Genomic DNA, 105,911 nt, shown 5'->3' with positions numbered 1-105,911 from the left:
TCTATGGAACCCGCTGACCGGCATCAGACCGGGGCGGTGGGTTGGAGCTTGCGCTCCGATGGGTCTTCTAGTCTCGATGTCATTCCCGCGAAAGCGGGAACCTCTGTCTTGGTGCCTCACGCACCATCGCAAAACGGAGATCCCCGCTGCGCGGGGATGACACCGGTGGCGGACAGCAAGCCGGCCTCAAAACAAACCGCGCGTCCCTTTCGGGACGCGCGGCGAAAACTGAAAGGGCGAAGCTTACGCGGTCGCGAGAGCGGCGCGGACTTCCTTCTTCACCGACAGCGCGACGGGCGACAGCTCGGCGTCGTCTGCCTTGAGCAGGAACGCATCGAGGCCACCGCGGTGCTCGACGGTACGCAGCGCGTTCGCCGAGATACGCAGCTTGACCGTGCGGCCGAGCGTGTCCGACAGCAGCGAGACGTTGAGGAGATTGGGGAGGAAGCGGCGACGGGTACGGTTGAGCGCATGGCTCACCTTGTTCCCGGTCATCACGCCCTTACCGGTGAGTTCGCAGCGGCGAGCCATTGGAGTATCCTGTCAAAAGGCCCTCGGCGGGGGACTATCCCCTCGCAACGGGCTGGAGTCTGTTCTTGATTGCGGACGCTCCCATAGAGAACTGAGCCCCTCCCGTCAAGCTTGTGAACGCCGAATGCCTTGCCAGCCCGAGCCTCGCTCGGCATTTTGGCAGCAATATTGATTCGCTGCCTGGTGACGTCGCGTCGCCGCTTGGCGACGCCGCCAGAGGTCCGTTCCCGTGTTGAACGCCGGTTTCCGCCAGACGATGCGATTGGCCGCACGACTTGCCAGTTTGGGATTGGCGCTGCTGGCCCTGCCCGCCGCCGCGGCCGAGGTCAAGGCGCGCGCCGAGTACATGGTGACCATGGGCGGTACCCACATCGCCAATGTCCGCATCAATCTGACCGATAACGGCTCGGCCTATTCGCTGGTGCTCGACGCTAAGATCACCGGGCTGGCGCAGCTGGTGGCAAGCGGCACCGCCAAGGCCACTTCGACCGGGACCTCCACGGACAAGGGCCTGAGGGCCCAGAAGTTCGACATCCTGACCCGCGCCGGCGGCGAGGATTTTACCGCGGCCGTCACCTATGCCGGCGGCACCGTGGACACGTTCAAGGTGGCTCCACCGATCGTCAACAATATCGATCGCGTGGCAATCGAGCGGAAGCACCTCACCACCGCCAACGACATGCTGGCGCCGTTCGTCCTCAAGGGCGCCGCGCTCGACCAGCAGCTGTGCAACCGGCAGATGCCGATCTTCACCGGCGTCGAGCGCTTCAATCTGAGCCTCAAATACGTCAAGGACGATACCGCGACGAGCAAGCGCACCGGCTACCAGGGGCCACTGGTGCTGTGCTCGATGCATTACACCCCGATTTCCGGGCACTATACCAACAACGAGATCACCACCTATCTCGCCAGGAACGAGCGTATCCTCGTCTGGTACGCCCCGCTCCAGGCAGCCGGCTACTACATCCCCTACCGGGCGCTGGTGACCACCGAAGCCGGTGACCTCTCGGTGGTGCTGACCGAGCTCGCCGAGTAGCCGTACCGCCCGCGGAGCGCTTTCAGGTAAAGTTGCAGACTTTTCCACCTCCAAAGCGCGACCACATCAAAGACGCAGAGCATTCACCGATTCAACGAACGGTGAAATGCTCTGGCGATGAACGTCAGCTAAACCCTTGCCTCAGCACGCGTTCAAGCGCGCGACGGCATTTTCTCCTCCAAGGCTCGCGCCAAGGAGGAATTGATGACCATCGTGAAACTCGGCATCGCCGCTCTCGCCACTACGGTCGCGCTCGCTGGCGCCGCCAGTGCCCTCGACCTGAAGATCGCCACCCCCGGCCCAGGCAAGCTCGTGCCGACCAGCATCCAGCTCGGCATCATCCCGCCGCCCAACAATATCTGCCCGGGCAATGGCAAGCTCACCGCCTGGGTCGAAACCAACAAGCCCGGCACGATCAACATTCTGCTGGTGAAGAAGGGCGGCGCCGTCGGCGGTCCTTACGCTGTCACCACCGTGAAGGGTGCCAACGGCATCGTCATGGGCAGCTACACGCAGAACCTCGTGATCAACAATCCAGTCGACGCCGAATACCGTGTCGTCGTCGCCGGCACGCCCATCCAGTCCAACTGGGTTCCACTCGTCGCCGAGTGCTAAAACCCCGGGGCCGCTGCCCCCGACTTCCGCGCCCCGGACCACCGGCAACAGACCCGTGGTCCCTCGTGCCGGCATGCCTCCAAGCGGGGCTGCCGGCCGGGCGGCGGAAATCATGGTTAACCAGGTGTTACCAAAATCCGCGTGTCATTCCGGGACGGTCAACGGCTATTTTGCCAACGTCGCAGCGTGAGCAGCCATTGTTCAGGCACCCAAGGCATGAAGACCACAAAAATCTTTGCGGGTGAAGGCTTTACGCCTCGTTCACACTTGGCCGATTCGAGCCCCAAACCGCCCGCAATTAACCGCTTCGAAACCTTCCTGAACGCGATTTCCGGGGATTGCGCCGGATGCCACAGGAAAGCCGTGGCGCTAGCGGGTCGCGGACCAAGCCACCCACCATATGCTGTAGTGAACAAACACGGATTTCCGAGTCGCAACCGATTCCTTTCCGGTTTGTTCTTCGTTCGTACCAATGGTTAATGCCGGCGCCAGCGACCTCGCTTATTTGTTCCGCGACGAGACACTCGTTTGTTGGCTTTCGATCACCTAAATAGGGCGCGATGACTCCCGCTTCCGCCTCCTCGCTCAAGGCGATCCTTGGGCCCACCAATACCGGCAAGACCTTCTTCGCCATCGAACGGATGCTCGCGCACCGCTCGGGGATGATCGGCCTGCCGCTGCGGCTCCTCGCCCGCGAGGTCTACCACAAGGTGGTCGACCGGATCGGTGCCCAGCACGTGGCGCTGGTCACCGGCGAGGAGCGGATCGTTCCGGCCAAACCGCGCTACTGGGTCTGCACCGTCGAGGCCATGCCGCTCGACGTGCCGGTCGAATGCGTCGCCATCGACGAAATCCAGGTGGCGACCGATTTCGACCGCGGCCACGTCTTCACCAACCGGCTGCTGCATGCCCGCGGCATCAGTGAAACCCTGCTGCTCGGCGCCGCCACCATGACGCCGCTGATCCGCGCGCTGCTGCCCGATGCCGAGATCATCCAGCGCCCGCGCTTTTCCGAGCTGCTCTACGCCGGTTCGAAAAAGATCTCCCGCCAGCCCAAGCGCTCCGCCATCGTCGCCTTCTCGGCCACCCAGGTCTACGCCATCGCCGAGCTGATCCGGCGCGAACGCGGCGGCGCCGCCGTGGTGATGGGGGCGCTCAGCCCCCGCACCCGCAACGCCCAGGTCGACCTGTACCAGAACGGCGACGTCGATTTTCTCGTCGCCACCGATGCCATTGGCATGGGCCTCAACCTCGACGTGCATCACGTCGCCTTTGCCGACGACCACAAGTTCGACGGCCACCAGACCCGGCAGCTGACCCCGGCCGAGTTCGGCCAGATCGCCGGCCGCGCCGGCCGCCACATGCACAACGGCAGCTTCGGCGTCACCGGCCACGCCCCCGATTTCGACGAGGAACTGGTCAAGCGCCTCGAGACCCACGATTTCGAGCCGATCCGGGTGATACAATGGCGCAACGCCGAGCTGGATTTCGCCTCGATCGAAGACCTGCGCCATAGCCTCGACCAGACGCCCACGCTCAGGGGCCTGACCCGCGTTCCCATCGCCACCGACCAGCATGCGCTGGAGTTCGTCGCCCGCAACGAGGCCGGCGCTGCGGCAAAAAGCGAGGCGGCGGTGCGGCTCTTATGGGAGTGCTGCGGCATCCCGGACTACCGCGATATCTCGCCGGCGCAGCACGGCGAGATCATTACCCGCATCTATCTCGACCTCACCCGCCACCGCCATGTCGACGCCGACTGGATTGCCGAGCAGGTGCGGTTCTGCGACAATATCACAGGCGACATTGATACGCTTTCCAATCGGATCAAGCAGATCCGGACATGGACCTTTGTCGCCAACCGCAAGAACTGGCTTGAAGACCCCGCATATTGGCGCGAAAAGACCCGGGACATTGAAGATCGACTGAGCGACGCCCTGCACGAGCGTCTCACTCAACGTTTCGTCGATCGTCGCACTTCGGTGCTTATGCGCCACCTGAGAGACAAGCATATGGTATCGCCTGAAATTAACGACCGCGGCGAGGTGAGCCTCGAAGGCCACCTGATTGGCTCCATCGAGGGCTTCCGCTTCACCTTGGCTCGGTCGGAAGGTGGCGATGCCAAAGGCGTGGCGGCAGCCGCAGCTCAGGTCGTGGCGCCTGAAATCGCCAAACGCGCCGAGCGCGTCGCCGGTGCGCCCAACGAAGAGCTGGTGCTCGCCACCGACGGCTACGTGCGCTGGCGCGGCCAGGTGATCGCCAACCTGGTCGAGGGCGAGCAGCTGTTCACCCCGCGCCTCATCATCCTCGCCGACGAAAGCCTCACCGGCCCCGATCTCGAGCGCGTGCAGGATCGGTTGAACCTGTGGCTCCGCCACCTGGTCAACACCCAGCTCGAAAGCGTGCTGTCGCTCGAAGCGCCGGCCGATCTCGAAGGCGCGGCCCGTGGCGTCGCCTATCGGCTCTACGAGAATCTCGGCATCCTGCCGCGCAGCGCCGTGGCCGAAGAGGTCAAGGGCCTCGACCAGGACGTGCGCGGCAAGCTCCGCAAGCTCGGCGTGAAATTCGGCGCCTTCCACATCTACGTGCCGCAGAGCCTGAAGCCGGCGCCGCGCGAGCTGGCGCTGATCCTCTATGCACTGAAGCATGGCGGCGTGCGCCAGCCGGGCGTCGCCGAGCTGCCGCAGATCGTGCTGTCGGGCCGCACCTCGTTCCTCATCGATCCCGAAGTGAACGTGAAGCTCTATGAGCTGGCGGGCTTCAAGGTCGCCGGCCGCCGCGCCGTGCGCGTCGATATCCTCGAGCGCCTCGCCGATATCATCCGCCCGCTGATCGCGCTGAACCCGGTGACCCACCAAGGCGAATTGCCGCCGGGCGCCGCCGAGGGCAATGGTTTCCGCGTCACCGTCGAGATGACCTCGCTGCTCGGCACTGCCGGCGAGGACTTTGCCTCGATCCTCAACTCGCTCGGCTATCGCGTCCGCCGCACCCCAAAGGTCACGGCGCCCGTGGTCGTCGAGACAGCGACGACCAGCGAGACGACCACGTCGGAGACGACCGAGACCACTGAAGCCACTGAGGGCGTTGAGGCGGTTGCGACTGAGACTGTCGATACGACAGAGACCACGACCGATGCCGTAGTCGCCGATGTCGCCGATGCCGAGGTGAACGCTGCTGCCGCCGATGCGGTCGAGGGCGTGGCCCCGGCTACGGAGGTTGTCACCGAGACCGAAGTGGTCGCCGTCGAAACCGCCACCGCCGATCTCGGTGCCCCCGCCCCTGCCGAAGACACCAAACCCGCTGAGCCCGAGTTCGACGAGGTCTGGTTCCCGGCTGGCCGCCGGCCCGACAATCCGCGTCACGGCGGCGCCCGCAACCGCGGCCCGCGTGCCGATGGGGCGGAAGCGACCGCCGAGGGGGAAAAATCCGAGCGCCCGCAGCGCAATTTCCGTCGCCCCGAGCGTCCGGAAGGCGATGGCAAGGGCGGCGACGCCAAGCCCAACCGTCCGCGCTTCGAGGGCCGTCGCGACGGCCAGCGCCAAGGGGCCGGCAACAGCAATGGCGGCGGCAAGCCGTTCGAGAACAAGGGTGGCAAGCCGGGCGGCAAGCGCTTCGACAAGCCGCGTGAGGAGTGGAAGGAACACCGTCCGCGCGAGGATCGGAAACCGGCTGTGCTCGATCCGAACTCACCCTGGGCGGCGCTCGCCGCACTGCGGAACCCCAAATCCGAATGAAGACCGCGGAATAGTGGCGCTTGGAGAAGCAGCGGCTCGACAAGTGGCTGTTCTTCTCGCGCGCGGTGAAATCCCGCACCCTGGCGCAGAAGCTGATCGAGAGCGGCGCCATCCGGGTCAATTCCGAACGCACTGACCGGTCCGACCACAAGGTCGGGCCGGGCGATGTCCTCACCATGACAGTGCACACCCGCCTCTTGGTCTGGCGCATCCTCGACCCCGGCACCCGCCGCGGCCCTGCCCCGGAGGCGGCGCTGCTCTACGAGGACCTTTCACCGCCCCCGGTGCCCCGCGAGACAGCTCCACCGAGCCACGCTGAACGCGACATCGGCAGCGGGCGCCCGACCAAGAAGGAACGTCGCGACACCGATCGACTACGCGACGACGAGGATTGAACGGTTCGGCCCCCATCGTTCACTTTGCCGTTACGATCGCCGGCCTCGATTCCTCGCTCTCCCCGCCACAATTGCCAACCTGCACGCCCCGATGCGCATCGTAGCGTCGCGCGCCCGTGGCAGGGACGGATAACCATGTCGGAGAGCAAGGCCGATGCGTCGAAAGCCTGACCGCCCTGTCCCTTGCGGCGTGGGAGAAAAAGGGCTAGCACGGCCCGAGGCGTACGGCTTGCTGCGTGCGCCCGGCTGAAAGACCCAGCGGCCCTAGAAACTTGAGCAGGAACGCTCGCGAAGAATGACCTACATCGTCACGGACAACTGCATTAAGTGCAAGTACATGGACTGCGTCGAGGTTTGTCCCGTCGACTGCTTCTATGAAGGCGAGAACATGCTCGTCATTCACCCCGACGAGTGCATCGACTGCGGCGTCTGCGAACCCGAATGTCCGGCTGAGGCGATCAAGCCCGATACCGAGGGCGGCCTCGACAAATGGCTGGAGATCAACAGCAAATATGCCTCCGCCTGGCCCAACATCACCGAGAAGCGCGATGCTCCGGCCGATGCCAAGGAGTGGGACGGGGTCGAGGGCAAGTTCGAGAAGCACTTCTCCGAAGCTCCCGGCGAGGGCGATTGACCTTCGCCCCGCGAGGGTGGCTGGAAAAGTTCTGAGACTTTTCCGTCTCGAAGACGCGACGAGATCAGTGACCAGCCTCGGTTTTGCCGCCGGTTTGCCATGCCGATGAACCGCTTGGGCCCGGAAGCTGACCGGCTCCCGGCGGTCTTGATTCGCAACTTTTGATTTTGCTGAAATTTTGTGCTACGCTCCTCAAACGAATGGAGCTTGCCCGTCATCCAATGCGTGCCACTAGGCACCCTTTTTTTTGACACCAGCAATAATGGGGCTGCAGTCATCCGGTCGCGCGGACCGGAAGAGTGCGCGAAGGGTTTTTGCTTATCTATTCGGACGGGCGAACCAGCAACAACAGGACGGCCTCTCCGCGAAGAGCTGTCCGGCGGCGGCGTTAATAGGAGTATCCTCTATGGTCACCAAGAAGCCTCAGCAGCGGCTTGGATTCAAGACGGGCGAGTACATCGTCTATCCGGCGCATGGCGTCGGCCTCATCACCTCGATCGAGGAACAGGAGGTCGCGGGGCTGACCCTCGAGCTGTTCGTCATCTCGTTCGAGCAGGATAAACTGACCCTTCGCGTTCCCGTCGCCAAGATCAAGTCGGTCGGCATGCGTAAGCTCGCCGAAGAGGATGAGGTCAAGAAGGCGCTGGAGACCGTCACCGGCCGCGCCCGCGTCAAGCGCACCATGTGGTCGCGCCGCGCCCAGGAATACGAAGCCAAGATCAATTCCGGCGACCTGATCGCCATCTCGGAAGTGGTGCGCGACCTGTTCCGCTCCGACGACCAGCCCGAGCAGTCCTACTCGGAACGCCAGCTGTTCGAGCAGGCGATGGACCGGATGAGCCGCGAGGTTTCGGCCGTCAACAAGCTCACCCTCACCGAGGCTGTGCAGCTGATCGAGAAGAACCTCGCCAAGTCGCCGCGCCGCGGTCCGAAGTCGGACGCCGCCGACGCCGAAGAAGCGGCCTGATCGCGGCAGCAACCACCAATTCAAAGGGGCCGGCAGCAATGCCGGCCCTTTTCGTTTGTGCACCTGAGAGCGCCAGCAGCCTGCCGTCGCTGCGCTGGTGACCGAGGGCGAGGTTGGCGGCAAACTGCCGGTCTCGGGGGGTGATTCCATGACTGCCAGACCGCGACAGATCTTCATCGCCGCTGCTGTGCTTGTCGGCCCCGATGGCCGCGTCCTGCTGGTGCGCAAGCGCGGCACCGACGTGTTCATGCAGCCGGGCGGCAAGCTCGAGCCGGGTGAAGCGCCATTGGCGGCGCTGCAGCGCGAGGTGCACGAAGAACTTGGCCTCGCCGTCGATCCGGCCACTGCCCACTATCTCGGCCGCTTTGCGGCTCCGGCGGCACATGAGACAGACGCCATGGTGGTGGCGGAGGCGTTCTGGCTCAGTATCCAGTCGACCCCCGCTCCGCAGGCCGAGATCGAGGAAGCCCTGTGGGTCGACCCGGCTGACCTGGGCGAGCTTGAGCTCGCGACACTGTCGCGCCATCACATCCTGCCGGCCTATCTCCGCAGCCGCTGAGCCCCGCTACTTCGGGATCGGCCAGAACGCCCGGACGCGCTCCTGGTAGGCGAGGAAGCGGTCGCCACGCGAACGCAGCATATGCGCCTCGAGCGGCGGAACACCCGAAACATGCACCAGCAACCAGTACATCATCGCCGGCGCCAGCAGCGTCAGCCAGCCCCAGGGATAGGCGAGGCTGACGCCGATTGGGATGTAGGCCAGCCAGTACAGCCACTCGAAGAAGTAGTTCGGGTGCCGGCTAAGCGACCATAGCCCGAGATCGCAGACCCGCCCGGCATTGGCCCGATCGGCCTTGAACGCCCTGAGTTGCGCGTCGCTCACTGCTTCACCGGCGATCGCCAGCAGCGCAATGACCACCCCGAGAGCGTCGCCAAGGCCCAGCGGTGCTGGGTTCGCTGAAGCCGCGAGTGCCGCGACCACCAGCACCAAAGCCGCCGCGCCCTGGATGTAGAGAAACACGAACAGCTGGCTCCGATAGCGCTCGCCCCAGCCGCGGCGCAACTCCGCATAGCGCGGATCATCGCCACCACTGAGGGTGCGGCGCGCGATATGGGTGCCGAGCCGCAGGGACCAGAGCGCCAGCAGCGCCATCACCAGCAGCGTCCGGCCGGTCATCATGCCGACCGCGGACCACCACACGGCGACGACGCCAACCAGCCCGGTGCCATAACTCCAGAACGTGTCGGCCCAGCCGGAGCGCCCCGAGCTGACCACCACCCACCAGGCCAGCGCCATCACCGATGACAGCAACACCGCCGCGATAACGATCGCGGTGCCGCTGATCATTCAACCTGCTCCGGCACACGCCGCTCGGAGACCCTCACCGTCCCCGACGCAATCCGCTGCCGCGCCGGCGACCAGTGGAAGAACGGCACCCCCTTGGCGATCAGCTTCAGCGCTTCCCAATGGATGCCGGCGACCACCTTCAGCGTCATCAGCGGGTAGCCGGCAAAGGCCCGCCACAGGGCCCGGTTCGACAGCTCTTCGCGCCGTCCGTGGAAACTGGCGGTGAGCAGCAGCCCCTCGGCATCGTCTTCGAGGATCGAGATGCCGACCCGCTCCCCGGGCGCGGTGATGCGAAAGCGATAGGTACAATCCATCGGCATGAAGGGCGAAACGAAGAACTGCTTCCTGGCCGCATGCCGCACCACCCGCTCGCCACCACTGGCCGGCAGCGCATAGGTGTGGCGCTCGCCATGGGTATTGTGCACCTCGTAGAGAACCCCGGCGAGCCGCCCGTCCTGCCGATGGCAGAAGTAAACACTCAGCGGGTTGAAGACGAAGCCGAAGAGGCGCGGATAGCACAGCAGTTCGATCCGGCCGCCATCATAGCCGATACCAGCCTCCGCCAACCGCTCGGTCGCCCAGTCCCTGAGCGATGAGCGGCCATCGCCGTGATCGGCTTGCCGAAAGCTGAACAGGCCGCCGCGCTCAATGCGAAGCAGCGCAAACCGACCGGCAAGCTCATCGAGCTCGTCGAGGTCGAGCAGCAGGCAGAACACCTTGTAGCCAAGGCTGTGGCGCTTCGGCCTGAGCCGGGTATGGGCGACCGAGCCGCGATACAGCGCCGACCTCACAGGGCCGTTTCCAGCACGGCCGGCGCCACAGCAATACGGCTGCGCTGCGCCGCCCAGGGCGGGTTAACGCCAAACTGGCCGGCGACGGCCAGGCCCGATTGCAGCGCGTCCTCGTGAAAACCGTAGCCGAAATAGCTGCCGCAGAACCAGGTGTTGCGCACCCCCTGCAGCCGCCACAGCTGATCCTGCGCTGCCAGCGCCGCGTGATCGAACAGCGGGTGGGTGTATTCGAAACTGCGGATGACGCTCTCGGGCCGCGGCTGCCGCGACGGGTTCAGCGTCAGGAACAGCTGCCGGCGGGTGCGCAGCGATTGCAGGTGGTTCATCCAGTAGCTGACGCAAAGCGGCCGGTCGGCGCGGGCATCGTCCGAACCGATATAGTTCCAGCTGGCCCAGACCGACCGGCGCCGCGGCATCAGCGCCGGGTCATCGTGCAACACCGCGACATTGGGGGTGTAGCGAAAGGCGCCGAGCACCGCCTGCTCGTCGTCGGAAGCATCGTCGAGCAGCCCCAGCGCCTGGTCGGCATGGGCGCCGATCACCACGTCGGTGAACACCTCGCGCCCGCCCGCGACGTCGTTGACGAACACCAGCCCGCCCGTGCGGCTGACCCGGGTGGCGCCCGGGAGGCGCTGCATGGCGGTGCCGATATCGGCCAGCAGCGCGTCGACATAGCTGCGGCTGCCGCCGAGCACGGTGCGCCATTGCGGCCGCCTGGTGACCTGCAGCAGCCCGTGGCTGGTGAAGAAACGGAGAAAGGAGCGCATCGGGTAGTGCCGCATCTGCTCCGAGGTGGTCGACCAGATCGCCGCGCACATCGGCAGCACATGCTCCTCGACCAGCGCCCGCGACCAGCCGCCGCTATCGAGGAACTCACCCAGCGAGATGGCCTCCATGGCGCGCTCGTCGAGCCCACGCGTCACTTCGTAGAACTTTACGATATCGGCAATCATCCGCCAGAACCGCGGGTTGACCAGGTTGCGTTTCTGCCCGAACAGCCCGAACGGCCGGCTGGAATATTCGACCCGCCCGTCGCCCACCGACACCCCGAGCGACATGTCGGAATCGACGCTTGCGACCTGGAGGTGCTCGAGCAGCGCGGTGAAGTTTGGGTAGTTGCCGGGGTTGTAAACGATGAAGCCGGTATCGACGGCGACCGGTCCTTCCGGGCACTCCACATCGACGGTGTTGGCATGCCCACCGAGCCAGCCATTGGCCTCATACAGCACCACCTCGTGCCGCCGGCTCAGCAGCCAGGCCGCCGATAGCCCGGCAATGCCCGCGCCGATGATTGCAATGCGCCGTCCCGACGCCCGTGCCTGGTCTTGGTGGAGATGCCGCACCTGAATTTCCTATCCGCTGCCGATGGGAGGAACTACGGGTCGCGGGCGCGAATTGTTTCAGGCGCGGCAAAAAACTCTGGCGGGTGAAACAGTTGGCGGTTTCGGCCCGTTACTTCCGGCTCAGCCGGCTCTGGAGACCGCCGCATGCCACCTTTCGTCGTCGCCTATGCCGGAGCCGCCATCACTATGCTGGCGCTCGATGCGCTCTGGCTCACCACCATGGTGCCACGCCTCTACCAGCCGCAGTTGGGCAGTCTCCTCGCAGAGCGGCCCAACCTGGCGGTAGCCGGAGTGTTCTACCTGCTCTACCTTGTCGGAGTGCTGGTCTTCGCCATCCTGCCGGCGCTCGAAGCGCGCAGCTGGCTGACGGCGCTGGGCTTCGGTGCGCTGCTGGGCCTTGTCGCCTACGGCACCTACGACTTCACCAACCTCTCGACCCTGCGCAACTGGCCGCTGAGCCTCAGCCTGATCGACGTCGCCTGGGGCACCGCCCTCACCGCCGTCACCGCGCTCGGCGGTTACTGGGCGGTACGCTGGTTGCTGCCGGGCTGAGGCGCCCTCTACAGATCTACGGTGTCATCAAACGACCGCCGGGCGGCGGTGTTCGTACCACCGCAAACGCCCCAAACTCGGTGTCATCCCAGCGAAAGCTGGGACCCAACGTTCAGCTGGCGCAAGCGGATGAGTGGGTCCCAGCTTTCGCTGGGATGACAGCCGGTGGGGAGGGAGAGCTCGAGGCTAACCACTGGGTTAGAAACAACCGCTTCTCAGCAAACCGCCCCGTCGCCTACTCGACCGTGACGATCTTGTACTTCTGCCCCGCCACCAGCGTGTCGCCCGGGTAGAGGTTGTTGAGGATGTAGAACAGGTCGGTGCCGCGACTGAGCCCGCTCATCCGGCGCGCCAGCGAGTCCGCCGTATCGACGCTGCCGGCAGTGACGGTGCGGACCACCAGCTTCTTGACCAGTCCAAGGTCCTTGGCGGTCGCCGCGCGGAAGCTCTTCAGCGTCGCTTCGGCGGCTTTGGTGAAGGCCGGGTTGTCGAACTTGGCGGCAAAGATGAAGCGATAAACTCGCCCATCATGCCGCACCACGGCCACGCGAAAATTCCACTGCGGGGTGACGGCGACGCCCGTCGCCATCTCGAAGCCGTTGGCGCTCTCGCGTTTCACCGTCGCGGGCTGCAGCCCGGCGATCCAGCCGGACTTCAGATAATCCTCGAGCCCCATCGACGCCGGCACCTCGGCGCTGTCGAAGCGCACTGCCTCGCCCTCGCCGGCAACACCGACGACGGCGCCCTTCGAGATCTGCAGCGTATAATTCTGCGGCACCTCGAAGGTGAACTTCAGCGTCGGGTTGATGTAGCGGCGGCCGACCACCGCGCCCTGCGCCGGGCTGTCGCCGAAGGCGAGCCCTTCGATGCCGGCCATGTAGCCATCACGCGCCGTTTCGCCCAGGCCCGGGGCGCCGAAGAAGGCGCGTGCCGTCTCGATCGCCTTCTGGACGCGATCTGGGGTCGAGGGGTGCGAGGAGAGGAAATCGCCTTCCTGGTCGGCATCGCCGGCCGAGAAATGCGCGAACCGGCCCATGGCGCCGAGGAAGCGCGCCGCGGCGTGCGGATCGTAACCGGCGCGGCCGGAGGTCAAAATGCCCTCCTTGTCGGCGGCCAGTTCCTGCTGCTGGCTGAACGCCGCCAGCGACATCTTCGAGCGGTTCGACGCCTGGTCGGTGGCGGTATCGGCGCCGAACACGCCGGTCACCACCTTGTCGACGATCTCGTTGGTACGCACCCGGTTGGTGCGGGCGCGGGCATGCTTCAGCGTCACGTGCGCGATCTCGTGCGCCAGCACGGCCGCGATTTCCGAGGTATCGGAGGCGAGCGCCAGGATGCCGCGGGTGACATAGACATAGCCGCCCGGCAGCGCAAAGGCGTTGACCTCGGCGGTATCGAGAATAGTGACGGTGAATTTCTGGTTCGGCTGGTCGGCGGCGGCAAGCAGGCGCCCGACGATCCGCGCGATCATGATCTCGGCCTGGCGGTCCGAATAGATGCCGCCATAGGAGGCGACGATGCGCGGATGCTCGCGCGCCCCGATTGCATCTTCCTCCGGATCGTCGGAAGCGACGATCGGCGCGTTCTGCCCCTCGGTGCGGGTCGTCGTGACCCCGGGCAGGCTCGAGCAGGCGGCAAGCACTGCGAGGAGTGCTGCTGCGAGCGGGGCGCCGAGCGCCGTGATCATCGAACGCGACTTCATGGAGCGAGGAGAACCTCTATCTGCTCTGGATGGGTGACTTCGACCCGCGGGCCATCGACGTCATCCACCCAGCCTCTGATCCGCACGAGGGCACCCTCGAGCTTAAGGGGGTCGAGACCGGACCGCGAAAACAGCTGGACCGCCGACCGCTCAAGTACGGCGGTGAAGTCCTCTTTCCACGATCGGCCAAAATTCAGGTAGATGCGCCCCTGCGCCTCGTCGGCGAGAAGCACCCGACCCTCTACCAGCTCGTAGTGACCCAGGCGCCCAGCCAGTTCAGCCGGCCGGTCCGCCCGCCGCACGAGATAGTAGGGATCGGCCCAGATGCCAAGCTTCATCAGCCGCGCCGAGCCTTCGGCACTGAGCAACTGTGGCAGACATGCACGATTATCAGGGAATGAGTAGACCCGCGCCCAGCCGTCGGCGATCATCCGCTGCTGCACCCAGAGCTCGGGCGTATCGACGACGAATAACTGCCCCAGCGTCCGGCCGTGCCGGTCGACCTGCTCGCCGCCATGGCGCACCGCAACCCGTTTGCCGAGCGTCAGCGCTTCCAGCGCCAGCCGCGCCTCCTCAGCCTTCGGCCAGGTCTCGAAACCCTCACGCCCCAGCGGCAGCTTGGGCGCCTGCGTGCCGATCAGGCGAACCACCACACCGGTATCGAGCACCACCGTGTCGCCGTCGGTCACCGACATGACCGTGCCTTTGGGGCCGTCGACCAGCCCGTCACAGCCCATGGCAAGGGCGCTCAACGGCATGGCGACGAACACCGCAGCCGCAGCAAATCTGAGCACATTGAAGGCAAGCAAGTTTGGCCCCATCCGACGACATGGCAAACTGCACGAAATTGCGGCGAAATTCTTCCATCTCGCGGCGGCACGACGACGAATGTTGCACCTTGGCCACTTCTCCTCAGGAGTGATTCGGCAGCGTGATAGTTCAACCGCTTGCAGCAGGTCACCGTTTCGAGGAAACGGCGGCGTGCTTTAGGATCACGCCGATTCTGCTGCCGGACCCCTGACCGATGCTCGCCGAACTCTTCGTCTATGCTGCGAGCTATCGCCCGACGCCGCCGGCGTTCCGTTCGCATCTGAGCGAGGCGGTGGGCCTGTGGGCCCGCGGCCAGCGCCAGACCCGCGCCTGGGCCCCGCATCTGGCTAACTCCCGCGGCCTGATCGACACCACCATCGACGACCTGACCGCGCGTCGTACCGTGGTGGTGCTCGGCTCCGGCCCGCTGTTCGATGTGCCGGTCGAATCGCTCTGCCGTACCTTCAAGCGCGTGATCCTCGTCGACCGTATCCACCTTTCGACCGTCGGCCAGCGGATCGACCGCTATCCCAATGTCGAGCGCCAATGGCGCGACCTGTCGACGGCGAGCAATCCTGGCGCCCTCGACTTCCTCGAAGCGATCGATGATCTCGACTGGGTGATCTCGCTGAGCCTCGTCAGCCAGCTGGCGCGCGCCGCGCCGGGAGCAGAGCGGCAGGTGGTCGACGGCCATCTCGACAAGCTCGCCATCCTCCCCTGCCCCGCAACGCTGGTGACCGATCTCGATTATCGCGTGTTCAACCGGCACGGCGTGATGCTCGACACTGCCGACCTGCTGCACGGTCGCCCGGTGCCGCGCAGCGGCCTGCGCTGGAAATGGGAAGTGGCGCCCTTCGGCGAGGAAGGCCACCACACCCGTCGCGTGCATTCGATGGCGGCGTGGCCCGACTGGCGCCACGCCTGACCTCTCGGCTGGCTCAGACCAGGCGCGCGTCCAGCGTCACCTTGATGGCGCCGAGCGCCCGCGACACCGGGCACTCGGCCTTGGCCTTCTCGGCCAGTTCCTGGAACTTCGCCGCATCGATCCCCGGCACCTTGCCCTCGACTGTCAGCGCACTGCCGACGATGCCGGTACCGGGAATGAGCTCGACCGCCGCGGTGACCTTGAGGTTCTCGGCCGTGGTGCCGTTGGCGGCGAGGAAGGCGCTGAACTGCATGGCAAAGCAGCCCGAATGCGCCGCCGCGATCAGCTCTTCCGGGTTGGTGCCCGATTGGCCGCTTTCGTCGACGAAGCGTCCCTTGAAGGTGTAGGGCAGGCCCGCGAAAGCGCCGCTCAGCACATCGAGCGTGCCGGTCCCCTCCTGCAACGTTCCCTTCCAGTTGGCGGTGGCAGTACGCTTCATCAGAAAACTCCATTGGTTTCGATCATTGGCGGGCGCGAGACTAGCGCTTCGGTGACCCCGCTTGCCAGCCCGGCCACGAGCCGTCCGAGCCGCCGCATCAACGGCCTCTGCTGCGGAGGGTTCCAGGCCGGCGGCGGCGCCGATATTGCCGCTGGCAAGGGCTGGGTAACCATCCGCCTCTATCCTCTGCCGCGAGTGATCGAGAGTGCCATGCGTAAATCCCCCGTGCCTGCCCTGCTGACCGTTCTGTTGCTGACCTTCGTCCTTGCCGGCTGCTCGTCATTGGGCGGCCTCACCAAGGACAAGCAGCCGCTTTCCGCCCGCACGGTCAGCGTGCTGGCGGCGCTCGACACCACGCCCGCCGCGCCGATGCTGGTGCGCGTCTTCAAGGAGAGCTCGGAGCTCGAAGTCTGGAAGCCCGACAGCCGCGGCAGCTATCGCCTGTTCAAGACCTATGCCATCTGCAAATGGTCCGGTGAACTGGGGCCGAAGGTCAAGGAAGGCGACTACCAGTCGCCCGAAGGCTTTTATGAGGTGACGCCGGGGATGATGAACCCCAAATCCAGCTATTACCTCTCGTTCAACACCGGTTTCCCCAACCGGCTCGACCGCGCCCAGGGCCGCAGCGGCACCAACCTGATGATCCATGGCGATTGCAAATCGGTCGGCTGCTACGCCATGACCGACGAGCAGATGAAGGAAATCTATGCCCTGGCGCGCGAGAGCTTTGCCGGCGGCAATCCGAGCTTCAAGCTGGAACTCTATCCGTTCCGCATGACCGAGGCCAACCTGACCCGGCACGCCACGAACCCCAACATCGCATTCTGGCGCAATCTCAAAGAGGGCTACGACGTACTGGCTCAGACGCAGCGGCCGGCAGCTGTCGGGACCTGCGGCGGCCGTTATGTCTTCAATGCCGGCACCACGAGCCTCCCCAACGACCCGCTGGGCGCCTGCCCGGCCGACGCGGCTGCCCCGACCACTGCCGACCTCGCCGTCGCCGCCGGCAATCCGGCGTTCTCTTAAGGCGGCGACCAGCACTGCGGCGAGGCGACAAGGTCACGCCACGCCGCCGCCCTCGTGATCCACCGCCTGCCGCTTGCCGGTCGAGAACATGATCAGCGCGAACACCGGTTCCGTGCCGACCGCCCTGGCCCAGTGCCGCACATCCTGCGGGATGCGGATGATGTCGCCGGCGCCCAGCATCACCGTCTCCTCACCCAGCTTATGCTCGCACGAGCCCGAGACCACGTAGAGGAACTCCTCGCAATTGGGGTGCGAGTGCAGCGGGTTACGCTCCCCCGGCTTGATGAAGCAGGTGCCGAAGGTCATCTCGGTCCCCGCCATCGATTTGTCGGTGATCTTCCAGTTGAGCTCGCCCCAGCCGGTATTGACCCGCTCGCCATCGGCGGCGCGGGCAACGAACGTCTCGATCGTCATCGCCTGGCTCCCCGCTCAGATCGCCGCCGAAACGCCATGCGGCGTCGTGGCGTAAAAGTCGTAGAGCTTCATGATGTCGAGCGCCGTCTCGAGCGTCCCCTTGCTCACCGCCCGCCCCTCCAGCACCGCCTCGCAGAAATGCAGCACTTCGGGCACATAGCCCAGCGTGAACATGTTGTTGTTGTAGAGCTGGCCAAGCGAGAATTCGGGCTCATACACCACCGTGGCGCTCTCCTCGGGCTGGATCCAGCTCGAGGCCCGGCCATAGCTCGGGAGCTTGGCCTTGCGGTAATGCGTCAGCTTCACGCCGTTCTCGACCACCGCGTGGCTACCCTCGCCGATCGCCTCGACCCGCTCGAGCGGCCCGCCCCAGCTCTGGCCGGCGCTGAAATGCAGCGCCCCGATGGCGCCCGACTTGAACTTGAGGCTGGCAATGGTGGCGCCGGTCGGTTCGGCCCACTCGAAGCTTGCCCGCTCGATCTCGCCGGCGAGAAAGCTGATGATCGCGCCCGGGTGGTAGATGTGGTCGATCACCGACTGCATGGCGACGAGGTCGCCCCGCTTGTCGGGCGCCGGCAGCGCCTGCGGGTAGCGCACCACCAGCGAGGTCAGCCGGCCGAATTCCGGCGCCGTGACGATATCCTTGAGCTTCTCGATGGCGGGAAAGAAGGTCTTCTTCAGCCCGGTCATGATGTTCTTGCCGGTGCGCTTCGACACCGCGATCAGCTCTTCGACCTCCGCCCGGCTCGCCGCCGTCGGCTTTTCCATCCACACATGGGCGCCGGCTTCGACCACGTCCTTGGCCAGTTGCGTCGCCTGCACGTGCCCATCTTTGGTGTAGCTGGTGACGATGAACACCACGTCCGGCTTTTCGGCCGCGAGCATCGCCTGGTGGTCGGTATAGGTGCGCTCGGCCCCGAACACCCGCGCGAAGCCATCGGCGCGGTCCTTCGAAAGATCGCAGATGGCGACGAGGTCGACCGGCGCATAGCGGAAGGTCGGGTAGACATTGCGATAGGCATGGCCGCCCGCCCCGATGAAGCAGGCCTTGAGCCGCCGCTCGTACTCGAAATTGTAGCGGATCTCCCGCGGAACGTGGTGCGGCATAACTCAGCCTTTCAATGCGCCTTGCGTGAGGCCTTCGGTGAAGCGCCTCTGGGTCAGGATGTAGAGGATGATGACCGGCAGGAAGGTGATCACGGTGCCCGAGAACACCAGCCGGAAATCGGTGGAATAGGTCGACGCGAACCGCACGAGGCCGAGCGGCAGGGTCTGGTTGCCGGGGCTGATCAGCACCACCAGCGGCAGGAAGAAATCGTTCCAGGTCGACAGCGCCGAGATGATCAGCAGCGCCGAGATGGCCGGCTGCGACAGCGGCAGGAACACTCGGGTGAGGATCTGGAAATGATTGGCCCCATCGATCCTCGCCGCTTCGCTCAACTCGTTCGGCACGCCGAGAAAGAAGCTCCGCATCAGGAACAGCCCGAACGGGACGCCATTCGCTACCTGCGCCAGCACCACGCCGGCCATCGAGTTGATCAGCGAGAGGTTGAACAGCACTTGATAGAGCGGAATGATGATCGCCTGGATCGGGATCGTGAGCCCGAAGATGAAGGCGTAGAAGGTCCACTCGCGGCCAGCAAAGCGGATCTTGGCCAGCGCATAGCCGGCCGGGGCGCAGACGATGAGGGTCAGCACCACCACGCCCGCCACATTGATCAGGCTGTTGCCGATCAAGGAGCCGAAGCCGCCGATATTCCAGGCATCGGCGTAGTTCTGCCACATCAGCTGTTTGGGCAGCGCGAACGGATCGCCGCGCCCGATCTCCGCCTCGGTCTTCAAACTCGAGGTGACGAGCCACAGGAACGGCCCCAGGATAATGGCGAACACCGGCAGCAGCAGCGCCACCATCGGCCATTCGGCGGGTTTGCGTCTGCTCATGACGATTTCCTCGCGCGCCAGCGGTTGAACGCAACGGTGATGGTGATGGCAAGGACGCTCATCAGGATGCAGAGCACCGCGGCGAGCCCATGATCCTGCGCCTGGAAGGCGAGCCGATAGATGTAGGTGGTGATGATTTCCGAGGCGTAGAACGGCCCGCCATTGGTCATCACGAACACCGTGGCAAAGCCCTTGAGCCCGTTGATCATGGCGAGCGACAACACGAACGTCATCACCTCGCTCAGGCCTGGCAGCGTGACGTTCCAGAGCTTCTGCCACCCGTTGGCGCCATCGATCTCGGCCGCCTCGTAGAGCGTACCGTCGATGTTCTGCAGCCCGGCGATGAACAGCAGCATGTAGAGCCCGAAGCCCTGCCAGGAGCTCGCGACATTCACCGAGAACAGCACCAGCAGCGGGTCGCTCAACCAGCCCTTGGCCCAGCCGGCGAGCCCCCATTGGGTCAGCGCCGTGTTGATAAGGCCATAGAACGGGTCGTAGATATTGGCCCAGATCACCCCCACGACCGCGAGCGAGACGAGGTGCGGCAGGAAGAACGCGGTGCGGAAGAACACCCGCGTGCGGCTCAGCCGGCCGATCGCCAGCGCCAGGGCCAGCCCGAGCCCACCGGCCAGCACCACATGGTAGAACAGCCACAGGAAGGTGCGGCCGAGGCTCTGCCAGATGATCGGGTCCTCGGTGGCGCGAAGGTAATTGTCGAAGCCGACGAAATTCGCCTCGGTGTTGAAGCCGCCCGAATTGGTGAAGCTGATCCAGATGGTTAGGAGGATCGGCGTCAGGCTGAACAGTGCATAAAGCGCGATCGCCGGCAGCATCAGCACGAAGGCCGCGCCGAACCCGTCACGCGCGCCATCGGCGCGACGTCGGCGGGGGGCGGCAGGCGCGCGGAGATCCGCGGGATCGGCTGTGGTGGTCAGTCTGGTCATTGGCCAGGACTCTCAGTCGGGGCCTTCTCCCCTTGTGGGAGAAGGTGGCCGATAGGCCGGATGAGGGGTTCGTGACACGAAGTGTCGCGCGACCTGAGTGAAACGAAGGGCGACTGAGTTCGCGGAGAGAAACCCCTCATCCGCCCTTCGGGCACCTCGCGGCGAGGGCTGCGCCCTCGTCCGCTTCCCACAAGGGGAGAAGGTGACGGAGCCGAAGCTCCGTATTACAGCGCCGGGATCTTCGCCTGGATCTGCGCCATGCCGTCCTCGGCCGAGACCTGGCCGCCGATCAGGCCCTGGATCACCTGGAAGTAGGTGTCGAGCGCTGCGCCGGGCATGTAGACCGACGGGTTGAAGCCCACCCCATTGGCCGCCGCCGCGAACACCTCGGCCATCACCGGCACCGCCGGATTGAGGTCGGGCATGGCGCGCGGCGAGATCTGCGTGCCGGTCTTGTGCTCGGCCCTGAAGCGCATCACCTCGTCGGAGAGGATGTAGTCGATCCACTTGGCGGCGAGTTCGGGTTGCTTGGAACTGACCGGGATCATCCAGCTCCAGCCGATGCCGCCGGTCGGCTTGCTCTCCCCGGCGAGGTCGCTCGGGATGGTGGCAAAGCCCATATTGTCGATCGGGTACTCGTTCTTCCGGGCATTATTGATGAACCACGGCCCGCCGAAAAAGATCGCGGCGCGCTTGTTGGTCCAGAGCCGCGTTGCCGCCTCGAGGTCCAGCCCCGCCATCTGGGCGCTGACGTAACCCTTTTTGGCGAAGTCGACGACGCGCTGCGCGCCGAGCAGCGGCTCGGCATCGCTCCACGACTTCTTGGCCGTCACCACCTCGCCCATCACCGTCGTGCCTGCCGCGGCCTGCAGGAAATTGCCCATCAGGTGGCCGCCATTGGCATTGTTGCGCGGGCCGACGGCCAGCGGCTCGAGGCCCTTGTCCTTGATCTTCTGCAGCAGCGCTTCGAAATCGGCCCAGCTACCGCCAATGGTCCAGCCGTTCTCGGCGAACAGGTCCTTGTGGTACCAGAGCCCGATCGCGTCGATGCCATCCGGCACCTCGTAGATCTCGCCGCCGAACTGGCTGCCGAGGATCTCATAGAGCCAGGGGAAGATCTTGTCCTTCCAGCCCATGTCCGAATAGTGCGCGGTGAGCGGCGCGATCAGCTTGGCGTTGACCACCGTGGTGACGCGCCCGATGCCCGAATTGGTCAGCAGCACATCGGGGCCGGCATCGGACTGGATGGCGGCCTGTACGGCGCCGTTCGAGATGGTGCCGGTGGGCGGCATGTACTCGACGGTGACGCCCGGGTTGGCGGCCTCGAAATCGGCCTTCAGCTTGTTCCACACCTCGGCGACCAGCGGATCGGCGAGTTGGTCGGTGGCCCAGACCGTCAGGGTCTGCGCCTCAGCCAGAGTCGGCACGGCGAGCAGTCCGGCGGCAGCAAGCGCCACGGCCGAAGCCATCAGGGTTCGTCTCAACATGGTGGTCCTCCTCTTGGTGTCGCGCCGGTTGGCCGGCGTCGTCTGGGCTCGGGCGATACTGCCCTCTAGCGTTTGGCCGGCTTCACCTCCTCGAAGCGCGCCAGCACGGTGCGCTGCACGTCGGAAATGTGAGCGTGCATCAGCGCCGCCGCCGTCTTGATGTCGCGGCGGCGGAAGGCGGCGAGGATGTCGTCGCGCTCGCGCGCCGCGTCCTCGGCAAAGGTGTGACTCTCATTGGCGATGGTGCGGCCGATCTGGATCTGCAGCGCCAGCCGGCTCAGCGTTTCGATCAGCGCGGCATTGCCGGAAAGCTCGGCAATGGTCTCGTGGAACTCGCGGTCGGCCTGGCCATAGGCCACCATGTCGTCGGCCTTCAGCGCCGCCACGGCTTCATCGAGGATGCGCTCGAAATTGGCGATGTGCCGATCGCTCATCTGCGGCACAGCCAGTTCGACCGCAAAGCACTCGAGGGTCTTCCTGAGCTCGTAGAGGTCCTCGGTTTCCTTCTTCGAGAAGCTGCGGACGAAGAAGCCGCGATACGGCTTGATCTCGATCAGCCCTTCCTTGCTGAGCGTCCCCAGCGCCTCGCGGAACGGCGTCCGGCTCACCTGCAGCTTTTCGGTCAGCGCCTTCTCGTCGAGCGGCGCGCCGGAGGGCAGCTCGCCCGAGACGATCATCCGGACGATTTCCTCGTAGATGCGCTCACGCAGGGTCAGGTGTCGGATGTCGTTCATTGCGTCGTCGCGGCCTCGTTGTCCGATGCGCATTTGTATACAATCACTGCAAGAATATACAATATGGAAAATGCACGGTATGGCTATTGCATACGAAACAGCGGCGGCAGGCCGCGCCTGAAGGGCCAGGAAGCCCGGAAAGCGGGAGGAAATGGCAAAAGTCTACGTGGTTGGAACCATGGACACGAAGGGTCCGGAACTGCGCTACGCCGCCGAGCGAGTCCGCGCCGCAGGCGCCGAACCGGTGCTCGTCGATGTCGGCACCCGAGAGGCGGGCGCCGGCGCCGATGTCGCGGCGAGCGTGGTCGCGACACACCATCCGGAAGGCTCGAGCGCCATGCTCGGCCTCACCGATCGCGGCAAGGCGGTGTCGGCTATGGCCCGGGCATTGAGTCGCTATCTAGCGAGCCGCGACGATATCGGCGCCGTGCTCGGCCTCGGCGGCACCGGCAATACCGCTTTGGTCACCGAGGCGATGCGCACCCTGCCGATCGGGGTGCCGAAGTTGATGGTTTCGACCGTCGCCTCGGGCAACACCGCGCCCTATGTCGGGCCGAACGACCTCACCATGATGTACTCGGTGGTCGATATCGCCGGGCTCAACGCCATCTCGCGCCAGGTGATCGGCAACGCCGCGCACGCCGCTGCCGGCATGGCACTCACCACAACGCCCGCTTCAGGCGCCGACAAGCCGGGGCTGGGGATGACCATGTTCGGCGTCACCACCCAATGCGTCACCTATGCGCGCGAGGCGATGGAGGCGACGCACGAGGTCTACACCTTCCACGCCACCGGCACCGGCGGGCAATCGATGGAAAAGCTTGCCGATTCCGGCCTCGTCGCCGGGCTGATCGACGTCACCACCACCGAGGTGCCGGATCTGCTGGTCGGCGGCGTCTTCCCCGCCACCGAAGACCGCTTCGGCGCGGTGATCCGTACCCGCCTGCCCTATGTCGGCTCGGTCGGCGCCGTCGACATGGTCAACTTCGGCGCAAAGGAAACTGTCCCACCCCAGTTCCAGGGCCGGCAGCTGCATGTCCACAATGCCCAGGTCACCCTGATGCGCACCACCCCCGACGAGAACCGCCGCATTGGCGAATTCATCGTCTCGCGCCTCAACCGCATGGAAGGACCGGTCCGTTTCCTCCTCCCGTTGCACGGCGTCTCTGCCATCGATGCCCCCGGCCAGCCGTTCCACGACCCCGCGGCCGACCGGGTGCTTTTCGACACCATCCGCTCCGACTGGCAGGCGGCGCCAAACCGGCAACTGGTCGAACTCGACCTGCACATCAATGACCCCGAATTCGCTGCCGCGCTGGTGGCGAACTTCCGCGACCTTTCTCCAGCCTGAGACCCGAGCCCCATGACCAGACTTTCCCGCGAAGACATCCTCCTCAAACTGCGCCGGAAGATCGCTACGGGCATTCCGATCATCGGCGGCGGCGCCGGCACGGGCCTGAGTGCCAAGGCCGAGGAAGCCGGCGGTATCGACCTGATCGTCATCTACAATTCCGGCCGTTACCGCATGGCCGGCCGCGGCTCGCTCGCCGGCCTCATGGCCTATGGCAACGCCAACGACATCGTCGTCGAAATGGCCCACGAAGTCCTCCCCGTGGTCCGCCACACCCCGGTTCTGGCGGGTGTGAACGGCACCGACCCCTTCCTGATCCCCGACAAGTTCCTCGATGAGCTCAAAGCACTGGGCTTCGCCGGCATCCAGAACTTCCCCACTGTCGGGCTGATCGACGGCACCTTCCGCGCCAACCTCGAAGAGACCGGCATGAGCTATGCCCTCGAAGTCGAGATCATCGCGCGCGCTGCCAGAAAACAGATGCTGACCACGCCCTATGTCTTCTCCAGCGGCGACGCCGTGGCGATGACCAAAGCCGGCGCCGACATCATTGTCTGCCACCTCGGCCTCACCACCGGCGGCGCGATCGGCGCCGAAACCGCGCTCACCCTCGACGACTGCATCGAAAAGATCGACGCCTGGTCCGCCGCGGCTCGCGCCGTCCGCGACGACGTCATCGTCCTCTGCCACGGCGGCCCCATCGCCATGCCCGACGATGCCCGCTATGTGCTGGAGCGGACGGAGACGTGTCACGGCTTCTACGGCGCGAGCTCGATGGAACGGCTGCCCACCGAAACCGCCATCGCCGGGCAGGTCGCAAGCTTCACCTCGCTCGCCGTCGGCAGGCGCTCGCGCGGCTTGGCCGGGTTGAGCCAATGACTCGGACGGAGTGGAGCCGCACCGCTCTGCCGCCGGGTTGATCACTCCGGGTTCGGCGGTTCGCGACTTTACCCAGTCCTGCGGCGGCAATAGTCTTTCCTCAATAGAAAACCGTGGCTTGGGGGAAGCATGACGGGGAGCATGGGAGCATTTCGCGCATTCGGCAGGGCAATCGGCAAAGCCCCGCTGACCCGCACACTGGCCGCAGGCTTGCTGCTGCTCCCCACAGTTGCAACAGCGCAGGAGGCGCTGAGCGGCTTCTACGCTGCTGACGCAGATGCCTGCCTGCGAGCCAGCGGGACGCTCTATCTGTGTGGCGAGGCGGAGTGCGTCAGCCAGGACTATTCCGGTGGTCGCCTGTCGCAGCCGACTCCGGGCAAGATCCGGGTGCGCCAGATCGATGCCGATGGCGTCGATCGCAACGGCTACCAGATGAAAGCTGGCGACTACGCGATGCTGTTCGAGCACGACGGCAACAACGGGCTACGCATCGTCCGCCAGACCGAAACACACCTGCTCACGACCTACCTGGCGCGGCTCGACGACTCCTGGAAGGCGAGCTTCGCCTTCATCGAGAATGGCAAGCGCGTGGATCCTTCGGCACCCGCCACCGAACTCGAGCGCTGCGTCGCCTACGATCCGGTGGTGGCTGACCGGCAGGCCGGGCTTCTGACGCCACCCAGCCTCGAAGCGCGCGCTCCGGCGCCGGATCTGACGGGTGGGATGGACTATGGCCACGTCGAACCCGAGGCGATTCCGGTGGAATTCGAAGTCCCGAGGACCGGCGCCCATATCGTCGATGTGGTGCCGGTGCGGCTCGGCGATCCGGACTATCCCGCCCTGTTCGTCCTGTGGGTGCTCAATGTGGGCGGCATCCCGCTGCCGGTGCAGATCCTCACCTACGACCGCGACAGGAACACCTATGTCGACGGTACGGCCGACGTCATCAAGGGCGCGGTGCCGCTGGTCGATTACCCGCTGAACCTGGCGACCGCGCCCTTCAACGTCAGCGGCGATCTCGGCGTGTTCATCGGCAGCAGCGGCTACGATGCACCGCCGTTTCCGCGCACCACCAACACGCTGCTGCTCCCCACCGGCGACGGCCGTCTCGAGGATCGCAGCGAGCTGCTGCCCAAGGCGCCGCAATTCACCCACGACGTGAGCGCCGGGGTCATCGACCAACAGGGGCGCTGGGGCATCTATGCGAACGACATGTACATCCCGGAATACTATGTGAGCCGTCTCGACGGCATCCTTGTCGACCGGGCGAATAACCTGCCCTCGTCGATCCACCGCGACGGCCCGAAATTCACCTCGTCGGCGATGGCCGATGTCAACGGCGATGGTCTCGCCGACCTGGTGCTCGGCTCCGCCGATCAGAGCAGATGGGACTCCCGCATCTTCCTCAATGATGGCAAGGGCCGGCTCAACCGCAAAGCCCCCATCGCGCTGCCGAAGTCGCCGCTGGCGGATCATACTGGCGCCATTACCGGCGAAATCGTCGGCGCTGTGATCGCCGACATCCAGCCGATCTATCTCACCAGCAAGGACTACGCCGACCTGGTGGTCATCTCGACCGGCGGCGGCTATCGCGGCAGTGCAGTGCAAATCCTTGTCAATGACGGCAAGGGCAACTTCACCGACCGGACCAGCGAGCTGGTGGACGGCCCGGCCGACCCCTACCTCAACCGCAACGAGACGCCGTACTCCTGGATGCGGAACGTGACGGTGCTCGATATTGGTGGGGTGTCCGACATCGTTCTCCACTCCGCCAGTCCGGCTATCGTCCCATCCTACGTGCTCGTCAATGACGGACATGGTCGCTTCCACGTCGCTGCCTACACGAACCACTTCGCCATCGCATCGGCAGCGATCATCGGCGGCAAACCGACCCTGATCGAAGTCAAGCGCGACGCTATCCGGCTGGTGGAATACCCGGCAGTGGGTGGTACGCACTAGCCGAGGCGATGGGCGCTCGAAGATTCCGCGGCGCCGCAACCGGTGCGCGCATCTGCGGCACCGACAACCGCGAACGGGGTGGTTCCCCCGAAGCGCCGCATTTGCTATGTCGCAACCCAGTGACCCCGTAGCTCAGCAGGATAGAGCGCAGGATTCCTAATCCTGAGGCCATGAGTTCGAATCTCATCGGGGTCACCACTGCATGAGGCCATGCCGGACTTCCCCGGCCGTACAAGGAGGACCGACCATGACCCTCAAGGGATATCCCGCCCTCGCCCGCATCGCGCTCGCCGCAGCGCTTGCCGCCGGTCTCGCCGCCTGCTCGATGGGTGGTGGTGGCGGCCAGCTGTCGCCGGGCCTGTCGGCGCCGATGAACCAGCCGGGCGCCAAGCTGAACCGCGTCGAGGCGCTGTTCCTGCTCAACGATTTCCGCCGGGCCCAAGGCGCCGCCGACGTGCGTGGCGACACCGTGCTCGACAACACCGCCCAGTCGCTCGCCACCGCCTACGCCAAGACCGGCGCGCAGCCGACCCTGCCGGCGGGCGCCGTGGCGATGCGGCTCAGCGCCGGCTACACCACTTTTGCCGAGGTGTTTTCGGGCTGGCGCGCCGTGCCGGCCGATGCCGCGGCGATTGCCGATTTCACCGCCAAGCGCGCTGGCCTGGGCGTCGCCTACGAGCCCAACTCGTCGCACGGCGTCTATTGGGTGCTGGTGCTTGACGACTGACGCCGAGATCATCGACTGCCGCGGGCTGAAATGCCCGCTGCCGGTGCTGAAAATGGAAAAGCGCCTGTCGCAGCTGGCGGCAGGCGCTTCGTTCATCGTGCTCGCCACCGACCCGATGGCCAAGATCGATATCCCGCTCTACTGCCGGCAGAACGGCCACACCTGCGAAGTCAGCGGCGAGGCTGACGTGCTGCGCTTTGCGATCGTGAAGGCGGCTGACTGAAGCGGACGGCCTCCTCCCGGCCTCCCCCATGAAGGGGGAGGTGAAGAGTCGAGGCTGTGTCGAGATGGTGCCAAACACTGGATGCGGCACCTCCCCCTTCATGGGGGAGGATGGGAGGGGGCTGTCTCTATCAGTCTTCGACCGAGGCAACCGCCGCTGGAGCCCAGGTCGGGCGTGGGCGCGGCAGTGGCACGTCGTCGACGACGATGCCCAGATCCGTGGCGGCATAGGTCACGCCGTCGATCTCGTCGGTCAGGTAGCTCGGATGGCCCTTGAGCCCCATCGGGAACGCCGCTTCGCGCTCTTTGACATAGGCCTTGGCTTCCTTGCCGCAGATCTGCGAGCGCATATTCACCGGCGGCTCGTCGATATTGCTCAGCTGCACGACGTTCTGCCCGGTGCCGCTGATCGCCCCGGAAAGGCCGCGCAGGAACAGCTCGGCCGTCATCTCATTGCGCTCGCGCGCCGAGGAGCCGCCCAGCACCACCGCCAGCATCGAGCGACCGCCGCGCTCCACCGTCGCGACGATATTGAGGCCCGAGGCGCAGACATAGCCGGTCTTCATGCCGGTGGTGCCGGCGAAATGTTCGAGCAGCCCGTTATTGGATTCGAGCTTGGCCTTGCCCAGCTTCACCGCTTCGGTGCCGAACATCGGCAGGTACTCTGGGAAATCGCGCCTGAGGATCAGCGCCAGGATGGCGAGATCGCGCGCCGAGGTCACCTGGCCTTCGTTATGCAGCCCGTGCGGGTTGACGAAATGCGTGGCGCTGAGCCCCATCGCTGTGGCCATGCCGTTCATCTCCTCGACGAAGGCCGGCACCGAGCCCGAAACCGTCTCGGCAATCGCCACCGCCATGTCGTTGGCCGACTTCACCACGAGGATATAAAGCGCATCCTTCATGGTGACCGAAGCGCCCACCTTGAGGCCGGATTTGCTCGGCGCCTGGTTCCAGGCGTTCTTCGACACTTTCACCTTGGTATCGAGGTTGACGGTGCCGGCCTTGATGGCGGCGAACGCCACATAAGCGGTCATCAGCTTGGTGAGCGACGCCGGATGCCACGGCACGCCCGCGTCCTCGGCATAGAGCACCTCAAAGGTGTTCGCATCGACCAGCAGCAACGGATTGGCCCAGGCGGGCGTCATGCCGAGGGTGGCGAGGATGACCAACAGGCTGGCGGCGATGCGCCGGCGAAGATGCGCGAGCAAGGCGCCTCCAGATGCAGACCGTCTCGGAATTGGCAGCGTTCTAGCAATCCGGCCCGTGTCGCTCAACCGCCGCCGGGGCCCGCTCAAATGATTTTGAAGCACGGCGGTTCCTTCTACGTTAAGTCGGGCAGATTCAGGGCACTCGACCAGCGGTGGAACAGCGTACGGCGCGGCTCCGGCATTGACGCCTCCAGCACCTCCAGCGCGCTGATGCTGTCGACCCGGAAGTTACGGAAGTCGTGCCGGAGCGTGCACCAGGCCACCAGTGTCTGATAGCCCTCGAAATAGCCCAGTGCCACCGGATAGACGGTGCGCTCGCTGGTGGCGCCGCCCTTGTCGCGATAGCCGAGCCAGACCTGCTTTTCCTCGCGCAACGCCCGCCGCAGCCGCCCCAGCGGGTTGGCTTCGTCGACCGTGCGTGGCGGAATGACGAACAACCCCACCGACAGCATCTCGTCGCGCTTGGCCCTCGGCAGCACCGCCTCGATCTTGCTCGAAGCATCGCGCGCCGTCGCCGCCATCTCGCCATCGGGGCCGTAGATCAACCCGCGCAGGCCCAGCACCAGCGCCTCGATCTCCTCGTCGGTGAACATCAGCGGCGGCAGGAAGTGCTCGGCGCGCAGCTGGAAACCGACCCCGGCCTCGCCGTCGATCGCCGCCCCCATCGATTTCAGCGTCTCGATGTCACGATAGACCGAGCGCAGCGACACGCCCATCTCATGGGCCAGCACCGCCCCCGTCACCGGGCGGCGCCGCCGCCGCAGCGCCTGCATCAGGTTGAGCAGCCGTTCCGAGCGCTTGGCCATTAGCTGTGCATCGCTGCTGACAAAATCGGGTGCCGGGCGCGGTTAGCCTTCTCGCATCGAAAACCAAGGAGAGACGAAATGACCACCATCCTCACCATCCTGACCGAAGGCTTCGCCGACTGGGAGACCGCCCTGCTCAACGCCGTGGCGCACAGCTTCTACAAGGTGGAAACCAAGTACGCGACCCCCGGCGGCAAGCCGGTGACCTCGTCGGGCAACATGACGGTCACTCCCGAACTGGCGCTCGAGGCGATCGACGTGGCCGACTATGACGCGATCATCGTCTGTGGCGGCACCATCTGGCAGTCGCCCGAGGCCCCCGACCTGGCGCCGCTGCTGACCGCGGCCAAACAGCAGGGCAAGCTCATCGGGCTGATCTGCGACGGCACGGTGGCCGGCGCCAAAGCCGGACTGCTCGACGGCATTCGCCACACTAGCAATGGCGACCGCTATCTCGATTTCACCGGCTATCAGGGGAAGTCGCTCTATCGCGACACGCCCGCGGCCGTGACCGACGGCCGCGTCGTCACCGCCGGCGGCACCTCGCCGGTGAGCTTCATGGCCGCGGTGATGGATGGCCTCGGGCTGGCCGACGAGAACCTCGATTTCTATGTCGGCATGCACGCAGCGCAGTTCAGCAAGGCGGCTTGAGTCTGAGCGTGGGGCTCCCCCACCCTTGATCCCTCCCCACAAGGGGGAGGGAGACGCATACTGAGATTGCGGCTTCTGCTCTCCCTCCCCCTTGTGGGGAGGGTAGCGCAGCTAGGCGGAGCCGTAGCGAAGCTGGGTGGGGGTGGCCAAGCGCACCGGCCTCGCCGTCATTCACACCGGCAGCAGCAACCGATCCCGCCGCACCACCTCTGCCGACAGCCCCACATCCGCCGCATGCCGCGCCACCCGGATCACATACCGCCCCGGCTCCACCAGCCAGTGCTGCGCCTCGGTGCGATAGTAGGCGAAGGCCCGGTCATCGAGTTGCAGCGTCAGCCGCTGCCGCTCGCCGGGGCCCAGATGCACTTTCTCGAATGCCTTCAGCTCCTTGGCCGGCCGTGACACCGTCGCATCCGGGGCCGACACATAAACCTGCACCACCTCGGAGCCGGCCCGGCGACCGGTGTTCTCGACCGTCACCGAAACGCTCACCCGGCCATCCGCTTCGAACCCAGAGGCATCCAGTTCGAGTTCCGACACCGCAAAGCTGCTGTAGCCAAGCCCGAAGCCAAACGGGAACAGCGGCGCGATGCCGTGGCGATCGTAGTGGCGATAGCCGATGAACACGCCTTCCTCGTAACGCACCTTGCCGTCGAGGCCGGGATAGATTTCGCGATCCTGCGAATTGGTCGGATTGTCCGCCCACTTGACCGGAAAGCTCTGCGGCAGCCGGCCACCCGGCTCGGCTGCGCCGGTCAGCACGTCGGCAATGGCGTTGCCGGCCTCCTGCCCCGGATACCAGGCCTCGAGCACTGCCGCGACCTCGCCGAGCCACGGCATCTCCACCGGCCCGCCGGACTGCAGCACCACCACGGTGCGCGGGTTCACCACCGCCACGGCGGCGATCAGCTCGTCCTGCCGGCCGGGCAAGGTGATCGAGTCGAGGTCGCTGCCCTCGGTGTCCCACTCGCCGTTGCGCCCGACGAACACCAGCGCCACTTCGGCGTCGCGCGCCGCCTCGACCGCCTCGGCGATCGCTGCATCGCCGAGCGGCAAGCCGATGCCGGCGGCGAAGGCCGCAAGCCCCAGCGTCGCGAACGGCTTGGTGGCGAACTCGATCACCACCTCGTAGCTGCGCCCGGCTTCCAGATTGATGGTACCCACCACCTCGTCGCAGCCTTCCTCGAAGAAGGTGCGGCCTTTGCTCCAGTTCGTCCAAGCATCGGCGACCAGCTTGCCGTCGACCAGCACCCGCGAGAAGCCGGCGCTGTAGATGCCGACCCGGTGCTCGCCGCTTGCCTCAGGCGTGAACCGCCCGGTGAGCCGGGCCGAGAAATGCAGCGGATCGACCTTGCCGCCGCCAACCCGGCCGATCCAGAAGGCCTGCGCTTCCTCCAGCGTCTCGGTGAACACCGGCGCGTCGGCAAGTGTCTCGTTGGCGAAATACTCGGCCGTGAACCCACCGCGCAGCAGCGGTTCGAACCGGTGGTTGGTCGATCCCGCCGCATAGCTGAGACGCGCCTCGCCCAATGCAGCAACCAGGCCGTCCCACGGCGAGACGCGATAGTGCGGATTGAGCTGCGCGCTGCCGCCGCCCATGATCTGCGCCACTTTGGCGTTGGGCCCGATTACCGCAAGCTTGCCCAACCCGCTGAGCGGCAGCAGATCGCCGGCGTTCTTCAGCAGCACTGCGCCTTCGGCGCCGGCGCGACGGATCAGCGCCCGGTGCTCGGCGCGGTCGTCGGCCTGCTCCGCCCACTCGCTGTGATCATCGAGCGCGCCGGTCCGCTCCATCAACCGGAGCACGTCGAGGACGCGGGCCCGCAGCGTCTCGCGGCTGACTTCGCCGGCTTCCACCGCCGCCACCAGCTTCTCGCCACGGTCGCGCGGCGGCCCCGGCATTTCGAGGTCGAGCCCGGCATTGACCGTCGGCGCGGTGGAGTGCGAGCCGAACCAATCCGACATCACCACGCCGTCATAGTGCCATTCCCGGCGCAGCACCTGGTCGAGCAGCCAGGGGTTCTCGCTGGTGAAGGTGCCGTTGAGCTTGTTGTAGGAGCTCATGATGCCCCAGGTGCCGGCGCGCTTCACCGCCCATTCGAACGGCACGAGATAGAGTTCGCGCAGCGTCCGCTCGTCGATCTCGGAGCTGATGGTGGTGCGCTCGATCTCCGATTCGTTGCCGGCGAAATGCTTGATCGTCGCCGAAACGCCCTGCCCCTGCAGCCCTTCGATATAGCCGACCGCCAGGCTGGCGGTGAGGATCGGATCTTCCGAGTAGCACTCGAAATTGCGCCCGTTACTGACCGAGCGATGGAGGTTCACCGTCGGCGCGAGGCTCACATGCGCCCCCTTCGATTTCACCTCCTCGGCCAAAGCCGTGCCGATCTCGGTGAGCAGCCGGACGTTCCAGCTGGCGCCGAGCGCGATCCCCACCGGGAAGGCCGCCGACTTCACCCCGCCGATCAGCGAGCCGCCGCCGCGCGCTCCGTTCGGCCCGTCGGTGACGCGGAGCTTGCCGATACCGAGCCGATCGATTGCCGGCAGCGACCAGAAATCCTCACCCGATAACAGGCTCACCTGCTCCTCGAGCGTCATCCGGTCGACCAGTTCTTCGATCCGCCCCATCGTTATCTCCTTCGTGTTGAACGTTCTACGCTCCCCTAGAGCATTTCACTGTTCCAAGGCAACGGCCCACATGCGCTGCGCACCCCTAGTCACAAGGAGTAACCGTGTCTATATTTGTGCCTAAAGTGATTTTGCCCGTTGGAGGCACCAGATGAAACCCATTCCCGGCCGGAGCGAGACCTGCAACGCCATGGCCGACATCCTCAATCGCATCGGCGACAAGTGGAGCGTCATGATCGTTGGCTATCTCGGCAAGAAGACCATGCGCTTCAACGAGCTGCGCCACACCATCGGCGGCATCTCGCAGCGCATGCTGACTTTGACGCTGCGTAACCTCGAGCGCGACGGCCTCGTCACCCGCACGGTCTATCCCGAGATCCCGCCGCGGGTTGAGTACCAGCTGACCCCGCTCGGCCAGAGCCTGCAGGGGCCGATCAGCTCGCTCTGGGCCTGGGCCGAGGAGCATCAGGGCGAAGTGCAGAGCGCCCGGCTCGAGTATGACGGGTTGCACGACGACGCCACTGACCAGCACCCGCCGGAGCGGCGCTACGCCGGCGCCGCCAGGTGACGGTTGGGGTTGCAACCCGCTCCAGCCTCGCTGACAACCTGAGCGCCATCGGCCTCGCCGATGGCGATGCCGTGCTGGTGCATGCCGCGCTGCGCCAGGTCGGCAAGCTGGTGAACGGCCCCGACGATATCATCGACGCGCTGCGCGACGTGATCGGTCCGGCCGGCACCATCCTCGGCTATTGCGACTGGCAGCTCGAGGACGAGCTGCGCGACGACCCGTCGATGCGCCGGCATATCGCCGCCTTCGATCCCGAGCGCTCCCGCTCCATCCGCGACAATGGCTATTGGCCCGAGGCGCTCCGCACCACGCCCGGCGCGCTGCGCAGCGGCAGCCCTGGCGCCTCGATGGCGGCGCTCGGCGGCGAGGCCGAGTGGTTCACCGCCGACCATGCGCTCGACTATGGCTATGGCCCGCAATCGCCGCTCGGCAAACTGGTCGAAGCCGAGGGCAAGGTGCTGATGCTGGGCGCCCCGCTCGACACCATGACGCTGCTGCACCATGCCGAGCACCTCGCCAATTTCCCCAACAAGCGCATCCTGCGCTACGAGGCCCCGATCCTCGTCGACGGCGAAACGGTCTGGCGCTGGTTCGAGGAGTTCGACACCGGCGATCCGCCGGACGGGTTGCCCGAGGGCTATTTCGCCACCATCGTCGAACAATTCCTCGCCACCGGCCGCGGCAAGCGGGGCAAGGTCGGCGAGGCGAACTCAGTGTTCGTCCCCGCCGCCGAGATGGTAACTTTCGGCGTCGATTGGCTCGAACGCTGGGGTAAGACGCGGTAGGGCCTGGACCTACAACGCCAAGATCTTCACCTTCCCACCGGCGTCATTCCCGCGAAGGCGGGAACCCAGTGGGATGCTCTACACCCGCTGTTGTTGAAGCATCGCTCTGGGTCCCCGCCTACGCGGGGATGACATCTGTGGTTGGGCTCGACTAGCGCTTGGCCACCCAGGCGCCGCTGTCGCCATAGCGCTTGCCCGAGAACTTCTCGGCCGCCAGCAGTTCGCCGAGCGTCTTCAGCTCCTCCGCCGAGAGCGTGATGCCCGCCGCGGCGACGTTCTGCTCGAGATGCGCGATCCGCCGTGCTCCGGGAATCGGCACGATAAAATCGCCCTGGTGGATCACCCAGGCGAGCGCCAGCTGCGCCGCCGTCACGCCCTTCTCTGCCGCCATCGCTTCGAGCAGTTGCACCAGGCGGGCATTGGCCGCCATGTTCGCCTCGCTGAAGCGCGGCAGGCTGCGCCGGAAATCGGTGGCGCCGAGATCTTCCGGCTTCTGGATCGTGCCGGTCAGGAAGCCGCGGCCCAGCGGACTGAATGGCACGAAGCCGATCCCAAGCTCACGGCAGGTGTCGAGGATGTCGCCCTCGGGATCGCGCGTCCACAGCGAGTATTCGCTTTGCAGCGCCGCGATCGGATGCACGGCATGCGCCCGGCGCAGGGTATCGGCGCTGGTTTCGGACAGCCCAAGCGCCCGGACCTTGCCCTGCCGCACCAGCTCGGCCATGGCGCCCACCGTATCCTCGATCGGCACCTGAGGGTCGACGCGGTGCAGGTAGAACAGGTCGATAGCTTCGACGCCCAGGCGCTTGAGCGACGCCTCGGCCACTTCGCGGGCATGCTCGGGCCGCCCATCGACACCGGCCATGGCGCCGATGTCCGACTTGCTGGGGTCGATCTTGAACCCGAACTTGGTGGCGATCACCACCTTGTCGCCAAATGGTTGCAGCGCCTTGCCGACCAGGATTTCGTTGGTGAACGGCCCGTAGACCTCGGCGGTGTCGAACAGCGTGACGCCCAGTTCCACGGCGCGATGCAGCGTGCGGACGGCATCGGCTTCGTCCTGGCCGCCATAGGCATGGCTCATCGCCATGCAGCCCAGCCCGACGGTCGAAACAGTCAGCGGCCCGAGGGTTCGCGTCGCCAAGCGGCTATCAGCGGGCGGCTGCCCGCCTGACGGTTGCCGGTCGCTTGCGGCGTTCTGGGAGTGCGTCATATTCCTTCATCCTCTTCGATATGCCGGCATAGCCGGCGATCTTGGCGTCGAGGACAAGGAGGCTCTCGGAGAGTTCGGCCAGCTGGGCCCGCACCTTCTCGCGGTGCCGCTCCAGCAGTTCGCGACGCGCCGCCTCGGTTGCGGGACCCTGGTCACGCAAAGCTGCGTAATGCAGCATTTCCCGGATCGGCATCCCGGTCGCCTTGAGGCGGCCGAGAAATTCGATCCAGCTGAGGATCGACGCATCGTAATCGCGCTGGCCCGACTGGTCCCGGTCGGCATAGGGCAACAGCCCGATCCGCTCGTAATAGCGGATCGTATGGGCGGTGAGTCCCGAACGCTCGACCAGTTGACCGATCTTCATCTCTGCCTTCCTTGCCACGACGAGAGACGAGGCTAGGAGTTCGAGTGCACTCTAAGTCAAGCGGTGATTTTCCAGTAGGCCAGCGCGATGGCGTTCTAGGCGTTGAAGCCGCTGTCGACGAGGATCGAGGTGCCGGTGATGCTCCGCCCGCCGGGGCCGGCAAGATGCACTACCGCCGCCGCGATATCCTCGGCGGCGCCGAAGCGGCCGAGCGCATTGAGCCCCATCTGCGACGGCGCCATCGGCCCGTCCGCCGGGTTCATGTCGGTATCGGTCGAGCCCGGATCGACGGTGTTGATGGTGATCCCCAGCGGCCCCAGCTCGCGCGCCAGTGCCCGGGTCATGCCGCCCAGCGCCGATTTGCTCGTCACATAGAGGCTGAGCCCCGGCCCGGCCACGCGGGTCGCCATATTGGTGCCGATCGAGATGATCCGCCCGCCCTCGCTCATGTGTTTCACCGCCGCCTGCGTCGCGAAGAACGGCGCCCGGGCGTGGATCGAGAACAGCCGGTCGAAGTTCTCCACCGTGACATCGCCGAACGGCCCGCCAGTGCCGACGCCGGCATTGTTGACGAGGATATCGATGCGCCCCAGTTCTCGGGCGGTGCGGTCGACGGCGGCCATCACCGCCTCGGGGTCGGCCGAATCCACCTGCATGGCGATGGCGCGCCGGCCGAGGGCGGTGACCTCTCGTTCGATCTCGCCGGCCTTCTCGCCGTTGCGCTCGAAGGTGAAGGCAACGTCGGCGCCGGCCTCTGCGAGCGCCAGCACGGTGGCTGCGCCGATGCCGCGGCTGCCGCCGGTGACAAGGGCCACGCGGCCGGAAAGTTCGAGGTCAGTCATATCGGATCTCCATTTTCTACCGATCGGTACACAATTGGCTATGACGGTTGCGATGCAGCGTCAAGAATTTTATACTGATCGGTAGACAATCATCCGGAAACCCGATTTTGGCAGGCCGTCCCCGCGAGTTCGATCGAGACCAGGCACTGGACCAGGCAATGCGCCTGTTCTGGGAGCGCGGCTATGAGGGCACCTCGGTCAACGACCTGACCGAGGCGCTGGGCGTCGGCAAGCCGAGCCTCTATGCCGCCTTCGGCTCCAAGGAGCAGCTGTTCTACGAGGCGCTCGACCTTTACGTGCGCACCTACGGGCCAACCCTGGGGGACGTGCCCACGGCGCGCGGAGCGATTGAGTCGCTGCTGCGATCCAATGCGGAGACCTACACCGATCCGAACATCCCATCGGGGTGCATGATCGTGCTCGCCGCCGCCGTCGGCCCACCGCAGAACGCCGAGGTCCGGGCGCATCTGGCCATGCTGCGCAACGCCTCGACCGGCTCGTTCGCGGCGCGGATCCGGAAGGGGATGGTTGATGGCGATGTGCCAGATGGCGCCGATGCTGACGCCATGGCGCAGTTCTACACCACGGTGCTGAACGGGCTGGCCCTGCAGGCGAGAGACGGCGCCGGCGGCGCCGCCCTTGAGCGTGTCATCGACGGCGCGATGGCCGCCTGGGACGTGCTATCCGTCCCTAGACCAGCGCCGTGATTTCCTTCTTCCGCCACCAGCCGAGATAATAGGTGGCCTGGAAGGTGAGCAGCGCCGTGAAGCTCATGCAGTAGCCCCACCATACGCCCTCGAGCCCGAAGAAGTGGCTGAGCGTCAGCGCCGCCGGCACTTCGACCAGGATGATCGCTGCCAGCGACAGCGCCATCGGGATCCATACATCGCCCGAAGCACGCATCACCGCCGAGAACACCGAGCCCCAGCCGAACACCAGGCAGCTCCACAACACGATGTGCAGCAGCCGCTCGGCGACCTGCACCACCGCTTCGTCGGTGATGAACAGCCGCACCAGGTGCTGCGAGAAGAGGTAGGCGATCGTCACCAGCGCCCCGGTGACGATGAGGTTCATCAACAGCGCCGTGCGGGTCACCTTCTCCACCTCGTCGAAGCGCCGCGCCCCGATCGCCTGGGCGGCAAAGATCGAAGCGGCGATGCCGATCGACATGGCCGGGAACTGCACATAGCTCAGCACCTGGTTGACCGCGCCATAGGCCGCCGTGGCGTCCGAGCCGAAGCGGTTGATGATGCCGACAATGACGATGGCCGAGATCGACGACACCACCATGGCGACGCCGGCCGGGATACCGAGCTTGAGGATCAGCCCGAGCAGCTGGAAATCCACCTTCAGATGCCGGATCAACTCGGCGTCGGGCGCCATCGGGCTCTTCTTGTAGTTGAGGTAGAAGAACAGAAAGATCAGCACCACGACGAAGCCGGCGATGAACGCCACCGCCGCGGCGAGCACGCCGATCTGCGGCAGGCCGAACCAGCCCTGGATCAGCGCCGGCGTGACGACGAGCCCCACCCCGATCGAGAAGATCAGCGTCAGCAGCGGCGTTACCGTGTCGCCGACGCCGCGCAGCGTCGAGGTGATGATCAGGAACAGGAAGAACCCGGGCATGCCGATCAAGACGATCCGGCCATAGGCCGTCGCTTCGGCGACGATGTCGGCGGGCGCCCCGAGCAGTTCCATCAGGTTCTGCGCGAAAAAGCCGCCGAACACCGCGACGACGAGGCCCATGAGGAAACCGACGGTCAGCGTCGTACCGGTGACCTGCTTGATCTTCAGGAGGTTCTTGGCGCCCCACGCCTGGCCGATCAGGATCGCCGCGCCCGAAGCGAGGCCGATCACGAACGAGATGAGGAAGATCATGATCGGGAAGAACACCGAGACGGCGGCCAGCGCCTCCACCCCGATCATCTGCCCGATATAGATATTATTGATGGTGCCCGACAGCGACTGCAGGATGTTGCTGAGCATCAGCGGCACGAGAAAGACGAGGAAACGCTGCCAGAGCGGCCTTGAGAGATTGTTCATCGAGTGAACTCCGAAACCCGTAAATTATGCGACGGCGTTGGGCCCCAAATGACCAGCGGCCGGTCGAGTCGACCGGGTCGCGAGGCGGGCCACTTCACATCTCAGCTGAAGATGCAGGCGGGTCGGAGCACGATGGGGTATGAACGCACGCCGGTTCTCTAGCCCCGCCCCGCGCGCCGGTCAACGTCCGGGCGCTCCTGACCGGCCATGTCGGACAAAGGCAAAAGCAATGACCACCGGCCTCCAGCTGTCGCGCCGCTTCTACGAATCACTGGTCGCGCCGATCATCGCCCGGGCCCTGCCGCAGCTCAGCTATGCCGCTGCTCGGCTCGGTGATGGCTCCGAGGTGCTGGGCTTCGACACCGAGATGTCGGCCGACCACAATTACGGTCCGACCGTGCAGATCATCCTCGATGCCGCGGACTTCGCCCACGCCGACGTGCTGATGGCGGCGCTGGATGCGCAATTGCCCGAACGCTTCGAGGATTGGACCATCCGGTATGAGAGCCTTGGCCGTCACGTTCGCGCCGATGGCTGGCACACCTCGGATCACGGCGCCGAGCTGATGACGCTCGAGGCGCTGCTGCGCCGTCAGGTCGGCGCTGCTCTCGGCCCATGGTCCAATGCCGACTGGCTGAGCTTTCCCGAACAGCGCCTGCTCACCCTCATCGCCGGCGCGGTGTTCCGCGACGATGGCGGACAGCTCGCCGACCTGCGGCAGCGGCTCGACTACTTTCCGCGCGACGTCCGGCTGCTGCGCCTCGCGACCGAATGGGACGCGATCGGCGAGGAACGCGCTTTCGTTGGCCGTACCGGGGAGCTTGGCGATGCATTGGGCTCCCGGGTCATCGGCTCACGCCTCGTCGAGCACCTGATGCGCATCGCCTTCCTGGTCGAGCGCCGCTATGCGCCCTACCCCAAATGGTTCGGTACCGCCTTTGCCCGGCTCGACAGTGCGACGGTGCTGCAGCCGCTGCTGGCCGAGGCGCTGGAGGCAGCCGACTGGCAGCAGCGCGAAGCCGCCATTGCCCGCGCCGCCGAGCATCTGGCACAGTTGCAACTTGAGCATGGCATCCCCGGCGCGGTGCCGCCGCGCATCGCCTCCTACTTCACCCGCCCGTTCCAGGTGATCAATGCCGACGCGATCGCTGCCGGCCTCCGCGGCGCCATTGCCGACCCGATGCTGCGGCAGCTCCCGGTCGGCGGCATCGACCAGTTGACCGCCATGGTGCCGATCCTGACCGCGCCGGAGCAAGCTCGGCGCCTCGTCGCGGCGCTGGTTCCCGATCAGCCGGGCGAATAGCTGCAATCAGCAACTCTCATCCCCCAGGCCCGCCACCTCGTGTAGTCTCCCGCCCATGACCAGACCCATCGCCATCGTCACCGGAGCCGGCCAAGGCATCGGCGCCGCCATCGCCCGCGAGCTCGCCGCTCGCGATTACCAGCTGGTGCTGTTCGCCCGCTCGGAACAGGTCGAGGCCGTTGCCGCCGAGCTCTCCGCCACCGCGGTGCGCGGCTCGCTCACCGAGCCCGCCGACCTGCAGCGCCTCGTCGAAACCACTATCACGAAGCATGGCCGCATCGATGCCGTGGTCAACAATGCCGGCCATGTCCCCAGTGGCGATATCGGCGCCATGGCCGATGACGACTGGCAACACGGTTTCGATATGATCGTCTTGAACCCGGTCCGCCTGATGCGGCTGGTGACGCCGCATTTCCTTGCCGTCGGCAAGGGCGCGGCAGTGAACATTTCGAGCTTTGCCGGTAAGTCGCCGGATCTCGCGATGCCGATGTCGTCGGCGCTGCGCCCGGCATTGCAGGCCTGGACCAAGCTCTATGCCGACCGCTACGGCGCCGATGGCATCCGCATGAACGCCGTGCTGCCCGGCTTTCTCGACAATTACGACACCGTCGAAGCCCGCCGCCAGAAGATCCCGGTCGGTCGCTACGGCGAACTCCAGGAGCTGGCGAAGGTCGTGGCCTTCCTCCTCTCCGACGACGCCTCCTACGTCACCGGCCAGAGCCTGCTTGTCGATGGCGGCATGACCCGTGCCATCTGACCTGCAATCGACGGCCTCGATCATTGCGATGAATGGGGTCGATCACCAGATGTCATCGCGCCACCGCACCAACCTGATGTAGCGTCCCCGCCCATGCATGCCCCCGCCCCCCATAGCGGACCCGCGCAGTTCTGGCTCGGCGTCCGTATGTTCCTGCCCGTCGCCGTCTCCATTGCCGCCTACGGCGTGGTGTGGGGCGTGCTCGCCGGCCAAGCCGGGTTGAGCGTCCTCGAAGTGGCGCTGATGAGCGGGCTGGTGTTTGCCGGCGCCAGCCAGTTCGTGGCGCTCGATATGTGGACGCCGGGAAACCTGCCGGTGCTGTCGATCGTCATCGCCGCCGGCATCGTCAACCTCCGCATGCTGCTGATGTCAGCGACGCTTCGGCCGCTGGTCGGCCATCTGTCGCTGCCCAAACAGCTGGGCGCCATGTTCTTCGTCTCCGACGAGCAATGGGCGATGACCATGGCCGAGGTCCGGAAGGGCACCGGCAGTGTCGCCTTCCTCATCGGCACCGGCGTCCTCAGCTGGTTCGCCTGGATGGGCTCGACCCTCTGCGGCCGAGTGCTCGGGGCGTTCATCGACGATCCCACCAAATATGGGCTCGATTTCGCCTTCACCGCCACCTTCCTCGCCTTGCTGCTCGGCATGTGGCGGGGCCGCGGCGACCTGGTGCCGTGGATCGTCGGCGCGCTCGCCGCCATCCTTACTTCGAAGCTGATCGAGGGCAACTGGTACATCATCGTCGGCGGCCTGGTCGGCAGCTTTGCCGGCGCCCTTGCCGAGACCATCCGGGAGCGCCGCCATGTCGCTTGAGGCGCTGATCGCCATCCTCGGCATGGCCGCAGTGACCTTCGCCATCCGCGCCGGCGGCCTGCTGCTTGCCAACCGGCTGCCCACCACCGGTTTCGTTGCCAGCTGGATGAAGCACGTCCCGGGCGCCGTGCTGGCCGCGCTGGTTGCGCCCGCGATTCTCGCCGGCGGCGCCGCCGAAGCCATCGCCGCCGCCGTCACCGCGCTGGTCTATCTCGTCAGCCGGAACCTGTTTGCCGCCATGCTGAGCGGCGTGCTGGCGGTCTACCTCGCTCGCCTGGCACTGGGCGCCTAGAAGCGCCCTCAGGGAACACGCTCACCTCCTTGCTCGTTGTAGCACCAGCAAGGAGAGTCGAGATGCAGACCATCATCGGACAGTTCGACAGCTACGAGCATGCCGCCGCCGCCGTACATGCGCTGCACGAGGCCGGCATCGCCCACGCTGACATCAGCTTTGTCGCCAATACCCCGCCCGACTTCGAGCCTGACGAGGTCGGCGAAGGCGCCACCACCGGCGCCGAAGTCGGGGCCGGACTGGGCGCCGCCGGCGGCTTGTTGGCTGGGCTTGGCATCATTTCCATTCCGGGCCTCGGCCCGGTGGTTGCTGCCGGCTGGCTGTTTGCCACCGCCATCGGCGCCTTCGCCGGCGCCGGCGTCGGAGCGGCAACCGGCGGCCTGATCGGCGCGCTGACCAGTGCCGGCGTTCCTGAAACCGAGGCCAAGGTCCTGGCCGAGAAACTCGAGCGCGGTGGCGCGATCGTCAGCGCCCGCGTCGACGAAGCCCATGCCGGCCCGGCCGCCGCGATCCTGAGGCACGCCGAAGGCATCGAAGCAGTGCCGCACGGCGAAGAGATCGAAACCGCCGCACAGCAGATCCCCGACGAAGACCTGCCGCCGCCGCGCCGCGACACCGACTACCCCTTCGTACCGCCGATCGTATAAGCGCATTCGGGAAAACGGCCTGTCCCTGCGAAGGCGCGGAGTAGTAGAGTTTTCCGCCTCGAAAGCGCGGCAACGTCAATAACCGGAGCGCTTCAGCGTCGCGTTTGGACGATGAAACGCTCTAGGTGCTTGATGCCGCATGAGGCTTAGGCTAGGCAGGTCCCCGCTTGGAGTGCCCCTCTGGCGGAATGGTAGACGCGGCAGACTCAAAATCTGTTGTCGAAAGGCGTGCCGGTTCGAGTCCGGCGGGGGGCACCAAATCTTTTTAATATCAATCACTTACGGCAAAGTGCGGGATTTTGACCCCCTTTGAAACGTAAGGGGTATTTTGATCGCTCCCCGCACCTTATCCGGTTGGGGATACAGGATTCGGACCTGTCTCGGTGGCACGTGCCTAACCTCTAGAGCCAAATGGAGAGGGCGCCCAAAAAATGTCTGACCGCGCGGATCTGTCCATGGATCATCTCATCGGCACAAGCGCGCTATTCAACGGCGTTGCCATACCTGGCAGATCACTCGACAAGGCGCTTGGCAGGTACGCGTTTAACATCTTCATTGGCGACGACAATCCCAAGTACCCGATCACCCTACGTGGAACAGGCACTGGTCTGCGTTTTAGAGGTCGATACCTATTGCTCTGCACGCAGCACCAACTTGTGGGGGTCGATCGGCAGCGGGTGGGCATGTTGACAGAGGACGGGGGGCAGTTTGTTACCTCCGGCGGCATGAGGCATTTTTCACCAAGCGGCGATACTGACGCCTATGACCTTATCGCTTTCGACTTTACCGAACCGGCCGACGCTTACCCGGAGTTTCGCTCCCGCTTTCACAATTTTGCACCGAAGCGGATGCCGCCCGACCCGCTGGGGTTCTTGGTCACGGGGTGCCCATTCAACGATCAGCTTTATGATGTAGCCGAGAACAACCACATCGGTCTCGCGCGACGCCAGGTGGTATGCGCGCTGGATGATGACGAGCCGTCAGACACATCACTGTTCCGCGTCCTTCCTGATCGGCCGCTTAACTTCAATCCGGACGGAATGAGCGGGGGTTCGGCGTTCGCTCTGGTTGCCGGCGACGAAGGTCTAGAAGTCGGATTCGCAGGCATAGTTGCGCGCGGAGGATCGCACGCATTCCACGTCATCAAAGTTGGCGTAGTAGCGTCGTTTCTGGAGTCCATTGCTGATTGGGGGCAAAGGCAAACAGCCAGCGAAGGCGGCATCCAGCCTTCGGGCTAATCGAAAGCTGTTACATCGGCCTAGCGCACCACCCGCAGACCGCCCTTCCCCATTCCGGCCGACCTATGCACCGCTGGTGCTGACGGCGCGGGAGCCTGCATCTTCTCCCACCTGATCAGCACGTGGTCGGACTGGCATTCGGGACATTTCAGATGTCGCGGCAACTTTGAAAGCGGGAAGTCGTACGGTAGCGCCATCAGAAGCGAGTGCACGTCGGCCATGAACTCGCCCGGGCACGCCTTCGCCGGCTTCAGTGATGCGCGCCGTCTGTCGCAGGACAGCCAGCCCACCCAGTTGCCGAGCCGAGCATCCGACAGTGTCGCCCACTGTTCGAAGGGCGGCTCCATTGGCTGGACAGAGCAGCCCTCCCCCAGCTTCGCGAGTTCGCACGGGGGATTTCCGTCCGCCGCCACCAGGCGCGCCAGTTCGCCGAGAGGACGGTCTCCGTACCTGCGCTGCAGCTTGCCAGTGCCGGCGGAGGCAATGCGCTGGCATCGCCGGCAGACGATATCGAGTTGCCTCGGCGTATAGGCCGAGAGCCGTAGATTGGCGAGGTCGTCCACGGCTTTCAGTCGGCGATTTCTCGCATCGCGTAGACCGGCATCCGGTCTGAGTTTTCCTGAGGCAAGTCGCGGAGCGCGCGCTCCACGGTCCCGAGGCGAAAGCCGGTGACTTGCGAGATGTCGTGGGCGGTGAAGAATGGGCAGGTCCGTTTAAGCGACTTGATCTGATCGGACGGACTGACTGAGGTGGACATTTCGAGCTCCTTTACGTCGGGAGCCACGAGTCATATACCCGTGAACGAAATGAGAACAAGCCACGAGGGATAGGGGCTGTGAACAGCGAATCCCACAATCGCTTCACATGGGCTCCGGTTGCCGCTAGCCCGGGCCAGGATCCTGCGATGCGGCGCCTAGGCGCTCAACTGCCGTCACCCACCGGTGACGTCGTAAGAGGGCATATGGCCGAGGCGTTGGCGCACCAAAGGCGCGACAACCAGGGCTCATGGAACTGGTCGGTCGGGATCTACCGCCATTGGGGCGTGCACTTCATCCGGAGCGGCTATGCCGATACCTCCCAAGAAGCCGCGGACTTGGCAAATTCCGCGCTACCGGAAGTGATCGGCGAGGCGGCGGCGTATGATGAGCGGGAGGCGGCGCTCGATGCCATCCTCCATGCGGCTCGTCAGCCCGAGGGGGAATGGGTCGTTCCCCTACTTCCGATCGAGGGCCGCGACGAGCGGTTCCTGCGCAGCCTTCAATGGAGGGTCGGTCAGGCCGGGAAGAACGACTGGCCGGGCTACCGCGCCTTGGCGGCCGGCCTACGGGAATATCTTGGCTCCTAGTCGAGCTTGTGGCGCTCCTTCAGTCGAGCCTTGAGAGACGCCGGCAAATCCAGCTTGGCGATCATGTCTTTGACGACCTCCTGCTGCGTCATCGGATGTTCTCCCGACAGCGCCCGGCTCCGATCGAGGGCGGCACCGACGATCTCGCGGACGCTCGGCGCCGGCGGCTTGTGAGGCACCTTCGGCCGGCGCATCACCAGGTCTGCTTTGAGCGGTTGTAGACATCGATCGCCTCGGGCGCGTCCAACACCTCGAGAAGTTCGTCGAGCAGCCTATCGCGGGTGACGCCGCTGTCCGGAGGCGAGGCGCGCTGCACAACCGAGATAGCTTTGACCAGAACGCCCTCGGCGGTTGCGATGGGGCGGGGATTGCGGATGGGAAACTGGAATAACTGAGCCATGGGGCACTCCTACGCGGCGCGGACTCAATCCGCCGGATATCGCCCGGTTCCAGCAAAACGAATCAGTGATCGCGAGTCGACTCGGATTCCTTCCGCTCCCGCACTAAATTGCCGGCATGCTGCTTGAACGCCCTGCCCTCCGCTACATACAGCCCATGAAGCCGCGCCTGGTGGACACTCCGCCCAGCGGCGACGGCTGGTTCCACGAGGTGAAGTTCGACGGTTATCGCACCCAGTTGCACGTGGAGGCGGGTACCGCTCGGGCCTTCAGCAGCTCGGGGGCGAACTGGACCAGCAAATACCCGCAGATCGTCGCGGCCGCTTCTCAGCTGCGGTGCACGTCTGCGATCCTTGACGGCGAGGTCTATCTACCGGACGCCCGCGGCGCGGCCGACTTCTCAGGCTTACCAGCGGCCATCCGCTGGCGGCCGCAGGATTTGATCTTCGTCGCATTCGACCTGCTGCATCTGAACGGGGAGGACGTCCGCAGCAGGCCGGTGGAGAGCCGGCGCGCCATGCTGGGTGGCCTCATGCAGAGCGCGCCGGCCCCATCTCTCGCCTTCAGCCAGGAGCTTGGCGCCGACGGCCCGGAGGCGTTTGCCGCCATCGACGCCATGGGCCTCGAGGGCATCGTCAGCAAGAAGCGCGGCAGCCGCTACAAGAGCGGCGACGCCGACACCTGGCTGAAGACGAAGACCTTCACAATCGGCGAGTTCGATGTGATCGGCGCCGACCTGTCGCCAACTGGCGCACCGGTCGCGATCCTCGCGCGGCGCGATGAGCACGGCCTGCACTATGTGGGGGATGCCTTCATTACGCTGAAGGCGGCGGACCGTGAGGACTTCTGGGCCTACGTCGAGGCGAACACGGTCGAGGTCCCTGATCTCCCGCTGAAGCGGCGCGGGACGTGGTTGCGGCCGGGGCTGGCGGCAACGGTGCGGCACCTGCGCGGCGAAGGCATGCTGCGGCACGCCACTCTCAAAGGGCTGCGCCATGCCGGCTGACGATCTGCCCAAGCCGGGCATGCCGGCGGTCGTATCGCCAGAGCCTGGCGTGCAGCGCTGGACCTTCGCCAGCGCCGAACCCGAGGCGCAGCGGAGGGAGTTCCGCTACTGGCTTGGCTGGTTTGGTCTCGAGGAGGATGCTGAGCCCTTCGAGCAGAACGAGCGGTTCTGGTTGGTGAAGGGCCCGACCGACTAGCTCGGAATGAACCCGCGCCGCTGCAGCCAGCTCTTACCGCGCTGCGTGATGTGAACGCGTTTCTTGTCGCCGCCCATGATCAGCCGCTCATCCCACAGGATCTGAAACTCGGGGCGGTCCTCGATCGGCGTGCCGACCTGCTTGGACAACCGGATGAGCTCGTCGATAACGATCTGGGGAAGGTCATAGTCCTGCATGAAGCGCGGCGTAGCAGATTCGCCCGGGATCACTCGACGCAGACCCGCACGATCCCCTGCCCTGTCGGCGCCAGCTTGGCGAAGGCCGCCTTGCTGAGATCGATGATGCGGCCATACTTCCCGAACCCACCCCTATCGGTGATCCGCACGACGCCCGAGCGCTTGCCGGCGGTGACCAGCGCCCGGGCGCCGAGCGGCAGCGTGTTCGACGCAGCGGTCAGCGCGTGCATGTTGAACGGCTTGCCGTTGGCCATCAGCCGGCCATGATGCGCTTCGCCGTACCAGGAGGCCTTGCCGCACTGCGCGGCCTGAACGGGCATGGCCCAAAGCACCGCGGCCGCCACCACGAGGATGACGGCCGCGCCGAGCGTGCTGGTGATGATGGGATGCCTCATCGGCCTGCCCCCTTGCTGTTCGATGAACGGACGATTTCCCGGGTCAGCTCGCGGATATCGGCGCGGGCCTCGTTGAGCGCCGTGACGGCCCGCTCCATGGCGTCGGTGTTCGCCTGAAGCGTTCGGCGGTTGGCCTCGCGGTCGTTGTGCTCCTCCCGGCGGAGCACGTTGTTCTCGGTGAGGATGGCGTTGCTCGCCTCGAGCGTGGCCGCGAGCTCGTGCATCGCCACGCTGTCGGTGGTGATGATCTTCGTGTCGGTGCGGATCTGCGGAGGCGCCGAGGCGGCGATCTGCACCGCCTTGCGGATGGCCGCCCATGCCGCGACGCCGACCGATACCGCAACGGTGGTGATGCCGGCGGCCCAGGCCGCGACGTTTGCCCAGTCGATGGAGGCCGCGTCAGGTATCGTCGCCATCGTGGCCATCCGGAACGGCCACATCGAAGATGGACCAGTAGAAAGAAAACAGGCCGAAGAAGCCCAGCACCGAATAGACGGCGAGGCCGGTCGGCCAGGTCCATGAGAACAGGAAGCCGAGCGTCAGCACGGCGAACAGGGCTATGCCGGTGAGCGCGCCAGCGGCGCGGACGATGGCCGTGGGCTTGGCCATGTAGCCGTTGACGCAGAGGGCGGCGATGCGCAGCGTTCCGGCAAGGAACACCACCCAGCCCCAGAGGGCCGGGCCGCCGGCGAAGGCAGCGAATGCCCGGCCCGAGAACACGTGGGGATTGCCGAGCACGATCAGCCCCCACAGCGTGGTGATGGCCGCGTGCTCCCACTCGAGGACGCGGGAGCGGAATCGGGAAATGATCCGGCTTGCGACCTCTCGGGCCTTTGTCTGGACCATGATCATCGCCCTACCCGCAGTTTCGGTAGACGGATCGTCGGGCGCGGCTTCCTGCGCTTCTTGCGGCCGAACTCGAACGGCGAGGCGGCGTCCGGGTGACCGTCGGGAATGGTCTCGTGCGCCTCGCTGCCCTTGGGCTTGCGCGGCAGGATGGCCAGCACCACGCCGAAGACCAGGGCGACGAAACCGACGACCGCCGGCCAGCCGCCGATCGCCTTCAGCAGCCGGATGAGCCCGAGGCTTGATCCGAGGATGATGCCGGCGAGGCCGCCGACGATCAGCAGCTTGTTGAGCAGGCCGACCTGCGCCCACCACTCCCAGGCAGCGCCTTGGATGTGGCAGCCGATATCGAGCAGAGCGCAGTTCATCGCCGCGCCCCTTCCTGGACCGCCTCGACGGATGCCGCTTCGCCCTTCCGGCCGTTGAGGTAGAGCCACAGCGCTCCGCCGGCGAAGGCGAGCGCGTAGACCCACACCGGCACCCCGGCGAGCAGGTCGAGGAACGGCTGCACGAATTCTCGGATATCGGCGAAGCTGCCGATCACCCAGTTCAGGAAGGCGATGACGGCGCCGACGATGGCGCTCCAGAACCCAGCAACTTTCGTCAGCCAGTTCGTCTTCGCCTCGGGCGCAGCCTCGCGAACTTCCTTCGCCGAGGCCTCGGCGCGGCCGGCCGGCATCTCGCGCGGCTTGGCCTTGATCAGCGCAGTGATCAGCGAGCTGTCGATCGCCCCGCTCAGCGGCAGCCTGGCGTCATGCCGGAAGATGAGGATGGCCTTCTCGGTCAGGTCGCCGAAATCGCCATCGACATTGCCGATCTCGGAATAGCCGAGTTCCTTCAGCCGGCGCTGCACCTGGGCGACGACCTCGTCGTTCTTCGCGCCCTTCACCGGGAAGGCAGCCGGGCCAGTTGACGGCTTGGGCGCCGGCTTGCGGTCGCGCTCGTTCAGGGCCTCGGCGAGCACGCTCTCGAAGGCCGCGGCATCGTCCAGCGACTGGTTGATGCCGTCGCCGGCGTAGTAGCTCTGGCCGCGCCGCACGGTGCGGGGCTTCTTGCCGCCGATCTTGATCGTCGACAGCACCGGCAGGCTGGCCCATTCTTCCGCCAGTTCGTTGCCGAAGCTCTTCAGCGGGAAGGCGCCGTCGACGAAACGCCCATAGCCGCGGCGCTCAAGCAGCGCCAGGCCCATGGCATCCTGAAGGTCCGGCGAGAACTTAGCCGTCAGCGGCAGCTTCAGTTCCTTGACCAGGCTTTTCAGTGTCTTCCGGATGATTTGGTACCGGCCGGCCGCGCCGCTCTTCTGCTTCAGGTTCCGCACCCAGCGCAGCTGCTCGGCGAGAAGTTCCTCGAGCGTCATCGACGTGACGGGCTTGGGTAGCTTCCCCTTCTCGTCGATGTGGCCGATGACGGTGTTGTAGGCGGCAGCGCCCTTCCGGGCCGTCTCCAGCCCGCCGATATAGTCGAGCAGGACCGCCGCGCCGCGGGGCACGTTCGGGTTCATGGGGAAATCTCCGGTCTTTCGAGGGGAAGTTAGTTACGGTAGAAGGCTGACAGAGTTACCTGGCGCGAGGTGCCACTATGCTGCCGCAGACGATCCTGAGGGGCATCGAGCGATTCGCTCAGAAACACCAAGGCAAGGGGTGGGGTAGCTTCACGGTCGACCAGGAGGCGGCCGCTGCCGCGAAACTCTTGGCACCGACATCTGTCGTGATCGACGTCGGTGGAAACGTCGGCGACTGGTCCGCGGCCATACTGGACCGGGTTGACGTCAAGCGCCTAGTAGTTGTCGAGCCCGATGCAGGGAACTGCGTGAAGCTCCGCGACCGTTTCAAAGATGGCCGAGTTGAAGTCGTCCAACTCGCACTGTCATCCTCGAATGGCACTGCAGAGCTTTACTCGAACCATCTGGGCAGCGGCCTCGCCAGCTTGCATAAGCGCGAACTGCATCATCAGAAGATCGAACACGAGATGGTTGCAACCGTCGAGACGATTAGCCTCGAAAGACTCCTTGAAACTCGCCAAATTGAAACTGTCGACCTCCTCAAAATGGACATCGAGGGCCATGAATTTACGGTGCTCCAGGCCGCCGAGAAGCTCCTGCCGCGAGTTCGCATGATCCAGTTCGAGTTCGGCGGGCCCAATGTCGCCTCAAAGACGTTTTTTTTGGACTTCTGGCGACTGCTCTCGCCGGCTTACTCGATCTGGCGCCTCGGCCCTTCTGGCTTGATCGATGTCTCGAAGTACAGGGACAGTGATGAGGCCCTGTTTGGGGTCACCAACTACCTGGCGATCAGACGGTAGCCCCATGATCGGCGGCATGGGCACCCGATCTGCCTTCCCTTAGCCACACCGCGGCGCCCATCAGTAGAACTGCCATCGACCAGGGCCCCAGCTTTTGGGTCGTGGTGCTAACACCTTTGCCGGAGTTTCCAGATCGAACGCTTTGTTCTGCGCTCGCCTAGATTTGTCATCCCAGGATGAACATCCATGGCGCCGCATAGGCGCCAATGACAACGCGGCCGGATGGCAGAGCCCGAGCCCATTTGCAGTCGCCGCCCTCAAGCAACAATTCGCGGTTCTGGTTAAGCGCCACGTCTATGATAATCGCGCCGTTCGACGCGCAAGCAAAGGCGTATCGCCCCGATACCTCGACGTTCGACATTCCCCGATTTAGCAACCGGAAGCGATGCGTCTGAACAACAGTGTTTGTGGCAGGATCAATCACGGCGACTCCATCGGATCCACAGGCAAAGACGTACCCGTTCCCGCTTCCCAGACCGTAGATTTCACCTATGCTACAGTTGATGGTCGCGAGCGTAGCTCCGCCAGTCGGGTTAATCCGCTTCACTTGGCTGTTGCCCTCGTGAATGGTCCACAGCGAACCGGCAAGGTACCGGACCGGCAGGTTGGCAGCGCCAGTATTCAGATCCGTCGACACCAGCGTCATCGCCCCAGTCGACACGTTGACCTCGTAGAGCGCGCATCCTTGGGCGTTGGTGCCTGCGGCGAGCCAGAGCCGCGTGCCATCGGTTCCCAGGCCGAAGCCGTTCTTTGAACCCGTGATCGCGTAGGTGTTGGATACGGTGAAGCTCCCCAAAGCGATCCGCTGTAGGGTGGCGGCATCGTGGTTGCAGACCCAGAGGTTGGTTCCAACCACGACAATGTCATGTGGATAGTCACCAATAGTAAGGGTCGACACCTTCTTGAGGTCGCCGTCCATCTTGGCGATCTCGTTCATGCCGTGGCTGATGATGTACAGATGGGTGCCATCGGAAGCGGCCTCGTGCGTGCCTCCCCCACTATTAGCGATTGCGGTTCCGATTGCGCAGGGCAATTCGTCTTCAGCGATCATCGCCATCATGTAGACCTGAAGCCCCTGACTAGCGGTCGACACAAACCCAACTTGCGGCAAAGCGCTGACTGTGCCGGCGGGGAAGGCGGGAGCTGATCCACCCAGTTCGTTGATCGTCGCGTGGTAGTAGCCGTTGGGCAGTGTCGGCGCGAGTACGACGTTGATGTTGACGGTCAAGGTAGAAATGAACTGGCCGCTGCTGTTGAAGCAGTGAACTTGGATCGATGATGGGAGCGGATCGACCGAGCCGTACCCCATGGCCGCGACCGTGACCTTGTGCTTCTTCGTCGGATCGACAGCGATGCGCCTGGGTGATCCGACGCTGGCCGATTTTGCGGTCACATTGCAGCCAAGTTGTACCTTCGATCGGTTGAAATAGGCGGGGAGGTTCGATGACGGCGATGATGTGGGATCGAACCCGAAAACGGCGATAGCACCATCCGTGCTGAAATTCGCACCCCATCCATCCACGCCGCGGATGAACGAGCCTCTCGGGACGCGGTTCGTGCTGCGCAGTACCTCCGGCCATTGAACACTTTCGCCGCCGCCCATCAGATCGGCAGCGAATTTCTTGGGAGTGCCGCCCTGCACCCCATAGAACATGGCGTTCACCGTATCCGTGGCCGCCGGGAGCTGTGATAGTTTCTGGTCAGCCATCTGCCTACCCCAAAATGATCTTGTCGCCGCTCTCGAGCAGCAGGTGGTCGCCGCTTTCGAGCAGCAGGAAGAAGCGCGGGAACGCTGAGGAGATCAGCCGCGCGCATGACGGCTTCGCGCGAGAGATGAAGCGACGGATCGGGATCATCGTGCTGCCCTCACCACACCGTGATCCTTACGCGGCCATCGCCACCTTTGCCGGAGTTTCCGGACCAGGACCCACCACCCCCACCGCCAGGTTGGGAGCCGGCCCCCGCATTTCCCGATCCTCCTCCACCGGCTGCGCCTCCGTTGCCACCAAATAGCGACGTACCGCCCAGACCAGGGTCGGATCCACCGCCGCCGGCACCTCCATATACGGAGGAGCCGCCAGCGCCAGCACTGGCGCCAGCGCCGGCGCCCCCACCTCCGCCGCCATAGACAGAGTCGCCACCGCCTGCCGATCCAGTGCCACCAGCTCCGCCGCCAAATGCGACCAGCCCACCAGATGGATTCCCGCCGACACCGGCCACCGCGGCGGACCTGGTGCCACCACCTCCGCCCCCCCCAAGCGTTGGCCCCCCTGAGTAACCGCCGCCAGCCCCGCCATAGGCGACGACGTGAGAGCCGAACGAACTGTTTCCACCTGCCACCCCTACCTGATTGTTGTTGGTTCGGGCCGCCCCTCCCCCGCCGACCGTGACGTTTACCGTCGCGGCGAGATCGGAGAGCTTCATTAGGCGTTGTACATAGGCGCCGCCGCCACCACCGCTGCCCGTATTCGACGATACGCCACCCCGGCCACCAGAGCCGCCGGCCGCCCAGCACTCGATTAGCGCCACATTGCCTTTTGACGGCTTCGTCCAGGTGAATGGACCACCTGCCGTATTGAACTCCTGGAAGTCCGATCCCGCTCCGCCGAGCCATGCCCCCGAGATGTAGTGCACCTCAAACCCGAAGGCCTTGTGGAACACACTCGCACCCTCATAGGCGTCGACGAACGCCCATGCCGCGCTCTCGAAGAACGCGATATCGCCGGCATGGCCGACAAAGGCGCCGGCGGGAACAGCCCCCACAAGCCAGAAGGTGTTGGGCGAAGGCGAGCCTGGAGGCGTGTTCAGCGTGCTCTCGACTGCGATACCGGCAGCCATGAGTAGCGCGCGAGGCGGGACTGACCGGTCTGCGTAGTCGGCCGCAAATCCGGTCCAGCCCGAGGCGGTGAATTGCTGGTTGGTCCCGGTGTCCTCATTGAACACCGTGAGACCGATCTCCGGAGCCGCGAAGACCCAACCGCGGCGCGTGTAAATCGCGAGATCGTCATCGTGCCCGGCAAATGCTCCGGTCGCGCCGATGCCGACCCGGTAGACATCGCCGCTGACGAGGGCGCCTGGTGCCGTGGTGACGACGCCCAGGATCGAGTTCCGCGAGATCGCGGCCGAGTCCTCGATGTGGTACCGAAGGCCATTCCCCGAAACGAGGCACGTCAGCCCATCATCCGGCGTCGTCGTGTCGGTGGTGTCGAGATAGTAGCTGTACCCCGTGGTCGCGTACTGGATCAGCAGCGGCGGTTCGCCAACGTCGAAGTCGAAGTCGGCAAGGACCTCGCCGACGTTCAGCACAAAGCCGAAACGCTTGACCACGGCCTCGAGCAAAGTGCCGACGACTAGGCCGCCGTTGGCCGCCGCAGCGGTCCGGATGGGGTTCTGAGCCATGATATCCCTAGTGTGTTAGGCGGCTTCCGCCAGCGGCGTTTCCAAGCCAGTGTTCCACCCGTTGATCACTTCCGCGCTCGTGCCGGAGAGGCTGAGCGAAACCGTGAAGTCGGAGTTGATTGACAGGCCGTCGACCCGATAGAGACCGTTCATGTCGGCATATGGCTCGTCGGCGTCCCAGTTGACGACGTCGCCGAGCTCGAGCTGGCGGTTAGCCTTGCCGCTGGCCACCAGCACCGAGATATCGAAGGCGCCGGAGATCGTGCTCCCGAGGCCATTCTCGGTCATAGTCGCGAAGGCGAGGCGCTGCGCCCCTGGAGCGCTGTCGCAGAACCGGTAGCTCTGCCGCTCTGCCGTCTCGTCGTTCAGCGCCGAACCGGGATATGCCGTTTCGGCCTGCTGTCCGTAGCGGACGGCCGGGAAGAACTGCGCCACGACGCCCGAGATTGCAGAGCGGGTATCGACCTCGTTCTGCATCGAGATCGAGCCCTGCCTCACCCACTGCCCCTTGTGGATGGTCGCGACTGCCACAGCGGCGCGATCGGCGCGGATGGTGTACTGCCCTTCGCTCTTGGATATCGTCGCCCGGTTCTGCTGCGCCATCGCGGCGAGCACATCGATTGGGCTCTCGCTCGACCGCACCAGGCCGTTGATCCGGCCCGCCTGCTCGCTGCCGGCAAGCGTAGGAACGTATTCGCGGTCGATCGAGATGCTCTCGGTTGCCGCGGCTGCACTGATCTCCGGCCGGGTCACCTGCCCGCCGAGATCCGTGCAGAGATAGTCCTCGATGACGATCGTGGCGGTGTCGCTCCACGTCCACGTGGCCGGGTTGTTCGGATCCTGTGCCGGATCGGTTCGATCGTAGAGGCGAAGGCCGCGCACGCGGATCAGCAGCTGCGGCACGCCGGCGACGCCCCACAGCTCGGTGTGGTGATCGGCGCTGTTGCCGTAGTCCATATCAAGCACGATGGTGCAGACGCCCCGCTGGCGGAACTCGGCCCACTTCGCGACCCGGCCGGCATCACCCGGATAGAAGTCGTCAGGCGGGGTTGCAAACCGCGCGAGGATAATCGGGTCGATGGCCTGGGTATCGGCGCCGGTGCGGAACGAGGCGCGGGCATAGGGGATCGACCCGTCGAACCACGGCGCCGTGAGCGCATCGCCATTGGCGCCGAAGAAGCATTCGGTACCATTGATCGAGATGCTCACCAGCGCGTCGCACACCCCTTCGGAGAGGGTCAAGCCAAATAGCCATCGATCCGGCGCCGACGCTCCGGCGCTGGCGATCGTCTTGTGGAAGAACACCCCGCCGGCGAGCGTCGATGTGCCGTAGATCCTCCCGACCTCGAGCAGCGCGTCGAACTCCGGCAGTTGCACACCGGGCTGCTCCTGCTGTGCCTGGGTCTGCCGCTGACCGGCTGCCCCGAGCAGGTAGGAGAGGCCATAGGACGCAGCACTGAGCGCCAGCCCAACGCCAACCTGCACCAGCAGCTGCCCCACGACGCCGATCGAGGCGTACCAGGTGGCAATGCCGGTGATCGCGGCCGTGATCGGGTCGGCCTGCGCGGCGGTCGCCGAGGCGAGCAGCAGCAGCAGGGCAAGAAGGATCCGTTTCAAGGCACGATCTCCCACATCCGCTTCGGCAGCACGCCGGTGACGGTCACGCCCTCGCCGTCATTCGAGATGATCCAACGGTTCTCACCATCGAAGATCGCCGGCACGCCGACACCGTCATCGGCATCGAACACCCCGATCAGCACAGCACCCTGGCGGTTGCCATCCACTTCGGCCCAGCCGAGCGCTCGCGCCATGACGTCGATGGCGCGCTCGACTGCCGTTGACCCATTCCCCCCAGCGGCGAGCCTCGCCAGCGCCCGTTTGGCTGTCGTCTCGTCCCACTGCACCGCGCGCCAGTCGAAAGCGTAGTCGGTGCCCGTGGCATCGCGCACATAGTCCGCGATCCAGATGAGGCAGGGATACGACCAGTCGAGCCCAGACCGCGCCCGGGCGATGGCGTTCGCAACGGCCTGCATCAGCCGAGACGCCAGTCGATCGGCTGCCCGGTGCGGGCAATCTTCTGGGTGTAGTAGAAGCCGGTGTCGCCGGCGAAGCGCTCGAGCTGGCTTTCGTGGCTCCACTTCTTTCCGGTAGGTTTGTCGAACCGCGGCAGGGCCTCGAAGCAGTTGAGCGTCAGTTTGATGGTGCCGTCGGCAACGTTTACCTCGCGCTGCAGCGTATCCTGCTCCATCTGCGCCACCAGTAGGGGATCACGGATGATCTGTCCCGACGCGTTGCGCGAGGCCAGCCAGAGCTTCGCCTGCCGGCCCCGAACGGTCTCGTCCATGCCGGCCAGCACCTGCGGGTCTAGCCCGTTCAACGTGAACTGCTGCTGCCGCCAACTAAGCGCATCGCCCTTGTCGATCGTCGAGACGCTGTAGAGATGCCCTACGCCGAGCCAAGTCTGCCCGTCCCAGGCGATCGGGTGCATGCCGCTCCAGCAATAGAGCGGCGTAGTCGCCCGCTCGAACCATGCCAGCCAGCACAGATCGCGGTTCGGCGAGCTTAGCGCCTGCGCCATTTCATGACTAAGCATCGAAGTCAGGATCCTCACGGAAGTTCAGCGTCAGCGGCCGTGAGATCAGGCGAGGCGAGTTGCCGATGCCGAACCCGGTTTCTCCGCCGACCATCCGAAACAGGCCGGTCGGCAGCACGAGAGCAACCGGGTCATCCTCTGCCCAGCCGTGGCGAGCCGCCGGACGAAAACTGAAGGTACCCTCGCCGCCAACGTCCGAAGCGCCGCTGTCCTGAATGCGGTACAGGTTTTCCCCCACCCGAAACTGGTCCATGGCCTTCAGCGCCACGGCCCGGCTCGGGGTCAGGTTCTTGAACGTAACCGTCTCAGCGCCGCCGGCGACGTCGGCCGCCACATTGATCACCGGCCCTGCACCGCCCGCACCCCGAGGTTGTGACCGACCGCCGAATGCAGCGCGGCGCTTGTCATAGATCCGGACCAGCACCTTGCCGCCGCGATTGGCCGAAATGAAGCGCTCCATCTCATCGAGATCGTCGCCGGTCAGCGGCACGAAGGTCATCTCGACCTCCCAGTATTCCGCGCTCGGCCCGTTGACCGACGCGATCGGGTTGAACGCCGATGGGCCGGAAGCGGTGTTGACCGTCACCAGGTTGAAGGCGAGCTCCGAGAACGCGTAAAGCGCGTCCGGCATCGTAATGATGTCGGGCATCAGCGCAGCGACCTGTTCATCTGTTTTCTCGCAACGGCCGCCGGCGCCTGGCTGTCGATCATGCCCGGCACCATCGTCTTGATGGCCTGGACGATCTTCTGCTCGACGCCGATCTCTGCTCCCTGAGCGTCGATGTAGAAGTTATTGACCGTCCCGCCTCCGCCACTGCTTTCAACGCCCAGCCGGCCGCCGGCACCGCGCCTGAGCGGCAGGATGGCTTCCGCACCGGCCTCGCCCATCAGCCCCGCGCCGTTCGCAAACGCAAACATCGTCGGACGGTCAACGACCTGATTGGAGTAGCCGCTAATGCCGGTCGGGAACACGCCACCGTTCGCATAAAGGCCCGGCAGCCCGGTGCCAGGGTTCAGCGATGGCCCGCCGAAAGGCTTGAAGCCGCCGAACAAGGTGCTGAAGAAGCTCTGCACGGTGTTGCTCAACAGAGTATCGACCAGGCTGAGCAGCTGGTTGCCGATCGCCTCGAGCACGTTCTCGCCCGACTTGAACGCCTGCCAGATGCTCAGCACACCCTGCGTCAGACCGCCGGCGAGGGTCTCGCCCAGCCTGGCGGCATTGTCGTTCGCCGCTTCCAACCCGCTGCTAAACGGCTTCATGTCCGCGCCGGCGGACTTGGCAGCCTTGCCGACTTCGTCGGTTGCCGATGCCAGCGCGATCGCCTTGGTCTTGATCGCGTCGAACAGCCCGCCGAGATAGTCGACGTCGAAGGCCCCCTGGAACGACGCCACCACGTCTGCGGCGAGCCCGGAGGTTGCACCTTCGAAAGGGTTCGATACCCCCGACAACTTGACGTCGCCAATGTCGCCGGCAAACCCCATCGACGACTTGAAGTCGTTCAGCAGTCCGATCGCGCCGTTGATCATCGCCTCGACGCCGCCGATGACATTGTTTGCCGTGGTGATCGTGATATCGCCCATCACGGCCGGAAACGCCGACCACACGGCCTTCGACGCATCGAACGCACCGATGAAGGTCGCGATGATGCCATTGCCGAGATCCTTGATCACCGGCCATGCGGCATTCCACATGTCGCCGAACCAGCCGCCGACTGCTGCGAGCGCTGGCTGCACCAGGTTGAAGACGCCCTCCGAGAACACCTGCCACGTCGCCATCGCCACGTCGCCGAAACCCATTTGGGCACCGCCAGCGTCGTTGATGGCGGACGTCATGCCGGCGATCGCCGCCGACCCCGCCGCAACGACTGCAGCGACCGGCCAGAACTTCGTGACCAGCCCAACGGCGAGGTTCGTGCTCTCCTTCAAGGCGCGACCCAGCCCACCCTCCTCTGCTCCGTAGATCTGGGCCATTTGCGCGCCCTGCTGAACAGCCACCATCCAGACTGCCTGTCCGGACGCGAGCGAAACCGCCACGTCGTTCCACTGGTAGGCCAGGTTGGCAGCGTTTCTGGCGGCAGCTCCAGAACTCTTGCCCATCGCGACGATGTTTGAGTTCTGGGTCGACAGCGCCGAGTTGGCGCGCCGCCCGCTCGAAACCACGGCGTCGGCTGCCGTATTGGCGTCCTTCACCACCTCGCCGAACGCCGCATGCGACTTGTTCTGCGCGGTAATGATGGCCTCTACGCGTGGGCTCATGGGGCGTCCCTCGTCATCTGGTCGTAGACCAGGAAGGCGTGAAAATCCGACAGGGTGAACCCGTGCCGGATCTGTTCAGGGGTTTGCTTCAGCCGATCCGCCAGCCGAAAGATGTTCATCAGCAGGGGATCGGCGGTCAGTTTTTTTCTATGTCGTCGGGCGTCTCGGTGCGGATGATGCCCATCTCGCGCATCAGCCGGCCGAACACGTCGGGGTCGGCCGCCTGCATCAGGTCGACGCCGTCGATGCGCTTGAACATCGGCGAGCCGTCGGCGTTCTGGGCGATCATGCAGAACACGTCGACATTCTGGCGGATCGGGTTGCCCGGAGCTGCCTTTAGCGCCTCTGCCGCGTCGTTCAGCGTCGGCTTGCGGTAGTAGATGACCAGCGGCTTATCGGGGGACTCTCCCCATTCTGGCACTTTGACATCCGCAATGCCGGTCCGCGCGCCCTGCGCCTTGATGCGATCGAGGACGCTCATGCGTTGGCTCCCCTCACCAGCGGACCGGTGCCCTGGAACTGAGCCGAGAACGGCACCACCTGGCCGTTACCGATCTCGCCGTGCTGCACCTGGGTGACGATGCCGGTGCCGTCGAGCTTCTTGGTGGCGGCAGCAGTGCCAGCCGGGTTGAAACTCAGCGACAGGACGGCGCCGATGATGATCAGATCCTGTCCGTTGGTGTCGCCGAGAAACCAGTGGCCGTTGACCGTCGCCGTCCAGGTGGGCAGGCCGTCCGGGAGATAGGTACGCGCGGTATCGCCGAGCGAGGTGTCCTCGGCGGTACCGCCGGTCTCGGTGATGGTGAAGCCGGTAAGTTCGGCAATGGCATTCGCGGCGACTTTCACGACGCCGGAATTACCCTTGATGGTGGTCATCGAGGTGTCTCCTGTTAAACGATGCTGGTGGGGTCGTCGGTGGCCGTCCGATAGACGACGGGAAAGAGCATGCGGATCACGCCGGTGCGGCGAGCGGTGCCCTCGGGCGGCTCAGGCAGGTCGATCGAGCTGATCGGCGTCCCGATGTTCTGCAGCAATGCAGACAATGCCGGCGTTCCACTGTCGGCGTAGATCTTGGCTTCGACCTCGGCCGCGACACGATCGAGCTCGTCCTCAATGTCATCGCCACCCTGCAGCCAGCCTTCAACGATCAGGCGGCCAGTGCGCGCCATCTTGCCAAAGGTGTCCCACTCGGCCGACTCCTCGCGGATCGCAATCTTCAGGCCCGGCATGTCGCCGGCAGCTAGCGGCGCCACTCGTGAGGTGAAGACCTTCGACCCGGTGGTCGGCAGCCCTGTCAGGTCGCTGACGGCGGCATCTCGCACCTGCTTGCGCGCATGATCGACCATCAGATCACCTCTTCCAACAGCAACACCGATAGGCCGGTGCCGTCTGGCTGGATCGCCTTCACGACGTGCGAAACGCCGCGGAACGTCACCGCGTCGCCGGCGGCGCCGCCGGGCGGGATGTCGACATCCCGGCACTGGATGGTGGCGCGGTTGTTGAGCGCGCCGAAGCCATCGTCGCTATCGACGCGCACTGTGCCCCGATGGCCGATAATGGCCATCGGGGTCACTCCCCAGAGGAAGGGCGAGGGCTCATCCGCATTGAAATCGGCGAAGAACGAAGCCCGATCGGCATCGGATTCGACCGGCATCAGTCGCCCTCGCTGGCCGCGGCGGCCTTGGCGCTGGGTTCGACCAGCCAGCCGTTCATCCGCCAGCGATCGGCCGTGTGCGGGTCGACCTCGGTCGGCTTTTCGGGCTTGTCGACCACGCTGAACCGCGTTCCCGCCTCGTGCGGCTGCTCGCGCAGCCACACCAGTGTGTTGCAGGTGACGGACTTCATGGCCGTCAGGCCTTGAGCTCAGGCAGGTCGTTGACCAGCTTGTCGGCCTTGGCCTGCGCTTCGAGGGCGTCATCGAGCGCCTTCTGCAGCGGCTTGCGCTTTTCGGCGTCGGGCTCTGCCTCGTGGGCAGCCTTTGCCTTCTCAGCGACTTCGGCCGCGGCATCGGCGGCATCGATCAGCGCGTTGCGCTTCTCGATCTCGCCGAGCAGCTCGCGGCGCGCGTCGGTGCGGGCGCGGTCGTACGCGGCGTTGAACTGTCGGCGCAGTTGCGCCATCTCTGGCGTGTCGCCGTTCGCGTGGCGCTCGGGACCGGGCTTCCTGGCCGTCTTGGCGGGAGTGCCGGGCGCAGGATCCTCGCCGATGGCGAGCGCCACGCCGCGATCGATCTCGCCCTCGAGTTCGACAGTCTCACCGGCCTTGAAGAACACCGGCTTGTCACTGACAAAGCCGAGCCGCTTACTGTCCTTGATGTTCTTGTGGCCGTCCTTCACCGGCCGCACCAGGTGGCCGCGGTCATGGGCCTGCGCCCCAGTGAGATACATCACCGTGCCGCCGGGCACGCTGGCGCCGGAGGCGAAGGTGACCTCGCGCCGTTCCTGCTTGGTCTTGCTCATCGGAGGGTCCTTTCATTGCACTGGAAACGAAAAGGCCCGCTGCTGAGGCGGGCCTTTTCGAGGGGTTCAGGGGCTAGTCAGGCTCAGGTGAACGTCACCTGCACCGCGCCCTGCCAGTAGCCGTAGCCGACGTTGCCTGCCCAATCGACGCCGAAGATCTGCTCTTTGTTGAGCTGCTCGTACTCGGAGCCGTCGCCGATGGCCACCACGTCCGCGCCGCCTTCCTCTTCCTGCAGGATGAACGGCTTGATTGCCCCATCCGTACGGAAGATCGCGAAGGTGTCGGTCCAGGTGAGGCGCGGGTTGACCACCACGCTCACCTTGAAGTCGTTCTTCAGCGCCGCAATGGTCGCGGTGCCGCCGTTCGTGCCGAGCAGGATCGATACCGCTCGAAGCGCAGTACCCATCAGCACCACGGGCACCATCACGGTGAACTCACGGGCCTCCTGGTTGATCGGCTCGCCCTGGTCATCCTTGAACCCGTACATAGTCTGGATGCCGGAAACGATCGCGTCCGCGAACTCGTCGACGGTCGGCGTGGTGCCGGTCGCCGCTGCGAAGGTGATCTTGTTGCTCTGCGTGCCGCTGGAGCCTTCGGCATGGTCGGTGTCGAAGAAATACTGCCCGTCGTAGCAGAGCGCCGAGGCGCCGTTGAGGATCAGCGTCGAGAGCAGCTTGCTCGGGTAGTCATTCACCCGGTTGGCGAGCTGGTCGACCCGCACCTGGATCTGGCCGGTCTTGTCGCGGCGCATATCCTTGGACTTGATGCGCAGATTAGCCTCGTGATCCTTGTTCGAGATCGCGAAGCTGACTTCGGCGAGTTCGTTCAGCTGACGCTTGCCGACGAACTCATGCATCGCCGGCGGCGCGCCGAGCCAGGCGTAGTTTTCGCTGGCCTGGTCGCTGCCGGTTTTCATCGCCAGGGTGGTCACCCAGGCGGCAGTTCCGGTCTCGAGCGCCAGCAGAAGCATGGACTTCACGCCGCGGGTCGAGAGCTTATCGTTCTGAGCGGGATACATCCGATGCCCCTTTAGGCCTGGAGCGCGGCGCGAACGAGCGCAGCGTCGAATTCGACGACGGCGATGCCCGTCGACACCCAGCGGCTGACATAGCCGATGAGAGAGTTGGAGGTGGCAGTGAGCGTGAACGTGTCGTCATCCGACGCGTACACGGCCGCCCGGTCGTTGGCGGTCACGGCGAGGCCGGAAATCGGCAGGGTGACGAAGCCCTTCTGCTCGACCGTGACGTTGACGGCGCCGGCGGCGCCGGCGGCGTTGTCGGCCTTGGCCACGGCGAAGCCGAGGAACACGTCGGCGGCGACCAGCGGGCGGGCATAGCCCGCAGCGTTCTCGCCGACGGCAGCGCCGCGGTAGATGATGTCCGTCGCGACGACGGGGTATTCTTCGCGGATCGGGTCCCCGGCGTAGTGCCAGGTCCGGACCTTATCGACAGCCAGAGTGGTCACTTTGCACCCCCGTTCTTGGCTTCGTTCTTCTGGAAGGCGACGTAAGCCTCAGCCGAGGGGAACTCGGCCTGGAGCGCCGTGCTGCCCTCGTATTCGGCCTTCCAGCCCTCGGGCGTGGTGGGCTTCTGGGCGGTGTCGCCGGGTTTGGCAGGGGTGGCGGCGACGGCCGACGCGTCATCCTGCTGGATGGCGCCCAGCACTGCGGCATTGGCCGCTGCGCCCGAGGTCATCAGCTTGAGCGCGGTGTCGGCGGCAGAAGTGCCGTCCTTCTTGGCCGTCGTGGTGATCTCGATCACCTTGGCGTTGCCGGCATAGGGCGCCGCAAGGGCATCGATCTGCGCGCAGCGCTCGCGATCGGCGGCAACAGCCGCGGTCACCGCCTGCGCATTCCCGGCCTTGGCTTCGGCTGCACCCTGCTCTTTGCCCTCGGCGATCAGCGCCGTGGCAACTTCAGGATGATCGGCCTTAACCGAGGCCACCGTGATGGTGGTCATGGTCTCGTCTCCTTCATCAGTGTTGAGGATGTCGGCCTCGAATTCGGCCAGTGCAGCGTCGAGCGCGCCGATGCTGTCGGCGAGTTTGTTTTCGATCGCTTCGGTGGCGGTAAAAGTCAGTGCCTCGGTGGCGCGGACCGCCGCCGCGTCGAGGTTTCGGTTGCGAGCCACGGTATCGACGAACACGCCATAGAGTTCATCGACACGCGCCTGGATGCGGGCCTTCACGTCGTCGGGCAGTGCCTCATAGGGGTTGCCGTCGACCTTGTGCTGGCCGGCGAAGATGAACGTCACCTTGTAGCCGGCCTCGTCGAGCGCCTTCGACACATCTACATGCGAGGTGACGACGCCGATCGACCCCACGCCGCCGGTGCGGGCCACGACGATCCTGTCGGCCGCCGAGGCGATCGAGTAGGCCGCCGAATAGCTGCTCTCAGCTGCAAAGGCTCGGATCGGCTTGCTGCCACGCGCCGCGAAGATGCGATCGACCAGGTCGAAATTGCCGGCGACCATGCCGCCGGGGGAATCGATGATCAGCGCGATGCCGGTCACCTCCGGGTCGGAAACCCCGCGCTCGAAGGCCTTCCAGATGTACTCATAGCCGGTGGCATAATCGAAAAACTGGTAGGGGAAGCCGTTGAGCAGCACCCCCTTCACCGGGATCATCAGCACGCCGTTGCGGACGATGTACGGACGAAGCCGCTTGCTGCCCCACGCACCCAGCTCGGTCCAGAACTCGTCGCCTTCGCCCTTAGCCGCGGCGATCTCCGCGTGCTGCAGGGCGGCGAGCGAAACCAGGCTGCTCTCGAACCGGTCGCGCAGGTGCGGCGCGACGAGCGCCGGCTCATTGGCGAACCGTGCCAGCCAGGGATTGGTCATTCGTCCTCATCCTTGCTGTCGTCGTCTTTGTCGGTGCCGTCGTTGTTGCGCTCGTCTTTCTGTTGCGGCGCCGCAGCCGCCTCGCCGGCGCCAAGCACTTCGCGCTCGTGCAGGATCTGCGCGCTCTTGGTGTCGAAGTCCCCGCCGGTGCGCTCGGTCATCACCTGCTCGCGGCTCTTCACGTTCATCTCGATGTCGGTCTTGTCGGCGTTGGCCTCGACCTGCGGGTTGATCTGGATCCGGGTCGGCCCGATCCACACGCGGCCGAGCCACGCCGCCCGCTTGATCGGGTCATCGAAGAAGCCCGGAGCATCGAAGCGGCCCGAGGCCACCATCTCGGTGAACTGCCATTCGCGGATCGGGTCGAGCACCGTCCGGATGAACCAGGCCTGGTCGACCATGAACCCCTTGTAGGCCACCTCGAGCGCGCCGCGGGCCGCCGAAAACGACGACGAGAAGTGCGCGAGCAGCACTTCCATCGGGATACCCAGGGCAACGCCGATCTGCTTGCAGAAGGCCTCGAAAAAGCCGTTGAACGCGGTGTTCGGGCGCTCCGGCTTCTTCACCTGCACGTCGCTGCCCGGCGCCAGCGTGGTAATCGCCAGGTCTTCGAGCGTCAGCTCGCCGGCCTCATCGGGCACACCGCCTTCCGGGGCCATGACGATCGGCTGGCCGTCGTCATCGACGACCGTGGCCAGTTTCTCGAAGGCGAACAGGTAGGCGTCGTTGATGGCCGCCTTCAGTTCGGCAGCGCTGTAGTCGCCGAGCTGTTTCAGCGACTCCTCGACCGCGGCGAACATCGGCACGCCGCGCACCTGGCCGGGCCGGGTGATCTCGGCGGCGAGGATGAACTGCAGCAACCCGCTGCTGCCGCGGCGCGGCATGTAGTTCCAGCGCAGCGGCTGCGCCGAGCGCTCGCCCGGGTGCCGATCGGTGATGTAGCAGCCGAGCACTTCGCCGTCGGCGGCGAGCTTCACGCCGCCCTGAACCTCTGCCGTATCGGTCGCCCGGTTCGGGTTCGAGATCCGGTCGGCCTCGACCAGCACGATGCGCGTGCCATAGGTCTCACCCGGGCGTTTCCGGTACCGCCGGGCGATCCCGAGATCGCCGCTGACACGCGCCGAGTGGAAGATCAGCCGCTGCTGGTCATCGAAGTGCATCAGTCCGGTGAAATCGGCCTCCCGGCAGAACAGGTCCCACTCCCGCTCGATCTGGTACTGGATCTCGGCCCGGTCTTCCGCCGCGATGCCCAACACCTTGGCGTCGAGCACCGAGCGGAGGCGGAGGCCGGCGCCGACGACGCCGTTGACCTTCGTGTTGATGGCGCCCAGCGCGATCGGGTTGTTCCGCTCGAGGTCGCGCGACCGGCCCCGGAGGATGCCGAGATCCGGCAGGATATCCGCCGCCGGGCTACCCTCGCCGGCGCGCCAGTTCCGGGTGCGCCTGGTCGAGCGGCGGGCAGCCTCATAGCCGCTGTCGTTTCGCGCGCCGGCAAGCCCGCCGATGGCCATGGCTACGCCGTTCAGGGACAAGGCCAGCCGGCCCCTGAGGCTCTTTCGCGTTGCGGGTTTCATCAGTTGATGATCGTCCTCGTGCGACTGCGGCCCGTGGCCAGCCCGCCGAGGCGGACAACCCAACCGTTCCAGTAGTCGATGCGTTTCGCGACCTGCCCAAGATCAGCCCGGGACAACTGCCGCCTGTTGCCCTCAACCTCGATCTCGTAGCTCTGCGACGTCGCCAGCGCCTCTTCGGCCGCCAGCCAAACAGCCAGCTTCGCCTCGGCGATCGCGAGCGTGATTCCAGCCATCAGTTGATCCTCATCTTCCGCACCTTTCGGCGCGCGGCAGGAGCCGGCGCAACTGGCGGCAGGTTCACCGGCGGCGCTGCTGCCGTCGATTGCATCAGGTCTTCGAAGTCGAGCTGCACTTCCGGCGGCGCGGTTTCGCGCTCGGTGAAGTAACGGTCCCAGATGGCATCGAGCAGCTCGCGGCTGGGTCCGGCGATGCGGATCCATGCGGCCTCGGCCTGCAGGTTGGTGTCGAGGCCTTCGTTGGCCTGGTTTGGGTCCTTCACCCACTCCCAGCGAATGAAGCCCTGCTTGGTTTTCGTCGGCTTCCGGCTTTCGGCCGTCAGCTGGCGGTAGAACTCATCGTCGAGGCCGCGCGGCAGGTCGACATAGCCGCGCACCAGCGGGTCGGTCTTCAACAGATCGCGGTAAAGCCCCATCTTCAGCACCGAGGTGGCGAAGTTGTAGAACCGCTTGCTGTAGGGAAGCCGCTTTCCGGCGCGGTTGGTTTCCTTCTTCACCCGCACCAGCAGCGGCGCCGATTCCGACGCCACGCCGCGCACCATGATCACCCGCGAGCTCGGGTGCTTCTTCGCCCAGCCCCAGACATCCTCAGTCCAGGCATTGCCGTCGATCGCCAGCACATCGATGGCGATCGAGCGCCCCGCGGCGTTGAGGAACCCTTGCTTCAGCAGCGCGTCGAGCGCGTCCTGCGCCTCGACCGACGAGATGTGCCCCGGGATCACCCCGTGCATCACGATGGCCCGCCGCTTGTTCGGCCCGCGCGCCACCAGCTGCCACTCGACGCGGTCAATCTGGCAGTCGACACCGCAACACAGCACCGGAAAGCCGGCGGGGATGCGCCCGATCGGCCGCTCGGACTGGGCGCCACGATCGCGTAGCGCTTCCCAGGGCGGCGCCTCGCCGGTCGTCTTGTAGGCCCGCCCGATCGCGTCGTTCAGGAACGTCTGTTCGGACTTCGGATCGCCCTTCGCCTTGATCCACTCTCGGGCGATCTGCTCCCAGCTTTGCAGCGGCGAGTAAGCCGACCAGATCTCGAAAGACCGGTGCACCCGCATGGCGCCCGGGTTGCTCGCCCGCCACTCGCCCCGCCGGCGCATGTCCGGCAGGTGGTGATGACTGATCTCCCCCCCGCAGTCGATGCAGGTGAAATGCGCGTCCTCGGGGTGCACCTCGTCGAGCCCCGCCAGCATGTTCTCCCATTCGAGCGGCTGCATGTGCCCGCAGTCCGGGTCCGGGCATGGCAGATAGAGCTTCTCCTGGCTGCCGAGCTCGAAGTTCTTCGATATCCGACACCCCGGTTCGACGAGCGGCGTCGAGACCTTCAGGATCTTGGCAAACTCGTAGGCACGCGACCGGCTATCGGCCTGCGTCTCCGGGTCGCCGGCGGCGTTCATCTCCCATTTCGCCAGGTCATCCTGTACCTGGCGCGCCATCGACACTTGGCTGAGCGAGGCCGGCGAGTTGGCACCCGAGATCAGGATGGCGCCGCGGCCGTCCCGGCGTTCCTTGTAGAGCACCGAGTCGGAGCCATCGCGAGCTCGCTGCGGGAAGATCGCGGTCAGCGCCGTCGTCGACTTGATGAACGGCACCAGCTTCATCTTCGACCAGCGGGACGCGTTGTCCTCGGTCGGGTGCACGAACAGGAAGTCGCCCGGGTCCATGTCCATGGATCCGCCGCAGAAGATGTTGGCCAGCACCGTGCCGCCCAGTTGCGCCGACTTCTTGATCGTCACCACCCGACACGGGTCGTCGGGCGACAGCGCCCGCAGGATCTCGTCGAAGTAGCCGAAGAGGTTCCGGTTATACGGCCCCTCGAATGGTCCCTCCCGCTTGGAGAAAACGATGTTGCGCTCGGCCCAGCTGACGAAGTCGACTGGCGGCGGCGGCTGCAGCACTTCGGCGAGCGTCAGCGCCGCCAGGCGCTCGGCGTTCGCGACCTCGACGGTTAGCTCGCTCACTGGATGACCGTCTCGACGGTTGCCGGCATCTCGCCGGCGGCGTTGCGCTCGAGCTGCGCCGCGGTCGCCCGCTTGTCGTTCATCACCTGCTTGACCAGGTGCAGCACGTCGCGCTGCGGCAGCCCGAACTTCGCGGCAATCGCATTGGCAATATCGGGCGCCATGCCGGCGAAGGTGTTCACCACCTTCTGAGCCGTCCGCGCGATCTCCCGCTGCATGTCGTCGGCCGGCACCAGCCGCCCGAGCGTCGCCGCCTCTTCGATCGTCTCCCGCCGATTCCGCCGCTTCTCCTGCTCGAGCCGCTCCAGCTGGATCAGCTTCGCCGGATCGTCGGTCTTCAGCACCGGCGCAGGCACGTCGCCGGTCGGCTCCGCTTGGTCCAGCCTGGTCAGCAGTCCGTTGCCGAGCCCCTGCCCAACATGGCGCCGCGCCGCAATCTGCTGCTTCGCCAACTCGACGCGGATCCGGGCACTGCGCCCTTCACCTACCAGCGCATCGGGCCCGATGATGCCGGCAGCGATGTATTGGCTGATGCGGCCAGGCGTCACGCCGACCTCACCAGCGAAATCACCCTTCGACATCTCCATATTTAGGGCTCTTTAGGCTCCACTTGAGAACTGACTTTAGGCTCTCAAAACCCTGTCAGACTGGCGATAGGTCGAGGGTCGAATTCCCCGCAGGCTGGGTCGATCGCTGGAAGGACCCATCGACCTCAGCGCTGGCCCGTGGCCTTCTGCAGCTCGGTGTAGAAGTGGCGCTGCCAGTAGGCAGCGAACACCCGGTCGGCCTTTGCCATCGTGGCCTGACCGAAGTCGTAGCGCTTGCGATAGGTAGGCTGCCGCACGAAGATCATCACCGCACGGATGCGGTTGCCTACCCGCTCATAGATGCCACGCCGCAGGCCCGAGCCCTCATGGGGTATGAAGTAGCGGGCCTTGCGCTTGGCCCCTGCCCGCTTCCGAGACCTTGCGGTCTCATTCATCTTGAACCCCACCTCGGCATAGGCACTCAGCTGCGAGAGGATCGCAGTGATGGTCGGCCCAGGGATGTTCCCATAGGCGTTGCGCTTGTAGCCGATAGCTATGGTGGCGAACTCGTCGGGCCGCATCAGGCCCATCTGGCGCAGCCTGCGCTCCAAGGGTTTTGCCGGCCGCGCCCCACCCTGCACCTCTGGGAACAGATACTTCGAGGGCGGAGTGCCGCCGGCGCTGTCATCCCTGAGGATGATCGTTGCCTCGAGGCGCTCCTTCGTCGCCCTGAGGTGACGGGGGAAAACCACGGCCCGCTCGGTGTACGGCGTCGGCCGATCGAACACGCCACGCACCTTGTCCTGCTCGGCCCGCACCGCGTCCTCAGCGGTGTCGTTCAGGGCGTTGCGGGTGATCGAAGGGATGCGGACCTGCGCCCACTGGGGCATTTCGGCCGCCAGTGACGAAGTGTCGACTGCGAAGGAAAGGGAGAGCATTGGAGAAACGGTTCCTTCTCGTCACCATTTCCGGCCGCTGAAAACGAAACGCGCCACCGGGTGAGGGCAGCGCGTCTGATTCCCTATTGGGATGCATCACACATGCCGCAAATAGCTGCGTTTTGTCAATTGCGACCGTCTCAGCTGGCCACCGCATGCAGAATCGCCGGCCTCACCTCATCCCAAGGACGTGCCGAAACGAACGGCCCGATGGCCTCGTGCGAGGCCATCACCTTGTTCAGCGGCGCCACCAGGGCCACCAATCCCTCGCGCCATGCCGTGTATTCCGCCCGGTGGAAGCGCACCAGCTCGGCCCGCGTGCCCTCGAACACCATCCGCGCCCGCTTTTCGCCGGTGCGGTTCACCTGGTCGGCCCAATCCCACAAGGGCCGCCCTCGACCGTCGCGTTCCTGCACCCACTGCCCCTCGCCCTCCTCGCACCAGTCGGGCCGCATCCCCGTCCGCCCGTTGAGCAGCACCAGGGCGCCTATCTCCGCCGGCAGCGCGTCGATTGCCTGGCGCACCAGCATCGCATCGTCGTCGGTCCAAAGGGCGGCCGAGGGCGGCGGAGCGCCGTAGCCCGAGGTGTCGACGCGCGTGCCGAGCACCATCCAGCCATTGTCTTGCCCTGAGGCGGCGCTCCAGCCCAGCCCCTGCTCCCGCAACGCCCAGGTGACGAGCTGCTCGATATCCATGCCCTGCCTGGCGACCTCGGCCGGCCTCTTATCCATTTCCGGTACCCCTTCTCCCTCTTGCGAGGGTTAGCGATAGTTGAGCGACAGTTGTCGGTTGCCGAAAGCGATGGTGCGGCAAGGGTTTGCGACAGTTGCGAGGGTTGCGACAGTTCCCCTTGTGCCATAAGCGCAAAAGCTGACACCCGAGCATCGCCACCCGCCGATAGAGCGCACCACCCACACCCCTCCAGCAGTATACGCGCGGGGAACTGTCGCAACTGTCGCACAATCGCGCTAACCCATTGAAATATCGCTTGAAACACCGGCGCGACAGTTTCATTCCAACCCTCGCTTAACTCTCGCAACTGTCTGCGGCCCGCGCTTGCGCGGGGCGACAGTTGCGACTTCCGTTTTCTCTTCACTCGGAGGGGGTTGGGGGCGAGCGCAAAAGCGGCGCTAGAAGTGCTGGGTGCTCGCTCTCGGGATGTCGCCGAGCATCACATCGAGGTAGCGGATCTTCCGACCGCGCTCCTTCTTGATGCCCAGTGCGCCGAGCCGCGTGCCGAACGCGGTCTGCGTCCACGGCTTCAGCCCGTTGGCCTCGCACCAGTCGCTATAGGCCTTGAACATGTCGCCGGCCGGCACCGACATGCCCTCAGCGTTGATCACGCAACCCGTGACGAACACGCCGACATGGTCGCGTTCCTCGCGATAGTCCTCGGTGAAGGCGGTGACGCTTGCCGGGATGAACGGCTGCAGCCCTTCGTTGAGGTAGCGCAGCGCGCCAGCGATCAGCCAGTTGAGGATCCCGGCGCGCTCAGCGTCGAACTTTGCCATCAGCACGCCGAACGGCAGCCGCTCGCCCTCGGGGATGGTCACCCCCCAGTGCACCAGCAGCAACCGGCGCCAGATGCCGTAATCCGTGCCCGAGACATTGGGCATGTCGTTGCCCGAGAGCACCGCGGTGAACACCGGGTCGAACTCGAAGATTTCCTTCTGCAGAAACCGCGCCACCATCCTGGTGCCACCGGTCAGCGCCTTGATCAGGTTTTCCTTGAGCGGCGTGCCGCGCGGCAGTTCCTCGATTGTCACGAAGCGGCTCGAGTGCAGCCGGGCGATATCGCTGTTGGCCTTGCTGCCGTCGCGCTGCTGTTCGCCGGTGATGGTGTCGGGCGACACCACGGCGCGATACATGTCGGCCAGCCGGCCGAGCGCCTCGAGGAATGCCGATTTGCCGTTGGCGCCGGTGCCGAAGTGGAACACCAGGCGCTGCTCGTCATTGCCACCGAGCAGCAGCGCATAGGCGTGGAACACCTGGAGAAACAGCCGCATCACTTGGTCGGGCTGCGTCGTCAGCAGGAACCGGTCGAACTCCGGGCAGGTCGCAGCCGCGTCATAAGCCACTGCTGCTCGCTTGGTCAGCATGTCCCCACGGTTATGACCCTCGAACTTCGCCTCCCAATGGAAGGTCGGCGACGCCGGATCGGAATCGGGGTTTTCCAGCCGAACGAAGCGCAGCGTGCCGTTGAGCAGGTTGAACTGCTTGTGGTCGGCATCGAGCGCCGTCGCCTCGATCGATTTGAGGCTCGCCGCCTGCTTCAGCATCGCCTCGGTCTTCCCCGAGTTGCCCGAGCCCACGGCGAACTTCCGCCGCTCCGATCTTCGCTTCGACAGCGCCTCGAGGATCTTGCCCGCGCGCATCTGCAGCGCGATGTCCTCGGGCGTCTGCGCGGTTGCCGGCTTCTTCCGCGCCGCGGCCGCTGCCTCGAGCAGCCGCTGCTGCGCCGGCGAGGCCTCGATCACGATCGCCTCGAGCTTGATCTTATCGACGAGGTTCTGCGCCAGCAGCCGCGCGCCGAGCTCGCCCTCGTCGCGCTGCCAGTGCGTCTCGCGCCAGGTCAGCCAGCCCATGCCGGTGACATAGGCCAGGTTGTCGCCGAACCAGATCAGCAGCCGGCGCCCGTTGTCGCGGTCGTTCTGGTCGAAGTCGCGACAGTGGCGCGCCTTCTCCATTTCCTCCGGGCCAACGCCATCGGGCGGCAGCTCGTCACCATCCTGCGGCCCATCGGGCATCTGGTCATGCGCCGGCGGATCATCGGCGCCGGCCTTCTTGGCGCGCGGCTTCCGGGCCTTGCCCTTGCCACCCTCGATCACCTTGAACGGTGCCTCGGTCACCGGCTTCTTGCCGGCCATGGCCTTCTTGACGCGATCGCTGGGGGTATCGTCCGAGGAGTCGGTCATTCGGCCGCCTCGAACATGTCGGACTGCCGGCGCTGCGCCGCGAGGGCTGCCGCGCAGGCAGGGTTGATCCAGACAACCTCGATGCGGGGCCGCGCGCCGTCCGCCAGCGACTCCCGCTCGAACCGCGGCCAGCCAGCGAGGGCGGCGTCGTAGAGCGGGTGTGGGTAGCCCGACAGGACGACCATGCCCTTGAGCGTGCCGAGAAACTTCAGCAGATCGGCGTGGTCGCCGTCCGACATCTCGTGCCGATACTGATGCTTGGCGTCGTAGGGATTCTTTTTCGACCTGGTGGCGTGCATGTAGGGCGGATCGACATAGTGCAGCGTGTCTGCCCAGTCGTGCGAAGCCATCACCTGCTGCGCCGGCCGACGCTCGATCGTCACGCCCTGGAGCCGCGCCATCATCGCATCGAGGGCGTCGGGATAGCTCTTCCAGTCATGCGCCGGCGTGGTGCCAGACCGCGACGAATTGGCCCTGAAGCCAGTCGTCTTATGGCCGCGCCCCCTATCGGAATGTGCGTTCGACCCGAACCCCATGAAGCTGCGGATGATCAGTCGACGGGCCTGTTCGATTTCATTGTCGGACGGCTGCCATGCCGCTTCGAACTCAGGCCGGGCAAACGGTGTCAGCCGTAGCAGCCGCTGCAACTCAAGCGCCGCTTCGCGCTCGCGCAGCACCCGGAACAGCGTCACCACGTCCTCGTCGAGATCGTTGTAGATCTCGGCATAAGCGGGCGCCTTGCGCAGCAGAACACTTGCCGCGCCGCCGAATGGCTCGACGTAGATCCGGTGGGGTGGAAAGAAGCCGATAATCCAAGGAGCCAGCAGCCACTTGCCACCATGCCATCGAAGAGCCGGTCGTGCGGGTATCATGCCGCACCCCACAAACCTGTGGACGGGCCGAAGCCGGCTTGACGAGACGCGCTATAATGTTCGAGCGAGCGAATCGTTGGAGGGAGATGCGCAGTCGCACAACGCGAAAGGAAACTGCAATGTCTAACTTCGAAATCGAGGCACGGCTGCACGAGGATTTCTACTCCTCTTCCCGACGAGCCTCTCTTGTTGCGGCCATCCGCCGCCTGACCCCTGTAATCTTCGATGAGCCGACTTCCTCGTGGCTCATCAGCTACAGCGGCACTGCCACCGAGCTGGCGACCTACCTCAGAAACGGCACAGTCCTGTATCGCGACGGTCGCGACATGCTGCTGGTTAAGGAGGTCGTTGTACGGGACTGGGCTGGTTTCGGCATCACCGATACTGACCGTCTCGCCGCGGTGATCGCGCACGCTGCGCTGCCCCCGGTGACGGCCCCAGTGAACGCTTGGCGCGCTGCCAACACGCTCAAGCGCTAACGAACGCAGTCGGGGCGTGAGCACCATCATCACGCCCCCACCCGCACGAGATCGTTGAGATCTCGACCTTCCCCCAGCGGCGGCACATAGCTCACCTGTAGCTCCGGCACGTCCTTGCCCTCGGCCCGTGCCGCGTGGCGCAGCGCCAAGGCGCGGCGCAGCCCGCGGATCACCTTCTCCTCGGTGTGGTTGCTCGCCTCGTCGCTGTCGCAGAGATAGACCAGCTCCTCGCACCAGTCGGGCGGCACGAAGCAATCGACATCGCCGAGGTCGGGCTGGTCCCAGATCTGCCCGCCGCTCTCGCTGCGCGCCGCCCGGCCGCTCATGTTCGGCAGGTCCACCCCGGCCCAATAGGCGGTCTCCGGCTCATAGCCATGGGAGAGCGCCGTCAGCGTCGTCTCGATCCCCTCGCCCATCACCATCCGGCGCGGCTTTTCGGGTGTGTAGAGCCGGATTGCACCGCCCTTCTTCACGCCGAGCACCTTCTTGGTCGGCCGCTCGATCGTCTTGACCACGCCATCACCGTCGACCTGCTCGATCGGCGGCAGCACCAGCTTGCCCTTGGGCTGGGCGAGATCGAGCCAGGTGATGTGCACCGCCCCGAAGCGACCATCCGGGCGCTGCACCGGTGCGACCATCACTGGCCCCTCGTGCAGCGTCACCCACACATCGCCCTGCTTTTCCTTCCACGGGTGCAGCCGGATCTCGCCGATCCGCAGTCGCCGCTCGACTCGAGCCCGCATCTCGCCGGCGAAGTCGACACCGCGCTTGCGGAGGTACTGCACCACCTCGGTCGCATCGTCAGGGTCGGTAGCCCAGGCCGGGATATAGGCCATCTGCCACACCCGATAAGCAGCCTTCCGGGCTTCCTCGCGATAGCGATCGGCCTCGGCCATCCGCTTCGCCTCTGCCGTCTCGGCATCGCGCCGCAGCTGCTCGGCCCGCGCCGGGTCGATCTCGGTCTCGGCCTTGCGTCCGGTGATGATCTCGCAGGCCACGACGAACTCGACGCCCTCGGTCGCCATCACCAGGTCAATGACCCCGGCGCCCGAGATGCCGCAGCCGCGGCAGTTAAAAGTGTTCTTCTTGGTGTGGATGGCAAACCGGTCGGTGCCGCCGCACATCGGGCACGGGCCGGCGCGATCGATGCCGCGCGCCAGCACCCAGCGCTTCTGGATCGCCCAGCCCTCGCAGCTGGTCCGCATCGCTTCATCGCGCAGCGCGGCAAGATTTGCGGGGAGGCTCATTCCGGTGCCTCGTCGTCGACTTTGTCGGATTCGAGCGACCGGGCATCCTCGCGATAGGCACGAGAAATGGCCCGGTCCCGAAAGGCCTGCGTGCCGTGCCGCTCTTTCGCGCGCAGCCCGTAGAAGCTGGCGCGCTCGCGCAGGTAGAGGATCGTCTGTTTGGTCGCGTCGTTCATTCCGCCGCCACCATCAGTTCGCGCCGCGCGTTGGCAACAGCCAGCAGCCGCACCATCTCGGGCGGCACCGAGTTGCCCACCAGATGGTACTTCTCAGTCTTAGTCAGGCGCCGCACCTTGCCGTCGATCGTGATCTCGCTGGGCAGCGCGCCTTTCTCGAATCCGTGCGCCGCGGCGCCTTCTTCCGGCTCAAGCATGCGGATGCCGATATCGTCGATGTAGTGGACGACCTTGCCGACCATCACCTCGACGAGGCCGTAGCGCGCCTTGCCGGTCAGTGCCCCGAGCGGCTGGCGCACGTCATCATCTTGCTTGCCGCTGCCGAAATAGTGCTGGAGGAACGCCAGGATCAGGTGGGCGTGCGAGCCCCCGGCCGAGATCGTCGCCAGCGGCTCCTCGATCGGCCGTCCATCGACATTGGTGCCGCGCAGGTTGCCCAGCGTGGCCGCCACCATGGCCGTCTTGCCCGACCCGCCGACCGTCACCGTGGGCGCCGGTTCCTCGACGTCCGCCCCCACGCTGGCGCCGAACTGGCGCTGCAGGCTGGCGGCGACAACGCCGAGTTGCGGACTGACCGTGAGGGTGCCGGCAGGCTCCAGCGCATCGCGCCCGGGATGAACCCCACCGATGCGACGGCTGTCGTTGTTGTGCTGCGCGAGAAACGCGGCCACCAGGGCCGCCTTGCTGCCATCCACCTGCGTGCCGGCAGGCTCCTCGAGGTCGAGGATGCGCGGCGCCTGGCCCGGCCGCTCACCATAGCCAGACGAGATGAGGCTCGCCGCGACGAGCGCCTGGTTGCCGCCGCCGGCGTGGACCGTCATCGCCGGCTCATCGAGCGACTGCTCGCGGCGCCCGCCGCTGTCGCCATGCGCCAGCTGCACCAGGTTGGCCGCCACAACAGCATGACGCGGCGCGCCGGCCATCACGGTGTCGAGCGGATCGGTGGGCTCGTAGCCGACACCATTCTGGTTGAACTTCGTCAGGTGGGCCGCAACAACAACCCTGTCCTCTTTGGTCGACGAGGTGTTCAGCGGGTCAGTGACGTCTCGCGGCTCGATCTGCGCGGCGCGGCCGCCGGCGCCGACGATCGTCGCCCCGACCAGGCCCAACGGAATCGCCCCGCCCGGGCGCTTCTCAAAACTGTTCGCCGTGAAGGTCGGCAGCGGTTCCTCTATATCGGCGCCGGTCGCATCAGTGCGGTACTTGGCAACGTGTGGCGACACCACCGACAGCTCACCCCGGTGCGCCGTGGTCAGCGTCCGCAGCGGCGCGTCGACCGAATGCACGCGATCACCGCCCGAGTGCGTGATCGGCACGATGAACGGCTTCGCCGCATCCACTACGTAGCGCATCACCCCGCGCGCCGTGCGCCGCAGCGTTGCCTCGGCCAGCGGCTTCTTCCGCCCGAAGATCGATTTCACCGGCAGCGACCAGTCGATGATGGTATGAGCGCCCACCCAAGGCTTCAGCCCCAGCGCCTTGGCCTTATCGCGCGGCGCATGCGTCCGCACCGGCCAGGCGATCTCGCCACCGTCGCAGCGCGCCACGCCGAAGAAACGCTTGCGGATCGTCGGGATTCCGAAATCGGCACAGACCAGCGTCCGGTGCTCGAAACTGAAGCCGAGCCCCGCCATGTGACGCTTCCACGCCCGCCAGATCCTGCCGGCGTGCCGCTTGTCCGGAATCAGCCACTGCTCGGCCACCGGCACGCGCTCGCCCTTCGCAGCAACGCTGCCATCGAGCCGCATCACCCGCCCCGTCGCCGGGTCGCGCTTGGCTATCAGCGGCCCCCAGGTGGTGATCTCCTGGACGTTCTCCATGGTGATCACTTCGGGCCTCACGGTGCCGGCCCAGCGGCAGACCACCCAGGCCAGCGACCTGCGGCGCTTCGATACCGGCTTCGAGCCCTTGGCCACCGAGAAATGCGTGCAGTCGGGGGAGGCGTGCAGGATCCGCACGCCCCTGCCCTGCGTCACCTCGCGCGGATCCGCCTCGAACACATCGCAGCGCAGGTGCCGGGTATGCGGGTGCCGACGCTCATGCACGGCCACCGCAACCGGGTCGTGGTTGATGGCGAGGTGCACGTGGAATCCCGCCTGCTCGAGGCCATCGCATCCGCCACCCATCCCGGCGAACAGCACCACGGTCATGCGGTTGTCGAGGTCCCACGCCCCCGGCGAGATCGCGTTCATCGCTCAGACCTTCATCGGCATGATGATGCGGGTCATCGTGTCGTCCGCATCGATCATCCGCACCGGGCCGGCCGCATCCTTCACCCCGATCTGCACCGCGCCGTCGCAGACCTTGAGCATCTGGGCGAAGTAGCCGCTGTTGAACGCAAAGCTCGGTATGTCGTCCGGCCAGTCGGCCGCGACAGTGGTGCGGGCCACGCCGATCTGCGGGTGGCGCGCCTCGAGCACCAGGCCACCCGTTTCGTCATCGTGGCGGAACACCACCTTCTGCCCGCCCCCGAAGCGGTTCTCTGCCGGCAGCGCCCGCAGCCGCGACATGCCCGCCTCGAGGTTCCGCCGCGACACCGTCACCGCCGCGGTCTGCTCCTTGGGTATCACGCGCTCGATATCGGGAAACTCGCCCTCGACCAGGCGAGACCGAACCCGGAAGCGCCCGATATCGATATCGAGCCGGTTGTTATCGCCGGCCTGCCACACCGTGGCGTCGGCGCCGGCGAAGAACCGGGTCAGCAGCTCTACCGTCTTTCGCGGGATGATCCGTGCTGCCTTCGGCCGGCCCTCCGCCTTCGCATAGGTGAACTTCAGCAGCCGGTGGCCATCGGTTGCCGCGAACCAGCAATCGGTGTCGGTGATGCTCCAGCAGATGCCGTTGAGGTAGTACCGCGTTTCCTCACGCGAGATCGCGCTCTCGACTCGGGCCAGCGCAGCAGGGAACTGCCCGTTGCCGAACCCCTCAATCTTCTCGCCGCGCTCGCCGGCAAACTTCGGCCAGCCATCGACATCGAGCACCGTCTCGATCTGATAGTGCGCCGCCCCATCGTCGACGGTGATGTGCAGCTGCGTCGTCGGCACCGGCGCATCGGTCGCCTTCTTTCCCGGCACCAGCACCTCAAACTTATTGAGCCGCACCAGCGCCGGCCCCGCCACCGCAGCAATGCCGCGCAGCAATTCCGCGCTGACACACAGCTGCCAGCCGCCGGCGCTGTCGTTCACATCGAGCGTCGTGCTGATCTCGATATCGAGATCGGTAGCACTGACCGTCAGCGCCGAACCGCTGAGCACCAGCTTGACCATGCTCAGTATCGGGTAGGTCGTGCGGCGCTCGACGACGAAGCAGAGCGGCTTCAGCGCCGCCGCCAGCACCCGCCCCTCGATCGTCGCAAACTGTTCGACTGCCTCAGCTTTCGCGTTCATCGCTTGCCCTTTCACAGCAATACCCCCTGCCCCTCGGCCTCGGCCGCCAGCAGCCCCTTCTCGATCGCCAGTTCGCGCGACATCGAGATCCGCAGCTTCGCCCCGACCCGCGCATCGCCCTCGAAACCGATGGCGCTGCGCGGCAACCAGGCCGTCACCCGCGCCTTGTCGACGACGAGCAGGCTCAGCACTCGCGGCTCGATCACTTCGCATTGGATGACCACCGGCTCGATCATGGCCGCACCTCGGCCTTGCGCCGCAGTGCGCTCAGCACCAGCCGCTGCCGGCTGAGCCCCATGGCTTGCCGCATCAGCTCGCGGCGCCGAGGGCAGCGCCAGCGGTCGGTCAGGCCCAGCCCCAGCGCCTTGTCGGCTGCTGCGACGGTCTTGCCGTCGACCAGCAGGCGCGAGTAGCGGCGCACCGCCTGGTGGGTCCAGACGAAGGGCGACGGCCGCACGCCGGCGACGCGCTCGATGTGTGCGTCGATCCCCGAAATCACCGTGGTGTGGTCGCGCCCGCCGAACAGCTTGCCGATCCTCGGCAGGGTCATCCGGGTGTGGGTGCGCAGCAGCCACATCGCGTGGTGCCGCGCTGCGCAAACCAGTTGGTCACGGCTCGGGCCAGCCAGCTGCTCGCCATCGACGTTCCAGCGCCGCGCCGCGAGCTGCAGCAGGAACCGCCACGAGCACCCCGACAGCATGTCGAGCGGCGGATGGTCGAGCCGCACCACGTAGCTGCGGTCGGTCTTGGCCCGGGTGATCGGGCCGGTTTCCTCGCCGGTGAAGGCGTCGATGAACATCACGCCGCCTCCGCCAAGCCGAGGAGTTGACGGACCCGCGTCTTCATTTCAGGCACCAGGCGGTAGCCCTGCCCCCAGATCGTCTCGATCTCGACGCCGTGCGGCCTCAGCGCCTTGCGTAGATGGAAGATGCGAACATCGACGTTCTTGAGTTCGCGCTCTTCCCAGCCGTCGCACATCGCCTCGAGCAGCTCGCCCTTGCTGACCATCGGGCTGCCCATCAGCGCCGCCAGTACACGCGCCACCTGCGGCTGCAGCCTGAGGCGGTAGCGGGCCTCGAGGAAGAACTGGTTGTCGGGGCTCAGCCCCAGCCGTTCCTTCAGCTGCCGATTTTCCTCGCGCAGAAATTCGACCTCGTCGCGCAGGTCCATCAGCTGTCCTCCAAGGCGATGAACCGCCGCGCCGTCAGGTCAGGGCCCGAGCGGCCGTCCTCGAAGGTCACCCGCCGCTTGAACCGGACGATCGCTTGTTCCAGCTGGTCGACCTGGTCGCGCGTGAAGCGCATCGAAACGATGTTGTGCGGTGCCGCCACCTCGAGCTCGTGCGCCCCGTTCGGATCGAGGATCAGCCCGACCGCGATATCGGCGACGTGAATGCGAGGTGGCCGGTGATGACCCATCAGATCTCACCCCGTGCATGCTGGCCGGCGGTGTATTCGCTGGCCTTCGCCCGCTGCCGCTCGCGGCTGCCGAGCTTCAGGTAGCTGGCGCGCTTCTTCGCCTGTTCCTTGCTGCAGCCGATGGTGGCGGCGACGATCGTCAGGTCGAACTGCTCGATCGGCAGCGCATAGGCGGCGCGCAGCACGGAGTCGTCGGCCGGCGTGAAACGGAATTTGGTTGCCGTCTCTCCGGCTGTCGCGTCCGCAACACCGACGACGTTCTCGGGTTGGCTTGTCTGGTCGCCTTCCTCGCCCCCAGTTCCTCCGCGAGACAAAGGCGCTGCAGGGACTGGAAACCCGCCCACCTTTCCGTTCGGCGCTTCCGCCGAATTCTCATCCGCCGGCGCCTCATACCCCCACCGAGCCCAGCCCTCGCGCTTCTCGCGGGCGTTGAGTTCGATCTTGGGCAGCGTCGGGAAATAGGCCTCGATCAGCTCATAGAAGATCTCGGGCTTTTCCGAGTGCCGGCCAACCGGCGCCTCGATCACCGAACGCCACTGCGTGCCGGGCGCCGGCGCTGGCGGATTGCCGCGCGTTCCTACCAGCAGTATCTCGTGATCGATCCAGAACCAGTAGCCAGTTCCGTGGCCGTCACCCGGATAGATCTTCTTCCAGATGCTGCAGGTCTTGTACTCGAATCCACGGTGCGCCATCAGCTCGATCGCCTGCGCCAGGTGTGGCGCCGTCGACCACATGAGCAGCGCGCAGTCGGGAGCGGCGAGGCTGACAACGTCCCGCTTCTTCAGCTCGTCGAGGCTGGAAACCGGGTAGTGGTTCGCCGGCGCCTTGCCGAGGCCGGCGTCCGACCAGGCGCGGTGCTCCCATTCGTCATCCGTCAGGATCACCCCGAATTTCGCTTCGGGCAGCGCCATCTGCTTGCGGCCCAGCTCCGCCTCGCGCGTCACCCGCGAGGCCTTCTTCTGCGCTGTGCTCAGATCTTTCAACGGGTTGACGACAACCGCGCCACCGCTCTCGATCTTGTCGCGCACCTCGGCCAGCCGCGCCTCGAACTCGGCATCGCCGAGCCGGGCCCATTGCTGCGCCTTGGCCGAGAGCTTCTTGTCGACTCCGACTTCAGCCAGCGTCGCGCGAGTAAACGGTACCGACTCGGCACCATTCTCGGCGTCGTCGCTGTCGCTGGCCTGCGGCCCGAGGTTGGATTTAGCCGGGCGGCCAATGCCCAGTTGCCCGGTTTCCTTGGCGCTGATCAGCAGCACCCCGAGCTTGCGCTCGGCGCGCAGCTGCAGCGAGGTGGCGTCGGCGATGATCTTGCGGTCCTTGGCCTGCCGGCCATAGAGCCGCATCTGCTCGGCGACGTTGCGCACGTCGAGCACCTCGTCGACCCGCAGCGCCTCCGCCAGCGCCTCGCGCGCCGCCTCGTAGCGAATGAGCGAGGTCATTGCTCGCCTCCGCAGAACCGGTTCCAGTGCTCGGCGGCCAGCGCCAGCGCTTCGCCGCCTTCGGTGCGCATGCCGCACTTGGTGCACTGCACCCGCCCATAACCGGGCCTGCCGCTAGCCTCGACGTAGGAAGCGCTACTGCCGCACCGGCATGTGTAGAGCGCAGGGCCGTCTTGCTTCAGCTCAAGGATCGGAGCCCGGCTCATCGCCCTGCCCTCCCCGCCTCGAAGTCGATCTGCGCCTTGAGCGCAAGCAGCTTCTCGATCGCCTCGTCGATCTCGGTGTCGAGTTGCGCACCCTCGACGCTGGTCAGCGTCTCATCGGCCAGCGCCTGGCCCATCTTCGAGAACACGTCGCTGACTTCCTTCAGCGCCTCGGCGGTGATCCGCCCGAGCGGCCCGCGGCTGGCATTGATCGCCGGCAGCGGCACCAGCACGTGGTTGTTCATCCGCGCCAGTTCGCGCGTCACCACGGGCCCCACCTCGCTCTCGAGATCGGCAATCACGTCGATCGGCGCGAAGCGCTCGGCATCGTCTTCGTCGGTCGAGCCGTAGCGCGAAATGTCCTGCTGGCGGACCCGCGTCACCGAGGCGGCGTGGTCCTGCTTGCCGAACTTGCCGACGAGTTGCCGAAAGGCGCTCTTCAGCCCCGCATAGTCACCCGCCGAAAGCTGCCGGGCCTCACGCATGGCGTAAAACTCCTGTGCTGCACGCCGTGACGCCAAAAACCCGGCGAGTCAGAACGGCCCAATGAAAGCGATCCGCATTCCAGTGACAGCGCGCCTGCAGGTTGCCCTCCAGGATTACCGAGCGGCCCGCGCTGAGCTGGAGAAGGCGGGAGGGGAGGCGACGGTTGCCGCTCCCCTCCCCAGTCACGTCGACGAGGCGAGGGAGGAGGAAACACCCCGCCGACGAAATCATGAGAACTGAAGCGCTCATGCCAGCCACCCGGCATGCTCAGCGAAATCCATCACGGCCAGCACCACGCCGGCAGCCGCCAGCCAGGTTGCCGCAATCCAGTCGCCGATGCTCCAGCGATACCGCGGCGCGCTCATGCTGCCGCTCCCGCGGTCTCGGCACCCTGCACTGCTGGAGCTTCGAACTGGGGGCGCTCGACGCCCTCTGGCCAAGCCAGCGCTTCGGGCCAGTTCGAGGCGAACCACAGCATCGCCTTCTCGTAGTTGCGGGTCTGGATGTCCTTGCCTTGGGCAATCCCATCGAGCCGCAGCCCATCGCCGAAGATGATGGTTGAGATGCGCGAACGACTGCGGCGCACGTGGGCGCAGTACGCATCGGCGGTTCGGATCAGCTTGTCGCACAGAGTGAGCATGCGAGATTTATGCGAGGCATATCTCGCGTCGTCAAGAGATATTTCTCTGAGGCATATCCCGCGTAAACAGGATATATTTCTCGCATGCCTGAAACTTTAGCCGAACGCATACAGCAGCGCCTTGAAGCGCTTGGTATTTCCGAACGCGCCGCATCCATCGCGGCGACCGGCAGCGATGCGACGATCCGGATGATCCGTACCGGCAAGAGCGTCAACCCGCGCAGCGACACCATCGCCAAGCTGGCGCATGTTCTGCAGACCACCGAGCAGTGGCTGTTGAACGGTACGGTCGACAGCGTCACCGTAGCAGCTGAAGTGGCAAGGCAACCGACCGAAGTTCGTCCAGCAGATCAGTTTGGCGGCCGGTTCGACGGCGCCAAGGACGTGCCGGTCCTCGGCACCGCCGCGGGCTCCGAACTCGGCAAGGGTGCGTTCCAGCTGACGACCGATGTCGTCGACTATGCCCGGCGCCCGTACGGCCTGATCGGGGCTCCGGGCGTCTACGCGCTCTATGTCGAGGGCGACTCGATGAGCCCGAAATTCGAGCCGGGCGACATCATCTTTGTGCACCCGCACAGGAAGCCCCTGGGCGGCGACTATGTCGTCATCCAGGAGCCGGACTCTAACAATGGCGACAGCCGGGCATTCGTCAAACGCTTGGTGAAGATCACCGGCACGACGATCCGGGCGCAGCAGTACAATCCGCCGGCGACAATCGACTTCATCATCAGGCCAGGGGTCACCGTTCACAAGGTGATGAGTGACGTGGATCTCTACGGCGCCTAGTTTTTCGTCTCGCGCACAGAGGGGGCTCGGCGCATGCGGTTCGCAGGAAACGTTATCTGGTTCATCTTCGGCGGTGCCATTACCGCCTTGTTCTGGCTGCTCGGTGCGGTCGTCTTCGCAATCTCGATCATCGGCCTACCGCTGACGCGGTCCGCCATCGAAATGGCCAAACTCTCGGCTTGGCCCTTCGGGCGTGAAGTGGTTCACGTGCGCGAGCTCGACGGTCGCGAACTTGATGCTGGGACGGCCTTCACAGGGACAGTCGGCTTCATTTTCAACGTGCTGTGGGCCGTCACGTTTGGCCTGGTGCTGTGCATCTCCTACGTCCTGCTCGGCATTCTGTTCTGCATCACGCTCATTGGCATTCCATTCGGGCTTCAGGCCTTCAAGCTGGCCGGCATCTCGCTTTGGCCGATCGGTCGCCGCGTGGTCACCGTAGAACTGGCGCGCGTCGCCCGCGAGCAGCGAGCGCAAGAGGATTTCGGGAGATACCGTCAGAAAGCCTGAATTCCATCGATAAGAGAGATTTCTCGCACACGTAATTGACGCGTAAAATATCTCGCATTACTCTCGCTTCATCTCTTACCGATGGAGCGCACGATGTTCGCATCAGACCACGCCGGCGCCGCAACCCTGCCCCGGCCGACTTACCCCGACGTTTCCCGCATCGTCGAAACCACCGACCGCCGCACGCGCGAGCTGGCCGACGCCATGCTGCGGCTCAACGCCGAGCACCCCGATGGCTGCACCGAAGCCACGCTGCTGATCGACGGCTTTTCCGTTCACGAGCAGGTCCAGCTCGGCCCCGTCGCTCGCCAGCTGGCCAACCGCGTCTTCGTCCGCGAGGTCGCCGACGAAGCCTCCGGCCCTGCGCCCAAGGCCGATATCGTTGAGCGGATGGCCACCATCATGGTCCGCCAGGTCGGCCGCAGCGAGAGCGCCGTCGCTGCGCTGCAGCAAGCCGGCTTCTCCGGTCGCGAGATCGCCGCCCACATCGACGCCGCCAGCGCCATCGCCGACCGGCACTTGCTCCGCAAAGCCCCGCCCAACACTCACCTGGTCAACCTCGCCTATGCCATCGGCGCCATGGTGGTGGCTGGCCAGTCCGGACAGGTGGCGTGATGACAGATCGGTCCCTGCGACGAGAGGTACGAAACCCGGTTCTCGCGCTCCCAGCAACTCAGCGTCTTCTCGACCTGCCGCCAGACGCGCGGGAGGTTGTCCGGGGGTTACTCACCGATCTAGCTATTGACGCCCGTTTGCGCGCCCAGGAGTCGTGGCGGAAGAACAAGGGGCCTATGGCGGCGTACTGGAAGGCGGTTGGCGCCTACGCCAATCACTTCGCCAAGGTGGCAAAGTGAGCATCCTCATCGCTACCCCAACCGGGCTCGTCGATCTCGACGCCCCCGACCTAACCCGCATCACCCCGCGCGCCATGGCGCACACGCTGGCGCGGCTCAACCGCTGGGCTGGCAACACCGAGCTGCCGGTCACTGACGCGCAGCACTCGGTGCTGGTGCGCGAGATCTTCGTGCGCCAGCACCCCGAGCTGCGCCGCCAGGCCATCCACCCGCTGCTGCACGACGGCCATGAGTACCTGCTGGGCGATCTGACCCGGCCGTTCCAGCAGGCGCTCGAGCAGCGGCTCCCCGGCTTCGTCCGCCACGTCGAGGCGATCAAGGGCGAAGCCGATGCAGCCATCCGCAGCGCCCTCGGCCTGCCCGAACCGTCAATGGACGTCCGCGCCGCCATCCACGAAGCCGACCGCCACGCTGCGGCCATCGAATGGCTGAGCTTCATCGACGCCGCCAACGGCCCCTGCCCCTACGGCAATCCGCCCAGGGGCCTCCCGACGCGCATCAAAGCCCTCAGCTGGCCGGCGGCCGAGGAACAGTTCCTCGCCCACCTCGATCGCGACCTGGCCGAGCGGGCCTGGGAGCAGTTGGCCGCATGAGCCGCAGCCCCGCCCGATGCACCCAGGCCGACGTCGCCCGCGCCCTGCGCGCGGTCGAGCAGGTCGGCTATCCGGGCGTCGTCGAGATCGGCCGGGATGGCACCATCCGCATCGTGCCCTATGCCCTCGTGGCGCCGGCGGCAGATTCTGCGCCGGCGCCACAACCAGTTGACGACGACAGTCCGATCGACCTTTGATGCCCGGCATGCGCACCCGGCTGCCGCCCAACACCCATCGCGAGAAGAACCGCCACGGCACGGTGGTGTTCTATTACCGGGTCGGCAAAGGCTCGCGTATCCGCCTGCCTGACTTCGGCACTACCGAGTTCCAGCCCGCCTATGAGGCAGCCTGCCGCGGCGAGCCGCTCCCGCAGGCCCACGGCCGGGCAGAGGCAACGGTGGGCACGCTGCGCTGGCTCGTCATCGAATACAAGAAGAGCCTCCATTTTCGCGAACTCGACGCGGTGACGCAGCGCCGCCGCGATACGGTGTTCCGCGGCATGGTGGAGAAGTCCGGCGACCGGCTGATCAAGAGGATCACCGAGCAGACCATCATCGACGCGCGCGAGAAGCGCAGCACCGGCAAGGGCCACGCCGCCAACGGCTTCCTCAAGGCCGTCCGCCCGATGTTCGCCTATGCCAGGACGCGCGGCTGGATCGAGGTCGACCCGACCCGCAACGTCGATCGCGTCAAGACACCGAAGGGCGGCTTCCGACCGTGGACGATCGACGAGCTGCGGCAGTTCGAAGCGCGCCACCCGCTCGGCACCATGGCCAACCTCGCCGTGCGCCTGCTGCTGTTTACCGGCCTACGTCGCTCCGACGTGGTGAAGCTCGGCCGCCAGCACATCCGGAAGGGCGTCGTGCATTTCCGCCCGGGGAAGACTGCCGACTCATCCGGCGTCACCGTCACCTTCACGGCGCTGCCGCCAATGCTCGAGGCGATCGAAGCTACCAAGACCGGCGACCTCACCTTTCTCGTCTCCAGCACCGGCCAACCCTTTAAGACCGGCAATAGCTTTGGCAACTGGTTCAGCGATCGGTGTGACGAGGCGGAAGTGCCCGGCAGCGCGCACGGCCTTCGCAAGCTCGGTGCCACCCTTGCGGCCGAGGCCGGCGCCACCACTCGCGAGCTGATGGCGATGTGGGGCTGGACCACGATGAAGCAGCCCGAACTTTACACCCGCTCAGCTGACACCGAGGTGCTCGGGACCTCTGCCTCCAGTAAGCTCATGGAGGGTTATTCCATGGTGCAAACCGAGAACAACATTCCCCGCACCTTGGATGCCGGTGCGGGAATAAAGAAAAAAGCCGAATGATTTCAAAGGCCGCCGCCTGATATGCGAGTCCGGCGGGGGGCACCAATCAGCTTGATGCAGGCTGCCCTCTCACCTATTGCGGCGTCAGCTTCTCGGTGCCCGTGCCGGCCTGTCCGGCAATGGTCCACAGCCCGTCCATCGTGCCATCTTCCATCACCTGGTAAATCACCAGCCCGATCGCTTCGCCCATCACGTAGCCGGCCGAAAAGGCATTGCCGTTGCGCATACAGATGCCTTGTGACGTTGATGGCCCAGTTGTCCAATAAATCTCGCAGGTCGTCTCGCTGGTGAGGACGATCTTGGCCGTGCCACCATAGCTCGAACCATCGAGATTGGTGCCCTCGACGGCGTAGTCGCCGCCAATACTTTGCGCCATGGCCGCCGGGCTCGCCAATGCCATCACCATGCCCGTCAACAGCAGTATCCGACCCATTTCATACCCCCGTTTTTCTCGGCGTGAGAGTAGGTCACAGTGCTCTGGACTGACAATCAGGGCCGACGCAGAGTGGCGATCACTTTTGGCGCGGAGGATTCGATGGCGGGAACGATCAGGCTCGGCACGGCCGGCTGGGTGTTCGAGGCCTGGCGCAAGAGCTATTACCCCGACGGGCTGAAGCAGAAGGACGAGCTCGCCTGGTCGAGCGCCCGGCTCGGCAATATCGAGATCAACGCCACCTTCTATTCGCACCAGAAGGCCGCGAGCTTTGAGAACTGGGCCAGCCAGACCCCTGATAGCTTCGTCTTCAGCGTGAAGGGCCACCAGCTGGTCACCCACATCAAGCGGCTGAAGGATGTCGAGCTCCCGCTCGCCAACTTCTTTGCCTCCGGTGTCATGGCGCTGGGCAAGAAACTCGGGCCGTTCTGCTGGCAGCTGCCGGGCAACAGCAAATACGACCCCGATCGGATGGAGGCCTTCCTCGCTCTCTTACCGCAGTCGCCGGAAGCGCTGGTCGCTCTGGCCGGAAAGACCGACTACGGCAAGAACCCGCCTTATCTCGACGCCACCGGCATCGTCAGGGTTCGCCACGCCATCGAAGTGCGGCACGAAAGTTTCGCCGATCCACGCTTCATCGCCCAGTTGCGGGCCCACAACGTCGCCCTCGTCGTCGCCGATACCGCGGAATGGTCCTACATCGACCAGACCGCCGATTTCTCCTATGCCCGGCTGCAGGGCGCACCGGGAAAAGAGAGCTATTCGGTTGCCGAGCGCGACGTCCGCGCCGGCTGGCTGAAGGCGTGGGCCGAGGGCAAGCCGGTTGCCGATGCGCCCTATGTCACTGCTGCCGAAGCGAGCCCGCCGCCGCGCGATGTGTTCGCCTTCTTCGTCTCGACCGACAAGGAGCATGCGCCCGACAATGCGCGCGCCGTCATGGCTTCGCTCGGCCTCAGCGGACCGGGCGGCGAGTGACGATCTCGTGAGCGGGCTTAAGTTGACTCGGAGCCCGCTCCCGAGAATATGGCGCGCATCCGAATAGGAGCGTCATCGTGACCACCAGCCTCGCCACCGACCGTCCCCGCCTGCTCGCGACGATCGCCTTCGTCCTCGGCCTCGCGACCATTGCCGGCGCCTGGGGCTCGCAGCTGTTTGGCGGGCTGGTGCCGTGCGAGCTCTGCCTCGAGCAGCGCATGCCCTACTATTGGGGCCTGCCGCTGCTCGCGCTGGTGCTGATCCTGTGGCACCGGCTGCCGCGCGCCGTGTGGTATGTCGGGATCGTCCTGGTGCTCCTGACCTTCGTCTGGTCGACCTATCTCGCCGGCTATCACGCCGGCGTCGAATACGGCTTCTGGCCCGGCCCCACCGCCTGCACCGGCACCGGCGTCGATGTCAGCTTCTCCGACCTCACCAATATCAACGCCGCCCGCGTCGTCCCCTGCGACAAGATCCAGTTCAGCCTGTTCGGCGTAACGCTGGCTGGCGCCAACACGCTGATCTCGGCAGCGATCGTGCTGCTGCTCGGCACGGTGCTGCTCAAGGGCCGGAAGGCATAGAGCGCTTTCAGGAAAAGTTGCAGACTTTTCCGGTTCAAAAGCGCGACCAACTAGAGACCAGAGCCCTGCCGCTACTGCGTGAGGAAGGCCGTTGCGACCTCGGTGAGGAGCGGTGACTGGATCAGGTTGTAGTGCGTGGTGCCCGGGAGGATAGCAAGCCGGCTGGCCGGGCGCTGGGAGCCGTCGAACCCCGCGTCGCGCTGGCCGCCACCAAGCAGCTTCCAGAACGCCACCATGTGCTCGGGCCGGATCGAATCCGCGTCCGCGAACACCAGCAGCGTCGGGGCCGTCATCGCCTTGACCCCCTCGGTCCAGTCGTACTCGGGCTCGTTCATTTCGCCGGACTTGCGAAACACCCGCTCCCAGTCGACGTCGGGATAGAGCTCTCCGAGGGGTGAACTGGCGAGTTGCTGTCCGTACTCCGCCGCGTGGGCCGGCAATTGCCGGAAGGCCTCGCGGACTTCGGGATAGTCGTCGTTGGTGCGGTAATCCACCGAGACCGACACCAGCTTCTCGACCAGCTCCGGGTGCCGGAACGCCACCTGCAGCGCGACGCCGGCGCCGAGCGAATAGCCCATGAAGCGCGCCTTGCCGATGCCGAGGTGCTGAAGCACAGCCGCAACGTCGTCGGCCATCAGTTCGGAGGACCAGGGCACGTCGGTGTCCGTACTGAAGCCGTGGCCGCGCATGTGGATGGCGATCACCTTGTGGGTCTTCGCCATCGCGGCGAGCGGCGCACCAAACGTCTGGGACGGGTCGACGCCGCCATGCAGCAGCACCAGCGGCGGACCGTCACCGTGGATCTCGTAGTAAATCTCGGCGCCGCCGACCGGGACCTTGCCCGTGCTGCTGGGGGTGCTCATCGGAATGTCTCCTGCGGTTTGGGCAATGACAGGCGCTGCGACGAGGGCCGCAGCGACAAAGGCGAGGATCACGAGGGCGCGCCTCAGCATGATGGTTCTTCCCCAATCAGTACGTCGCGAGCTGCCGCTCAAGCTTGTCGAAGGCCTGGTTGGTGCCCTCGAAGAAACCGCCCTCGATCGCGACGGCGAGGTGTGCGGCGCTGTCGAACTCGGCGCGCATGGTGAAGATCGTCTCGTTACCGAGCGCTTCGAACGTGAGGGTGGCCAGATAGCTCGGCGGCGGATTGACCGCTTCGGGCGGGCGCCACGGCCGGTAGACGATGCGTTCTGGCGCGAGGATCTCGACGAACTGGTAGCGCACCGGATGCTCACCGCCGTCGGGCCGCCGCATGGTGACGTGCCACTCGCCACCGGCACGGAACTCGAGCTTGGTGACAGTGGAGGTGAAATTTTCCGGGCCCCACCACTGGGCAAGCAGGTCCGGGTCCTCGAAGGTGCGCCAGACCAGCCGGCGCGGTGCCTTGAGGCGGCGGCTGATGACGAACTCGCGCTGGGTGAGCGGGTCCAAAGCTGTGTCACTGGTCATGGCGCGCCTCAGTTCTTCTTGCCCGTTGCATCGGTCGCCTGCAGCCGCTCGAGCAGCCCGTCGAGCCGGTTGAGGCTCGTATCCCAGAAGCTTGCGAACTCCTCGATCCAGCCGACGGCCTCGCGCAGCGGCTGCGCCTCGAGCCGGCAGGGCCGCAGCTGGGCGTTACGTCCACGGCTGATCAGGCCCGCGCCTTCCAGCACCTTGAGATGCTTGCAGATCGCCGGGATGCTCATCTCGAACGGCGCCGCGATCTCCTTGACCGACGCTTCCCCATCCATCAGCCGCATCAGGATGGCCCGGCGGGTGGGGTCGGCGATGGCCGAAAGCGTGAGGCTGAGCTGGTCCGGCTGCACGTCCATTCCTAACTGATCGGTTAGCTAACTGATTGGTTAGATACGGCGTGATGGCAGTGGGTGTCAAGCAAGCCGGTGGCCAGGTTCAGCCAACGCGGCGTGACGCTTCGCGCGCCATGCCGAACGCGAAGACGATGGTGTTGATGCTGATACGGTTCGGCTGCACGGCCGGAAGTCGGCGTCCAGCCTCACGGCTCCAGTTCGATGTCCCAGTAGAGGTAGTCGAGCCAGCTGGTGTGCAGGTGGTTGGGCGGGAAAGCCCGGCCGTTATTGTGCAGGTCGTGCACGGTCGGCTGGAACGGCTCCTGCATCGGGAACATCTTGATCTCGCGCGGCAACCGGTTGGCTTTCCTGAGATTGCACGGCGCGCAGGCCGCGACGACGTTCTCCCAGGTGGTACGGCCGCCCTTGGAACGCGGGATCACGTGGTCGAAGGTGAGTTCGTCCCGGGCGCCGCAATATTGGCACTGGAATTTGTCGCGCAGGAACACGTTGAAGCGGGTGAACGCAGGATGCCGCGCCGGCCGCACGTAATCCTTGAGCGAGACGACGCTGGGCAGCAGCATCTCGAAGCTCGGCGACTTGATCACCCGGTCGTAGTTGGAGACGACGTGGACTCGATCAAGAAAAATCGCCTTGATCGCGTCCTGCCAGGACCAAAGCGACAAGGGATAATAGCTGAGGGGCCTGAAATCGGCGTTCAGCACCAGTGCGGGGCTATTCTCAAGCGACACATGTACCGTCACTTGTCGCCCCCAGATCGGGAATCGCGGCCAGTCATGATCAGCAATATTCTATGCCGACTGTGACACCCCTGTGAAGCGCGATTCGATCAGTCGATTCAGGCGGTTTGCGCCAGCATGAAGGACGTGGCGAAATCGAGCCCGTCCGGCGCGATGCCATGCGCCGTGCCCGACGAAATGTGCAGCGTTACATCGAATCCGGCGGCCGTCAGCTCGGTCGCCGCCTGCCGGCTGAGCCCTGGATCGACCACCTGGTCGAGATCGCCATGGATCAGCGCCACCGGCGCTTTGTCGATCGCCGGGAACCCCTCGGCAGGAACGAAAGCGCCAGAGAACGCCACGATACCCTTGATCGGACGCGGCAACGCCGTGCCGACATGCAGCGCCATCATCGCCCCTTGCGAGAAGCCGACGAGGAAGGTGTCGGCCGGCTTGATGTCGGTCTGCGTCCAGAGATCGGTGAGAAACTCGATGATCACGGGCGCGGCGTTCTTTGCCCCCTCGATGCGGCCGGCGATCCGATCCACCGCCAGCGGGAACCACTCGAAACCGAATGGGTTGCCGGCACAGGGCGTCGGCGCGTTCGGCGCAATGAACAATGCATCGGGCAGCAGCGGCCCCCAGTGGTGGCCGAGCCCGATCAGGTCGCTGCCGTCGGCGCCATAGCCGTGCAGCAAAATCACTGCCTGCTTCGGAGCGCCGCCGCTTTTGGGCGGCAGCATCGGGCCGGAGAGCTTGGCCATCAGATCGACAATCCTTCCTTGTTCCGCACGGCGCGATAGTAGCGCCAGAGCAGCAATGCGGCGGTGGACCGATAGGGCGACCAGCGCCGCGCCATCTCGATCAAGTCCTTCACCGGCGGCTTGCCGTCAAGCCCGAACGCCCACTCGGCCGCCCGCTGCAACGCGACGTCGCCGGCGGGAAAGATGTCCGGATGGGCCGCCGAAAACATCAGATAAATCTCGGCAGTCCACGGCCCGATCCCCTTGAGTTTGGTCAGCGCGGCGATCGCCGCGTCGGCCGGCAGTTCCGCGAGATGTGCGAAGTCGACACTGCCCGCCGCGATCGCCTCGGCCAGCCCGCGCAGCGTCCGGTACTTGCCGCCCGATTGCCCGGCGCCCCGGACGGCTTCCTCACTGAGCTTCAGATAGCCGACCGGGTCGAGCGCCCCTTCGAGCTGGGCGAAGCGGCCCCAGATCGCATCGGCGCTGGCGGTCGAAACCTGCTGGCCGGTGACGATCCGCGCCAACCCTTCGAAGCCGCCCGGCGAGCGGCGGATTTCGAATGCGCCGGCGCGCTCGGCAACGCCTCCGAGGCGCGGATCTAGCTCAATCAGGGCGCCCAGCTGGCGCTGCAGCGCCTCCGGCGTATCGAGACGGTCTGTCAAAGAAATATCCTTACGTGCTAGCAGTTTGTCATGCTCAGACCCGTCCTCCGCTTCGCCCCGAGCCCCAATGGCTTGCTGCATCTGGGGCACGCCTATTCGGCGCTGTTCGCCTCGGTATGGGCCGAAGTCCTCGGTGGCCGGTTCCTCCTGCGCATCGAAGACACCGACATAACCCGAAGCAAGCCGGAATTCACCGCGGCGATCTTCGAGGACCTCGCCTGGCTCGGCCTCTCCTGGGAACAGCCGGTGCTGCGGCAGTCCGACCGCTTCGTCGTCTATGCCGCTGCGGCCGACCGGCTCAGGGCGCGTGACCTGCTCTATCCCTGCTTCTGCTCGCGCACCGAGCTGGCCGCACAGTCGAGCGGCGCCGACCCCGATGGCGCGCCGCTTTATCCCGGCACCTGCCGGCACCTGTCGGCAGCCGAAGTGAAACAGCGTTTTGCCGAAGGGCGTACGGCGAACTGGCGGCTCAGGACCGACGACGCCATGGCGCTCACCGGCATGCTGACCTACAGCGTCGCCGGCCCCACCCCGGCGGATCGACCGCAGATCCGCTATGCCCGGCCGGAGCGCTGGGGCGATGTGGTGCTGCAGCGCAAAGGCACGCCGACCAGTTATCACCTCAGTGTGGTGATCGACGACGACGCCCAGGGCGTCACCCATGTCACCCGCGGCCGCGACATGGAGCCCTCGACCGATATCCACGTGCTCCTGCAGATGCTGCTCGGCCTCACCTCGCCGCTCTATACCTTCCACAAGCTGATCCTCGATACCGAAGGTAAAAAGCTCAGCAAATCGAAAGGCTCCACATCGCTGCGGAGCCTGCGTGACGCGGGTCGGACGGCGGAAGAGATTCGCCAGGAACTGGGGTTCTAGCCGCTCAGCCGGTGCGAGCTGCCCCCACCCTTGATCCCCGCAAGGGGGAGGGAGACGATGGAACCGCGATGCTGGTGTGAGGGTCTCCCGCCCCCTCAGGGGTGGGGGTCCACAACCACCAGCCTCGGCAACCTAAGCCGCCAGCTTCTCCGCCGCAAAGAACGGCGCCACCGTCGCCGCCACTGCCGCGTCGAACGGCGTAGCAAAATCCGGGCCGAGGATGGCGTCGAGGCGCGCGTCCTTGAGCTCCATCGGGTTCTCCCACAGGTAACTCATCTTGCTGACCGCCCGCATCAGCGGATCGACGAGACCCACGACGTTGAACAGCACGCGCGGGAACGTGCCGACCTTGAGCTTCACCGGCGCCGCGGCCACGGCGGCTGCAGCCATCTGCTCGGGCGTCACATAGTTGCCGGCGAAATGGAAATTCTCGAAGGCGCCGAACTCCTTACGGTGCCAGGCGAGCTTCTCGAAGGCCCGGCCGACATCCGGCAGATAGGCCCAGGAGTGGCCGACGCTGGGCACGCCCATCATCGCGAACTTGCCTTTTTTCGCCTCGCGCAGCATGGCGAGGTCGAACCAATCGAACGAACTCTCCGGCCCATAGAAATCCCCGGCGCGGAGGATAATCGCCTGGATGTCGCCGCGCTTCGCCGCCGCTTCATACAATGCCTCGACCCGCACCCGGATCTCGCCGCGCGGCGTCTGCGGGCGCTGCTTGAGCTGGGGCATCACGGTCCGGTCGGTGGCGGCGTAGTTATAGATATTGCCGGGGAACAGCAGGGTCTTGCCGCTCTTGCCGAGCGCGGTGATCACCCGCTGGTTCTGTGCTTCCATCCGGCCCTGATCCCACTGGTGGTAGGGCAGGTTCAGCGCGTTGACCACCACCTCGGTATCGCCGATCGCTGCACGCATCGCTTCCACATCCTCGGCGTCGCCCCTGATGAAGCGCACCCCTGCTATCGGCTGCTTGTTGGACCGCCCAAACCCGGCGACCTCCCACCCGGCGGCGACGAAGGCCTTGGCGATGTGGTGGCCAACATGACCGTTGATGCCGATGACGATGACTTTCTGCGTGCTCATTTGCTTGGCTCCTTGCTGGTGAGGAGCAAGGTAGGCGCAACACCGGCGTTGATGAATTGGACAAGATCGTTACCTTGCCATACAGAATTGAATGGCCTGGAGACACCTTGACCATGCCCGATCCCGACTGGTCGCTGTGGCGCAGCTTTGGCGCCGTCGTCGAGCACGGTTCGCTCTCGGCTGCCGCGCGCGCCCTCGGCCTCAGCCAGCCGACGCTGGGCCGTCATGTCGAGGCGCTGGAGCAGGCATTGGGGATGAGCCTGTTCGAGCGGACGCTCACTGGCTTTCACGCCACCGATACGGCGCTCAAGCTCTACGAGCCGGTGCTGGCGGCGCAGCAGGCATTGGCCGAGGCAACGCTGATCGCCGAGGGGGCGAGCGCCGCGCTCACTGGCTCGGTCCGCATCACTTCCAGCACCGTGATGTGCCACTACGTGCTGCCGCCGTTCCTCCTCGACCTGCGCCAGAGCTTCCCGCAGGTGGCGATCGAGCTGGTGCCGTCGGATTCGGCCGAAAACCTGTTGCTGCGCGAGGCCGATATCGCCGTCCGCATGTTCCGGCCCACCCAGCTCGAGCTGATCACCCGCAAGCTCGGCGAAAGCCCGATCGTCACCTGCGCCCACGAAAGCTACATCCTGAGGCGCGGACGCCCGGAACGGCCCGAGCAGCTGGTCGAGCACGATCTGATCGGCTTCGATCGCTCCGAACTGCTGATCGGCGCCGCCCGGCGCATGGGGTTCGAACTGAAGCGCAGCGATTTCATCGTCCGCACCGACAGCCAGACCAATGCCTGGGAACTGGTCAAGGCCGGTCTCGGCGTCGGTTTCGCGCAGCAGCTGCTGGTGGCCGAGACGCGCGGCATGGTGCCGCTATTGCCCGATTTCCGCCCGCCGCCCTTGGAAGTGTGGTTGACCACGCATCGCGAACTGTTCACCAGCCGTCGCATTCGTGCCATCTATGACCGACTGGGCGAGGGCCTCAGCCGCTTCCTCGCGAGGACATTATGAACATCACCGGCATCATCACCATCGTCGCGCTCGGCGCGGTCGCCATCATCCTGTTCATGGGGCTGTGGAACATGTTCCGCGGCGGCGACCACAACCTCAGCCAGAAGCTGATGCGCGCCCGCGTCATCGCCCAGGCCGTGGCCATCGTGGTGATCCTGGGCGCCTTATACTTCTTCGGTCGGGGGAGCTGACCGAAAGCGCTTCGCGCGCCATTCCCGCTGAGCTAGTTTCGACGCCACTGACTCGCGGCGGAACGACATGGTCAAGCTCAACAAGATCTACACCAAAACCGGCGATGACGGCACCACCGGCCTGGTGCGCGGCCCGCGCCGCTCCAAGGCGGACCTCCGCGTCGAGTGCTTCGGCACCGTCGACGAGGCCAACAGCTTCATCGGCATGGCGCGGCTCCATACCGGCTCGATGCCCAAGCTCGACCGGCTGCTGGCGCGCGTGCAGAACGACCTGTTCGACCTCGGCTCCGACCTCGCCACCCCAGGCGCCGATCCGGCCGGCGCACCGCCCTCATTGCGCATCACCGCGCAGCAGACCGAATGGATCGAAGAGCAGATCGACCACTACAATGAAGGCCTGAAGCCGCTCCAGAGCTTCGTCCTCCCCGGTGGCACGCCGCTCGCCGTCGCGCTGCATCTGGGCCGCACCGTCACCCGTCGCGCCGAACGCCTGGTGGTCGAGTTGATTGCGGCCGAACCCGACGTCAACAACGCCGTCATGGTCTATCTCAACCGCCTGTCGGACCTGCTGTTCGTCATGGCGCGGGTGGCCAACGCCAACGGCGACAGCGACGTGCTGTGGACGCCTGGCAAGTTCGGCCACGAGGGGCAATCGCGCGGCTGATGTTCATTCCGCTGCACGACCGCAACCCAGTCCGGCACATCAGGTTCCCCTATGTCACCTATGGCATCATCGGGCTGAATGTCCTGGTGTTCCTGATCCAGCTGGCGCATGGCAGCGGGCTCAGTTTCGACCAGTTCGCGCTGAGCTATGCCGCAGTCCCGGCCTATTTCCTGCAGCCCGAGGCGCCGGACCGGCTGGCCTACCTGCCCGACGGGCTGACGCTCATCACCTATGCGTTCTTTCATGCCGACTGGCTGCACCTGGGCAGCAACATGCTGTTCCTTTGGGTGTTCGGCGACAATATCGAGGATGCGCTGGGGCATGTGAAGTTCGCGGCGTTCTACCTCGCCTGTGCCGCGCTCTCCGGCGTGATCTATATCCTCTTCGCCATGGGTACCTACACCTGGCTGATCGGCGCCTCGGGCGCCGTTGCCGGCGTCATGGGCGCCTATATCGTCCTCTACCCGCATGCCCGGGTCTATGTGCTGCTGGGCCTCACCATCCCGATCCCGCTGCCGCTGCCGGCGCTCTGGATGCTCGGCGCCTGGGCGGCGGTGCAGCTGTTCTACCTGTTCTTCGGCGGCAGCAGCCCGGTCGCCTGGTCCGCCCATGTCGGCGGATTGATCGTCGGCGCGGCGCTCTGCGTGCCGCTGAAGCGACGCGACGTGGCGCTGTTCGGCGGGCGCTGATCCGTAAACGATTGATTCACGATCGCACCATTCCGACACAGCTTCGGGAAGGTTTCGTTTACGCCCCGGTCATAAAACCCCGGGGATGGACATGGATCTGACATCGCAGCTGCTTGCCGCGCGCTCCGCCGGGACGCAGCAATCCATTGCCATCGCCGTGCTGAAGAAATCGCACGAGATGGAGATGTCGCTGATCCAGATGGTCGACAGCGTGGCGCGCTCTGCTCCACCGCCCGGCCAGGGGACCAAGGTCGACAAAATCGCCTGACCAGCCGGAGGGGTGTGATGAACCTCGACACATCGATCTATCGCATGGCCTTCCGCGAGGCCGACACCCTCGGCGTGGCGCAGGTGCTCGTCGCCAAAAAGCGCGCCGATCTCGAACACCAGATGCTGCTCAAGCAGATCAACGAAGGCTCCGCCTCCACTGGCGCCGACCTCGAGCGGGCCCTCACCGATATGGAGCAGCGCTCCGACGCGTTTGTCGGCCGCATCATCGATCGCACCGCCTGAACGACTGTTCAGCACCCCGTCTCCCGACATCCGATCCCTGAACCCCGTCTGAACGGACGGGGCGAAGCGGCGCGCAATTCTGCAAACTGTGCGCTTGCGGGGTCTGTCCCATCGGGGCAGAAGCGACCGCTTTCAGCGGGGGGACACGCTGAACAGGAGATTGGCCCCAATGAGCAAGACGGGCTACGAGAAGATGGTATCGGGCGAGCTCTATGAAGGGCCGGACTGGGACCTGATCGAAATGCAGGTCGAAGCAAGGAAGAAACTCGACCGCCTCAACGCCGTCCCCAACTGGGACATGGCCAACCGCACCGCGATGTTCCGCGACCAGCTCGGCAGCTTCGGCGACAGTTTCGTGTTGAGCCCCGTCACCTGGGAATACGGCAAGCACATCCATATCGGCGAGGGTGTGTTCATCAACTTCGAATGCGTCTTCCTCGACGGCGCCGAAGTGCGCATCGGCGACGGCACCGCCATTGCACCGCGGGTGATGTTCCTGACCGCCGGCCACCCGGTTGACCCGCACGAGCGTGAGCGCCGCGATCCCAAGACCGGTAAGCTGATCGGCGCCCAGTGCATCAACAAGCCGATCAGCATCGGCAAGCACTGCTGGATCGGCGCCGGCACCATCATCGTCGGCGGCGTCAGCATCGGCGACGGCACCACCATCGGCGCCGGCAGCGTCGTCACCCGCGACATCCCCGCCGGCGTGCTCGCCGCGGGTAACCCCTGCCGGGTGATCCGCAAAGCCGACGCCAAGCCGATGCGGCAGGCGGCGAACGCGGCTTAACTCAGCGCGCTTTCACCAGAAACGCCTCGACCTCGGCGCGCGACGGCGCGCCGAGCCGGCCGCCGAACCGGGTGCACTTGATCGCCGCGGCCGCCGAAGCAAAAGCGATGACGTTGCGCATCGGCCAGCCCTCGAGCAGCCCGACGGCAAACCCGGCATGGAACACATCGCCCGCCGCCAGCGTATCGATCGCTTCGATTTTCGGTGCCGGCGAATGGCGGATCCCGTCCCCCTCGCTCCACCAGCAGCCATCGGCGCCGGCGGTGACCGCGACGAAGCCGCCATGGCTGACTGCGAGCCACCCGGCCGCCTGCTCTGCGGTGTCCGCCCCGGTCACCAGCTTTGCCGCGCTCTCTGATGCCACCACATGCGTCGCCAGCGGCAACAAGCCGTCGAGCACGTCGCGCGCCGCCATATCGGCATCGAGGATACCAGGGACGCCCGCCGCCTTCGCCGCACCGAGCGCCAGCGCCGCCGCGCCCGGCCAGCGCACGTCGGTCATCACCGCGTCGATACCACGAAGATCAGGGGCGGCCTCGGGCGGCGCCATCAGCGTGGGATCGTAGCGCGGCACGATCATCGTACTGCCGCTGCGATCCATGAAAATCGAGGAAAAGCCCGAGCGCGAACCGGCGACGCGCCGCACCCGCGAACAGTCGACGCCTTCGCCCGAGATCTGCTGCACCAGCCGATCGCCGGTGGCGTCGTTGCCGGCCGAAGCCCAGAGCGCCGCCTTGCCGCCGAGCCGCACGATGCTCGCCGCCTGCGCCGCCGCCATGCCTTCGGCGACCTCGACCGCATCGAGCGGAATGACTTTGCCCGGCCCGTCCGGCAGGCGATCCAGCCGGAAAATGGTGTCCATGGTCAGGGCACCGACGCAGAGGATCCGGCGCATGCGGGTCAGGTCCCGATCAGCGTGTCGATGACGTTGTGACCGTCAGGCGAATCCCACTCGGCCGGCCCTTGCAGCACCGCCAGCTCGCAGCCCTTTTCGTCGAGCAGGAGCGTTGCCGGCAGCCCGATCGCCACCGCCTGCTGCTGCAGCCGCTTGAATGCATCGAAGGTGGAATCCGCATAGAGCGGCAGGTTCTTGAGCCCCTCGTCGGCGAGGAATTTCTTCGCCTTCTCGAGCCCGCTCTCGCCGACATCGAGGTTGATCGGCAGCACCATGAACTGCTCTGAATTGTACTTCGTCGCAATGGCGTCGAGCGCGGGCATTTCCTCGCGGCACGGCACGCACCAGCTGGCCCAGAAATTCACCAGCAGCTTCTTGCCGGCAAAGCTGCCGATCGTGGTCGGCGCACCCGCTGCATCCTTGAACGCCATATCGGCATAGCCGCGCCCTTCGCCGGTGCCGTTGAGCGCTGCCAGCATGCCGATCGCCGCCGCGTCGATCTTCTGCCCCTTGATCACCTGCGGATCGCACTGCGTCGCCTGCGCCGGCATGAAGTTGCCAACCACGAGGGTAAGGACTAGTGCTACCGCCGCACTGATCAGGGCGACGAGCAGCACCCGCCTGGGGCGCAATCTCCGGGTCGGGGCGGGGCTTTGGTCGGTCATAGGTCTACCGTTGGAGTTGAGATGAGCAATCGCATGTGGGGCGGCCGTTTTGCGACCGGGCCCGACGCCATCATGGAAGAGATCAACGCCTCCATCGGCTTCGATCAGCGACTCTACAAGCAGGACATCGCCGGCTCTATCGCACACGCCACCATGCTGGCGGAAGTGGGCATCCTGACCCAGGCGGATCGCGACGCGATCATCACCGGCCTAAAGACCGTGCTCGACGAGATCGAGACAAACAAATTCACGTTCTCGCGTTCGCTCGAGGACATTCACATGAATGTCGAGAGCCGCCTGAAGGACGTGATCGGCGATGCCGCGGGGCGCCTCCACACCGCCCGCTCGCGCAACGACCAGGTAGCCACCGATTTCCGCCTTTATGTCCGCGACGCCATCGATACGCTCTTGGCGCAGGTCAAAACCCTGCAGCTGGCGCTGGTGAAGCGAGCCGAGGAGGAAGTCGCGACCATCATGCCCGGCTTCACCCACCTGCAGAACGCCCAGCCGGTGACGTTCGGCCATCACCTGCTTGCCTATGTGGAAATGCTCGGCCGCGACTACGGCCGCTTCGAGGATGCGCGCAAGCGCCTCAACGAGAGCCCGCTCGGCTCGGCCGCCCTCGCCGGCACCCCCTATCCGATCGATCGCGACATGACCGCCCGGGCGCTCGGCTTCGATCGCCCCACCGCCAATTCGCTCGACGCCGTCTCCGATCGCGATTTCATCCTCGAAACGCTCTCGGCCGCCAGCCTCTGCGCCATGCACCTCAGCCGCTTCGCCGAGGAACTGGTGATCTGGTCGTCGTCGCAGTTCGGCTTCGTCAAGCTTTCCGACAAGTTCACCACCGGCTCCTCGATCATGCCCCAGAAGCGCAACCCCGACGCGGCCGAGCTGATCCGCGCCAAGGTCGGCCGCATCATGGGTGCGCTGACCTCGCTGCTGATCGTCATGAAGGGCCTGCCGCTCGCCTATTCCAAGGACATGCAGGAAGACAAGGAAGTCGCCTTCGACGCGCTCGACTCGCTGTCGCTGTCGCTCGCCGCGATGACCGGCATGGTCGAGGATCTGAAGGCCAATCGCGAGAAGATGCGCGCTTCGGCCAATGCCGGCTTCTCCACCGCCACCGATATCGCCGACTGGCTGGTCAAGCAGGCCAATATCCCGTTCCGCGAGGCCCATCATATCACCGGGCAGATCGTGGCGCTGGCCGAGCAGAAGGGCATGACGCTGGACGGCCTCACCATCGAGGATTTCAAGTTCATCGACCACCGCATCGACAGCCGCATCCATAAGGTGCTGAGCGTCGAGAGCTCGGTCGCCGCCCGGAAAAGCTACGGCGGCACCGCGCCGGAAAACGTCGCGCTGCAGGCCGCCCGCTGGAAGGAAATCCTCACCGGCGTGAAGTCCGAACCGGTCAGTGTGAAGAAATCCGGTGGTCACGGCGATGGCGGAGTGGAGTAGGCTCCGGCAATGCCGCGCCAGCCCCGCCCCCTGCACCTCACCGCTGACCATGTCGCCCGCATCCCGGTGATCGAGGATCCGGGCCAGCCGACCTACCCGGGCATTCGCCCAGCGACCGAGGCCGACTACGATGCGGAAGTCGCGCGGATCATCGATACGGCGCCCGAAGGCGAGTTCTGGATCTTCGCGCTGAGCTCGCTGATCTGGAATCCGGCCACCGAGTTCGACCAGCAGCGCATCGCCGTCGCCAGCGGCTGGCACCGCAGCTTTTGCCTGTTCGACCAGCGCTGGCGAGGCAACCCCAAGCAGCCGGGCCTGATGATGTGCCTCGATCGCGGCGGCAGCTGCCGCAGCGTTGCCTTCCGCATCCCGGCCGGCACCATCAAAGCCAACATGGACAAGCTGGTGCGCCGCGAAATGAGCATGGTGCCCAACGCCTTTCCCGGCCGCTGGATCAAGGTCGCCACCGCCGAGGGTCCACTCACTGCCCTGGCGTTTGCGATCAACCGCAACAGCACCCGCTATGTCGGCGGCCTCACCTTGGCGGAGCGTGCCGACCGGCTGGCGCAGGCGCATGGCTGGAAGGGCTCGATGGCCGAGTATGTGCTCTCGACAGTGCAGAAGCTCGCCGAATACGGCATCCACGACCGCAACCTGTGGGCCCTGCAGCGGCTGATCGCAGAACGGATCGACCACCACTGGCCCGCGCCGGCCGGTGCGGCGCATCGCGCTTCTTGATCGGCCCCATAGAGAAGTCTCGCTTCCGCTGCCCGGCGTTTTCGCCTAGAGCTTCGCCCGGATTTCGTAGGGGCGCAGGACCTTGGTGCATCACTTCCAGTATCGCGACGACCGGCTGTACGCCGAGGAGGTCGACCTCACCGCCCTCGCCGGCAAGGTGGGCACGCCCTTCTACGTCTATTCGGCCGCGACGCTGCGCCGCCACGTGCAGGTGATGCGCGATGCCTTCAAGGGCATCGACACGCTGGTCGCCTATGCCATGAAGGCCAACTCCAACCAGGCGGTGATCAAGCTCATCGCCAAGGAGGGCGCCGGCGCCGACGTGGTGTCGGGCGGCGAACTCGAGCGCGCCATTGCCGCCGGGGTGCCGGCCAATCGAATCGTCTTCTCCGGCGTCGGCAAGACCTTCGCCGAGATGCGCCGGGCGCTCGAAGTCGGCATCAAGTGCTTCAACCTCGAGAGCGAACCGGAGCTGGAGCGGCTGAGCGATGTCGCCGTCTCCATGGGCATGACCGCGCCGGTTTCGGTGCGCATCAACCCCGATGTCGATGCCGGCACGCACAAGAAGATCTCGACCGGCAAGGCCGAAAACAAGTTCGGCATCCCGTTTGCGCGGGCCCGCGAGGTCTATGCCCGCATCGCCGCGCTGCCGGGCGTGCGCGCCGTCGGCGTCGATATGCATATCGGCAGCCAGATCACCGACATGACGCCGTTCGATAACGCCTTCGCGCTGCTCGCCGAACTGGTGCGCGACCTGAAGGCCGCCGGCCACGATATCCGCCACGCCGATGTCGGCGGCGGCCTCGGCATCCCCTACCACCACGACGAAGACGCGCCGCCGGCTCCGCCCGCCTATGCCGAGATCGTCAGGAAGCATATCGGCCCGCTCGGCGTATCGCTGGTGCTGGAGCCCGGCCGGCTGATCGTCGGCAATGCCGGCATTCTCGTCACCAAAGTCGAGTACGTGAAGGAAGGCGGCAAGACCTTCGTCATCGTCGATGCGGCGATGAACGACCTGATCCGCCCTACCCTCTACGAGGCGCATCACGACATCCAGCCGGTGGTGCATTCCAACCTGGCGCAGATCACCGCCGATGTGGTCGGCCCGGTCTGCGAGACTGGCGATTTCATCGCCCAGGATAGGAAGATGGCGGGCGTCAAGGAAGGCGACCTGCTCGCCGTGATGTCGGCCGGCGCCTATGGCGCGGTGATGGCCTCGACCTACAACTCGCGCCCGCTGGTGCCCGAGGTGCTCGTCGACGGCGACAAGTGGCACGTCATCCGCCCACGCAAGTCGATCGCCGAGCTGATCGCCCTGGACAGCGTCCCCGACTGGGTGTGATCCGGGAGCACAGCCCCATCGGGTTGCACCGCTTTCTCCACTCACTCAGTGTCATCCCAGCGAAAGCTGGACCCAACTCACAGCCCGCGCCAGCGGATGGATGGATCCCAGCTTTCGCTGGGATGACACCCGGTGAGGGAGGGCAAGACCGCCGGGCCAATAGCTACACCAGCCACGCCGTCAGTACTGGCGCCAGCACCGAGGTCAGCACCGCGTTGAGCCCCATGGCGATGCCTGCGAACGTGCCTGCCACCGGATCGACGGCGAAGGCGCGCGCCGTGCCGATGCCGTGCGAGGCGAGCCCGACCGAAAAGCCGCGCGCCGCGTAGTCGGTGATCTCTAGGGCGTTCATGATCGGCGTCACCAGCACCGCGCCGGTGACCCCGGTCAGCACCACCAGCACGGCGGTGAGCGAGGGTGAGCCGCCGATCTGCTCGGCAATGCCCATGGCGACGCCTGCCGTCACCGATTTCGGCACCAGCGCCAGGAGCACATCCGGCGGCAGCCCGAACAGCCGGCCCAAGAGTACCACCGAGACGATCGCCGTTACCGAGCCTGCCAGCAGCGCGCCAAGCAGCGGCAACAGGTTCTCCATCACGATCTTGCGGTTGCTGACCAGCGGCACGGCGATGGCGACGATCGCCGGGCCGAGCAGGAAATGCACGAACTGCGCGCCCTCGAAATAGCGCCCATAGGGTGTGCCGGTGGCGAGCAGTACCGCACCGACTGCGATGATCGACAGCAGCACCGGATTGACCAGCGGGTTGCGGCCCGATTTCAGCGCCAGCCAGTCCGCCCCGACCCAGACGCAGAGCGTCACCGTCAGCCACAGCAGCGGCGTCGAGCTGAGATAGACCCAGAGCGCGAACGGATCGTTCATGGCCGCCTCCCGGTCCAGCGCTTCACCGCAAGGAACGCCCCGACCGTCGCCAGCATGGTGAGCACCGCCGAAATGATCAGCGTCAGGATGATCCCCACACCATAGTCGCCGAGCAGCCCCAGCTGCTGCACTACCCCGACACCGGTCGGCACGAACAGCAGCCCCAGCCCCCCAACGAGGAAGGTGGTGACCTTGTCGAGCAGCGTGCCCTTGAGGTCGGGCCGCCGCTGTACCCACGCCAGCAGCACGACGGCGAGGAGGATCAGCCCGACCACCGGGCCCGGCATCGGCAGAGCCAGCGAGCGCGCCAGGATTTCACCGGCCAATTGGCAGGCGAGGAGCAATGCGAGAATGGCAATCATGCCCGCGACTATCGGAGCGCTCGCCTGCCGGTGCAAGCTGCTGACAAGCCCTGTCAGTACGCTCCGGCTAGTTTATGCCCATACCGAGGAGGTGCAGATGACGAACGCCCTGACCGACCGCCAGCTCAACCGCGCCACCCTGGCGCGTCAGATGCTGCTCGAGCGCAGCGACATGGGTATCACCGACACCATTGCCTGGCTGCTCGGCATGCAGGCGCAGCAGACCCACGACCCCTATATCGGGCTCTGGTCGCGGCTCGAGGGCTTTACCCACCAGGCGCTGACCGCGCTGATCGTCGACCGCACGCTGGCCCGCGCCACCACCATGCGCGGCACGCTGCATCTTCACACCGTCGACGACCTGATCGGCATCCGGGCAGAGATGCAGCCCTTCCTCCGCTCCGTCTGGCTCAGCAATTTCAAGAAGCGTTTCGGCGGCAATGACGAAGCCGCCGTATTGGAACTAGCGCGAAAGCTGCTCGACGCCGAACCGATGACCGCCGGCCAGCTCGGCAAGCGCCTCAGCGAGCGCTTCCCCGTTGGCGAACCGCTGGCCATGACCATGCTGCTGCAATCGACCGATACGCTGATCCAGATCCCGCCGACCCGAATCTGGGGCTCCGGCCATTCGCCGGTCATCACCCGCATCGGCAACTGGCTGCCGGCGCCCTATGAGCGCCCGATCGCCCGCGAAACCCTGGTGCGCCGCTACCTCGCCGCCTATGGCCCGGCTAGCGTCGCCGACATGCAGAGCTGGTCGCGCCTCACCAAGCTCGGCGAGGTGTTCGAAGCGCTGCGCCCCGCGCTGGTCAGCTTCACCACCCCCGATGGCCGCGAACTGTTCGACCTGCCCGACGCGCCGCGTCCCGACGCCGATACGCCCTCCCCAGTCCGCTTCCTGCCGCTCTACGAAAACGCCATCCTCGGCTACGACAACCGCCGCCGTTTCCTCGTCCAAGGCGACGAACTGCGTGGCGACTTCGTCAACAACGTCAAACCTGGGGTGCTGGTCGACGGCCTGATGTCGGCCGGCTGGGGCATCGACAGCAAGAAGGGCGCCGCGGTGCTCACCGTCACGCCCTACCACCAGCTCAGGAAAAAGGACGTCGCCGAGATCGAGCGCGAGGGCCTGCAGTTCCTGCGCTTCATGGAGGAAGAGGCGGAGACGTTCGACGTCCGCGTGCTGGAGCCGCCGGCCTGAGACTCGCCGGAGTCCGGCACCTCGATGGTTCGGCTCGAGCGCCCCTCGCCCCTGAGGGGAGAGGGTAGTGCAGCTAGGACCGCCAGGTCCGTAGCGGAACTAGGGTGAGGGGTTCAGTTTCTCAGCAAGCGCGTATTGAGCCGCTTCACCCCTCATCCGGCGCTGCGCGCCACCTTCTCCCCTGA

Annotated in this window: 129 protein-coding genes and 2 tRNA genes; 52 read left to right on the top strand and 79 right to left on the bottom strand. The window is 65.6% G+C overall.

Annotation, left to right across the window (positions count from 1 at the left end; genetic code table 11):
* Positions 1-243: 243 nt before the first annotated feature.
* Positions 244-531 carry a 50S ribosomal protein L28 gene (rpmB, locus tag ACSQ23_RS21875; protein ID WP_055886447.1) on the bottom strand — a complete coding sequence of 96 codons (288 nt, stop codon included), beginning with the start codon at positions 529-531 and terminating at the stop codon, positions 244-246.
* Between the two features lie 262 nt (positions 532-793).
* Here rpmB and ACSQ23_RS21870 point away from each other — a divergent pair, with 262 nt between their 5' ends.
* From ACSQ23_RS21870 to ACSQ23_RS21840, 7 genes are all read left to right on the top strand, one after another.
* On the top strand, positions 794-1,567 hold the full coding sequence (locus ACSQ23_RS21870) for a DUF3108 domain-containing protein (RefSeq protein ID WP_197421415.1): 774 nt from the start codon (positions 794-796) through the stop codon (positions 1,565-1,567).
* A 204-nt stretch (positions 1,568-1,771) separates the two neighbouring features.
* Positions 1,772-2,182 (top strand): hypothetical protein, encoded by a 411-nt coding sequence (locus ACSQ23_RS21865; protein ID WP_055886454.1) that lies wholly within the window; start codon positions 1,772-1,774, stop codon positions 2,180-2,182.
* A gap of 560 nt (positions 2,183-2,742) precedes the next feature.
* On the top strand, positions 2,743-5,913 hold the full coding sequence (locus tag ACSQ23_RS21860; protein WP_436091897.1) for a helicase-related protein: 3,171 nt from the start codon (positions 2,743-2,745) through the stop codon (positions 5,911-5,913).
* A 20-nt stretch (positions 5,914-5,933) separates the two neighbouring features.
* A complete protein-coding gene (locus ACSQ23_RS21855) occupies positions 5,934-6,308 on the top strand; it encodes an RNA-binding S4 domain-containing protein (protein WP_055886461.1) in 375 nt (124 codons plus the stop codon).
* A 295-nt stretch (positions 6,309-6,603) separates the two neighbouring features.
* Positions 6,604-6,942 carry a ferredoxin FdxA gene (gene fdxA / locus ACSQ23_RS21850; protein WP_055886464.1) on the top strand — a complete coding sequence of 113 codons (339 nt, stop codon included), beginning with the start codon at positions 6,604-6,606 and terminating at the stop codon, positions 6,940-6,942.
* 406 nt (positions 6,943-7,348) lie between these two features.
* A complete protein-coding gene (locus tag ACSQ23_RS21845; protein WP_055886468.1) occupies positions 7,349-7,909 on the top strand; it encodes a CarD family transcriptional regulator in 561 nt (186 codons plus the stop codon).
* A 148-nt stretch (positions 7,910-8,057) separates the two neighbouring features.
* Positions 8,058-8,468 carry an NUDIX hydrolase gene (locus ACSQ23_RS21840; RefSeq protein WP_055886471.1) on the top strand — a complete coding sequence of 137 codons (411 nt, stop codon included), beginning with the start codon at positions 8,058-8,060 and terminating at the stop codon, positions 8,466-8,468.
* 6 nt (positions 8,469-8,474) lie between these two features.
* On the opposite strand, the gene ACSQ23_RS21835 is transcribed toward ACSQ23_RS21840, so the two are convergent.
* The 3 genes from ACSQ23_RS21835 to ACSQ23_RS21825 are packed head-to-tail and all read right to left on the bottom strand — an operon-like array spanning position 8,475 to position 11,391.
* Positions 8,475-9,257 (bottom strand): DUF1295 domain-containing protein, encoded by a 783-nt coding sequence (locus tag ACSQ23_RS21835; RefSeq protein WP_082528492.1) that lies wholly within the window; start codon positions 9,255-9,257, stop codon positions 8,475-8,477.
* Positions 9,254-10,048 (bottom strand): DUF1365 domain-containing protein, encoded by a 795-nt coding sequence (locus tag ACSQ23_RS21830; protein ID WP_055886474.1) that lies wholly within the window; start codon positions 10,046-10,048, stop codon positions 9,254-9,256. The genes ACSQ23_RS21835 and ACSQ23_RS21830 overlap by 4 nt, the downstream gene beginning before the upstream one ends.
* A complete protein-coding gene (locus ACSQ23_RS21825; protein ID WP_436091896.1) occupies positions 10,045-11,391 on the bottom strand; it encodes an NAD(P)/FAD-dependent oxidoreductase in 1,347 nt (448 codons plus the stop codon). Before ACSQ23_RS21825 ends, ACSQ23_RS21830 begins: the two co-directional genes overlap by 4 nt.
* A 144-nt stretch (positions 11,392-11,535) precedes the next feature.
* On the opposite strand from ACSQ23_RS21825, the gene ACSQ23_RS21820 reads away from it, so the two are divergent.
* Entirely contained in the window at positions 11,536-11,943 is a 408-nt protein-coding gene (locus tag ACSQ23_RS21820; protein ID WP_436091895.1) for a DUF2177 family protein, read from the top strand.
* A gap of 235 nt (positions 11,944-12,178) precedes the next feature.
* Here the strand turns inward: ACSQ23_RS21820 and ACSQ23_RS21815 are convergent, their stop codons facing one another.
* Both ACSQ23_RS21815 and ACSQ23_RS21810 read right to left on the bottom strand, forming a co-directional pair.
* Positions 12,179-13,645 (bottom strand): M48 family metalloprotease, encoded by a 1,467-nt coding sequence (locus ACSQ23_RS21815; protein WP_436091894.1) that lies wholly within the window; start codon positions 13,643-13,645, stop codon positions 12,179-12,181.
* The gene (locus ACSQ23_RS21810; protein WP_244488557.1) at positions 13,642-14,454 is read right to left on the bottom strand and encodes a thermonuclease family protein; all 813 of its coding nucleotides are present in this window, start codon (positions 14,452-14,454) and stop codon (positions 13,642-13,644) included. The genes ACSQ23_RS21815 and ACSQ23_RS21810 overlap by 4 nt, the downstream gene beginning before the upstream one ends.
* A 215-nt stretch (positions 14,455-14,669) precedes the next feature.
* Between ACSQ23_RS21810 and ACSQ23_RS21805 the strand changes: the two genes are divergently transcribed.
* Positions 14,670-15,380, top strand: a complete 711-nt coding sequence (locus tag ACSQ23_RS21805) for a hypothetical protein (RefSeq protein ID WP_055886491.1) — start codon at positions 14,670-14,672, stop codon at positions 15,378-15,380.
* A 13-nt stretch (positions 15,381-15,393) separates the two neighbouring features.
* Here ACSQ23_RS21805 and ACSQ23_RS21800 read toward each other — a convergent pair whose 3' ends face one another.
* Positions 15,394-15,819: an OsmC family protein gene (locus tag ACSQ23_RS21800; RefSeq protein WP_055886495.1), complete on the bottom strand. Its 426-nt coding sequence runs from the start codon at positions 15,817-15,819 to the stop codon at positions 15,394-15,396.
* Between the two features lie 12 nt (positions 15,820-15,831).
* Here ACSQ23_RS21800 and ACSQ23_RS21795 point away from each other — a divergent pair, with 12 nt between their 5' ends.
* Complete coding sequence (locus ACSQ23_RS21795; RefSeq protein ID WP_197421416.1) at positions 15,832-16,845, top strand: L,D-transpeptidase family protein; 1,014 nt, start codon at positions 15,832-15,834, stop codon at positions 16,843-16,845.
* A gap of 33 nt (positions 16,846-16,878) precedes the next feature.
* Here ACSQ23_RS21795 and ACSQ23_RS21790 read toward each other — a convergent pair whose 3' ends face one another.
* The 6 genes from ACSQ23_RS21790 to ACSQ23_RS21765 form a co-directional block, all read right to left on the bottom strand.
* The gene (locus tag ACSQ23_RS21790) at positions 16,879-17,259 is read right to left on the bottom strand and encodes a cupin domain-containing protein (RefSeq protein ID WP_055886497.1); all 381 of its coding nucleotides are present in this window, start codon (positions 17,257-17,259) and stop codon (positions 16,879-16,881) included.
* A gap of 15 nt (positions 17,260-17,274) precedes the next feature.
* A complete protein-coding gene (locus ACSQ23_RS21785) occupies positions 17,275-18,366 on the bottom strand; it encodes a Gfo/Idh/MocA family protein (protein ID WP_436091893.1) in 1,092 nt (363 codons plus the stop codon).
* A gap of 3 nt (positions 18,367-18,369) precedes the next feature.
* Positions 18,370-19,200, bottom strand: a complete 831-nt coding sequence (locus ACSQ23_RS21780) for a carbohydrate ABC transporter permease (protein ID WP_436091892.1) — start codon at positions 19,198-19,200, stop codon at positions 18,370-18,372.
* Positions 19,197-20,144, bottom strand: a complete 948-nt coding sequence (locus ACSQ23_RS21775) for a carbohydrate ABC transporter permease (RefSeq protein ID WP_436091891.1) — start codon at positions 20,142-20,144, stop codon at positions 19,197-19,199. The genes ACSQ23_RS21780 and ACSQ23_RS21775 overlap by 4 nt, the downstream gene beginning before the upstream one ends.
* A 224-nt stretch (positions 20,145-20,368) precedes the next feature.
* On the bottom strand, positions 20,369-21,631 hold the full coding sequence (locus ACSQ23_RS21770) for an ABC transporter substrate-binding protein (RefSeq protein ID WP_436091890.1): 1,263 nt from the start codon (positions 21,629-21,631) through the stop codon (positions 20,369-20,371).
* A gap of 65 nt (positions 21,632-21,696) precedes the next feature.
* A complete protein-coding gene (locus ACSQ23_RS21765) occupies positions 21,697-22,365 on the bottom strand; it encodes a GntR family transcriptional regulator (RefSeq protein ID WP_055886511.1) in 669 nt (222 codons plus the stop codon).
* A 151-nt stretch (positions 22,366-22,516) separates the two neighbouring features.
* Between ACSQ23_RS21765 and ACSQ23_RS21760 the strand changes: the two genes are divergently transcribed.
* The 6 genes from ACSQ23_RS21760 (at position 22,517) to ACSQ23_RS21735 (ending at position 27,504) form a co-directional block, all read left to right on the top strand.
* Positions 22,517-23,716: a Tm-1-like ATP-binding domain-containing protein gene (locus ACSQ23_RS21760; protein ID WP_436091889.1), complete on the top strand. Its 1,200-nt coding sequence runs from the start codon at positions 22,517-22,519 to the stop codon at positions 23,714-23,716.
* Positions 23,717-23,728: 12 nt separating this feature from the next.
* A complete protein-coding gene (locus ACSQ23_RS21755; protein ID WP_436091888.1) occupies positions 23,729-24,595 on the top strand; it encodes a phosphoenolpyruvate hydrolase family protein in 867 nt (288 codons plus the stop codon).
* Between the two features lie 141 nt (positions 24,596-24,736).
* Positions 24,737-26,554 (top strand): FG-GAP repeat domain-containing protein, encoded by a 1,818-nt coding sequence (locus ACSQ23_RS21750; protein WP_436091887.1) that lies wholly within the window; start codon positions 24,737-24,739, stop codon positions 26,552-26,554.
* A 121-nt stretch (positions 26,555-26,675) separates the two neighbouring features.
* Positions 26,676-26,752, top strand: a tRNA-Arg gene (locus ACSQ23_RS21745).
* Between the two features lie 49 nt (positions 26,753-26,801).
* Positions 26,802-27,281, top strand: coding sequence for a CAP domain-containing protein (locus tag ACSQ23_RS21740; RefSeq protein ID WP_436091886.1), 480 nt, complete (start codon positions 26,802-26,804; stop codon positions 27,279-27,281).
* On the top strand, positions 27,271-27,504 hold the full coding sequence (locus tag ACSQ23_RS21735; RefSeq protein WP_055886530.1) for a sulfurtransferase TusA family protein: 234 nt from the start codon (positions 27,271-27,273) through the stop codon (positions 27,502-27,504). The genes ACSQ23_RS21740 and ACSQ23_RS21735 overlap by 11 nt, the downstream gene beginning before the upstream one ends.
* A gap of 130 nt (positions 27,505-27,634) precedes the next feature.
* Here the strand turns inward: ACSQ23_RS21735 and ACSQ23_RS21730 are convergent, their stop codons facing one another.
* Positions 27,635-28,711, bottom strand: coding sequence for a D-alanyl-D-alanine carboxypeptidase family protein (locus ACSQ23_RS21730; RefSeq protein WP_436091885.1), 1,077 nt, complete (start codon positions 28,709-28,711; stop codon positions 27,635-27,637).
* 113 nt (positions 28,712-28,824) lie between these two features.
* Positions 28,825-29,517 (bottom strand): helix-turn-helix transcriptional regulator, encoded by a 693-nt coding sequence (locus tag ACSQ23_RS21725; protein ID WP_436091884.1) that lies wholly within the window; start codon positions 29,515-29,517, stop codon positions 28,825-28,827.
* A 78-nt stretch (positions 29,518-29,595) separates the two neighbouring features.
* Here ACSQ23_RS21725 and ACSQ23_RS21720 point away from each other — a divergent pair, with 78 nt between their 5' ends.
* The gene (locus ACSQ23_RS21720) at positions 29,596-30,168 is read left to right on the top strand and encodes a DJ-1/PfpI family protein (protein ID WP_436091883.1); all 573 of its coding nucleotides are present in this window, start codon (positions 29,596-29,598) and stop codon (positions 30,166-30,168) included.
* A 171-nt stretch (positions 30,169-30,339) separates the two neighbouring features.
* On the opposite strand, the gene ACSQ23_RS21715 is transcribed toward ACSQ23_RS21720, so the two are convergent.
* Positions 30,340-32,796 carry a beta-glucosidase H gene (locus ACSQ23_RS21715; protein ID WP_436091882.1) on the bottom strand — a complete coding sequence of 819 codons (2,457 nt, stop codon included), beginning with the start codon at positions 32,794-32,796 and terminating at the stop codon, positions 30,340-30,342.
* Positions 32,797-32,947: 151 nt separating this feature from the next.
* Between ACSQ23_RS21715 and ACSQ23_RS21710 the strand changes: the two genes are divergently transcribed.
* Positions 32,948-33,364 carry a winged helix-turn-helix transcriptional regulator gene (locus ACSQ23_RS21710; RefSeq protein WP_055886548.1) on the top strand — a complete coding sequence of 139 codons (417 nt, stop codon included), beginning with the start codon at positions 32,948-32,950 and terminating at the stop codon, positions 33,362-33,364.
* Complete coding sequence (aac(3), locus tag ACSQ23_RS21705) at positions 33,361-34,149, top strand: aminoglycoside 3-N-acetyltransferase (protein WP_436091881.1); 789 nt, start codon at positions 33,361-33,363, stop codon at positions 34,147-34,149. Before ACSQ23_RS21710 ends, aac(3) begins: the two co-directional genes overlap by 4 nt.
* A gap of 151 nt (positions 34,150-34,300) precedes the next feature.
* Here the strand turns inward: aac(3) and ACSQ23_RS21700 are convergent, their stop codons facing one another.
* The 3 genes from ACSQ23_RS21700 to ACSQ23_RS21690 form a co-directional block, all read right to left on the bottom strand.
* Positions 34,301-35,293: an aldo/keto reductase gene (locus ACSQ23_RS21700; protein ID WP_055886555.1), complete on the bottom strand. Its 993-nt coding sequence runs from the start codon at positions 35,291-35,293 to the stop codon at positions 34,301-34,303.
* A 7-nt stretch (positions 35,294-35,300) separates the two neighbouring features.
* Positions 35,301-35,726 (bottom strand): MerR family transcriptional regulator, encoded by a 426-nt coding sequence (locus tag ACSQ23_RS21695; protein WP_436091880.1) that lies wholly within the window; start codon positions 35,724-35,726, stop codon positions 35,301-35,303.
* Positions 35,727-35,821: 95 nt separating this feature from the next.
* Complete coding sequence (locus ACSQ23_RS21690; RefSeq protein WP_436091879.1) at positions 35,822-36,568, bottom strand: SDR family NAD(P)-dependent oxidoreductase; 747 nt, start codon at positions 36,566-36,568, stop codon at positions 35,822-35,824.
* Positions 36,569-36,726: 158 nt separating this feature from the next.
* Here ACSQ23_RS21690 and ACSQ23_RS21685 point away from each other — a divergent pair, with 158 nt between their 5' ends.
* Complete coding sequence (locus ACSQ23_RS21685) at positions 36,727-37,275, top strand: TetR/AcrR family transcriptional regulator (protein WP_436091878.1); 549 nt, start codon at positions 36,727-36,729, stop codon at positions 37,273-37,275.
* On the opposite strand, the gene ACSQ23_RS21680 is transcribed toward ACSQ23_RS21685, so the two are convergent.
* Positions 37,259-38,611 (bottom strand): MATE family efflux transporter, encoded by a 1,353-nt coding sequence (locus ACSQ23_RS21680; RefSeq protein ID WP_055886569.1) that lies wholly within the window; start codon positions 38,609-38,611, stop codon positions 37,259-37,261. The genes ACSQ23_RS21685 and ACSQ23_RS21680 overlap by 17 nt on opposite strands.
* Positions 38,612-38,840: 229 nt before the next feature.
* Between ACSQ23_RS21680 and ACSQ23_RS21675 the strand changes: the two genes are divergently transcribed.
* From ACSQ23_RS21675 to ACSQ23_RS21645, 7 genes are all read left to right on the top strand, one after another.
* Complete coding sequence (locus tag ACSQ23_RS21675) at positions 38,841-39,914, top strand: DUF4037 domain-containing protein (protein ID WP_436091877.1); 1,074 nt, start codon at positions 38,841-38,843, stop codon at positions 39,912-39,914.
* Positions 39,915-39,969: 55 nt separating this feature from the next.
* Positions 39,970-40,671 (top strand): SDR family oxidoreductase, encoded by a 702-nt coding sequence (locus tag ACSQ23_RS21670; RefSeq protein WP_436091876.1) that lies wholly within the window; start codon positions 39,970-39,972, stop codon positions 40,669-40,671.
* Between the two features lie 147 nt (positions 40,672-40,818).
* A complete protein-coding gene (locus ACSQ23_RS21665; RefSeq protein WP_436091875.1) occupies positions 40,819-41,484 on the top strand; it encodes an AzlC family ABC transporter permease in 666 nt (221 codons plus the stop codon).
* Positions 41,474-41,776, top strand: coding sequence for an AzlD domain-containing protein (locus ACSQ23_RS21660; RefSeq protein ID WP_069912675.1), 303 nt, complete (start codon positions 41,474-41,476; stop codon positions 41,774-41,776). Before ACSQ23_RS21665 ends, ACSQ23_RS21660 begins: the two co-directional genes overlap by 11 nt.
* A 62-nt stretch (positions 41,777-41,838) precedes the next feature.
* Positions 41,839-42,423: a hypothetical protein gene (locus ACSQ23_RS21655; protein WP_436091874.1), complete on the top strand. Its 585-nt coding sequence runs from the start codon at positions 41,839-41,841 to the stop codon at positions 42,421-42,423.
* A 174-nt stretch (positions 42,424-42,597) separates the two neighbouring features.
* Positions 42,598-42,681 (top strand) — tRNA-Leu (locus tag ACSQ23_RS21650).
* Positions 42,682-42,878: 197 nt separating this feature from the next.
* On the top strand, positions 42,879-43,661 hold the full coding sequence (locus ACSQ23_RS21645; protein ID WP_436091873.1) for a hypothetical protein: 783 nt from the start codon (positions 42,879-42,881) through the stop codon (positions 43,659-43,661).
* A 20-nt stretch (positions 43,662-43,681) separates the two neighbouring features.
* On the opposite strand, the gene ACSQ23_RS21640 is transcribed toward ACSQ23_RS21645, so the two are convergent.
* Both ACSQ23_RS21640 and ACSQ23_RS21635 read right to left on the bottom strand, forming a co-directional pair.
* Complete coding sequence (locus ACSQ23_RS21640; RefSeq protein ID WP_436091872.1) at positions 43,682-44,224, bottom strand: hypothetical protein; 543 nt, start codon at positions 44,222-44,224, stop codon at positions 43,682-43,684.
* A 5-nt stretch (positions 44,225-44,229) separates the two neighbouring features.
* A complete protein-coding gene (locus tag ACSQ23_RS21635; protein WP_436091871.1) occupies positions 44,230-44,418 on the bottom strand; it encodes a hypothetical protein in 189 nt (62 codons plus the stop codon).
* 204 nt (positions 44,419-44,622) lie between these two features.
* On the opposite strand from ACSQ23_RS21635, the gene ACSQ23_RS21630 reads away from it, so the two are divergent.
* Positions 44,623-45,006, top strand: a complete 384-nt coding sequence (locus tag ACSQ23_RS21630) for a hypothetical protein (RefSeq protein WP_436091870.1) — start codon at positions 44,623-44,625, stop codon at positions 45,004-45,006.
* Here ACSQ23_RS21630 and ACSQ23_RS21625 read toward each other — a convergent pair.
* Positions 45,003-45,200, bottom strand: coding sequence for a hypothetical protein (locus tag ACSQ23_RS21625; RefSeq protein WP_436091869.1), 198 nt, complete (start codon positions 45,198-45,200; stop codon positions 45,003-45,005). The two genes, ACSQ23_RS21630 and ACSQ23_RS21625, sit on opposite strands and share 4 nt — an antisense overlap.
* Complete coding sequence (locus ACSQ23_RS21620; protein ID WP_436091868.1) at positions 45,200-45,406, bottom strand: hypothetical protein; 207 nt, start codon at positions 45,404-45,406, stop codon at positions 45,200-45,202. The genes ACSQ23_RS21625 and ACSQ23_RS21620 overlap by 1 nt, the downstream gene beginning before the upstream one ends.
* Before the next feature lie 155 nt (positions 45,407-45,561).
* On the opposite strand from ACSQ23_RS21620, the gene ACSQ23_RS21615 reads away from it, so the two are divergent.
* Together ACSQ23_RS21615 and ACSQ23_RS21610 are read left to right on the top strand one after the other, a co-directional pair.
* Positions 45,562-46,410 carry an ATP-dependent DNA ligase gene (locus tag ACSQ23_RS21615; RefSeq protein WP_436091867.1) on the top strand — a complete coding sequence of 283 codons (849 nt, stop codon included), beginning with the start codon at positions 45,562-45,564 and terminating at the stop codon, positions 46,408-46,410.
* Entirely contained in the window at positions 46,400-46,606 is a 207-nt protein-coding gene (locus ACSQ23_RS21610; RefSeq protein ID WP_436091866.1) for a hypothetical protein, read from the top strand. Before ACSQ23_RS21615 ends, ACSQ23_RS21610 begins: the two co-directional genes overlap by 11 nt.
* Here ACSQ23_RS21610 and ACSQ23_RS21605 read toward each other — a convergent pair.
* The 6 genes from ACSQ23_RS21605 to ACSQ23_RS21580 are packed head-to-tail and all read right to left on the bottom strand — an operon-like array spanning position 46,603 to position 49,545.
* The gene (locus ACSQ23_RS21605; protein WP_436091865.1) at positions 46,603-46,803 is read right to left on the bottom strand and encodes a hypothetical protein; all 201 of its coding nucleotides are present in this window, start codon (positions 46,801-46,803) and stop codon (positions 46,603-46,605) included. The two genes, ACSQ23_RS21610 and ACSQ23_RS21605, sit on opposite strands and share 4 nt — an antisense overlap.
* Positions 46,804-46,832: 29 nt before the next feature.
* Entirely contained in the window at positions 46,833-47,198 is a 366-nt protein-coding gene (locus ACSQ23_RS21600; protein ID WP_436091864.1) for a septal ring lytic transglycosylase RlpA family protein, read from the bottom strand.
* Positions 47,195-47,614, bottom strand: coding sequence for a hypothetical protein (locus tag ACSQ23_RS21595; RefSeq protein ID WP_436091863.1), 420 nt, complete (start codon positions 47,612-47,614; stop codon positions 47,195-47,197). The genes ACSQ23_RS21600 and ACSQ23_RS21595 overlap by 4 nt, the downstream gene beginning before the upstream one ends.
* Complete coding sequence (locus tag ACSQ23_RS21590) at positions 47,598-48,044, bottom strand: hypothetical protein (protein ID WP_436091862.1); 447 nt, start codon at positions 48,042-48,044, stop codon at positions 47,598-47,600. The genes ACSQ23_RS21595 and ACSQ23_RS21590 overlap by 17 nt, the downstream gene beginning before the upstream one ends.
* A 2-nt stretch (positions 48,045-48,046) precedes the next feature.
* Positions 48,047-48,412, bottom strand: coding sequence for a hypothetical protein (locus tag ACSQ23_RS21585; RefSeq protein ID WP_436091861.1), 366 nt, complete (start codon positions 48,410-48,412; stop codon positions 48,047-48,049).
* Positions 48,409-49,545, bottom strand: a complete 1,137-nt coding sequence (locus tag ACSQ23_RS21580; RefSeq protein WP_436091860.1) for a peptidoglycan-binding protein — start codon at positions 49,543-49,545, stop codon at positions 48,409-48,411. The genes ACSQ23_RS21585 and ACSQ23_RS21580 overlap by 4 nt, the downstream gene beginning before the upstream one ends.
* A 77-nt stretch (positions 49,546-49,622) precedes the next feature.
* On the opposite strand from ACSQ23_RS21580, the gene ACSQ23_RS21575 reads away from it, so the two are divergent.
* On the top strand, positions 49,623-50,345 hold the full coding sequence (locus tag ACSQ23_RS21575) for an FkbM family methyltransferase (RefSeq protein ID WP_436091859.1): 723 nt from the start codon (positions 49,623-49,625) through the stop codon (positions 50,343-50,345).
* A 166-nt stretch (positions 50,346-50,511) separates the two neighbouring features.
* On the opposite strand, the gene ACSQ23_RS21570 is transcribed toward ACSQ23_RS21575, so the two are convergent.
* From ACSQ23_RS21570 to ACSQ23_RS21445, 26 genes are all read right to left on the bottom strand, one after another.
* A complete protein-coding gene (locus ACSQ23_RS21570) occupies positions 50,512-52,053 on the bottom strand; it encodes a hypothetical protein (protein WP_436091858.1) in 1,542 nt (513 codons plus the stop codon).
* Between the two features lie 4 nt (positions 52,054-52,057).
* Positions 52,058-52,201, bottom strand: coding sequence for a hypothetical protein (locus ACSQ23_RS21565; protein ID WP_436091857.1), 144 nt, complete (start codon positions 52,199-52,201; stop codon positions 52,058-52,060).
* Between the two features lie 10 nt (positions 52,202-52,211).
* A complete protein-coding gene (locus tag ACSQ23_RS21560) occupies positions 52,212-53,744 on the bottom strand; it encodes a DUF2793 domain-containing protein (RefSeq protein ID WP_436091856.1) in 1,533 nt (510 codons plus the stop codon).
* Positions 53,745-53,759: 15 nt separating this feature from the next.
* A complete protein-coding gene (locus ACSQ23_RS21555; protein ID WP_436091855.1) occupies positions 53,760-55,361 on the bottom strand; it encodes a hypothetical protein in 1,602 nt (533 codons plus the stop codon).
* Positions 55,358-55,777 carry a hypothetical protein gene (locus ACSQ23_RS21550; RefSeq protein WP_436091854.1) on the bottom strand — a complete coding sequence of 140 codons (420 nt, stop codon included), beginning with the start codon at positions 55,775-55,777 and terminating at the stop codon, positions 55,358-55,360. Before ACSQ23_RS21550 ends, ACSQ23_RS21555 begins: the two co-directional genes overlap by 4 nt.
* Positions 55,777-56,337, bottom strand: a complete 561-nt coding sequence (locus ACSQ23_RS21545) for a hypothetical protein (RefSeq protein ID WP_436091853.1) — start codon at positions 56,335-56,337, stop codon at positions 55,777-55,779. The genes ACSQ23_RS21550 and ACSQ23_RS21545 overlap by 1 nt, the downstream gene beginning before the upstream one ends.
* Entirely contained in the window at positions 56,330-56,986 is a 657-nt protein-coding gene (locus tag ACSQ23_RS21540) for a hypothetical protein (RefSeq protein WP_436091852.1), read from the bottom strand. Before ACSQ23_RS21540 ends, ACSQ23_RS21545 begins: the two co-directional genes overlap by 8 nt.
* Positions 56,986-58,527 (bottom strand): phage tail length tape measure family protein, encoded by a 1,542-nt coding sequence (locus ACSQ23_RS21535; protein ID WP_436091851.1) that lies wholly within the window; start codon positions 58,525-58,527, stop codon positions 56,986-56,988. The genes ACSQ23_RS21540 and ACSQ23_RS21535 overlap by 1 nt, the downstream gene beginning before the upstream one ends.
* 62 nt (positions 58,528-58,589) lie before the next feature.
* Positions 58,590-58,712, bottom strand: coding sequence for a hypothetical protein (locus ACSQ23_RS21530; protein ID WP_436091850.1), 123 nt, complete (start codon positions 58,710-58,712; stop codon positions 58,590-58,592).
* Positions 58,713-58,729: 17 nt separating this feature from the next.
* Positions 58,730-59,074: a hypothetical protein gene (locus ACSQ23_RS21525; protein ID WP_436091849.1), complete on the bottom strand. Its 345-nt coding sequence runs from the start codon at positions 59,072-59,074 to the stop codon at positions 58,730-58,732.
* The gene (locus ACSQ23_RS21520) at positions 59,071-59,469 is read right to left on the bottom strand and encodes a hypothetical protein (RefSeq protein WP_436091848.1); all 399 of its coding nucleotides are present in this window, start codon (positions 59,467-59,469) and stop codon (positions 59,071-59,073) included. The genes ACSQ23_RS21525 and ACSQ23_RS21520 overlap by 4 nt, the downstream gene beginning before the upstream one ends.
* Before the next feature lie 14 nt (positions 59,470-59,483).
* On the bottom strand, positions 59,484-59,939 hold the full coding sequence (locus ACSQ23_RS21515; RefSeq protein WP_436091847.1) for a hypothetical protein: 456 nt from the start codon (positions 59,937-59,939) through the stop codon (positions 59,484-59,486).
* Positions 59,939-60,247 carry a head-tail joining protein gene (locus ACSQ23_RS21510; protein ID WP_436091846.1) on the bottom strand — a complete coding sequence of 103 codons (309 nt, stop codon included), beginning with the start codon at positions 60,245-60,247 and terminating at the stop codon, positions 59,939-59,941. The genes ACSQ23_RS21515 and ACSQ23_RS21510 overlap by 1 nt, the downstream gene beginning before the upstream one ends.
* Entirely contained in the window at positions 60,247-60,438 is a 192-nt protein-coding gene (locus ACSQ23_RS21505) for a hypothetical protein (RefSeq protein WP_436091845.1), read from the bottom strand. Before ACSQ23_RS21505 ends, ACSQ23_RS21510 begins: the two co-directional genes overlap by 1 nt.
* Before the next feature lie 5 nt (positions 60,439-60,443).
* Positions 60,444-61,052, bottom strand: coding sequence for a hypothetical protein (locus ACSQ23_RS21500; protein WP_436091844.1), 609 nt, complete (start codon positions 61,050-61,052; stop codon positions 60,444-60,446).
* 83 nt (positions 61,053-61,135) lie between these two features.
* Positions 61,136-62,023: a Mu-like prophage major head subunit gpT family protein gene (locus ACSQ23_RS21495; protein WP_436092153.1), complete on the bottom strand. Its 888-nt coding sequence runs from the start codon at positions 62,021-62,023 to the stop codon at positions 61,136-61,138.
* 59 nt (positions 62,024-62,082) lie between these two features.
* A complete protein-coding gene (locus ACSQ23_RS21490; RefSeq protein WP_436091843.1) occupies positions 62,083-62,517 on the bottom strand; it encodes a hypothetical protein in 435 nt (144 codons plus the stop codon).
* Positions 62,514-63,890 (bottom strand): S49 family peptidase, encoded by a 1,377-nt coding sequence (locus ACSQ23_RS21485; protein WP_436091842.1) that lies wholly within the window; start codon positions 63,888-63,890, stop codon positions 62,514-62,516. Before ACSQ23_RS21485 ends, ACSQ23_RS21490 begins: the two co-directional genes overlap by 4 nt.
* Complete coding sequence (locus ACSQ23_RS21480; RefSeq protein ID WP_436091841.1) at positions 63,887-65,464, bottom strand: phage portal protein; 1,578 nt, start codon at positions 65,462-65,464, stop codon at positions 63,887-63,889. The genes ACSQ23_RS21485 and ACSQ23_RS21480 overlap by 4 nt, the downstream gene beginning before the upstream one ends.
* Complete coding sequence (locus ACSQ23_RS21475) at positions 65,464-65,697, bottom strand: DUF6148 family protein (protein ID WP_436091840.1); 234 nt, start codon at positions 65,695-65,697, stop codon at positions 65,464-65,466. The genes ACSQ23_RS21480 and ACSQ23_RS21475 overlap by 1 nt, the downstream gene beginning before the upstream one ends.
* A complete protein-coding gene (locus tag ACSQ23_RS21470; protein WP_436091839.1) occupies positions 65,697-67,658 on the bottom strand; it encodes a phage terminase large subunit family protein in 1,962 nt (653 codons plus the stop codon). The genes ACSQ23_RS21475 and ACSQ23_RS21470 overlap by 1 nt, the downstream gene beginning before the upstream one ends.
* Entirely contained in the window at positions 67,655-68,245 is a 591-nt protein-coding gene (locus ACSQ23_RS21465) for a hypothetical protein (RefSeq protein ID WP_436091838.1), read from the bottom strand. The genes ACSQ23_RS21470 and ACSQ23_RS21465 overlap by 4 nt, the downstream gene beginning before the upstream one ends.
* Before the next feature lie 125 nt (positions 68,246-68,370).
* Positions 68,371-69,123: a hypothetical protein gene (locus ACSQ23_RS21460; protein WP_436091837.1), complete on the bottom strand. Its 753-nt coding sequence runs from the start codon at positions 69,121-69,123 to the stop codon at positions 68,371-68,373.
* A 140-nt stretch (positions 69,124-69,263) separates the two neighbouring features.
* Positions 69,264-69,854 carry a hypothetical protein gene (locus ACSQ23_RS21455; protein ID WP_436091836.1) on the bottom strand — a complete coding sequence of 197 codons (591 nt, stop codon included), beginning with the start codon at positions 69,852-69,854 and terminating at the stop codon, positions 69,264-69,266.
* A gap of 399 nt (positions 69,855-70,253) precedes the next feature.
* The gene (locus ACSQ23_RS21450) at positions 70,254-72,038 is read right to left on the bottom strand and encodes a DNA primase family protein (RefSeq protein ID WP_436091835.1); all 1,785 of its coding nucleotides are present in this window, start codon (positions 72,036-72,038) and stop codon (positions 70,254-70,256) included.
* Positions 72,035-72,910, bottom strand: coding sequence for a DNA adenine methylase (locus ACSQ23_RS21445; RefSeq protein ID WP_436091834.1), 876 nt, complete (start codon positions 72,908-72,910; stop codon positions 72,035-72,037). The genes ACSQ23_RS21450 and ACSQ23_RS21445 overlap by 4 nt, the downstream gene beginning before the upstream one ends.
* A gap of 119 nt (positions 72,911-73,029) precedes the next feature.
* On the opposite strand from ACSQ23_RS21445, the gene ACSQ23_RS21440 reads away from it, so the two are divergent.
* Complete coding sequence (locus ACSQ23_RS21440) at positions 73,030-73,389, top strand: hypothetical protein (protein ID WP_436091833.1); 360 nt, start codon at positions 73,030-73,032, stop codon at positions 73,387-73,389.
* A 29-nt stretch (positions 73,390-73,418) separates the two neighbouring features.
* Here ACSQ23_RS21440 and ACSQ23_RS21435 read toward each other — a convergent pair whose 3' ends face one another.
* From ACSQ23_RS21435 to ACSQ23_RS21385, 11 genes are all read right to left on the bottom strand, one after another.
* On the bottom strand, positions 73,419-74,636 hold the full coding sequence (locus ACSQ23_RS21435) for a DUF7146 domain-containing protein (RefSeq protein ID WP_436091832.1): 1,218 nt from the start codon (positions 74,634-74,636) through the stop codon (positions 73,419-73,421).
* Positions 74,633-74,812: a hypothetical protein gene (locus ACSQ23_RS21430; protein WP_436091831.1), complete on the bottom strand. Its 180-nt coding sequence runs from the start codon at positions 74,810-74,812 to the stop codon at positions 74,633-74,635. Before ACSQ23_RS21430 ends, ACSQ23_RS21435 begins: the two co-directional genes overlap by 4 nt.
* On the bottom strand, positions 74,809-77,004 hold the full coding sequence (locus ACSQ23_RS21425) for a DNA cytosine methyltransferase (RefSeq protein ID WP_436091830.1): 2,196 nt from the start codon (positions 77,002-77,004) through the stop codon (positions 74,809-74,811). The genes ACSQ23_RS21430 and ACSQ23_RS21425 overlap by 4 nt, the downstream gene beginning before the upstream one ends.
* Positions 77,005-77,007: 3 nt before the next feature.
* A complete protein-coding gene (dnaN, locus tag ACSQ23_RS21420) occupies positions 77,008-78,198 on the bottom strand; it encodes a DNA polymerase III subunit beta (RefSeq protein WP_436091829.1) in 1,191 nt (396 codons plus the stop codon).
* Between the two features lie 11 nt (positions 78,199-78,209).
* Positions 78,210-78,434: a hypothetical protein gene (locus ACSQ23_RS21415; protein WP_436091828.1), complete on the bottom strand. Its 225-nt coding sequence runs from the start codon at positions 78,432-78,434 to the stop codon at positions 78,210-78,212.
* Entirely contained in the window at positions 78,431-78,997 is a 567-nt protein-coding gene (locus tag ACSQ23_RS21410) for a helix-turn-helix domain-containing protein (protein WP_436091827.1), read from the bottom strand. Before ACSQ23_RS21410 ends, ACSQ23_RS21415 begins: the two co-directional genes overlap by 4 nt.
* The gene (locus tag ACSQ23_RS21405) at positions 78,997-79,368 is read right to left on the bottom strand and encodes a winged helix-turn-helix domain-containing protein (protein ID WP_436091826.1); all 372 of its coding nucleotides are present in this window, start codon (positions 79,366-79,368) and stop codon (positions 78,997-78,999) included. Before ACSQ23_RS21405 ends, ACSQ23_RS21410 begins: the two co-directional genes overlap by 1 nt.
* Positions 79,368-79,616, bottom strand: a complete 249-nt coding sequence (locus ACSQ23_RS21400; protein WP_436091825.1) for a hypothetical protein — start codon at positions 79,614-79,616, stop codon at positions 79,368-79,370. The genes ACSQ23_RS21405 and ACSQ23_RS21400 overlap by 1 nt, the downstream gene beginning before the upstream one ends.
* Positions 79,616-81,055: an MT-A70 family methyltransferase gene (locus ACSQ23_RS21395; protein ID WP_436091824.1), complete on the bottom strand. Its 1,440-nt coding sequence runs from the start codon at positions 81,053-81,055 to the stop codon at positions 79,616-79,618. The genes ACSQ23_RS21400 and ACSQ23_RS21395 overlap by 1 nt, the downstream gene beginning before the upstream one ends.
* 202 nt (positions 81,056-81,257) lie before the next feature.
* The gene (locus ACSQ23_RS21390) at positions 81,258-81,743 is read right to left on the bottom strand and encodes a hypothetical protein (RefSeq protein WP_436091823.1); all 486 of its coding nucleotides are present in this window, start codon (positions 81,741-81,743) and stop codon (positions 81,258-81,260) included.
* A 362-nt stretch (positions 81,744-82,105) separates the two neighbouring features.
* A complete protein-coding gene (locus ACSQ23_RS21385; protein ID WP_436091822.1) occupies positions 82,106-82,384 on the bottom strand; it encodes a hypothetical protein in 279 nt (92 codons plus the stop codon).
* 84 nt (positions 82,385-82,468) lie between these two features.
* Between ACSQ23_RS21385 and ACSQ23_RS21380 the strand changes: the two genes are divergently transcribed.
* The 6 genes from ACSQ23_RS21380 (at position 82,469) to ACSQ23_RS21355 (ending at position 86,442) form a co-directional block, all read left to right on the top strand.
* Complete coding sequence (locus tag ACSQ23_RS21380; protein WP_436091821.1) at positions 82,469-83,170, top strand: S24 family peptidase; 702 nt, start codon at positions 82,469-82,471, stop codon at positions 83,168-83,170.
* Positions 83,171-83,203: 33 nt separating this feature from the next.
* Positions 83,204-83,677: a YccF family protein gene (locus ACSQ23_RS21375; protein ID WP_436091820.1), complete on the top strand. Its 474-nt coding sequence runs from the start codon at positions 83,204-83,206 to the stop codon at positions 83,675-83,677.
* Between the two features lie 93 nt (positions 83,678-83,770).
* Positions 83,771-84,292, top strand: a complete 522-nt coding sequence (locus ACSQ23_RS21370; RefSeq protein ID WP_436091819.1) for a hypothetical protein — start codon at positions 83,771-83,773, stop codon at positions 84,290-84,292.
* 235 nt (positions 84,293-84,527) lie between these two features.
* Positions 84,528-85,124, top strand: a complete 597-nt coding sequence (locus ACSQ23_RS21365) for a hypothetical protein (protein WP_436091818.1) — start codon at positions 84,528-84,530, stop codon at positions 85,122-85,124.
* Entirely contained in the window at positions 85,121-85,321 is a 201-nt protein-coding gene (locus tag ACSQ23_RS21360; protein ID WP_436091817.1) for a hypothetical protein, read from the top strand. Before ACSQ23_RS21365 ends, ACSQ23_RS21360 begins: the two co-directional genes overlap by 4 nt.
* An 8-nt stretch (positions 85,322-85,329) precedes the next feature.
* Entirely contained in the window at positions 85,330-86,442 is a 1,113-nt protein-coding gene (locus tag ACSQ23_RS21355) for a tyrosine-type recombinase/integrase (RefSeq protein ID WP_436091816.1), read from the top strand.
* Between the two features lie 73 nt (positions 86,443-86,515).
* Here ACSQ23_RS21355 and ACSQ23_RS21350 read toward each other — a convergent pair whose 3' ends face one another.
* The gene (locus ACSQ23_RS21350; protein WP_436091815.1) at positions 86,516-86,875 is read right to left on the bottom strand and encodes a hypothetical protein; all 360 of its coding nucleotides are present in this window, start codon (positions 86,873-86,875) and stop codon (positions 86,516-86,518) included.
* 102 nt (positions 86,876-86,977) lie between these two features.
* On the opposite strand from ACSQ23_RS21350, the gene ACSQ23_RS21345 reads away from it, so the two are divergent.
* Positions 86,978-87,850: a DUF72 domain-containing protein gene (locus ACSQ23_RS21345; RefSeq protein WP_436091814.1), complete on the top strand. Its 873-nt coding sequence runs from the start codon at positions 86,978-86,980 to the stop codon at positions 87,848-87,850.
* 77 nt (positions 87,851-87,927) lie between these two features.
* On the top strand, positions 87,928-88,431 hold the full coding sequence (locus tag ACSQ23_RS21340; RefSeq protein WP_055886624.1) for a disulfide bond formation protein B: 504 nt from the start codon (positions 87,928-87,930) through the stop codon (positions 88,429-88,431).
* 71 nt (positions 88,432-88,502) lie between these two features.
* Here the strand turns inward: ACSQ23_RS21340 and ACSQ23_RS21335 are convergent, their stop codons facing one another.
* The 6 genes from ACSQ23_RS21335 to ACSQ23_RS21310 all read right to left on the bottom strand — a co-directional run bounded on the left by ACSQ23_RS21335 (position 88,503) and on the right by ACSQ23_RS21310 (position 92,366).
* Entirely contained in the window at positions 88,503-89,294 is a 792-nt protein-coding gene (locus tag ACSQ23_RS21335) for an alpha/beta fold hydrolase (RefSeq protein ID WP_436091813.1), read from the bottom strand.
* 106 nt (positions 89,295-89,400) lie between these two features.
* Positions 89,401-89,880, bottom strand: coding sequence for an SRPBCC domain-containing protein (locus ACSQ23_RS21330; RefSeq protein WP_436091812.1), 480 nt, complete (start codon positions 89,878-89,880; stop codon positions 89,401-89,403).
* A gap of 8 nt (positions 89,881-89,888) precedes the next feature.
* Positions 89,889-90,242 carry an ArsR/SmtB family transcription factor gene (locus tag ACSQ23_RS21325; RefSeq protein ID WP_436091811.1) on the bottom strand — a complete coding sequence of 118 codons (354 nt, stop codon included), beginning with the start codon at positions 90,240-90,242 and terminating at the stop codon, positions 89,889-89,891.
* A 182-nt stretch (positions 90,243-90,424) separates the two neighbouring features.
* A complete protein-coding gene (locus ACSQ23_RS21320) occupies positions 90,425-90,982 on the bottom strand; it encodes an HNH endonuclease (protein WP_055886637.1) in 558 nt (185 codons plus the stop codon).
* A 95-nt stretch (positions 90,983-91,077) separates the two neighbouring features.
* Positions 91,078-91,722: an alpha/beta hydrolase gene (locus tag ACSQ23_RS21315; protein WP_055886641.1), complete on the bottom strand. Its 645-nt coding sequence runs from the start codon at positions 91,720-91,722 to the stop codon at positions 91,078-91,080.
* Positions 91,722-92,366: a DNA-3-methyladenine glycosylase family protein gene (locus ACSQ23_RS21310; protein ID WP_056003417.1), complete on the bottom strand. Its 645-nt coding sequence runs from the start codon at positions 92,364-92,366 to the stop codon at positions 91,722-91,724. Before ACSQ23_RS21310 ends, ACSQ23_RS21315 begins: the two co-directional genes overlap by 1 nt.
* Before the next feature lie 30 nt (positions 92,367-92,396).
* On the opposite strand from ACSQ23_RS21310, the gene gluQRS reads away from it, so the two are divergent.
* Positions 92,397-93,242 carry a tRNA glutamyl-Q(34) synthetase GluQRS gene (gene gluQRS / locus ACSQ23_RS21305; RefSeq protein ID WP_436091810.1) on the top strand — a complete coding sequence of 282 codons (846 nt, stop codon included), beginning with the start codon at positions 92,397-92,399 and terminating at the stop codon, positions 93,240-93,242.
* Between the two features lie 132 nt (positions 93,243-93,374).
* Here the strand turns inward: gluQRS and ACSQ23_RS21300 are convergent, their stop codons facing one another.
* Positions 93,375-94,325 carry an NAD-dependent epimerase/dehydratase family protein gene (locus ACSQ23_RS21300; RefSeq protein WP_436091809.1) on the bottom strand — a complete coding sequence of 317 codons (951 nt, stop codon included), beginning with the start codon at positions 94,323-94,325 and terminating at the stop codon, positions 93,375-93,377.
* A 113-nt stretch (positions 94,326-94,438) separates the two neighbouring features.
* On the opposite strand from ACSQ23_RS21300, the gene ACSQ23_RS21295 reads away from it, so the two are divergent.
* From ACSQ23_RS21295 to ACSQ23_RS21265, 7 genes are all read left to right on the top strand, one after another.
* A complete protein-coding gene (locus ACSQ23_RS21295; protein WP_436091808.1) occupies positions 94,439-95,332 on the top strand; it encodes a LysR family transcriptional regulator in 894 nt (297 codons plus the stop codon).
* On the top strand, positions 95,329-95,523 hold the full coding sequence (locus ACSQ23_RS21290; protein WP_156384780.1) for a twin transmembrane helix small protein: 195 nt from the start codon (positions 95,329-95,331) through the stop codon (positions 95,521-95,523). Before ACSQ23_RS21295 ends, ACSQ23_RS21290 begins: the two co-directional genes overlap by 4 nt.
* A 67-nt stretch (positions 95,524-95,590) precedes the next feature.
* Positions 95,591-96,187: a cob(I)yrinic acid a,c-diamide adenosyltransferase gene (locus tag ACSQ23_RS21285; RefSeq protein WP_436091807.1), complete on the top strand. Its 597-nt coding sequence runs from the start codon at positions 95,591-95,593 to the stop codon at positions 96,185-96,187.
* Positions 96,187-96,876, top strand: coding sequence for a rhomboid family intramembrane serine protease (locus tag ACSQ23_RS21280; RefSeq protein WP_436091806.1), 690 nt, complete (start codon positions 96,187-96,189; stop codon positions 96,874-96,876). The genes ACSQ23_RS21285 and ACSQ23_RS21280 overlap by 1 nt, the downstream gene beginning before the upstream one ends.
* 91 nt (positions 96,877-96,967) lie before the next feature.
* The gene (locus tag ACSQ23_RS21275; RefSeq protein WP_436091805.1) at positions 96,968-97,144 is read left to right on the top strand and encodes a hypothetical protein; all 177 of its coding nucleotides are present in this window, start codon (positions 96,968-96,970) and stop codon (positions 97,142-97,144) included.
* A 17-nt stretch (positions 97,145-97,161) separates the two neighbouring features.
* The gene (locus ACSQ23_RS21270; RefSeq protein ID WP_056003432.1) at positions 97,162-97,389 is read left to right on the top strand and encodes a hypothetical protein; all 228 of its coding nucleotides are present in this window, start codon (positions 97,162-97,164) and stop codon (positions 97,387-97,389) included.
* Between the two features lie 169 nt (positions 97,390-97,558).
* Positions 97,559-98,179: a sugar O-acetyltransferase gene (locus tag ACSQ23_RS21265; RefSeq protein ID WP_436091804.1), complete on the top strand. Its 621-nt coding sequence runs from the start codon at positions 97,559-97,561 to the stop codon at positions 98,177-98,179.
* A 1-nt stretch (position 98,180) separates the two neighbouring features.
* Here ACSQ23_RS21265 and ACSQ23_RS21260 read toward each other — a convergent pair whose 3' ends face one another.
* Complete coding sequence (locus tag ACSQ23_RS21260) at positions 98,181-99,074, bottom strand: PfkB family carbohydrate kinase (protein ID WP_436091803.1); 894 nt, start codon at positions 99,072-99,074, stop codon at positions 98,181-98,183.
* Between the two features lie 5 nt (positions 99,075-99,079).
* Positions 99,080-99,739 carry a TlpA disulfide reductase family protein gene (locus tag ACSQ23_RS21255; protein WP_055886679.1) on the bottom strand — a complete coding sequence of 220 codons (660 nt, stop codon included), beginning with the start codon at positions 99,737-99,739 and terminating at the stop codon, positions 99,080-99,082.
* A 21-nt stretch (positions 99,740-99,760) separates the two neighbouring features.
* Between ACSQ23_RS21255 and argH the strand changes: the two genes are divergently transcribed.
* From argH to lysA, 3 genes are all read left to right on the top strand, one after another.
* The gene (gene argH / locus ACSQ23_RS21250; RefSeq protein WP_055886682.1) at positions 99,761-101,203 is read left to right on the top strand and encodes an argininosuccinate lyase; all 1,443 of its coding nucleotides are present in this window, start codon (positions 99,761-99,763) and stop codon (positions 101,201-101,203) included.
* Positions 101,204-101,212: 9 nt separating this feature from the next.
* Positions 101,213-101,941 (top strand): gamma-glutamylcyclotransferase, encoded by a 729-nt coding sequence (locus ACSQ23_RS21245; RefSeq protein WP_436091802.1) that lies wholly within the window; start codon positions 101,213-101,215, stop codon positions 101,939-101,941.
* 85 nt (positions 101,942-102,026) lie between these two features.
* Positions 102,027-103,283 carry a diaminopimelate decarboxylase gene (gene lysA, locus ACSQ23_RS21240; RefSeq protein WP_436091801.1) on the top strand — a complete coding sequence of 419 codons (1,257 nt, stop codon included), beginning with the start codon at positions 102,027-102,029 and terminating at the stop codon, positions 103,281-103,283.
* A 163-nt stretch (positions 103,284-103,446) separates the two neighbouring features.
* Here lysA and ACSQ23_RS21235 read toward each other — a convergent pair whose 3' ends face one another.
* Complete coding sequence (locus ACSQ23_RS21235) at positions 103,447-104,163, bottom strand: LrgB family protein (protein WP_436091800.1); 717 nt, start codon at positions 104,161-104,163, stop codon at positions 103,447-103,449.
* Positions 104,160-104,525: a CidA/LrgA family protein gene (locus tag ACSQ23_RS21230; protein WP_436091799.1), complete on the bottom strand. Its 366-nt coding sequence runs from the start codon at positions 104,523-104,525 to the stop codon at positions 104,160-104,162. Before ACSQ23_RS21230 ends, ACSQ23_RS21235 begins: the two co-directional genes overlap by 4 nt.
* A 97-nt stretch (positions 104,526-104,622) precedes the next feature.
* Between ACSQ23_RS21230 and ACSQ23_RS21225 the strand changes: the two genes are divergently transcribed.
* Positions 104,623-105,726 carry a winged helix DNA-binding domain-containing protein gene (locus ACSQ23_RS21225; protein WP_436091798.1) on the top strand — a complete coding sequence of 368 codons (1,104 nt, stop codon included), beginning with the start codon at positions 104,623-104,625 and terminating at the stop codon, positions 105,724-105,726.
* Positions 105,727-105,911 lie beyond the last annotated feature (185 nt).

The organism is Devosia sp. LjRoot16, assembly GCF_964252795.1.
Lineage (GTDB): Bacteria > Pseudomonadota > Alphaproteobacteria > Rhizobiales > Devosiaceae > Devosia_A.
This window is presented reverse-complemented; position numbering and strand designations above follow the sequence as displayed.

Excerpts from the sequence above, each read along its gene's own strand:
- ACSQ23_RS21355 (WP_436091816.1), top strand. The coding sequence starts at position 85,330 with ATGCGCACCCGGCTGCCGCCCAACACCCATCGCGAGAAGAACCGCCAC.
- ACSQ23_RS21460 (WP_436091837.1), bottom strand. The coding sequence starts at position 69,123 with ATGCTCTCCCTTTCCTTCGCAGTCGACACTTCGTCACTGGCGGCCGAA.
- ACSQ23_RS21345 (WP_436091814.1), top strand. The coding sequence starts at position 86,978 with ATGGCGGGAACGATCAGGCTCGGCACGGCCGGCTGGGTGTTCGAGGCC.
- ACSQ23_RS21600 (WP_436091864.1), bottom strand. The coding sequence starts at position 47,198 with ATGAGGCATCCCATCATCACCAGCACGCTCGGCGCGGCCGTCATCCTC.
- ACSQ23_RS21560 (WP_436091856.1), bottom strand. The coding sequence starts at position 53,744 with ATGGCTCAGAACCCCATCCGGACCGCTGCGGCGGCCAACGGCGGCCTA.
- ACSQ23_RS21245 (WP_436091802.1), top strand. The coding sequence starts at position 101,213 with ATGCCGCGCCAGCCCCGCCCCCTGCACCTCACCGCTGACCATGTCGCC.
- ACSQ23_RS21275 (WP_436091805.1), top strand. The coding sequence starts at position 96,968 with ATGGATCTGACATCGCAGCTGCTTGCCGCGCGCTCCGCCGGGACGCAG.
- ACSQ23_RS21295 (WP_436091808.1), top strand. The coding sequence starts at position 94,439 with ATGCCCGATCCCGACTGGTCGCTGTGGCGCAGCTTTGGCGCCGTCGTC.
- ACSQ23_RS21350 (WP_436091815.1), bottom strand. The coding sequence starts at position 86,875 with ATGGGTCGGATACTGCTGTTGACGGGCATGGTGATGGCATTGGCGAGC.
- ACSQ23_RS21660 (WP_069912675.1), top strand. The coding sequence starts at position 41,474 with ATGTCGCTTGAGGCGCTGATCGCCATCCTCGGCATGGCCGCAGTGACC.
- ACSQ23_RS21790 (WP_055886497.1), bottom strand. The coding sequence starts at position 17,259 with ATGACGATCGAGACGTTCGTTGCCCGCGCCGCCGATGGCGAGCGGGTC.
- ACSQ23_RS21415 (WP_436091828.1), bottom strand. The coding sequence starts at position 78,434 with ATGATCGAGCCGGTGGTCATCCAATGCGAAGTGATCGAGCCGCGAGTG.
- ACSQ23_RS21540 (WP_436091852.1), bottom strand. The coding sequence starts at position 56,986 with ATGCCCGACATCATTACGATGCCGGACGCGCTTTACGCGTTCTCGGAG.
- ACSQ23_RS21465 (WP_436091838.1), bottom strand. The coding sequence starts at position 68,245 with ATGGAGATGTCGAAGGGTGATTTCGCTGGTGAGGTCGGCGTGACGCCT.
- ACSQ23_RS21695 (WP_436091880.1), bottom strand. The coding sequence starts at position 35,726 with ATGAAGATCGGTCAACTGGTCGAGCGTTCGGGACTCACCGCCCATACG.
- ACSQ23_RS21425 (WP_436091830.1), bottom strand. The coding sequence starts at position 77,004 with ATGAACGCGATCTCGCCGGGGGCGTGGGACCTCGACAACCGCATGACC.
- ACSQ23_RS21235 (WP_436091800.1), bottom strand. The coding sequence starts at position 104,163 with ATGAACGATCCGTTCGCGCTCTGGGTCTATCTCAGCTCGACGCCGCTG.
- ACSQ23_RS21605 (WP_436091865.1), bottom strand. The coding sequence starts at position 46,803 with ATGCAGGACTATGACCTTCCCCAGATCGTTATCGACGAGCTCATCCGG.
- ACSQ23_RS21500 (WP_436091844.1), bottom strand. The coding sequence starts at position 61,052 with ATGAGCAAGACCAAGCAGGAACGGCGCGAGGTCACCTTCGCCTCCGGC.
- ACSQ23_RS21480 (WP_436091841.1), bottom strand. The coding sequence starts at position 65,464 with ATGAAACCCGCAACGCGAAAGAGCCTCAGGGGCCGGCTGGCCTTGTCC.
- dnaN (WP_436091829.1), bottom strand. The coding sequence starts at position 78,198 with ATGAACGCGAAAGCTGAGGCAGTCGAACAGTTTGCGACGATCGAGGGG.
- ACSQ23_RS21805 (WP_055886491.1), top strand. The coding sequence starts at position 14,670 with ATGCTCGCCGAACTCTTCGTCTATGCTGCGAGCTATCGCCCGACGCCG.
- ACSQ23_RS21685 (WP_436091878.1), top strand. The coding sequence starts at position 36,727 with ATGCGCCTGTTCTGGGAGCGCGGCTATGAGGGCACCTCGGTCAACGAC.
- ACSQ23_RS21285 (WP_436091807.1), top strand. The coding sequence starts at position 95,591 with ATGGTCAAGCTCAACAAGATCTACACCAAAACCGGCGATGACGGCACC.
- ACSQ23_RS21360 (WP_436091817.1), top strand. The coding sequence starts at position 85,121 with ATGAGCCGCAGCCCCGCCCGATGCACCCAGGCCGACGTCGCCCGCGCC.
- ACSQ23_RS21835 (WP_082528492.1), bottom strand. The coding sequence starts at position 9,257 with ATGATCAGCGGCACCGCGATCGTTATCGCGGCGGTGTTGCTGTCATCG.
- ACSQ23_RS21725 (WP_436091884.1), bottom strand. The coding sequence starts at position 29,517 with ATGGCCAAGCGCTCGGAACGGCTGCTCAACCTGATGCAGGCGCTGCGG.
- ACSQ23_RS21455 (WP_436091836.1), bottom strand. The coding sequence starts at position 69,854 with ATGGATAAGAGGCCGGCCGAGGTCGCCAGGCAGGGCATGGATATCGAG.
- ACSQ23_RS21270 (WP_056003432.1), top strand. The coding sequence starts at position 97,162 with ATGAACCTCGACACATCGATCTATCGCATGGCCTTCCGCGAGGCCGAC.
- ACSQ23_RS21505 (WP_436091845.1), bottom strand. The coding sequence starts at position 60,438 with ATGAAGTCCGTCACCTGCAACACACTGGTGTGGCTGCGCGAGCAGCCG.
- ACSQ23_RS21390 (WP_436091823.1), bottom strand. The coding sequence starts at position 81,743 with ATGCGTGAGGCCCGGCAGCTTTCGGCGGGTGACTATGCGGGGCTGAAG.
- ACSQ23_RS21665 (WP_436091875.1), top strand. The coding sequence starts at position 40,819 with ATGTTCCTGCCCGTCGCCGTCTCCATTGCCGCCTACGGCGTGGTGTGG.
- ACSQ23_RS21525 (WP_436091849.1), bottom strand. The coding sequence starts at position 59,074 with ATGAGCGTCCTCGATCGCATCAAGGCGCAGGGCGCGCGGACCGGCATT.
- ACSQ23_RS21720 (WP_436091883.1), top strand. The coding sequence starts at position 29,596 with ATGACCACCATCCTCACCATCCTGACCGAAGGCTTCGCCGACTGGGAG.
- ACSQ23_RS21750 (WP_436091887.1), top strand. The coding sequence starts at position 24,737 with ATGGGAGCATTTCGCGCATTCGGCAGGGCAATCGGCAAAGCCCCGCTG.
- ACSQ23_RS21545 (WP_436091853.1), bottom strand. The coding sequence starts at position 56,337 with ATGCTTAGTCATGAAATGGCGCAGGCGCTAAGCTCGCCGAACCGCGAT.
- ACSQ23_RS21680 (WP_055886569.1), bottom strand. The coding sequence starts at position 38,611 with ATGAACAATCTCTCAAGGCCGCTCTGGCAGCGTTTCCTCGTCTTTCTC.
- ACSQ23_RS21400 (WP_436091825.1), bottom strand. The coding sequence starts at position 79,616 with ATGGGTCATCACCGGCCACCTCGCATTCACGTCGCCGATATCGCGGTC.
- ACSQ23_RS21635 (WP_436091871.1), bottom strand. The coding sequence starts at position 44,418 with ATGTCCACCTCAGTCAGTCCGTCCGATCAGATCAAGTCGCTTAAACGG.
- ACSQ23_RS21440 (WP_436091833.1), top strand. The coding sequence starts at position 73,030 with ATGTCTAACTTCGAAATCGAGGCACGGCTGCACGAGGATTTCTACTCC.
- ACSQ23_RS21760 (WP_436091889.1), top strand. The coding sequence starts at position 22,517 with ATGGCAAAAGTCTACGTGGTTGGAACCATGGACACGAAGGGTCCGGAA.
- ACSQ23_RS21765 (WP_055886511.1), bottom strand. The coding sequence starts at position 22,365 with ATGAACGACATCCGACACCTGACCCTGCGTGAGCGCATCTACGAGGAA.
- ACSQ23_RS21770 (WP_436091890.1), bottom strand. The coding sequence starts at position 21,631 with ATGTTGAGACGAACCCTGATGGCTTCGGCCGTGGCGCTTGCTGCCGCC.
- ACSQ23_RS21380 (WP_436091821.1), top strand. The coding sequence starts at position 82,469 with ATGCCTGAAACTTTAGCCGAACGCATACAGCAGCGCCTTGAAGCGCTT.
- ACSQ23_RS21325 (WP_436091811.1), bottom strand. The coding sequence starts at position 90,242 with ATGGACGTGCAGCCGGACCAGCTCAGCCTCACGCTTTCGGCCATCGCC.
- gluQRS (WP_436091810.1), top strand. The coding sequence starts at position 92,397 with ATGCTCAGACCCGTCCTCCGCTTCGCCCCGAGCCCCAATGGCTTGCTG.
- ACSQ23_RS21845 (WP_055886468.1), top strand. The coding sequence starts at position 7,349 with ATGGTCACCAAGAAGCCTCAGCAGCGGCTTGGATTCAAGACGGGCGAG.
- ACSQ23_RS21375 (WP_436091820.1), top strand. The coding sequence starts at position 83,204 with ATGCGGTTCGCAGGAAACGTTATCTGGTTCATCTTCGGCGGTGCCATT.
- ACSQ23_RS21225 (WP_436091798.1), top strand. The coding sequence starts at position 104,623 with ATGACGAACGCCCTGACCGACCGCCAGCTCAACCGCGCCACCCTGGCG.
- ACSQ23_RS21575 (WP_436091859.1), top strand. The coding sequence starts at position 49,623 with ATGCTGCCGCAGACGATCCTGAGGGGCATCGAGCGATTCGCTCAGAAA.
- ACSQ23_RS21260 (WP_436091803.1), bottom strand. The coding sequence starts at position 99,074 with ATGCGCCGGATCCTCTGCGTCGGTGCCCTGACCATGGACACCATTTTC.
- ACSQ23_RS21230 (WP_436091799.1), bottom strand. The coding sequence starts at position 104,525 with ATGATTGCCATTCTCGCATTGCTCCTCGCCTGCCAATTGGCCGGTGAA.
- ACSQ23_RS21670 (WP_436091876.1), top strand. The coding sequence starts at position 39,970 with ATGACCAGACCCATCGCCATCGTCACCGGAGCCGGCCAAGGCATCGGC.
- ACSQ23_RS21520 (WP_436091848.1), bottom strand. The coding sequence starts at position 59,469 with ATGACCACCATCAAGGGTAATTCCGGCGTCGTGAAAGTCGCCGCGAAT.
- ACSQ23_RS21775 (WP_436091891.1), bottom strand. The coding sequence starts at position 20,144 with ATGACCAGACTGACCACCACAGCCGATCCCGCGGATCTCCGCGCGCCT.
- ACSQ23_RS21255 (WP_055886679.1), bottom strand. The coding sequence starts at position 99,739 with ATGACCGACCAAAGCCCCGCCCCGACCCGGAGATTGCGCCCCAGGCGG.
- ACSQ23_RS21595 (WP_436091863.1), bottom strand. The coding sequence starts at position 47,614 with ATGGCGACGATACCTGACGCGGCCTCCATCGACTGGGCAAACGTCGCG.
- ACSQ23_RS21710 (WP_055886548.1), top strand. The coding sequence starts at position 32,948 with ATGAAACCCATTCCCGGCCGGAGCGAGACCTGCAACGCCATGGCCGAC.
- ACSQ23_RS21625 (WP_436091869.1), bottom strand. The coding sequence starts at position 45,200 with ATGCGCCGGCCGAAGGTGCCTCACAAGCCGCCGGCGCCGAGCGTCCGC.
- ACSQ23_RS21815 (WP_436091894.1), bottom strand. The coding sequence starts at position 13,645 with ATGAAGTCGCGTTCGATGATCACGGCGCTCGGCGCCCCGCTCGCAGCA.
- ACSQ23_RS21630 (WP_436091870.1), top strand. The coding sequence starts at position 44,623 with ATGGCCGAGGCGTTGGCGCACCAAAGGCGCGACAACCAGGGCTCATGG.
- ACSQ23_RS21645 (WP_436091873.1), top strand. The coding sequence starts at position 42,879 with ATGGATCATCTCATCGGCACAAGCGCGCTATTCAACGGCGTTGCCATA.
- ACSQ23_RS21530 (WP_436091850.1), bottom strand. The coding sequence starts at position 58,712 with ATGAACATCTTTCGGCTGGCGGATCGGCTGAAGCAAACCCCTGAACAG.
- ACSQ23_RS21405 (WP_436091826.1), bottom strand. The coding sequence starts at position 79,368 with ATGGACCTGCGCGACGAGGTCGAATTTCTGCGCGAGGAAAATCGGCAG.
- fdxA (WP_055886464.1), top strand. The coding sequence starts at position 6,604 with ATGACCTACATCGTCACGGACAACTGCATTAAGTGCAAGTACATGGAC.
- ACSQ23_RS21410 (WP_436091827.1), bottom strand. The coding sequence starts at position 78,997 with ATGTTCATCGACGCCTTCACCGGCGAGGAAACCGGCCCGATCACCCGG.
- ACSQ23_RS21450 (WP_436091835.1), bottom strand. The coding sequence starts at position 72,038 with ATGACCGACTCCTCGGACGATACCCCCAGCGATCGCGTCAAGAAGGCC.
- ACSQ23_RS21445 (WP_436091834.1), bottom strand. The coding sequence starts at position 72,910 with ATGATACCCGCACGACCGGCTCTTCGATGGCATGGTGGCAAGTGGCTG.
- ACSQ23_RS21565 (WP_436091857.1), bottom strand. The coding sequence starts at position 52,201 with ATGATCCCGATCCGTCGCTTCATCTCTCGCGCGAAGCCGTCATGCGCG.
- rpmB (WP_055886447.1), bottom strand. The coding sequence starts at position 531 with ATGGCTCGCCGCTGCGAACTCACCGGTAAGGGCGTGATGACCGGGAAC.
- ACSQ23_RS21740 (WP_436091886.1), top strand. The coding sequence starts at position 26,802 with ATGACCCTCAAGGGATATCCCGCCCTCGCCCGCATCGCGCTCGCCGCA.
- ACSQ23_RS21690 (WP_436091879.1), bottom strand. The coding sequence starts at position 36,568 with ATGACTGACCTCGAACTTTCCGGCCGCGTGGCCCTTGTCACCGGCGGC.
- ACSQ23_RS21610 (WP_436091866.1), top strand. The coding sequence starts at position 46,400 with ATGCCGGCTGACGATCTGCCCAAGCCGGGCATGCCGGCGGTCGTATCG.
- ACSQ23_RS21495 (WP_436092153.1), bottom strand. The coding sequence starts at position 62,023 with ATGCTTCTGCTGGCGCTCGAGACCGGAACTGCCGCCTGGGTGACCACC.
- ACSQ23_RS21585 (WP_436091861.1), bottom strand. The coding sequence starts at position 48,412 with ATGAACTGCGCTCTGCTCGATATCGGCTGCCACATCCAAGGCGCTGCC.
- ACSQ23_RS21675 (WP_436091877.1), top strand. The coding sequence starts at position 38,841 with ATGACCACCGGCCTCCAGCTGTCGCGCCGCTTCTACGAATCACTGGTC.
- ACSQ23_RS21290 (WP_156384780.1), top strand. The coding sequence starts at position 95,329 with ATGAACATCACCGGCATCATCACCATCGTCGCGCTCGGCGCGGTCGCC.
- ACSQ23_RS21280 (WP_436091806.1), top strand. The coding sequence starts at position 96,187 with ATGTTCATTCCGCTGCACGACCGCAACCCAGTCCGGCACATCAGGTTC.
- ACSQ23_RS21820 (WP_436091895.1), top strand. The coding sequence starts at position 11,536 with ATGCCACCTTTCGTCGTCGCCTATGCCGGAGCCGCCATCACTATGCTG.
- ACSQ23_RS21620 (WP_436091868.1), bottom strand. The coding sequence starts at position 45,406 with ATGGCTCAGTTATTCCAGTTTCCCATCCGCAATCCCCGCCCCATCGCA.
- ACSQ23_RS21315 (WP_055886641.1), bottom strand. The coding sequence starts at position 91,722 with ATGGCCAAGCTCTCCGGCCCGATGCTGCCGCCCAAAAGCGGCGGCGCT.
- ACSQ23_RS21550 (WP_436091854.1), bottom strand. The coding sequence starts at position 55,777 with ATGCAGGCCGTTGCGAACGCCATCGCCCGGGCGCGGTCTGGGCTCGAC.
- ACSQ23_RS21715 (WP_436091882.1), bottom strand. The coding sequence starts at position 32,796 with ATGGGGCGGATCGAAGAACTGGTCGACCGGATGACGCTCGAGGAGCAG.
- ACSQ23_RS21485 (WP_436091842.1), bottom strand. The coding sequence starts at position 63,890 with ATGACCAATCCCTGGCTGGCACGGTTCGCCAATGAGCCGGCGCTCGTC.
- ACSQ23_RS21435 (WP_436091832.1), bottom strand. The coding sequence starts at position 74,636 with ATGAGCCTCCCCGCAAATCTTGCCGCGCTGCGCGATGAAGCGATGCGG.
- argH (WP_055886682.1), top strand. The coding sequence starts at position 99,761 with ATGAGCAATCGCATGTGGGGCGGCCGTTTTGCGACCGGGCCCGACGCC.
- ACSQ23_RS21615 (WP_436091867.1), top strand. The coding sequence starts at position 45,562 with ATGAAGCCGCGCCTGGTGGACACTCCGCCCAGCGGCGACGGCTGGTTC.
- ACSQ23_RS21370 (WP_436091819.1), top strand. The coding sequence starts at position 83,771 with ATGTTCGCATCAGACCACGCCGGCGCCGCAACCCTGCCCCGGCCGACT.
- ACSQ23_RS21860 (WP_436091897.1), top strand. The coding sequence starts at position 2,743 with ATGACTCCCGCTTCCGCCTCCTCGCTCAAGGCGATCCTTGGGCCCACC.
- ACSQ23_RS21510 (WP_436091846.1), bottom strand. The coding sequence starts at position 60,247 with ATGCCGGTCGAATCCGATGCCGATCGGGCTTCGTTCTTCGCCGATTTC.
- ACSQ23_RS21395 (WP_436091824.1), bottom strand. The coding sequence starts at position 81,055 with ATGACCTCGCTCATTCGCTACGAGGCGGCGCGCGAGGCGCTGGCGGAG.
- ACSQ23_RS21590 (WP_436091862.1), bottom strand. The coding sequence starts at position 48,044 with ATGGTCCAGACAAAGGCCCGAGAGGTCGCAAGCCGGATCATTTCCCGA.
- ACSQ23_RS21300 (WP_436091809.1), bottom strand. The coding sequence starts at position 94,325 with ATGAGCACGCAGAAAGTCATCGTCATCGGCATCAACGGTCATGTTGGC.
- ACSQ23_RS21335 (WP_436091813.1), bottom strand. The coding sequence starts at position 89,294 with ATGAGCACCCCCAGCAGCACGGGCAAGGTCCCGGTCGGCGGCGCCGAG.
- ACSQ23_RS21655 (WP_436091874.1), top strand. The coding sequence starts at position 41,839 with ATGCAGACCATCATCGGACAGTTCGACAGCTACGAGCATGCCGCCGCC.
- ACSQ23_RS21840 (WP_055886471.1), top strand. The coding sequence starts at position 8,058 with ATGACTGCCAGACCGCGACAGATCTTCATCGCCGCTGCTGTGCTTGTC.
- ACSQ23_RS21570 (WP_436091858.1), bottom strand. The coding sequence starts at position 52,053 with ATGGCTGACCAGAAACTATCACAGCTCCCGGCGGCCACGGATACGGTG.
- ACSQ23_RS21580 (WP_436091860.1), bottom strand. The coding sequence starts at position 49,545 with ATGAACCCGAACGTGCCCCGCGGCGCGGCGGTCCTGCTCGACTATATC.
- ACSQ23_RS21385 (WP_436091822.1), bottom strand. The coding sequence starts at position 82,384 with ATGCTCACTCTGTGCGACAAGCTGATCCGAACCGCCGATGCGTACTGC.
- ACSQ23_RS21785 (WP_436091893.1), bottom strand. The coding sequence starts at position 18,366 with ATGCCGCACCACGTTCCGCGGGAGATCCGCTACAATTTCGAGTACGAG.
- ACSQ23_RS21780 (WP_436091892.1), bottom strand. The coding sequence starts at position 19,200 with ATGAGCAGACGCAAACCCGCCGAATGGCCGATGGTGGCGCTGCTGCTG.
- ACSQ23_RS21865 (WP_055886454.1), top strand. The coding sequence starts at position 1,772 with ATGACCATCGTGAAACTCGGCATCGCCGCTCTCGCCACTACGGTCGCG.
- ACSQ23_RS21475 (WP_436091840.1), bottom strand. The coding sequence starts at position 65,697 with ATGGCTGGAATCACGCTCGCGATCGCCGAGGCGAAGCTGGCTGTTTGG.
- ACSQ23_RS21265 (WP_436091804.1), top strand. The coding sequence starts at position 97,559 with ATGAGCAAGACGGGCTACGAGAAGATGGTATCGGGCGAGCTCTATGAA.
- ACSQ23_RS21430 (WP_436091831.1), bottom strand. The coding sequence starts at position 74,812 with ATGAACGACGCGACCAAACAGACGATCCTCTACCTGCGCGAGCGCGCC.
- ACSQ23_RS21800 (WP_055886495.1), bottom strand. The coding sequence starts at position 15,819 with ATGAAGCGTACTGCCACCGCCAACTGGAAGGGAACGTTGCAGGAGGGG.
- ACSQ23_RS21515 (WP_436091847.1), bottom strand. The coding sequence starts at position 59,939 with ATGGTCGATCATGCGCGCAAGCAGGTGCGAGATGCCGCCGTCAGCGAC.
- ACSQ23_RS21330 (WP_436091812.1), bottom strand. The coding sequence starts at position 89,880 with ATGACCAGTGACACAGCTTTGGACCCGCTCACCCAGCGCGAGTTCGTC.
- ACSQ23_RS21755 (WP_436091888.1), top strand. The coding sequence starts at position 23,729 with ATGACCAGACTTTCCCGCGAAGACATCCTCCTCAAACTGCGCCGGAAG.